The sequence below is a fragment of the Pedobacter terrae genome (genome assembly GCF_036946585.1).
In the GTDB taxonomy this organism is placed as follows: domain Bacteria; phylum Bacteroidota; class Bacteroidia; order Sphingobacteriales; family Sphingobacteriaceae; genus Pedobacter; species Pedobacter terrae_C.
The window spans coordinates 286,030-401,372 of the sequence record NZ_JAQIIV010000001.1 but is presented as its reverse complement, the minus strand read 5'-3'; the positions used below and the strand labels follow the sequence as shown (position 1 = coordinate 401,372).

Here is a 115,343-nt window from a genome sequence, read left to right as displayed (position 1 = left end):
ATAAAATGCCTCCGGCATTTGAAGACTCCTGAAGTTGTACACCAAAATGAAGTCTTTTAGCAATGAATTATATTCAGGTATTAACAATAGCAGGATCAGATAGTGGGGGTGGTGCAGGCATTCAGGCAGATTTAAAGACGTTTTCGGCCTTGGGCTGTTTTGGAACATCTGTAATTACGGCCGTAACCGCGCAGAATACGTTAGGAGTGCGTTCCGTTCATGGTATTCCCATCGCAATCATTAAAGATCAGCTACAGGCAGTACTGGATGATATCAAACCCGTGGCTATTAAAATCGGCATGATTAATAGGGCAGCAGTAGTTGATGTAATAGAAACAGAACTTAAAAAATATACTGCGGATATACCTGTTATTTTAGATCCGGTAATGGTAGCTACCAGTGGACATAAATTGATAGCGCCTGATACTGTTGAGCAGCTAATTAATAAGTTGTTCCCATTGGTAAGCCTGGTTACCCCAAACATTGATGAAGCGGTTATCCTTGCCGGGCAGCCTATTCATGACCTTAAGGATATGATTGCTGCGGGTAAGAAAATTATTGACAAAGGGGCAAAGGCCGTTTTGGTTAAAGGAGGACATTTAATAGGACCCATAATTTATGACGTTTTTATTTGTGGAAGTGATGCGCCCGTTACACTCGAAAGTACTTTTATTGCTTCTCAAAATCTGCACGGAACCGGTTGTACACTTTCATCGGCTATAGCCGCCGAAATGGCTAAAGGCAAAACGCTACTAAATGCCATCAAAAATGCGAAAGACTACATCAGCCGGGCATTACAAGCTGGTAGTGACGTAAAAACTGGTAAAGGTAACGGACCTTTAAACCACTTTTTCAAACCCTTAAAATTAATAATCCAATGAAATGGAGCGAACAGGCATGGCAAAGGGTGAAGCCCATTTATAACAAAATTTTGACCATGCCTTTTAATACGGAGCTGGGCAATGGTACCTTGCCAACAGAAAAATTTGTCTTTTATTTAGCACAAGATGCCTATTATCTTTTAGCATTTGGGCGGACATTAAGCACCATTAGCGTGCGTATGCAAAATGCAGATCTGGTGATGGCTTTTGCCGGCTTTTCTACAGGCGCTATTTTTGCCGAGCGCAGTTTGCACGAAAGTTATTTCACCGAATTTGGTTTATCTAATCATGTGCAGCCGACACCATCTACACTTTTATATACCAATTATATACTTAGTCAGGCCGCCTATGCCAATGTAGAAGTAGCTGTAGCAGCTGTTTTGCCATGCTTTTGGATTTATAAGGCAGTGGGCGACCATATTTTTGCCCAGCAAAAGGGAGAAAAAAATCCTTACAAAAGATGGATCGATATGTATGCGGGCGTTGAGTTTGCTGCTGCAGTGGAAAAAGCAATTGATATTGCAGATGAACTGGCAGCACAAGCGAATGCTGCAACTCAACAAAAAATGTTGGAAGCTTTCGATATGGCAACCCGTTTAGAATGGATGTTCTGGAATAGCGCTTATGAATTGGAAAAATGGAAAATTTAATATTTTAACCTGGTAAACAACAAAATATTTCGATAAAATGTTAAAAACATGTCGATATTTCCAATAGATTTAAAGAACTTTGCTGTTCTATAATTTTAAAGCATCACATTGGAAGAAAGCACGCAAGAACAGGAATTTTTAATTAAACAAGAAGATCAACCTGTATTAGCACAAGGCTCTCCAAAACAAGTACGTTTAGCCATATCTGCCTTTTACTTTATGCAAGGTGTTTGCTTTGCCAGTTGGGCCAGCAGAATTCCAACCTTTAAAGCCTCAATGGGTTTAAACGATGCAGAATTAGGTTCTATACTTTTTGCATTACCTGCGGGACAGATTATAACCATGTTTTTTTCTGCAAAACTCACCACACATTTTGGCAGCAAGAAAATGTTAAGGGCAACGGCACCTCTTTATGCCATCGCCTTAACTTTTTTAGCATTAGCCAATACAGGTTGGCAATTAGCTGCTTTTTTGGTCTTATTTGGCATTACAGGTAACCTGTGCAATATCGCCTTAAATACACAGGGTGTCGCTGGCGAAAACTATTATGGCAAGCCTATTATGAGTTCTTTTCATGGTGCCTGGAGTATCGGCAATTTAACAGGTGCATTAATTGCACTTGGGTTGGTTAACTTAAAATTAGGTATGTATACCCATTTTTGGATCATAGCCTTAATATCTCTAACCAATGTGTTATTTAACTCTAAAAAACTACTTAATTACAATAAACCAGATATCGTAGTAGAGAAAACGAAGTTTTTCACCATGCCTCAAGGCATTTTGGTGTTATTGGGCGTTATTGCATTTTGCAGTATGGCTACTGAAGGCACCATGTTCGATTGGAGTGCAATTTATTTTGAGGATGTAGTAAAGTTGCCTCACAATAAGGCCATTATCGGTTATGCATCATTCATGTTTATGATGGCCAGCGGGAGGTTTATGGGTGTATTTTTAATTGGTAAGTTCGGGCGGAAAAATCTTCTGCAAATTAGCGGCGCCATTATATCTATAGGTATGGCACTTGCCGTAATATTCCCGAATTTGTTTATTGCTATTTTTGGTTTTATGCTTATTGGCTTGGGTGTTTCCAGTATTGTACCCATGGTATATAGCATAGCTGGAAACAATAAGAAAGTGCCTGCCGGTAAAGCCATAACCATGGTTTCGAGTATTGGTTATTTCGCCTTTTTGTTTGGCCCGCCGTTAATTGGTTATATCTCCCAATTGTCAAGCCTACGCTATTCTTTCGGGATTATTTCTGTGTTCGGTATGCTGATTATTTTTTTGGTGGCGAAAATTAAGGAGATAAATTAACAGAGCCATTGATCAGTTGTTTGGAGCACAGCGTCTGGTGATAAATTAGCATTTCGTTCCGTTTTACGCTTCGCTTCCTCATACCTCGTCGCTGCGGGCTATTATTCGATGTCACTAAGTTAATTAATGAGTCGCAAAACGATGTCACTCTGAGGGATGATTTATGGTATAAAAACCAATATGATTGACAGATAAACTTAAGTAGATAATATCGCTGAAAGAATCGTCATTCCCAACTTGATTGGTAATCTTAAAGCGCTTGTATTAAGATTCCCGCATGCGCGAAAATGACGATTACATGATTGGATTCCATCATTGATAGCGTAGGCGAAGGGTATTTGCAATTTAAAAAGCTCGAGAGGTCTTCTACTACGCTCGGACTGACAACTGTGACGCCTAACTTAATGATATTGGGCTATCACACCACCAGCCGGCCTGCAACCGGCTAACTCGCCAAAACAGTATTTCATTTTTCAGATTGCAGGTTGCAGAGACCTTTGTTCATAAACCCGATTGCAATGGAAAGCCCGGAGCGTTGCGAGGACTTGTAATGAAAAGCGGGGCTGCAAACCGCCATTAATTACTGAACGCTCATTTCCAAGTCTTAACTACTAAATATATCTTAATTTATTTCGGTGGGTGAGACACCAACCGATAGGATAACTGTTTTACTAAGACCTTGAAATAAATTACCTTCGGTGAGCTCGCTAAAGCTTGGTTCAGGGTAACGATTACTAGAGTGAGTCGCTATTAAATCTGCTATGCTACTCTTTCTTTATCAATCCGTGTTCCTTTAAGGCTGCAACGGCAAGCTCGATCAACCTTAAGTTTTCTTCCAGATGCCCGTGCTGTACTTCTACATTGATATAGGGAATATTATTTTGCATGGCATAAACTGAAAGAGAGCCATCATTGGAAGCAAATTTAGATTGAAGAATTACGTTTACATTAGCCTTTTTTAAGCTGTTGAACAACCTTGGCTCGGTCACGTAAATGAGATCATCGCCATCCATTTGGAAATTAATGTGAACCGAATCGGCAGTGCTGGCTAGATCATAACCTGGTAAATAAGAGGAAATACCGAAACCACCATCGGCATTATTATGGAGGGTTAGAAAATAACCCGTAATTTTCGGATCGTAAAAATCCACAATTTGCTTTCCTGCGTTTAATATGGCTTTTTCCACTTCGTTAGAGCTGAATTGGTTTTTCTTTAATCTGGTATTAACTCCCACTTCGGTGTATATCGCATTTGGGTCTATACGGTATTGGTCGTCCATATAGGTAAAATAATAATCCCTTACCGCTCCATATTGGCTATCGATCAGCTCGCCGCCATACCAGCGGATATAATCAAAACCAGCTTTTACGCCAGTATCTTCATTGTCATGTACCACTAAAAACTTTACACCATTGGGTTTATAACTGTATTTTACCAATGTAATATCCAGATTGCAGAGTTTAACGAAGCTTGAATCGGTACGCATAGCCGCAAAAACCGGCGGATGTTGAGCTTTTACCAGAAGTGTAGAACAGATTAAGAACAGACTTAGGATAATTTTGAACATAATGACTAATATACAATGTTGTAACATAATTTGTTTGGAGACAACATTGTATAATTATCTGGGTGTCAAAACTTCTAAGTATAGTGAGGTGGTAAAATAAAATGGTTCTTAGGGCCACAAATTACGGCGAGGTATTGGCTTGGCAAAATTAATTGACGACATTCCTTAGGCATAATTTTCCATGCCTCCGCGTTTTCCGTGGCATAAAAATGATTCGTGAGGACACGAACCATGGCGGCGGATTGGGATACCTGTTTGCGGATAATTTTTCCGTGTTTTCTGTGCTTCCGGGGCTAAAAACAAAATCCACAAAAAAGCCCCGATTTGGGGTCGGGGCTAATTGATTGTTAATTTGGAGGGATATTAATGTCCGTGATCTAAGTCGTATTCATTTACATCTTTATGGTCGTATGGTTCAACCATTAACTCATCAATGGTTTTGCCTTTTTTATTGAAACCAAAGCGCTCTAACATTCTATCAAATATTAAGTAAACCACTGGTACCACAATTAAAGTTAAGAACAATGAACTGGTTAATCCGCCTACAATAACCCATGCCAAACCATTTTTCCACTCGGCACCTGCTCCGCTTGCTAAGGCAATTGGAAGCATACCAAATACCATGGCGATGGTTGTCATTAAGATTGGGCGTAAACGTGCATGGTTGGCCAGTACAAGTGCCTCTTTGGTTTCTTTTCCTTCGGCCTTTAGGTGGTTAGTAAAATCGACCAGGATAATCGCGTTTTTCGCTACCAGACCCATTAGCATAATTAAACCTAAGATGGTGAAGATACCAATTGAGTTATTGGTTAAAGCCAGGGCTAATAATGCTCCGATTACCGCTAAAGGAAGTGAAAACATCACAACTAATGGATAGATGAAACTATCGTAAAGCGCAACCATGATTAAATAAACCAGAATGATCGAGGCCAATAAGGCGATACCTAAAGTACCAAAACCCTCGCTTTGGTTCTCCTGATCTCCAGCCCAGCTATAACTTACGCCAATTGGTGCTTTAAGTTTGCCGTTTTTCTGCAGTTCTTCCAGTTTTGCCTGGAACTCTGCAACCACGGTTCCTGTTGGTCTACCAATTGACTGTGCTTTAACGGATACCGAAGTAGATTTATTTAAACGTTCCAGCTGACTTGGACCTGAACCTTCTGTAATGGTTGCAAATTGTGATAATTTGATCTGTTTGCCATCATTATTTACAAAAATAAGGTTCCGTACATCGTCAATATTCTGGCGGTTAAAGTTCTGATATTGTATGTTAATATCGTACTCGTATTCCCCTTTACGGTATTTACCATCGGTATTACCAGCAAAGGCAGTCTGCATGGTTGACCCTACTGTTTGTAAGGTTAAGCCTACTGCCGACATCTTATCACGGTCTACCTGAACGTTAATTTCTGGCGTTCCCTTTTCTACCGATAGTTTGATCTCTGTAGCACCAGGAATAGAAGCAAGTACTTTCTGTGCACCTTCAGCATATTTCAAAGCGCTATCTAAATCAGAACCCATTACCACCAGCTGGATTGGTGCATTTTCGGCGATGCCCAAAATACTGATCGGCACGGTTTTTACTTTTGCACCAATTAATTCTTTAGCCAATGCACGGCTCATTTTCGTGGCGAAAATATCTGAAGAAACGCCTTTGCGCTGATCGCGTTCAACAAGCTTAACATTAATCTCCGATTTATAGGCTGTAGCTTGCGTACCACCAAAATCACCGGTTGATTGTCCGACAGTAGTAATTAACTGCGTAATTTCAGGTTGTTTATCTAAGAAAGCTTCTGCTTTTTGAGTGAGGAAGTTGGTTTGCTCCAAAGAAGCATCTTTTGGCAATTCTAACTGCACCAGGAACTCCCCTTTATCTGATTTAGGGAAGAATTCCGATCCGATAAAACCGCCAGCCAATAATCCGCATGAACTTAAAAACATCACCACAACCATCACCAATGTTAGGGCTTTGTGGTTTAACGACCACGTTAAAATACTGGTAATCCAAAGGGTAAATTTCTTCAACTGTTTTTCGAACCATAGAATAAAACGGCCGAACAGGTTTTTACCTTCAATACGTTCTAACTTACCAAAACGTGAGAATATAAGGGGTACAATGGTAAATGAAGCGAGCAATGATAGCAATGTTGCAATAATTACCACGATACAGAACTGGCGTAAGATATTAGATACCAAACCTGTACTTACCGCAATAGGGAAGAACACCACCACAATTACGAAGGTAATGGATACCACTGTAAAACCAATCTCCCTTGTTGCATCAGAAGCTGCCCGCACTTTATTTTTACCCATCTCCATGTGTCGCTGGATATTTTCCAGTACCACAATCGCGTCATCTACCAGGATACCTACCACAAGTGATAGTCCAAGTAGCGACATGAGGTTTAAAGTAAAGCCAAATAAGCTGATTCCGATAAAGGTAGCGATTAACGAAACCGGAATAGATACCATTACAATTAATGCGTTACGTAAACTGTGCAGGAAGAAAAGCATCACGAAGGCCACCAAAATAACCGCCAAAATTAAATCGTGGATTACCGCGTCAGCAGATTCTAAAGTAAAGATCGAACTATCGTTTACGATCCTCATATCAAGTTTATTGGCTGCGTATTCTGTTTTAAGTTTGGCTATAATGGCGTGTACACCTTTACTCACCTCTACCGCATTTGCATCACTTTGTTTAATAATCTGGATGGCAATAGATGCTTTACGATCGATACGGGCCAGTTTTTCCGTTTCTTTTTGCGAATCCTGAACATCGGCAACGTCGCCTAGGCGGATCTGTGCACCATCTTTACCTGTGGTTAAAACCAGGTTTCTCAATTCCTCAATACTTCTGTATTTACCCGATAAACGGATTAACACGTCCTGGTTCTGCGTTTTTACACTTCCGGTAGGGAAATCCAGGTTAGAAGAAAGAATCATTTGTTGAACCTGGGGAACCGCAAGGCCATAACCCTGTAGTTTATTGGCATCAAGCGAAACCTGGATTTCGCGTTCAGAACCACCCACTAAGTTGACCTGAGCTATACCGTTTACCCTCGAAATTACCGGGGCAATACGTTTGTCGATTAAATCGTAAAAGCTTACATCGTCCATATTGGCAGAGGCCGTCATGGTAATTACCGGTAAATCATCAAGTGAGAATTTACTTAATGATGGCGTTTTTACATCTTCCGGTAATTGAGAAAGAATGGCATTAACCTTTCTTTGCGCATCGTTTAACGAGATATCGATATTCGCGGCATCTGTTAGTGTAATGGTTACCGTAGATAAACTCTCAAACGATACGGAGTTGATTTTTTTGATGTTTTCCATCGATGATACCGCATCCTCAATTTTTTTGGTTACGGTATTTTCAACCTCATTTGGCGAAGCACCAGGGTAGATGGTCGAAATAGATACTACGTTGTTAGAGAATTTTGGAAGTAATTCATAACCCAACGAAAAGTAACTTAATAACCCAAGCAAGGTAAGGGCAGTAAATACTACAATCACCAGCGAAGGCCTTTTTATAGATATGTCTGTTATCTTCATTTTAATTCGTATTGCGTTTTTGCGATTGGCGTATCGCGTTTTTAAAAGCTGAAAATTCCGCTAACTTACTTTACGATACTAACGGGAGTACCTTCAGTTAAGTTGATCTGTCCACTGGTGATCACAGTTTCACCTTCTTTTAAGCCATCCAGAATTTCAACATTATCTCCTAAAATACGACCTGCTACCACATTACGGGTTTTGGCAGTATTATTGGCTTTATCCAATACAAAAACCTGGTTACTGCTTACACTGCCCACAAATGATGTGCGTGGAATAAGGATGCTTGGTGCCTGTTTAGGGAACTTGAATACTGCCGTTCCATACATACCGGCTTTTAAAGTGTTTTTATGGCTGTTTTCTACTTCAATTTCAATTGGGAAATTCAAGGTTGCATCAGCTTTAGCCGCGATAAAGGTAACCTTTCCAGAGAAATTATCAGTTGGGAAAACTGAAGATTTGATCTCGATCTTATCACCTAATTTCAGGTTGGCTACTTGCGATTCGTTCACATTTACCTTAAGCTTTAATTTGGAAACATCCACCAATTCAAATAACTGCGTACCCTGTGCAGTTACAAATGCACCAACTTCGATGTATCTTTTGTTTACAATGCCATTTATTGGCGATTTAATATTTGCATCGCTTAATCTTCGTTGTGAAGCCTGTAAACGCAGTTTTGCATTTTTTGTGGCCAATTTAGCTTGATCTAGCTGTTGTTGGGTAACGCCACCGGTTTGGAATGAACTTTGATATCTGGCTTCATCTCTTTTTGCATTTTCATAAGTAGCTTCAGCAGTTTCCCTATCGGTATTAATGATTTCGGCATCCACGCGGGCCAAAACCTGTCCTTTGCTTACCCTATCGCCTTCATCTACATAAATAGCTTTAACCCGACCAGCATTTTCTGATAAGAAGTTAAGTTCCTGTTTAGGAATAAAGTTTCCGTTTGCACTGAAATCTAAATCCACGGCTTTTTTCTCTACTTGAGCAACCCGAACGGCAACAGCACCACCACCTTTAGCAATGAAAGCAGTTTTTTCTTCGTTCTTCTTTTTATTGTTGCTTAAAACATAAGCTATTGCACCAAGGGCAACAACAACTACGATGATTATGGTAATTACTCTTTTCATTTCTATTGTACTAGCGATTTAATATTTCCGTTTGATTTGATTAATTGTATTTCGGCTATTTTATAATTTAATAAAGCCTGGGTATAACTGTTCTGCGCCGAAGTAAGTGCATTTTCAGTATCCAAAAGATCGGTTAACGAAGCTAAGCCGTTATTATAATTATTTTGGGTGCTGTTGTAGATCTCCTGTGCTAAATCGGCATTTTTACGTTGCGCTTTAATGGTATTTAAGTTATTGCGCAACTGTATTTTTGCATTTTCATAAGCCAGGTTTAACGCATTATTAGTTTCTCTTCTGCTTTCCTTGGCTTTTTTAATATCTACATCAGCCTGGCGGATTTTAGAACGGGTTAAGAAGCCATTAAAAATTGGCACCCTTAAGGTTAAACCAATTGCTGATGAACCAAAACCAATAGCAGAAGCATTCGAGTTAAGGAAATCAAAACTATTGCTCTGGCTCGAATAGGTGTAGTTACCCGTTAAAGATAAGCTAGGATAGTATTCGGCCACATAAGCTTTCCTTTGTAAGGATAAAAGCTTGTCCTGATTGTTTAGAAGCTTAACTTCAGTTCTGTTAGCCAGATCGATAGAATCTGTAAACATAGGTAATGTAGTTACTTCCGTTAATTCGGTGGGCGGGAGAATAATAGGGGTTCCAACCGCCATTCCCATCGAAAATTTTAGCTGGTTTTCCAATTGGGTAATGGCATTAAGTGTTTGCTCACGCTGTGTATTCAAATTTGTCAGGTTTACACTAATCCGGTCGACATCGATTTTTCTAGCCAAACCATTTTTATACTGGGTGCCCACAATTTTTTCAACTATCCTAACATTTTTGATGTTGGTGTCGATTACGTTAAGCTGTTGCCTGTTTACCAAAACCTGATAATAATTGTTAGCTACCAGTTCGATGATTTGTTCTTCCGTTAATTGCGATGTAAGCGCATAATATTCTTCGCTCGATCTTGCCGCCTGAAGGCCGGTAAAAACCTGTTGGTTAAATAATTGCTGCGAAAGCTGAACGCCAGCAGTCGAATTCCAGTTCTGGCCTAACTTAAACGATTGTGTCGCACCGCCAATGTTAGCTACCAACTGACCAATAATCGGATTGTAAGTTAAACCAACATTTCCGGTAAGTTGTGGTAAAGCTTGTGCCCTCACCTCTTGTACCTTGTATCGTCCACCTTCAATGTCTAATTTGGAATTGCGTACTTTAGTGTTGTTTTGGAGCGCAAAGGTGAGCGCCTCTTTTAAGGTAATTTGCTGCTGTGCAACTGCCAGCTGCGGTAAAACCGAGCCGATAATAACAATGAGCATTAACCTCACCATATTTATTCTAAGCATATTGTATTGTTTTTTTGTTTTTGGGTTCTTCTCTGTTTATTTCAGTCTGTCAAGTTGAGACTGTTTATTTATGTTCAACGTCAGTTTTTTAGTCTGTACACCTTAAGCCTCTTACGAATATGGTAGTTAGATTCTTTTGCTTTAACGTCATTTTATTTAATGCTTTTTTATCGGGGAAAAGGTCCTTGCCTGTTTCCATAATACACATGGTGGAAAGGCCCATTAAACTCTCTAGGTATAATTCGGCAACATGCGTAGTGTCATCATGTTCAATTTCTCCTTTCGCTTTAGCCTGACTAAAAATTTCTGCGAAAAAATCCTTTTCTGATTCTTTTAGTGTACGCAGTTTGCCTTTAATTACTTCATCGTTCAGTAAGTCTGGAATGCCCTCAGTAATGCGGAGCATATAATATTTCTGGAAAAATGTGTTCCTTACGTCAATAGTGTTAAAAAGAATTTCCTGTACCGGTAAATCAGGGTTGTGTTTCTTTTTGATCAGTTCAAAGAAGTCATTAAATACTTTTTCTATCACCCCTAAAATCAAATGTTTTTTATCGGGGAAATAATAATAGAGAGATGGTTTAGATACGGATAGATCTTCGGCAATATCATTCATCGTAGTTTTACCAATACCAAAATGGATAAAGCGTTTTATAGCACCATCAATAATTTGCTCTCTCTTTTTATCAGCTACAATCATTTTACTTTTCTACTTTCTGACTTTTTTAATATTTTAGTCAAAAATAGTGCTAAAAAATGATTTGTCATGAGAACTTAGTTTGAAAGAGTGTTAAGCTTACAATTTAATGACATAATTTTGCTTCTTAAGATGTTTATATATCTTTACAAACCAATAATTTAGGAAAGTTGTCTGCATTTTTCAATATCCTCACCGTAATATCTACCATCATTGTCATGGAGTGTTTATCATGGTTTATACATAAATATCTATTCCATGGGCCACTTTGGTTTATGCATAAAAGTCACCACCAGAAATCCAAATCGTTTTTCGAATGGAACGATTTGTTTGCTGTGTTGTTTGCCGGAGCGTCTTTGTATTTAATGTACATTGATCAGGATAACTTAGGTTTCCGGTTTTTAGTAGGGATGGGTATTACTTTGTACGGATTGATTTATTTTGTGGTACATGATTGGTTTGTTCACCGGCGTTTTAAAACCTTCAAAAGCAATAATGCTTATTTGCAGGCGGTGCGGAAAGCCCATAAAATCCATCATAAAAACAGGGGAAAGGAAAAAGGTAAAGCTTTTGGTTTGTTGTTTGTGAGGAAAAGCTTGCTAAAAAATAATTAAAACACCTATTAACTAAATAATTAGTTTATATTTGGCTAATTATTTAAATTGTTAGGGTTATGAAAATTTTAGTTTTTTTAGCAATGCTTATCTGGAGTACCAGTTTGTTTGCGCAATTGTTTAAATTTGAGGTTAAAGGGCATATCGACGATGCTGAAAAAGCAAAGTACGCATATTTATATAGCGCAGGTAATAAAAATCTCTTCTTAAAGGTGCCACTTGTAGACGGAAATTTTAAATTCAACTCAAACACCAATTTGGATGGAAGTCTTTTACGTTGGGCAGTTATCTTTGTTGAAACACGAGATAATGTTACTAGAGCAGAAGTAAAAAATAACCTCGATAGCAAAACCTGGAGAGTGGGTGGAACGCCTAATATAAAAAGAATTATCCTGGAAAATGTTGATTTAGCTGTCAGCAAGGGAAGCCAGATTAATTATGCTAAAATTGCGGGTGGCGGTGTATTTAATAAACAGCTTGGAGAATTAGGCGATAGTGGAAATGCTGATAGAATCAATCTATTTGATTTTATCAAAAAGTATCCTAACTCACCAGTGAGTTTACTTAATTTACAAGGGGCAGTCAAATTTTTAAAAGTTTTACCTGCGGCTAAATTTGAGCAAATTTACGGGGGATCTGCTCAACAGATGTACGCAATGCTTTCTGATCGTTTAAAACAAAGTAAAGAAGGCAAGTTAATTAAAACGAAAATTGATGAAGGAAAGAAATAGAGGCATACTATTGCTATCAATTTGAGGTTTTCGTTCTAATGCTTTTGTAATTTGAAATGATTATAAAATATACTCAGTTGCTCTTTGATTCTATTGTTATTATTAGTTGTAATGGTGATTATTCTAAAATTTAAGCTTTAATTTTGATAAGGGGATTACGAAAATCGTTCCTTAACTACTTTTTATTTTACTTTTGCAGTACAACGGAAAATCACCATGCTGCAAATCCAGGAAAATACTTCGCTAAAACCATATAATTCCTTTGGTATAGATGTTAAGGCAAAATTCTTTTCAGAAATTTTTTCGGAAGATGAGTTGCGGTCTTTGTTTCAGGATGAACTGGTCAGAACTCAAAAATTGCTTGTTATTGGTGGTGGCAGCAATGTGCTGTTTACACAGGATTTTGATGGTTTGGTGATCAAAATCAGCATCAAGGGTATTCAATCTAAAGTGATTGAAGAGAAGGTTATGGTAAACGCTGGTGCTGGAGTGGTTTGGAATGATTTTGTAAACTATTGTGTTGAACACCATTTTGCAGGGGTAGAAAATTTAAGTCTGATCCCGGGGACAGTGGGCGCATCTCCTATTCAGAATATTGGTGCATATGGGGTTGAGCTGAAAGATGTTTTTGAAAATTGTACTGCGTTTGAGATCAAAAGTGGAAGTATTAAGACTTTTAATTACGCAGATTGTCATTTTGGTTACCGTGAAAGTGTTTTCAAAGGCGAGCTAAAAGGACAGTATATTATCACTTCGGTTACTTTCCGGTTATCAGCTGTACCAAAAATAAATACCTCGTACGGTGCTATAGAAACCGAATTGCACAACAGGGGCATCGCTGAACCTACCATTGCAGATGTTTCGGCTGCTGTATCACATATCCGGGTAAGCAAATTGCCAGATCCATCAACCATCGGAAATGCAGGTAGCTTCTTCAAAAATCCGGTGATCGAAAAACATGAATTTGCAGATATTGTGGCAAAACACCCCGATGTGGTACATTATCCTACAGCTGACGATAAGATTAAACTGGCAGCAGGCTGGTTAATTGAGCAATGTGGCTGGAAAGGCAAAGTGGTTGGGCAAACGGGTACCTGGAAAAACCAGGCATTGGTTTTAGTTAATCATGGACAGGCAACAGGCACAGAAGTGTATCATTTTTCTGAACAAATAATAGACAGTGTGAAGTCTACTTTTGGAGTCACTTTGGAAAGAGAAGTAAATATTCTGTGACGAACGTTGATTGTTAGGTAGTTACGTATTTTTATAAGTGTGCCAGAAAACTTTGGTATTAAGTTTGTTTGGGTTTAAAGGAATGAACAATAATTATTTGTTTTTAATCTCCTAAAGCTAAATATCATGACAAAATTTGAATTCAATCATCTGGTTAATCATCACTCGGTATCACTTAGGTCTTATGCTTTAAATTTTACTAAAGACGCAGAAGATGCAAATGATTTGGTTCAGGATACTATGCTGAAAGCCATTACTTATTACAATAAGTTTAAAGAGGGGACGAATTTAAAAGGATGGTTATTTACCATCATGAAAAATACTTTCATCAACAATTATCGCCGATTGGTTAAAACAAATACTTTGATTACACAAAGCGAAGATATTTCTTCTGCGAACCTATCCTACAGCGCAACCAAAAACAATGCAGAAAGTAAATTTGTGTTAGGTGATATTGATAAAGCACTAGCTCAATTACCAGAAGAGTATTATGTGCCTTTTATCCGTTACTTTGAAGGTTACAAATACCATGAAATCGCTGATATGTTAGAGATTCCAATTGGAACAGTGAAAACGCGCATCCACGTAGCAAGGGGTATTTTGAAAAAATACCTTAAAACCTATTCGAAAGAAATTGCCAGTGCAGAATTGGTTTAAAATACATCTATTATAGAACTAATGGGCTCAGAGTAATCTGAGCCTTTTTTGTTTGTTCTTCTATAACTATATGGGGAAGTATAACATGGTAGTACAGGGTAGTCTATATTACAATAGCCCTTTTTCCAGCCTGTAGAGCCGCCTATCCACACCAGCGGGCATTTCGTTGCGCTATAGAAGGTGATGTTTAGATTTTGAGCAAAATTTTGAAATATTTTAAAAAGCAAAAGGCCCGGAAAATCCAGGCCTTTTTGCTTATCATATATTTGGTTAGTTGATTCTTATTTTTACTTTCAACAATTCGCCTTCTCTCTTATTTCGAAACAAATGCAAACCTCAAACAATTATGTGTTTTGCAGGATTATCGCATTGTTTTTGTTTTGTGGTTATAAAGATAAGGGAAATTTTAAATTTGTCAAGCCTTTTTTAACTTTTTTTTTATTTCTTTTGCCACCACTTGACCCGATATGATGGCAGGTGGTACCCCAGGCCCCGGAACGGTTAACTGTCCGGTATATAAAAAATTTGTTACTTTACTTTTCATTTTGGGTTTTAGAAAAGCAGTCTGTTTCAAAGTGTTTGCTAATCCGTAAGCATTACCTTTAAAGGCGTGGTAATCTTCCACAAAATCTCTCATGGCATAACTGCGCTTAAATAAAATACTACTGCTAATGTCGTTTCCGGTTAAATTCTTGAAGCGATTGATCAACACCTTAAAGTATTCTTCTCTTTTGCTTTCGCTATCTTCCAGATCAGGTGCAAGCGGAATCAAAAAGAAAAGATTTTCGCAGCCTTCCGGTGCCACACTCTTATCTGTTATAGAAGGGCAGCAGGCATAAAATAATGGCTTTGATGGCCATCGTGGGGTACTGTAGATTTCTTCAGCATGCTGGTCAAAATTTTCATCGAAGAATAAGTTATGGTGTAATATATTGTTTAGTTTTTTATTTAAGCCTATGTAAAATAAAAGACAGGACGGCGCCATTGTCCTTTTATCCCAATAGTTTTTGTCATAGTTACGGTAAGGTTGATCAAAAAGATGTTGATCAATGTGATGATAATCTGCATTACCTATCACAAAATCACTTCTGAAAGTTCCTTTGTTCGTGATTATGTACTCTGCCAGGTTGTTTTTTACTTCAATTTTGGTTACTTCGGTATCGAAAATAAATTTTACCCCTTGGTTTTCTGCAATGTTCTGCATAGCTGTTACAATCTGGTGCATGCCACCCATTGGGTACCAGGTACCCAAAACGAGGTCAGCGTAGTTCATTAGACTATACAATGCGGGTGTGTTCTGTGGTGTGGCGCCTAGAAATAAAACTGGGAATTCCAGAAGTTTCCGCAGCCGCTCATTTTTAAATAGCTTATATACATGCTTACGCATATTGCCCAAAAGCTGTAGTTTAATGCCGCTGAGGGCTAGCCTTGGGTCGAAGTATTCCATTACGCTATGCGAGGGCTTAAAAACATACTCGTTCATGCCAACATCATATTTATATTTAGCCTGATCAAGAAAATGTTTTAGGTTACTGCTGCTGCCTGGCTCAAGTTCTTCAAATAAGGCATATAAATCATCCAATGTTGCCGGAACGTCAATAGTATCTTTTTTTTCGAAATAAATGCGGTAGGAGGGGCTAAGTCTTTCTAATGTATAAAAATCAGAAGTAGTTTTGCCAAATAGGTTGTAATAGTTTTCGAATACGTCAGGCATCCAGTACCAACTTGGTCCCATATCAAAAAGAAAGCCGTCTTTTTGCCAGGTCCTGGCCCTGCCGCCAGCCATTTCGTTTTTCTCGATAACCGTAACCTCACAGCCATCTTTGGCCAATAAAGCTGCTGCAGCCATGCCTGCAAAACCGGCCCCGATAATGGTAACCGTGGTTTTTTTCTCCATGGTGTAAATAAAGGAATTTTATTGCGTTTTGTTTTGGTTTCGTGTCAATAATAGTTTTTCGTCATGATGAGAAAGCACGACGAAGCCTGCCGGCAACAGGCTGGCAATCTTAAAACGATAGGTTTGCATTGCATAGATCATGCTGTGTTTGTTATTCTGAATGCTTAAAGAATCTTTTGTGTTGGTGATAATTTTGACTGTTTAAAGGTTGGTTTAAATCCAATGTTTCTTTCGTTGAAGATCCTTCGCTTTGCTCAGGATGGGATTTGTCTGTCATTCTGAATGCTTAAAGAATCTTTTGTGTTGGTGATAATTTTGACTGTTTAAAGTTTGGTTTAAATCTAATGTTTCTGCTGTAAAGTTCCTTCGCTGCGCTCAGTAAAACAGAGCAAACAAATGCCATAAGCTTTTGTTACATTTGCCACCATCTCATGATTAAACTACGTATTATATTTTTCCTACTGTTTGCAATAAGCAACGTTACCTCTGCACAACTCTCCTTCCAGGAAATTGCGGTATTAAAAACCGATATGGTTAAGGCGGTAGAGAATGCTAAACTTACTGATTCCTTATTTGACAGGCTCAATAAACTACCCGACAAAACAGCGTTGGTTACGGGTTATCTAGGCACATTGGAAGCATTAAAAGCCAAACACTCCTGGAATCCATATAATAAGATTAAATATGTCGGCCGATCGCTAAAAACCATGCAGAAGGCAATTGATATGGATAAGGAAAATATGGAAATCCGTTTTATGCGTTTCTCGATCGAATTTTATACCCCTTCCTTTCTTGGTTTTAGTAAAGATTTAGCGATAGATAAAAAAGAGATTGTTAAGCATTACCAAAATGGAAATTTTGGTCTGGCTGATGCAGAACTGATTAAAAACGTAGCTAAATTTATGATTGATAGTAAAAAATGCAATGCCGCTGAAGTTAAAATTTTAACAAAATATATGTAGAATGAATCATATATATCTAATTATTAATATCGCCGTAATTTTTTTTCCATTGGTTTTATCGTTCGATAAAAAGGTTCATTTTTTTAGTAAATGGAAGTTTATATTTTCTGCTATATTACTTACCGGTATTGTTTTTTTGATCTGGGATATCCTATTTACAAAGCTCAACGTATGGTCTTTTAATCCTGATTACCTTGTGGGGATATATCTTTTGGGCTTACCTTTAGAAGAAATCTTATTCTTTTTAACTGTTCCGTACGCCTGTGTGTTTATTTACGAATGTTTAAATGTCTATTTCCCTAAAAATAATCTTCAAAAGTATAGTCTCGCATTGAGTAATCTTTTCTTGGGACTTAGTGTAGCTATTTTATTTTTCGGTTATAACAGGTGGTACACGCTGATTAATTTTGGTTTTTTGTTAATCGTACTGGCCTATGTAGAATATGTGAATGTAAAACTCAGATTTATGTATAGGTTTTACAGGGCCTACCTGGTTTCGCTTATTCCTTTTTATATCGTAAACGGTTTTTTAACCGCTATTCCAGTGGTGATGTACAATGATAAGGAAAATATGGGTTTTAGGGTTGGTACCATACCTTTCGAAGATCATTTTTATTTAATGGGTTTATTATTAATGAATGTTTTTCTTTACGAGTTTTTTAAAAGCAGGGCTGGTACAAAGATCGTAAAGGGCTCCAGTGTTTAATACCTTGAAAAATCAGCTAATTTTGCCATGTTGTTATAAATACAAGCTTAGGTATCTTATATTTCTCATATCGTTGAATGTTTGGAAATGAGCATTTAGTAATTCTTGGCGGTTTGCAGTCCCGCTTTTCATTTCAAGTCCTCGCTGCGCTGGGGCTTTATATTGCATCCGATAGCCATCGGACCGGTTTGCAGCAGGGGGTTCTGCGACAAACATTTAATCCCAGAAAAAATCAGCTAATTTACCATCTAAGATGTTTAGTAGATATAAGCTTATATGCCCCTTATATTGCTGATATGGTTTGAATATTAGGAAATGAGCGTTCAGTAGTTCTTGGCGGCTTGCAGTCCCGCTTTTCATTTCAAGTCCTCGCTACGCTCCGGGCTTTACATTGCAATCGGGTTTGCAGCAGGGGGTTCTGCGACAAACATTTAATGCCAGAACAAATCAGCTAATTTACCGTGTAAGATGTTGTAGGAGATATAAGCTTATATGCCCTTATATTTCTTATATGGTTAAAAACCTTTTGATTATCTTCAGCCCGAAATTGATTTAAATGGATTTACCAAATTATACCAAACAACAGCTTGCGTTGCGTAACGGACAGGATAAACCTCAGATTTGGGTGGCTTATAAGGGTTTAATTTACGATATGACAGATAGCAGGTTATGGAAGAATGGCAAACATTATGAACATTGGGCAGGGCAGGATTTGACTGATGAGCTGCCGGATGCACCCCATACCGAAGCTGTGTTTGAAAAGTTTGTTCCGATAGCTATGCTTGCCAAACCAGATTGATTTTAGCAGCTGATTCACCGCTAAAAACATTAACTTCATAAAAAAACTGCAGACTTGAAGACTAATTTCTTAAAGCCTGCAGCTGAATTGCAATATAAAACTGTTAATTGGTTACTAAAAACTGTTAACTGGTTACGCTTCTATTGTGAAAGAACTTAAGCTTACAAATTCCTGAATTCTAGCTGCAACTTCTTCGTCAGTTAAATTTAACAACTTTTCTGTTCCAAATTTCTCTACACAGAATGAGGCCAGGGCAGAGCCATAAATGATCGCATTTTTCATGTTATTGAAGTTGATGGTACCCACTTTGGCCAAATAACCGATAAATCCTCCTGCGAAGGTATCGCCGGCACCTGTCGGATCGAATACTTCTGCCAAAGGCAAGGCCGGAGCAGAGAAAATCTGATCTTCGTGGAATAACAATGCACCGTGTTCACCTTTTTTAATGATCAAATATTTTGGACCCATTGCGAGGATTTTTTTCGCGGCTTTTACCAATGAATATTCTCCCGACAGCTGACGTGCTTCAGCATCGTTAATGGTTAATACATCTACCATTTTAATGGTTTCCAATAAATCGTCCATCATAATATCCATCCAAAAGTTCATCGTGTCCATCACGATTAATTTTGGTCGGTTTTTAAGGCGTTTGATTACCGTTTGCTGTACTTGTGGTGTAAGGTTACCCAACATCAGGTATTCGCAGTCCTGATAGCTTTCTGGGATAATCGGGTCGAAATTTTCCAATACATTCAATTCCGTAATCAAAGTATCGCGGCTGTTCATGTCGTTATGGTATTTGCCCGACCAGAAAAATGATTTTTCGCCAGCTTTAATCTGTAGTCCTTCGGTATCAATACCATGTTTGGTGAAAGTTTCAATGTCTGATTGATGAAAGTCATCCCCCACCACTGCCACAATTTTTGCTTTATTATAAAAGTAAGAAGCGGCTAAACTTGCGTAAGTTGCTGCACCACCTACAATTTTATCTGTTTTTCCGAAAGGAGTTTCAATAGCATCAAAAGCTACAGTACCTATGATTATCAGGCTCATATATATGTGTTAAATTTTTTTAAAATTTTTTCACTGCAAATATTGCATAAATAATTTAAAAGCCCTAATATTGCATTCCCAAAACAAACAAGCGGATATTGCTGAAAAGTTTAAATCAGCTGTTTATTTCGGATAGCCGGATTCCTTCTTAGCTCAGCCGGTTAGAGCATCTGACTGTTAATCAGAGGGTCGCTGGTTCGAGCCCAGCAGAAGGAGCAAAACCCGCAACGAAAGTTGTGGGTTTTTTTAGTTTATGGCCGGGCGAGAGGTTGTCCCAAGGTTAGGCGAAGGGAGTTCAACAGAAGAAGCTTCAGAAATCACAGTAAAAATTGCCGATTTTTTGTTTAAACTTTATTTTGGATGAATGGTTTATTAGGATCCTTTACATACAAAGCTCATTGTAGGTAACGAAACCTCCACTTGTCTTTTTGTATTTATGACATACTATCTTTATGTTTTATATTCCAAAGTTTCTGATCTTCATTATGTTGGATACACCAGTAATTATATCCGTCGCCTTGAGGAACACAATAGCTTATCAGTTGGAACATATACCTCTCAGCATAGACCTTGGCATTTGGAAGCTGTGTTTTCTTGTGGAACTGTAGAGGCTGACGCCATCCGTTTTGAACGTTTTATCAAGAGGCAGAAAAGCCGTAGATTAATTGAGAGAATTGTTCAAGGAGAAATGCTAACTGGAATTTTAGCTCAGCTGGCTAGAGTCCCGCACGTGCGGGATTAATCAGAGGGTCGCTGGTTCGAGCCCAGCAGAAGGAGCAAAACCCGCAACGAAAGTTGTGGGTTTTTTTAGTTTATGGCCGGGCGAGAGGTTGTCCCAAGGTTAGGCGAAGGGAGTTCAACAGAAGAAGCTTCAGAAATCACAGTAAAAATTGCCGATTTTTTGTTTAAACTCTATTTTGGATGAATGGTTTATTAGGATCCTTTACATACAAAGCTCATTTTAGGTAACGAAACCTCCACTTGTCTTTTTGTATTTATGACATACTATCTTTATGTTTTATATTCCAAAGTTTCTGATCTTTATTATGTTGGATACACCAGTGATTATATCCGTCGCCTTGAGGAACACAATAGCTTATCAGTTGGAACATATACCTCTAAGCATAGACCTTGGCATTTGGAAGCTGTGTTTTCTTGTGGAACTGTAGAGGCTGACGCCATCCGTTTTGAACGTTTTATCAAGAGGCAGAAAAGCCGTAGATTAATTGAGCGAATTGTTCAAGGAGAAATGCTAACTGGAATTTTGGCTCAGCTGGTTAGAGTCCCGCACGTGCGGGATTAATCAGAGGGTCGCTGGTTCGAGCCTAGCAGAAGGAGCAGATTTTTAAAGCCTTACAACATTGTTGTGAGGCTTTTCTATTTTTGAGCTGGGCGAGAAGATGCTAAAATGGTATATCATATTTGTATTTTACCTATCCCTTTTCACGTTGAGCCCTGGCCTTTGCTGAACTTGCCGAAGTATCGAAACACCTTAAAAAATTTAAAAAAATCCTTCGACTACTTGTTCAGAAATTTCGGGAAACTACCATTGAGTTTAATGGAATTCATGATTACTTCTTGGTCCCCATCCGATAGCTAGCTGATCAAGTTAATACTGACGATTTTTCGAGGGACATTATCTACTTCTACCTCATCCCCTCAAATTCAGAAAGCTGATCCATGTAACATTACAAATAGTTAATCTATAGATTTTGTAGATTAAATATTTATCAATATGTTTGCGCTGATCATGAATGCAACAAGAATGCCCCAAACGTCTTCTATCTCTGAAATAAGTCTTAAACGCTCAGTTTTGAATATCTATTTCCAGGGGAATATGTGTTGTTGTTGATTAATTTTTAAAGTCCTAAGCCAAATCCTATAGTTATCCTAATCTGACCACCAATGCCTTACATGATGTGTTGAAATCCTTATAGAAAAAAACCGGCAAGGAAGCCTCGCCGGTTACACGGAATATCAGTTCTGTAACGCCAATCACGCACTGATACCCATCAGCTTTATCCAATGAATTGAACCATTAACATAAAACCCGTTAAATATGGAAATATTTCTCCATAAGAAAAAAACATTCTTATTGGCCAGCCTCTTTTTGTTACTCGGCGCGCTGGCCGTTCCACTTAAAATTTCTGCCCAGGTTGAACCGCCACCACTCATTAATTCTAAACTGGCAGGTACTGTAATCGATTCTTTAACCAGGCAGCCATTGCCGGGTGTTGTGGTTCGCATAAAAGGCGTCACGCACGTCGTGTCGACTGATGCGGATGGAAAGTTTGTTTTTGTAACCGGACAGAAATTACCTTATACCTTAATATTAAGTTCTGTTGGTTACCAGACAAAAGAGATTGTAGTGAATACCAGCCCTGCAATTATTAAACTAACGGAAGTGAACAGCCAGTTAAATGATGTAGTGGTGGTAGGCTATGGTACCCAAACGAGAAAATCGTTAACGGGTTCAGTTTCCAGCATTGCAGTTGATGAGGTAAGGGCTAAACCAACCGCTACCTTTGCTGAACAGTTACAGGGAAAAGCGCCTGGTTTACAGGTTAGTACTTCTACCGGTATTCCCGGAGATGGGATGTTTATCCGCATCCGTGGAACAACTTCTATCAATGCCAGTAACGATCCTTTGTATGTAATTGATGGTGTGTATGTAAACAGCGGTTCTTTACAACGCATTACCACCCAGGGACAGGCCAATAACCCATTGTCGGATATCAGTCCGGATGATATCGAAAGTGTTACCGTTTTAAAAGATGCTGATGCCACGGCAATTTATGGTGCCCGTGCGGCCAATGGAGTAATTGTGATTACCACCAAGCGTGGAAAATACAATACCGCACCGAAAGTAAGTTTAAGTACTTATGTGGGTTTTGCGAAAGCGCCGAAATTGTGGGATCTGGTAACGGGGCCGCAGCATGCCGAACTGATTAACGAATTTTACCGCAATTCAAATGCCGATGCCATCGCTATTGCTGCGGCAAATGGAACAACGCCTGCTACTACGTACAGGTTTCAGCCTTTTAGGGCATTAACCGATAATGCTACTGCTTCACCTGCACCGCGTGGTTTGCCACAGGATCAAAATACTTACGACCGCTTGAATAAAGCTTTCCGCACCGGACTTTTGCAGAACTACGATATTTCTGTTTCAGGTGGTAATGATAAAACCACTTATTATATCGGCGGTGGTTTAAACAAACAGGAGGCTACCCTTAAAACAAACGATTTTAGGAGAGGAAGTTTTAAACTGAACCTCGATCAGAAAATCAACGATTACATAAAAATCGGAACAAGTAATATTCTTACCCAAACTTACCGTACGAATGCACGCGTAGGGGACGGCCCGCAGGGGGGAATTTTGCAATCGGCCCTGCATACGCCAACTTACCTTCCTGAATTTAATGCCGATGGCACTCCGGGTAAGTGGGCAGGTTTTGATAACCTGGATGTTTTGCTGAATAATACCAATATGAACAGTACCAGTAACAGATTGATTAGCAATTTATACGGCGAGGTAAATATCACCAAAGATTTGACCTTTAAAACCAGTTGGAGTGTTGATTATAACCAATACAACGAGTTCCAATACTGGAACAGTTTAACCAACCTGGGGATTGCAAACAAAAACCTTGGTACCTCAAGTGTAAGTAACAACACCATCTGGACGAACGAGCAAACTTTAAACTATAACCACGTTACGGGTAAACATACTTTTGGTGCTTTAATCGGTAACTCATTACAGGGATCAATTTCCAATCAAACCCTGGCACAGGGTACTAATTTCCCGAATGATTCGTTTCAGCAGATTGCTTCTGCAGCAAATACAACCTCTTCCGCTTCAGAAACACAATACAGGCTATCTTCATTTTTCGCACGTTTAAATTATAATTATGGCGGGAAGTATTATGCTGTTTTTAGCATTCGTGCTGATGGCTCTTCACGTTTTGGTGCTAACCACCAATGGGGATATTTCCCTTCTGCAGGTTTAGCATGGCGTGTCAAACAGGAAAATTTCCTGAAAGATGTAGCGGTGATTTCGGACTTAAAACTCCGCGGAAGTATTGGCGTAACCGGAAACCAGAACGGGATTAACGATTTTGCCTCACGTGGTTTATGGGGCGCTGGAGCAAACTACCAGAACAATCCGGGTACAGTGCCTTCACAATTGGCCAACCCAGATCTGAAATGGGAAAGTACCCGTCAGGCCAATATTGGTTTTGATTTAAGTTTTTTTAAAGACAGGTTAACTTTAAGCGGTGATGTTTATGATAAATACACCAGCAACCTATTGCTCAACCTACCATTGGCCTCAAGCAAAGGCTTTTCTTCCATCCTTACCAATGCAGGTGAAATGAGCAATAAGGGATTGGAACTGAACATCAGCAGTATTAACCTCGATGGTGCATTGAAATGGAATACCAATTTCAATATTTCGCGCAACATCAATAAAATAGAAAAACTGCCTACGCCTGTGGTGGCCGCTTATGCAGCCGAACGCATGGTTCAGGGTTTATCGATGTACACCTTTTTTGTATACAATCAGCTTTATGTTGATCCGCAGACCGGAAATGCGGTGTATGAAGATGCCGATCGTAACGGCGTAATCAATGCAAATGATATTGTTCCAGTAGGAAATGCCTTGCCGAAATTTAACGGTGGTTTAACCAATAACCTCAGTTACAAAGGTTTCGACTTATCGGTGTTCTTCAACTTCGTTTATGGCAATAAGGTTTATAATAACAACAACTATTTTCTGGAAGGTGGCGGTACCCGAGATGCCAACAGGGCAATGGATGTATACCAGTTAGATCGCTGGCAGAAACCGGGCGATATTACCAATATGCCAAGGTTAACCGCTTACGGACAGAATTATACTTTAAGCCCAACCAGCCGTAACATTGAAGATGGATCGTTCCTTCGCTTAAGCAATGTAACCCTTGGTTACAACCTGCCGAAAGATTTTATCAAAAAAGCAAGAATGAATTCAGTAAGGATATACGCCAGCGGATCAAACCTTTGGTTATGGACTAAATACAAAGGTCCGGATCCGGAAATCAATGTATCATCATCGGCTACTGTACTTGGTTACGATTTGGGTACACCACCTGTGCCGCGTACTTTCCAGATAGGTGCAAACATTACTTTTTAAACCGAATAATCAAATGAAAAAAGTTACTTATATATTCGCCGTCATATTACTCTTTACTTCCTGCAAAAAGTTTCTGGAGGTACAACCCCAGTTGCAGGTAGATCAGGATCAGGCCATCATTAATGCCGGTACTGCGGCCACCGCGGCAAATGGTTTATTTAACCTTTTGGCATCATCCAGTTATTACGGATCAAATTTCCCGGCACTTTCTTATTTATCTGCAGGCGATATCCAATGGTCAGGTTCGCAGTCTGATCCCAACGAAATTACCAAACACCTTACTTCTGCTACCAATGGTTATGTGCAGTCGGCCTGGACGGCTATTTACAGAACCATCTCACAGGCCAATTACATCATTGATAAGGTGCCAACTGTTAGCGATCCGTTATTGACGACAACGTTGAAAAACCAATACCTGGGCGAAGCCTATTTTGTACGTGCGTTGGCTTATTTCGATCTGGCACGTGGTTGGGGCGGGGTACAACTGATCTTAAAACCGACCAATAACGCAACAGATAATAGCGGTATTCCGCGGAGCAGTTTGGCCGATACCTACGCGCAGGTATTAAAAGACTTAAATGCTGCCGAAACGCTGGTACCAACGGCCGTAAACCGTAACCGCGTTAGCCTGCGCACGGTACAGGCACTTAAAGCCAGGTTTTATCTTTACCAAAAGAACTGGGCACTGGCAGAGCAGTTTGCCACATCAGTAATCAACGATAATGCAAATTATTCGCTGGTGGCGCCCTACAGTGCTTTTTTTGCCAATAATGCCGTAACTACAAACGAATCGGTGTTGGAGCTGGCTTATACTACATCAAATACAAATGGACACAGCAACTGGTGGTTGCCACCGGCTTTGGGCGGACGCAGAGAGTGGTCGCCGAATGATGCTTTGGTTGCTTTGTTAAATAACCCGGCCATTGGCGGTAACCGCAATACTTTAATTGCGCAGACCGCGCCTCCGGGCAATTTATGGTACGGCAAATTATATTATCGTAATCCATTGGGTACAGATCCGGCTTATATCATCCGCATGGCCGAATTATACCTGATCCGATCTGAAGCCAGGGCACAACAAGGTAACCTCATTGGCGTAAACAGTTCGCAAACCGATTTAAATGCGGTACGTAACCGTGCAGGTCTTGGCGTAACAACTGCAGCTACTTTAAGTGATATTTTATTGGCTATTGAAAAAGAACGCCAGGTAGAATTCCCTTTCGAAGCCGACCGCTGGTTTAACCTGGTACGTACTGACCGTGCACAAACCGTGCTGACCCTACCCGATAAACACCTTTATCTTTTCCCGATTCCTTATAACGAAACATTGGTTGATCCGCAATTGGGGGGAGCAAACCGTAACCCTGGTTATTAAACATATTGATCATGAAAAAACTAAATATTTTGCTTTTGGCCCTCACCGCATTCGGTTATTCGGCCTTTGCCCAATCATCGCCCATTACCGTAAAAAAATCGGATACCAGGCATGGGCCTGAAAAGGGCAGCCTGCTGATTATTGGGGGCAATGTGGGCTCGCAACGCGATATCTGGGAGAAATTTACCGAGCTGGCCGGAGGTAAAGATAAAGCTGTATTGGTGGTGGTGACTACTGCATCTGGCGACTCAGCAGCATATGATAAAAAAGGGGTAGAAGAGGTAAAACGTCAAACCGGAATTAAAAACGTAATCCTCTTTCATACCAGTGATTTTAAGGAAGCCAATAGCGAGAAATTTATTGCCCCGTTAAAAAATGCAACGGCGGTTTATTTTGAAGGAGGCCGCCAGTGGCGCATTGCCGATTCGTATCTCAACACTCTTACCCATCAGGCTTTTATTGATGTGCTCAACAGAGGAGGTGTAATTGCGGGTAGCTCAGCCGGGGCCAGTATCATTGGCTCTTTTCTCTGGAGGGGTGATACCAAGGGGGCACAGGTTTTAGTGGGCGACCATACGCAGGGCCTGGGTTTCCTAAAATATTCTGCTATCGATCAGCATTTATTGGTGCGCAACCGCCATTATGATCTGGTTGATTTTATCCGTAAGGCACCTGATTTTATTGGTATTGGTTTAAACGAAGCAACAGCCATTTTAGTGCAGCGCGATACATTGCAGGTGCTTGGAAATTCTTTTGTGGCCATTTACGATTACAATACCATCATCAATAATAGTGAAAAACATGTTGTAGACAACCGGGAAGATTTTACCGCCTCAAACGGACCGTTTTTTTTCCTGAGTGCAGGTCAGAAATATGATCTGGCCAAAAGACAGGTGCTTAAAGAACCACGTAAGCCGGTAACTACCGCTGCCAGTAAACAACCTTAAAAATAAAGCAATGCGTAACACGAATATACCATCGCCTCCTGCATGGACAGATAGGGAAAAGTTGATATTTAGGTTCTTCTTCCTCTTTTTTGTCCTACAGGCCATTCCTTTAAGTGTCGATTTTTTTAAAATCGTATTTGGCTTTAGCTGGTTGCACATCAGCTACGGCGATATTTTTAACCTCACGCGTTTATCTGCGAAGTTTCTGCCAGGCGCCGATAGTTTCCTTAATTGGATCATTGTAGCTGTAATGGCGATAATTGGTGCAGTAATTTGGGGTAAAACAAAGTATAAGGATATTAATTACGACCAGTTTTATTACTGGCTAAGGGTTGTGGTACGTTACCGTTTGGCCATTGGCATTATCGGTTACGGATTTATCAAATTTTTCCCTTTACAGGCACCATTCCCATCCATCAGTAATTTAAATACCAGTTATGGGGATTTTACCGACTGGAAGATATTTTCGATGAGTTTGGGCATTGTGCCTGCTTACGAAACTTTTTTGGGTACAATTGAAATCCTGGCCGGCTTATTATTGTTTTTTCGTAAAACAGCTACCATTGGTGCAGCCATTATCCTGGTGTTTACCGGAAACGTATTTATCTCCAACCTGGCTTACGAAGGCGGTGAGTTTGTGTATGCCACTTACCTGATTACTTTTGCACTGTTCGTATTGTGGTTTGATGCACAACGGATTTATAACCTTGTTTCGCTCGAGCGGCCAACCGCACCAAACCGTTTTAAACCATATTTTACTGGAAAAACCAAAACTTTTCGCCTGCTGATTAAAACATTGGTAATTTTCTTTTTTGTTTTCTTTTATGGCTTTAAAACCTATGCGGGCTTTCATCACGATCCTTATCAGTTTCCGCGAGGCAAAGGCCTGGCCAACGCTGCAGGCATTTACAATGTAAGCGAGTTTAGGATTAATGGACGCGTGTTGCCTTATGCCTCGGCAGATTCGATCCGCTGGAAAGATGTGGTATTTGAGAAATGGGCCACCATTAGCATACGCTCCGATAGGAAGGTCGTTGTGGATTCTGCAAATTATGAACAGGTTTTTAAAAATGATAAAGACCGGGATTATGAACTGGCCGGAACTGCAGGAAGGCATTATTACAGTTATACCATCGATTCATTGAATCATGTGTTACTGTTAGATAACAAAAACCCTCACTACAAAGGAGAACGCTTGCGGTTAAATTATAACCGCCCTGACAGCACAACTGTAATCCTTTCGGGTACCAACCAGCACCGCGATTCAATTTATGTGGTACTGAACAAAATCGATAAAAAATATCCGTTAAAGCTTAGCCGCCGCAAAGCACTTAAACTATAAAAAGCTTAATGTTATGTCTGAAATAAAACAACAGGATATCGAAAACGAATTAACAGCACAAGAGGCTGCAGCTAAAAAGCCATGGTCTTGGCAAAAGAAATTTGGCTTCCGCGTGCTGTTTATTTTCTTCCTGGTAATATCTATTCCATTTTCGGCCAATTGGTATAAAAACGTTTTTACCTTAGATTGGTCGCGACCACATTACCGCGATCTGTACGATATTGCCCGTTTTCAGCCCAGCTTTTTATCAATTTTAGGCGGGCAGCGCCCGCGTGATATTACCGACTCGCCATCAGGTGATGAGTCTGCTAAAAAGAAAGGCTCCAGAAGAAACAAAACAGAAAATGGTAGCGTTAAAAAAACAGAAGCTAAAATTGACAACCATGCAGCTTTGCCACCGAAAAGGAGTTTTTTGGTGGATTATGCAGATTGGGGTATCGCATTGGTATTTGCCCTCATAGGCGCATTAATCTGGACGGCTTTCGATCGTAAAAGCAGATCTTACCACATTCTTTATTATTGGATCAGGGTGGTAGTGCGTTATCGCGCCGGAATTGGGATTATCGGTTTCGGTTTTACCAAACTTTTCCCAACTCAGATGCCTTATCCATCACTAGGTTTGCTCAACAGTAATTTTGGGGATTTTACTGCCCAAAAAATATACTGGCTTTCTGTAGGAGTAGTGCCATGGTATCAGGTATTTGGTGGTGTGGTCGAAATTGTTGCGGGCGTGATGCTTTTCTTCCGGAAAACCAGCACTTTTGGCGCTATACTTTTAGTGGCTGCGCTAGGCGATATCACTTTTGTAAATTATGCCTATGATGGTGGTGTACATGTGTACGCGTTTTATTTTGTGCTGCTGGGCCTGTTTATTGCTGCTGATGATTTTCCTAAATTATATAACCTGCTTATTCGTGAACGTTATACCATTCCGTTCAGGGTTTATCCCGATTTTAGCAAACCATGGCTTAAATATACCCGCATGACGCTAAAAGTGCTCACTTTTGTGATTTTTTTTGGTGTGCTTACCTATACTGAAGTCATTAATTTTAAATATGATCCCTATAAACAGCCGGCAACCGCGGGAATTAAAAAATTAAGGGGGAACTACCGGGTAACGGAGTTTAAAATTAACGGAGAATTGATTCCGTTTAATCCGCTCGATTCGACTAGGTGGCAGGAAGCTACTTTCGAAAACTGGACCACCCTGACTTTTAAAATCAACCGACCGGTACTGATCGATCCATCAAACGGTGGAGGCAGCCCGATGCGCGATATCCAGCGTACTTTTGAAATCAGTGGAGTTGCCGGAGGCCAGCGGGCATTTCATTATTATGCCGATACCATAGATAAAGTGCTTTATCTGCAGGATAAAAATGTAATGGCTTTAAGAGGAGGGCGTAAGGGCGGCGACAAGGTGAAAGAAGCTAAACCAAAAGAAGACAACTGGATCAGTAAAACGGCATGGCAACACATTGGCGATGAAAATAAAATGATTGATAAAGCTGCCTGGTCTACCCGCCGGGACCGCGAGTTTGCTGAAAAGCCAAGGGAAGTAAAACGCCATCGCATGGTATTAAAATATGATACTACCGACGGTTCGAGGGTTATACTTTCGGGTATTAATGAACGCAAAGATTCTATTTATGTGGTACTTGATCGTTATGAACGACAATATGTATTGCCAAAAAGCACTTTGAACGCAGGTAAATATTAAGGTAATGAATAAAAAAACGGTACTCCTATTGGCCTGTCCCCTGGTACTATTACTAATGTCGCTAAAAACGGCGTTTATACCGATGCAGGTTCAATTACCACTGGCTGATAGCTTAAAACGGCCGGCTAAATTTGGTTTTGGTCGCAAGGCTACCGCGCTGGAAATTGCCTCCTGGGATATCGATGTACGCCCGGATGGGAAAGGGTTACCAGAAGGCCAGGGGGATGTGAAAAAGGGAAAGATACTGTATGGTCAAAAATGTGCGATGTGCCATGGCGTAGATGGTACTGAAAAACCTGGTATCAAACTTCCCGGAAATGCGTTGGTGGGCGATACATCTGCCACCAGCAAACCCAAAACCATTGGCAACTACTGGCCTTATGCCACTACTTTATTTGATTATGTGCGCCGTGCTATGCCCTACAATCTTCCCGGTTCGTTAAACAATGATGAAGTGTACAGCATCACTGCTTACCTGCTAAATGCCAACAAAATTATCAAAGCAGATGCGGTACTCAATGCCAAAAACCTTTATAAAGTGGTGATGCCAGCGAAAAAACTATTTATTATAGACGACCGGAAAGGAGGACCCGAAATAAAATAATGGAAAAGCGCAATAATAAAGATCAGAAAAGAGCCACTGGTAAAATCAGCAGGCGTACGTTATTGGGAGGGGTAATTGCTGCTGCAGTTTTACCCGTACAATCTTTATTGGCTGATGAAGTGCATGCTGAAATGCCTGTCCTGCCTGAAATTACGGATGATCCAACCAAAATTGTTGGCCCCGGGCCTAGTCCGCTGGGTAAAAGATCTTCATTTGAGAACCCCGTACGTAAACCTTCTGATATTTCTTCGCGCACACCTTTGCAGGATATGCACAGTACCCTGACGCCGGCTGATCTTCATTTCGAGCGCCATCATGCGGGTATTCCAATTATTGATCCGGCAAAACATGAACTGCTGATTCATGGATTGGTCGAAAATTCGATGAAATTTTCGGTTGCCGATATCAAGAGGTTCCCATCCGTTACCCGTACCTGTTTTATCGAATGTGCAGGTAATTTTCGCATAGGAAAAGCAGAAATGACCCCTCAGGATATCCTTGGTCTTACCAGTCAGAGCGAGTGGACAGGTGTAATGCTTTCCACGCTGTTCAAAGAAGTTGGCATCAGCGATCAGGCCAAATGGTTTCTGGCCGAAGGTTCGGATGCCGCCGTAATGACGCGTACCATCCCGCTAGCAAAAGCCTGGGATGATGCGATGATTGTTTATGCTCAGAATGGTGAAGCCATACGACCAGAGCAAGGTTATCCCATCAGATTACTTTTGCCCGGTTTTGAAGGCAATATGAATATTAAATGGCTAAGGCGTATAGAACTTTCGGATGAACCCTACATGACCAGGGAAGAAACTTCAAAATATACTTACCCTGTAAAAGATAAAATCAGAATGTTTAGCTTTGAGTTGGATGCGCGTTCTATTATCACCTATCCATCTTATCCCCAAAAGGTAAATAAAGGCTGGATAGAAATACGTGGGATTGCCTGGAGCGGCAGGGGTAAGGTAAAGAAAGTAGAGGTGAGCACCGATGCGGGCAAAACCTGGCGATTGGCCAACTTACAAGAACCCGTGCTTAGTAAAGCACACACTTATTTCAGGTATTTATGGGATTGGAAAGGAGAGGCTACAGAAATATCAAGCCGTGTGACCGACGAAACGGGCTATTTACAGCCCACTTTGGCACAACTGGTAGAGGCCCGTGGGGTAAACCTTGGTGGATACCACATGAATCCCATCACGGCCTGGCAGATTAAAAATGACGGAACTGTTTTGTTTAAACCGGAAACCATAAAATAACCAGATGAAACTAGAAAAACGGGATTATGACGCAATTGTTGTAGGGTCGGGGCCAAATGGTCTGGCAGCGGCAATCCTTTTGCAGCAACAGGGACTTTCCGTTTTAATTATAGAAGGTAAAAACATAATTGGAGGCGGATTGAGTTCTGCCGAACTCACATTGCCCGGCTTTACGCATGATGTATGTTCAGCGATCCACCCGATGGCACTGGCTTCTCCCTTTTTTAAAAACTTGCCTCTGGATCAGCATGGACTGGAATATTTGCAACCTGTTTTAGCTGCTGCACATCCTTTTGATGATGGTACTGCTGCTATACTGGATCATTCTATCCAAGAAACAGCTGGATCCTTAGGTGGCGATGCCAAAACTTATACTTCTTTGATGGAGAACATCGTGGCGGTATGGCCATTAATTGATGAAGATGCATTGGGACCGCTACGTTTTCCTAAACACCCCTTCGCAATGGCAGGTTTTGGGTTAAAAGCATTGAGCAGCGCAACAGGTTTTGTTAAACGGTTTAAACAAAAGCAAGCCCGAGGACTTTTTGGCGGAATGGCCGCCCATGCGATACAACCTTTAAGCAATTTAAGTACGACGGCCATTGGTTTGGTATTGATGGCCACAGGTCACCTTAAGGGCTGGCCGATACCTAAGGGCGGATCAAAATTTATTGCACAGGCTTTGGCCAGCTATTTTAAATCTCTTGGTGGAAAAATTGAAACCGGAACTTTTGTTAGTTCGCTAGATCAGTTGCCTTCAGCTCATGCAGTACTTTTTGATGTGACACCGAAACAGTTATTACAGATTGCAGGGCATAAATTCTCCAATATTTATAAATGGCAGCTCGAACGTTACCGCTATGGTATGGGTGTATTTAAGGTAGATTGGGCTTTGGATGGACCGATTCCATTTACCGCTGAAGAATGCCGTAACGCGGGCACTATCCACCTGGGTAATACTTTTGAAGAAATAGCGGCAGGCGAACTGATGACCAGTAAAGGCCGGCAAGCAGAAAAACCCTTTGTGCTTTTGGCGCAGCAGAGTTTATTCGATCCTTCGCGGGCACCGGAAGGTAAACAAACAGCATGGGCTTATTGCCATGTTCCAAACGGATCAAAACAGGATATGACCACCCAGATAGAAAATCAAGTAGAGCGTTTTGCCCCTGGATTTAGAGATCGGATCATCGCCAAACATACCATGAATACTGAACAGATGGAAGCGCATAATCGCAACTACATCGGTGGTGATATTAACGGGGGGATACTAGACCTCGGACAATTATTTACCCGTCCGGCTTTAAGGTGGTCGCCTTATAAAACCTCTGCCAAAGGATTGTACATCTGTTCATCGTCAACTCCGCCAGGAGGTGGCGTACATGGGATGTGTGGGTACCACGCAGGGAAAAGCGTATTAAAAGATATATTCAATATAAAAATCAGATAACCACAAAGAAAAAACGATGTCAACACAGAACAATGCTTCAGGAACTACGGGCGCTTTAACCGATGCGGGGATAACTCCTGACAAAAAAACATTTTTACAATCGCTTACCGAAGACTGGTGGGCGGTAATTTTAGGAACAATTATTATTGTTGCGGTACTTTATTTAACTTATAACGGCACAGCAATTACTTTACCTGCCTATAAATGGGCTACCGCTGATGATCTTTTTAATAAAATTCTATCAGGAGGGAATTTATTGCTCATTTTAGAAACAGGTGTGATTTTTCTGGCACTTGCATCCGTAGCCATTGGTCTTTCGGGTGGTAATGTAGCGAGGTTTGCTGCAGGCTTTTCACTGATCTATCTTTTTGCGATTATCTCATTCATCATTGGTGGCAATAAAAACGTATCTTATTTCGGATTGGAATATGTGGTGTTTGCTTTATTAATCGGGATTTTTCTAGGTAACGTGGTAAAACTACCCGAGTGGTTGAAAGAAGCTGTACGGTCTGAGTTCTACATTAAAACCGGTTTGGTCATATTAGGAACCACCATTTTATCGGCTGATTTAATCAAAGCAGGTTTACCCGGAATTGTACAGGCGGTCATCGTAGTAACGGCCGTGTGGTTTTTCTCTTTATGGTTAAGCCGCAGGTTAAAAGTGGATGATGAATTTGGTGTGATTTTAGCTTCCGCCGTATCTATCTGTGGCGTTTCGGCAGCTATTGTTGCCGCAGGTGCAATTAATGGCGATAAACGCAAACTCTCTTATGTAACCACATTGGTATTGATTATGGCCATCCCGATGATGATCATCCAGCCTTGGGCAGTGAGGTATTTTCACATTCCTGATGTAATCGGCGGTGCATGGTTAGGCGGAACATTGGATACTACTGCAACCGTTACCGCAGCGGGTGATCTGGTTGGACCAATTGCCGTTAAGGCCGGAGTGATTGCGAAATTCTCGCAAAATGTGTTTATTGGCGTGGCGGCGTTTTTTATCGCCATCTGGTGGGCCTATAAAAAACCAAAAGGCGAGAATGGCGAGGTTTTGGTTAAAGCAGAAAGTCCGGGGCTTAAAATTGTGTGGGAACGTTTCCCGAAATTTGTTTTGGGATTTGTTGCGGCATCGCTGGTATTCTCTTTCCTGTTATCGCCTGCCACCGCAAAAAGTGTTGCGCCGACATTAAACGGCTTACGTACGGTTTGGTTTGCCATTGCTTTTATCTCGATTGGTATGGAAGCTAAGTTTTCATCACTGGTGAAACTGCAGGGTGGTAGGCCTGCATTTACTTTCATCACCGCACAGATTTTCAATATCTTTTGGACATTGTTGTGGTCATACATCCTGTTTGGTGGATATTTGTTCCCTGTGCCGGATTTTAAATAAAAAATATTACTCTTGCCTCGGTCCGTGTCCCCCACGGACCGAAATTAATATTTGGTGGTCTTGCCTTTCAGCCCCCTTTTTAGTCGTCAATTCTAAACGCCGCAAAAACCTGCGAAGTAAGCATGAATGCCATAATAGCAATAAACAACAAATAAATAATCTGTTTCATATTCGCATTTTTTTATTAGTATATCCTTAAGGTAGCATCTCTTTTTCCTGTATTTCATCGGTTAGAGCATCTTCGCGCCGGTCAGAAAAACAGATTTATCAAAACAGATTGAATCTCCTGGCTGATGCAGGCAGTTGGTTAATTATTATCCTGCAGCGACGCGGTAGGAGGCAGCGAAGCTTAAAAGCGGAAAACATTTAGTATTGTGCAAGGGTCTTGCGCTTCAAATAGAACTTATTTCTTTATTGTGATGGAAAAGAATTCTTTTTTTTAGGAAATGAATGTGTTGTGATGCTTGGCAGTTCATAGTCCCGCTTTCACTTATCCTCGTCGCTTCGCTCCGTGCTATTCCGTTCATCCGATAGCAATCGGATCGGGTTAGGAAAAAGCGGTTTGTAAACCCTGCAACCTCAAAAATGAAAAGCTGGTTTGGCCAATCAGCCCCGGGTGGAGCGTTGCCCTGCAACAACGAGTTACGAGGAAGCGAAGAACGGGAAGTAACTTTGTGTTCAATGCAATCCCTGCGCTCCAAATAGCCAATTATTCATTTCTTGAATCAAAAAGAATTCTTTGTTTTGGAAATGAGCAAACAGTAGTTCTTAGCGGTGTGAAGTCCCGCTATTCATTTCAAATCCTCGCTGCGCTCCGGGCTTTACATTTCTATCTGGTTTAGGGATAGGGGGGCACCTGCAAACTTAAAATGAAAGCTACTTTTTGGCCAAATAAAGTTACAATAACTTTTGGTAACAAAAGAAACGTAATCCAGGGCGTTTGGCTAATCCAATTTCGCCACTAAACTGATAACCAAGTTTTGGGAACAGTGCCTGGGTGGCCATGTTTTCGCTGTTGGTATCTACCCTTAAGATAGAAATACCCGAGTCTTTTGCAACCTGCTCTGCCTGGTTCATTAAAGCTTTAGCAATACCTTTACCCTGACAATCAGGATCAACGGCCAAGCGGTGCGTAACAATGGCTTTTTTGGTAATGTCCCAGCCGGCATCGGCATATTCCGGATCCTGATCTGTGGTAATAGCCGAAACACCTACAATTTCTTTTTCCAGTTCAGCTACCCATAACTGGCCAATAGCAATATCGCGGGCAAATACTTCAGGGTTCGGATAATCATCTCCCCATTGGAAATTTCCGGCAGCACGCATTAGGGGCACAACCTTGCGAACCAATCGCATAATAAGCGGTATATCTTCTGTAAGGGCTAATCTTATTATCATGGCTGCAAAGATAGGGAATAGGTTCATTAGTTCATTTGTCATTGGTTAGCACGGGACCTGGCCGTAAAATGGTTAATTGTTTAAATCGGTTATCGATGCTAAACTTCTAACTGCTTGGATCGACTTCGGACTTCCGACTAAAGACTTCGGACTCATTGCCAACCAAATCTTCATTAAATCTTCATCTTTCTGTCTGATATTTGAGCATATCGCTCATTATCTTATTCCGGCTTGTAAGTAGCTGTTAAGGAATTGTTTTCCTATTGTTTAATTTCGATTTTCATATTGTTAATATAAGGTTAAACTTAATTCCACGTTAATATTTAGTTAACATTAAGACTGTTGTTTTGTGCCAAAATAAAATAACAGAAAATGAAATCACGTATACTATCTCTGATCAGTATTCTTGTACTCCTGCTTACTTTTGCTCAGGCACAGGTTACAACATCCAGTATTAATGGAAAAATTAAGGATAACAAAGGCATTATCCCTGGTGCAACCATTGTTATGGTGCACGTTCCTACCGGAACGGTATCCAAAGGTTCCTCAAACGAGTCTGGACTTTACCGCATCGGCAACTTAAATCCCGGTGGTCCGTACAAAATCACCGTAACTTTTGTAGGTTATAGCCCTGTAGTAAAAGAAAATATTTATTTAACGCTTGGCTCAGATGTAAAACTTGATCTTGATCTTCAGGAGCAGGGCAATCAGTTGGCCGAGGTAAGTGTAAAAGGCCAAAAAGGCGGAACAAAATCTGGTGCAGGTACCAGTATTGGTGAAGGACAGATCAAAACCCTGCCAACCATGAACCGCAGTTTGCAGGATGTTACCCGTGTAACGCCTCAGGGCAGTAAAGACAATACTTTTGGTGGTACCAATTTCAGGTACAATAACGTAACCATTGATGGCGCAATCAATAACGATGCGATCGGTTTTAGCCCTTCATTGGGTGGACAGAGCGGAAGTTCTGGTATGCCGGGAAGCAGTACACGTACCAACCCGGTTTCACTTGATGCAATCCAGGATGTAACTGTTCTGCTTTCACCTTACGACGTTAAAGTGGGTAACTTTTTAGGTGGTAGCATTAACGCGGTTACACGTGGCGGTACCAACGAGGTAGTAGGGTCGGTTTATGGTTATGGACGTAATGCTTCATTAATCGGCAGAAATAAAATCGGCGATAACAGCAAAGAACCATCTGCTTTCCACGATTATCAAACGGGTTTCCGTGTAGGTTTTCCGATTATCAAAGATAAATTATTCTTTTTTACAAACGAGGAAATTACCCGCCGTCAGGATCCGGTAATTTTAGGAGCAGGATCATCGGATATGAAATTGCTTACTGCAACTGATGCACAACAGATTTCTGATTACATGAAAACTGCTTATGGTGTTGATGCAGGTTCGTTCGATAATTATAATATCTATTCGCAATCAAACAAATTTTTTAACCGTTTAGATTGGAATATCAGTGAAAGCACTCAATTAACAATCAGAAATAATACCATTATTTCTAAAGCAACAAACCTTGAAAGAGACCAGCTTAACTTTAGGTTTGGTGGTATTGATTTCAGGCAGAATAACAACCAGACTTCAACCGTTGCCGATTTGAAAACCCGCTTTGGTAATTCGGCTACCAATAACTTAATTGTAGGTTATTCTACTGTGCACGATTACCGCAATCCACTATCTAATCCGGCTTTACCGCAGATTGAGATTGCCGCTAATGGAGGAACACTGTTTTTAGGTACTGACCGCGAAGCGAGTATCTTCAATATGAAACAAAATACTTTCGAATTCACCGACAATTATACTTACAATTCTGGTATCCATACTTTTACCGTGGGTACGCACAACGAATTTTATAATATCAATTACGGTTTTGTAAACGCATGGAACGGTCGTGTGGCTTACAGCAGTATCGCCGATTTCCTGGCTAACAGGCCAAACAGGGTGCGTACAAGTTATAATTATGGCGACAATACCCGTGAAAACATTATTGCCAACCCAACGGCAGAATTTAACGTAAACATGTATAGTGTTTACGGACAGGATGAAATCCGCATTGGCGATCGTTTTAAATTAACTCCAGGTTTACGTTTTGATATGGCAGATTTACCTACTATGCCATCGTTAAGTCCAAAAACAACCAATTCTCCTGTTGATGCCAATTACGGTACAACCTATACTTACACGCAACCATCATCAATTACCGGAAAATTCCTGAACAAAATCCAGATTTCGCCACGTATTGGCTTTAATTTCGATGTATTGGGTAACCAAAGTTTGGTAATGCGTGGTGGTACCGGTTTATTTACCAGCCGAGTTCCTTTTGCCTGGATTGGTTATGCCTATTACAATAACGGCGTAAACTATGGTGCTTTTGATAAATCTTATGTTTATACCAATGCAGATCCTACCAAGATCGTTACACCGGCAGCAGGTTCAGATCCGATCAGAGATGCTTTGACGGGTAATGGCGAAGCAGGTTATGTAACCAAGCAAGGTGTTAATGTTAAAGATGCCAGTGGTGCTACGCAGGTAGATTTAGTTGATAACAACTTTAAAATGCCAAAAGCCTGGAGAAGTAATTTGGCTTTTGATTATAAAACAGATGACCAATGGAAGTTCACTGTGGAAGGAATCTTTAGCCAGGTAATTAAAGATGTGCAGTTCCAGCAGATCAACTATGTAGATAATCCAAAGTACATGGTTTATGATACACAAAAACTACAGCCTATATATTCAGGTGCAAAAATCAATCCGTTGTACACCAATGCCTACCTGTTATCAAACACCGATAAAGGATACAAATATAGTTTAACTGCTCAGGTAAGTAAATCACTTCCTTTCGGTTTAGATATGATGGTGGCCTATACCTACGGAAGATCAAAAGATATTGCCAATGGTATCCGTAACTCAATGGAGTCTAACTGGCAGTTAAACCAGGCACTTAGCCCGAATAATCCGGGATTGGCTTATTCAAACTTCGATATCCGCAACAGAATCATTTCAACCATTAACTACAGATTGGATTGGGCTAAAAATGGTAAATATGTGTCTAATTTCTCGTTATTCTTTAGCGGTCAATCCGGTTCACCATACTCATTGGGTTTAGTTAATACCAGGATCAATGGAACAGGACAGACTGTAAGTTTAATGTATGTGCCGGCAGCAGGCGAAACACAGAAATTCTTTGCCAATACAGCTGATGGAATTGCACAGGCAGCGGCGTTTGATAACTATATCAATGGTGATAAATACCTAAGCAGTCGTCGTGGTGATTTTACAGAACGTAACGGCGCACGTACCCCTTGGAATATTCAGGCTGATTTCCGTTTCGCTCAGGATCTGCAAGTGGCCAAAGGAAAACACCCACACGTACTTACTTTAACCTATGATATCATTAACCTGACCAATTTGGTGAATAAAAATTGGGGAGTTCAGTATTTCTCTCCTAATACTTATAATTCAATGGCTAGTATGGGTATCAAAGTTGCAACTGCAGGAACACCAACCACTTATCCGGTTTATACTTTTGCACAAAAAGATGTAACCTCATATTCAAAAGATTTTTTTGCCTCTCGTTACCAGATGCAATTGGGCTTGAGATATAGTTTCTAATCTTTTTTAATAATACCTAAAACGGTCTGACTTTCTTCAAGTCAGGCCGTTTTTGTTTAGCAGCGAGTATTCTTCATAATTAGGCGGCGAAGTTTATCTACTGTGTCAGGAAACATTTCTGAATTGTTAAACATTATTTTTTTAATGATTTGATATTCAGTATTAAATTGATAAAATAATTCAACGTTTTAAAGTGAAGATCCTTTTCTAAAATAATAATTAAATAAATTTTTGCATAAATAGTTTAAAAGCACTAATATTGCACTCCCAAAACGAGCAAGGGTATTTAACTGCAGAGTATGAATAAACCTCGTTTTAGGAAACGACCAGCACTCCTTCTTAGCTCAGCTGGTTAGAGCATCTGACTGTTAATCAGAGGGTCGCTGGTTCGAGCCCAGCAGAGGGAGCCAATTTTAAGGCCTTGCAACATTGTTGTGAGGCTTTTTTTATTTGGACCTGCGCGAGAAGTTTATCCTGAGCGTCGGCGAGGGGAGCCCAGCAGAGTGAGCCTTAGCAGGCAAACAGAAGAAATTCTTGTTTGCCGTTTCTTTTTTACATCTTAAAAACCTGCTGCAAAAGTATGTAGGATCAACAGACTTTTGGATTTTGTCCTAATCAAACGGAATTCCTTTTCCGCTACTGTTGCGAATGGTAAGAATTCATAATTTGGAATAATATTGTTTTTCTCAACTTCAGCAAATTTGATTGGTCATCCAACGGCCAATAAGGTTGTAAGATTTTCCAGTAAAACCAGATATTATTTGATAATTTTAGACCATTTTAATCAGCTAAAAACGTTATACATGGCCAAAAGATATACACTTGTTCTTTTTATTTTGATGTTGTGTGTATTGTGGTCTAAGGCACAGGTGCCACTGGATCAGAAAGGATATGCTGACAGTCTGAATAATAGTTTGAAATTAAACACATCTGACAGCATAAAGGCCAGAACATATTTTCTTTTGTCCTATTACTACATTACTGTAAATGAGGATAAAAAGTCAAAGCTATACCTGGACAAAGGAAGGACACTGGGAAAAAGGTATCCCTATTTGCAGGCGATCTCCTATTTTTATGAGTCTATTCTATACCTAGGACAGGATATGGAAAGAAGTCGGCTTGCTGCCCTAACTTGTGATAAGTTGCTTTCGGGCTATTTTGAAAAGGAAGCGTATCTCTTCCGGGCACGTGCGTTGCATAATACAGCAATCATTGAACAAAGAAAGGATAATTTAAATGGGACGGTGGATATTATGCTCAATAAGATTATCCCCTTAACAAAAAAAAGCGGTGACACACTAAAACTTGCAGATTTCTATACTCAGTTGGCCTTGAATTTTATGAACACCCGCGAACTCAATAAAGCGGAATCATATTACAATCTGGCTATTCAAATGGCAAAAAACAAATCCGCTAATTCGCCCACGTTACTTAAGGTATACATCTATGCTGCGGGTAATTATAATTATCTAATGAAATTTCCGCAGTCCAGGGCGGTATTGGATAAGGCCAAGGCTATTTTAACTCATTATCCTGAATCTGATCTGGCACCGAATTACTATTTTTCTGAAGGCAACTATTTTGAGGGCAAACAGCAATACAAGGCTGCTCTGGATAGTTATAATTTGGGCATTGCTGCAGCAAAGGCATTAAAAAATACCTATTTGGTAAATTCGCTGTTAATGCAAAAATATTCTGCATTAACTTATCTTAAAGATTATAGAGGTGCCCAGCGTATTTTAGACAGCGTAATAAAAAACAAAGATTTTATGTCATCCGCTAACAACCGTAAGTCAATTTTTAAGCAGCAGGCAAAGAATAATGTGCGTTTAGGTAATATAAAAACTGCCTATCAATGGCTGGAACGTCAGGGCAAGTTAACTGATAGTCTCTACCAGAGTAAGCGTACGGAAGAAATCAATACACTCGAAGCAAAATATAGGAGTGCAGAAAACAGAAAGCGGATTTCTGACCTTACCGCAGCCAATGAAAAAGTGAACCTTGAAGCTAAAAACAGGCTTTTGATGAACTGGTTGCTGGGGACAGTAAGTTTGTTTCTTGCTATTATATTAGTTGCAGGTTACTTCTTTTTTCAAAAGAACAGGAAACTAAAAGAATTGAATTATCAGCAGGAACTGAAGTATATTGATCAGCAACACCAGGTTAAACTTACACGAGCTATGATTCATGGGCAGGATGAGGAACGTAAAAGGGTAGCGCGTGACTTACATGACGGATTGGGTGGTATGCTTTCTGCTGTTAAAATACACCTTTCCGGGTATGCCGCGAAATCGCATTCGGAGGATGACCAGGAGCTGGATTTAATTATCAGCAGGCTTGATAGCTCTATCACTGAATTGAGAGCTATAGCCAGCAATATGATGCCAGCATCCTTATTCCAGTTAGGCCTTAAAGTTTCTTTGAAAGATCTGTGTGAATCTTTTATCTCGGATAATCTTAATATTGATTTCCAACACTTCAGTCTGAAGGGCGATATCCCTGTGGATAAGCAGGTAACTATTTACCGTATTGTACAGGAATTATTAAATAATGTTGCCAGGCATGCCAGAGCAAAAAATGTTTTATTGCAATGCAGCCAGTATGGTGATAATTTTATGATCACCATTGAGGATGACGGTGTGGGGTTTGATCCTGAAAGCCTGAATGAAAAAAAAGGAATGGGAATGAACAATATCAAGGCGAGGGTAGCTTATTTAGATGGGAAATTTGAGATTATGTCATCTGAAGCCCAGGGAACCAGCATCAATATAGAAATGAATATCTCTTAAATACTATTTCTTATTACTATGAGCGTAAAATTCTAATTATCCTAGTGAATTATGCATATCTCTAGTAATTTTCTCTTGAGGTCATGCCGTTATCCATACTCATTAGTCAAATGTAGTAAGAAGTAAGCCCGGCATAACCCTTTGCTTGCTTCTTACTTAAAACGATATACGAACTACCCCAGCTGTTCTGGCATACCGTTCGGGTCCATCCATACATATTCCCAATGGTGGCCGTCCAAATCATCAAAACTGTGCTGGTACATAAAACCATAATCAGTAGCCGGATTAGGTATAGTGGCCCCTGCAGCCACCGCTTTGTCTACCATTTCGTTAACCGCATCTTTACTTTCTGCCGATATGGCAATAGAAGTTTCTATGGCTTTGTGGGCATCTATAATTTCTTTTTCGGTAAAGGTTTGGAAAAAAGTTCTGGTGAGCAGCATCACGTAAATCGTATCGCTGATGATCATACAGGTTGCTTTTTCATTGGAGAATTGCGCGTTAAATGTATAACCGAGTTTGGTGAAAAATGCTATTGAACGGTCGAGATCGTTAACCGCCAGATTTACAAAAATTTGAGTTGCCATATTTTTCTTATTTAGTTATCCAAAGATAATTTTATTACCCATGGGTGTCCGTGTACAAAAACGACAAGTTAAGGGGTAGAACACGACTTTTTTAATATCTATCCACTTTGGAATACTAAAGGGAATAGTGCTACTCGAAATTTAAATGCGTGGAACATGACAAAGCTTAGCGATTCTTTTTATCTTTAATTCTGATTTTCATTGGTGGCCATTAATATTCCCCGTCTAAGTCAAAGCCGTTAAACCCCTTTATTGCTTATGAAACGCATATTGCCTACTTTAACTCTTTTGCTTCCCTTTTCAGTCCTTGCTCAAAATAAATTGCCCATTGTAAAAGCCAGTGCTGGTCAGGCAAAAATTTACGAGGAGCATAATGCAGTATCACGCTGGTATATCAATCCTAAACTAAAACTTGATGTTTTTACGACGGGTAAGTTAACAAAATCCAGGAGAATAAAATTCAAAACAGATATTGATTCGATTGTTTTCAAGATTAGCCCGGGACAAAAAAAGGAGTTTATTGTTTTATTAAACGGAAAAGATTCTTGCTTCACGCAAATAGCCGCTCCAGCGCTAAAAAACTTAAGTAAAGTGTCGCCTGAAATTCACGACTCAATACCTTTTTTTGTAAACAAATACAATACGAACTTCTTACCCATCGTTTTCAACAGTACAGATTCACTGATCATGAATTTTGATTCAGGCGCAAATGATATCGATCTGACCAATGCTGCTCTGGCAACAAAAGTGAAATCGAAGCCAAAGCTTTACCATACCGATTATGACATCAAAATTGGAAGCCATACTTACAAAAGCAAAATTTATGATATTGAATTGGCAGGAAATGAAACCGATGGTTTGTTAGGCTGGGATATATTTGATGGTATGATTGTAGCTTTGGATTATGATCAAAATAAAATGATGGTGCATTCTACCATGCCAAAGGAGATTTTACAGGATAAACAATACACCAGGTTCAAGATCACTTATATCAAAAATAAACCTTTTATAGAAAGCGAAATTTCTCAAAGTGGAACCAAAAATAAAAGTCTTTTTTTCTTCGATTTAGGTTACCAGCGTACTGCTATGCTTGATCATGATCTGCTGCGGGAAATGAAGTTCCCTACCGAGAAACTGGAAGTGATCAAAAAGGTAATGATGCATGGGGTACAAGGAAATGAAGTGCCGGTAATTACTGTAAAACTTCAAAGTTTAAAGATCGGTAATTTCGAATTGAAAAATGTACCGGCTCAGGTAATGGAACAAAACAAACCCATGCCAGGTACTAACGTTCATTACCTTGGAAACGATATTCTGAAAAGATTTAATACGGTTTTTGATTTTCAAAACAATGTGATCTATTTAAAGCCCAATCATCTTTATGATGTTGCCTATGCAGATCAAAAGAGTTAATATCATTTGTTTTTTAACCGCAAAGCAAGCAAAGGGGAGACGCAAAGCACGCAGCTGCAAAGCTAAAGGTTATAGGCTTTAAGTCTGTCACTCATTTTAACGCATCTCAATATTTTAATTAATCAATAAACTGTATCTGTTTTACGAGATAGGCTTTTCCAAATTGCTGCGGATCGTGTACCACTGTAGCTTTAATGGCTTTCCATTTTGGATCTTGTCCTTTTGGTGCGTTTGCACGGATTTCCTGTGCGTTTAACCAGATTTCTTCCAGCTTATTCTGAATGGTACTGTCTGCATAAGTAAGCTGTAACTTACCCGGAATCAAATAGTAATCACTTCCTGTTTTGCTCAGTCTTATTACTGGTCCGCCGGGTACATATGAAGTAATCAATTGCACGGTGAAAGATTCATTTCCTTTATACTGTTCCTTGCCCAATATCTTTTCGAAAATAAAATAGTATTCAGGTCCATCCTGTAAAGGCACTTCGTCGCGTTTGAATCTCGCTTTAACGCGATAAGTATAACCAGGTTCACGCTGATCAAAACCCGTAAGCGATGCGCCGGCATCTATATTGCCTGGCAATTTTAAAAGCAGATCATGATCTGCACCATAACGGTGGCTAACCTGCAGTTCCACTTCCTGTCCGTTTTTTAAGTTCAGCGGGCCATATGTTTCTGATTTTTTACAAGAACCAAATGTGAAAACTGTGATTAATAACAATAATAGGTTTTTCATAGCGGATATGTTGATTTAGATGAATTGTCTCTATAAACGAAATGATCATGGCCAACGCTACAATAGATTGATCATTTTATTGATATTTCTCTGATGATTGATTTTTCCTATGAGATTTGAATTTTTTGTTCCACCAACGGATTAAAATAAACGCTCATCCCCCAAAACCCTGCGTTCATGTAATTTATATTTTTTATTAAGATTTGTTTTTGTTGATTTGTTTAGCGTAGAAAATTTTGGAAAAGAGACCCTATATTTCGCTTTATTGGAAATGTCAGCTCATCGGTTGGTCGGTAGCCGCTTTGTATTGGACACTTCAAGGGTGGATTGATTCCAGGAACTTTAGGTTCGACCTGTCAATTGTACAGTTTATATCTGATGTGCTGATATACATGCTAATTACGCATCTGTATCGTGATTTTGCAGATAAAAACCGTTGGCAAGATCTGGCGCTTGAGAAACTGATCTGGAAGATGTTGATTGTTATTCCGCTGATGGGTCTTTTTTATACACTGGTTACCATTGGTAAGTTGTACCTGGTGAGGCTGTTGTTCCTAAGTCATCCAATGCAGTCGTTCGCCGATTTTTTTAGTGTAAATGCAGCAGGTATTTTTATTGCCGGTGTCCGCTTAATGGCTATTTGGCTTTTAGCCTATCATCTTTACCATTATGCCAAACGGGAGGGCAGGCTATCGGTAGAAAATACGAGATTGGCGCTAAGCTTTAAACAATCGCAATTAGACAACCTTTCTGCTCAGTTAAATCCTCATTTTCTGTTCAACGCACTTAATAATATAAAGTCGTTGATTTATACTCGTCCTGATGCCTCAGGCAGGGCAATCGATCTACTTAGTGAACTGTTGCGTAGCGGACTGTATAGGGGAAATTCTATGCTTATTAAGTTGAGTGAAGAAGTGGAATTAGTGAAAGATTACCTGGAATTGGAAAGTTTAAGAATGGAAGAGAGATTATCTTATGAGTTAGATATTGATACATCGCTATCTGAACTGATGGTGCCGCGCTTATGTACCCAAACATTGGTTGAAAATGCAGTGAAACATGGCGTTTCATTAGCGAAACAGGGAGGAAAGATTCATGTGAAAATCCAACAGCAAGATGGGATTGTCAGTATCCGGGTTTTAAATCCAGGTCAACTTGGACAGGGTAAAACAGTTGCGGGTATAGGGCTTCAAAATCTTAAAGAAAGGCTTGATCTCGGTTATGGCCGCCAGGCATCTCTTAACCTTTACGAAATGAACGAAAAGGTTTGTGCCGAAATTAAAATCCCGACCAGATGAAAAACATCAGAACACTGATAATCGATGACGAACGTGGTGCCAGGCAAGAACTGGTTAGGATGTTAAAAAGCTACCCTCAATTTACGCTATTAGGCGAGGCTGTCAATGCTGATGAAGCCGAACAGCTGATTGGACTTTTAAAGCCCGACCTGATTTTTTTAGATATCCAAATGCCTGGCCGTTCCGGTTTCGATCTTTTAGAAAATTTAATACAGGTACCGCAGGTGGTTTTTGTAACGGCTTTCGATCATTATGCAGTACAGGCTTTTGAAGTAAGCGCTATGGATTACCTAATGAAACCCGTACGGGAAGAACGTTTTAAAAATGCAATAGATAAAGCCATAGAAAAAATCGGTAGTAATGAGGGAGCAGCTATTTTTTTAAAAGATAGGGGTAAACACTACTTCATAAAATGGAAAGATGTGTATTTGATCGAATCGGTAGAGAATTATGCCAGACTCTTTTTTGGCGGGGAACAAGTACTGCTTAAAACTTCCTTAAATAAACTGGAAGAAAACCCGGATTGCCAAAGGTTTTTTAGAGCCAGCAGAAGCATTTTATTTAACATCGATTATATTAAATCGGTAGAAAAAGACGGTGATGGTATGTTGGCTGAACTTAAAACAGGCGAACGGATCAGGATTTCGGAACGTCAGGCGGTTAAGCTCCGGAGTCTCATTAAAATATAAAAAAATAAATTTTAATCATGAAAAGAAACTTGGTGAAACTAGGTATGGCTGTGCTATGCTTTGCATTAGGACTGAAAACTTTTGCACAACAAAAACTAACTCTACCTGATAGCAATAATTACATCATTAACGATAGTGTGATGATTAAAACGAAATACGGCATTACTTTATCTGCTGTAGTGGTGAGGAAAAAAGGTCTGCCACAGAAATTGCCTGCAGCACTCTTCTATTTTATCTACTCCAACACCAATAGAAGTTTGAAGGAAGCTAAATATGCGGCCGATCACGGTTATATTGGTATCGTGGCCGATGCAAGAGGAAAACGGCTCAGTCCAGATATACCGGCGCCTTATGAACATGAAGTTAAAGATGTAAATGCCGTTATCGATTGGATTGTTAAACAATCGTGGAGCGATGGCAGGGTAGGGATGTACGGCGGAAGTTATTCGGGTTTTGCGCAATGGGCTGCAGCTAAACACCTGCATCCAGCTCTAAAAACCATAGTACCCTATGTTGCGGCTATTCCAGGACTTGGTTTACCCATGGAAAATAATGTTTTTTTAAGTGCCAATTATCAATGGGCTTTCTATGTTACTAATAATAAATATACTGATGATACCATAAATAACGACCATACTCGTTGGCGCGATATGCGGAACAATTGGTGGGAAAGTGGAGCCGCCTATAATAAGATTGATAGCATTGATGGGAAACCAAACCCATGGCTGCAGAAGTGGCTCAGCCATCCCGATTACGATGCCTATTGGCAATCGATGATACCCTATCGAAAAGATTTTAAACACATTAATATTCCGGTGCTCAGTATTACCGGCTATTACGATGACGGACAGGTTTCTGCATTAGAATACCTCCGTGAGCATTACAAGTACAATCCGTTGGCCGAGCATTATTTAATTATTGGCCCTTACGATCATTTTGGATCACAAGTAGGTGGAATACCTTACTTGAGAGGTTATCAAGTGGATACAATAGCGTTGATCAACACCCGCGAAATCACTTTTAAGTGGTTCGATTATATTTTTAAAAATGGAAATAAGCCTGTATTATTAAAAAATAAAATAAATTTTGAGGTAATGGGGCTCAATAAGTGGAGGCATGCTCCTTCATTGACAAAGATGGAAGATTATCACATCAGGTTTTATTTAGATAGCACTACTAACGGTACGACGCTGTCGGCACAAAAGCCAACCAAAGTAGTTTTTATGCATCAGCAGATCGATCTGGCAGACAGAACCACATTCTACAATGATTATTATCCTAATCCAATCATCAAAAAGGAAATCGACAAGTCAAACGGGCTGTTTTTTGTTACTGAACCATTTAACCAGGCAGCTTCCGTATCAGGTGCGTTACAGGGACAGCTTAAAGCCATCATCAATAAAAAAGATATGGATGTTGGTTTGGTTTTGTACGAAATTACGCCCGATGGTGAATATTTTCAGCTTTCTTACTATTTAGGAAGAGCCAGTTACGCATATGATATGAGTAAAAGATGCTTACTCAAACCAGGTAAATTAGCAACCATACCTTTTTATAGATCAAGAGTATTCAGTAAACAGCTGCAAAAAGGTAGCAGGCTACTTTTGGTGCTTAACATTGATAAAAATCCTTTTGCAGAGATTAATTATGGAACGGGTAAGGAAGTGAGTAGAGAAACGATAAAAGATGCAGGAGCTTCACTCCAGATTAAATGGTGTACACAAAGTTTTATTGAACTTGGTTGCTCATTAGATGCGAAAAGTTTGTTTTAATCTATCAGGCCTGGACTTGCCATCCAGACCTGACTGCTATGCATTTGTAATCAGTTTACTCACATGGCTTTCGTTAACTAGGCCAAATTCTGCAGCAATTTGTTTTAATCCAAATCTTTCGCTTGCTATCCGTTGTCTGATTAAATTTTTACGGTAATCATTAATATATTGACGTAGGGTTATACCTGTATTTCTTTTAAAGTAAGGGACTATATATCTTCTGAAAGCTTAAAATGTGCAGCCATTATGTTGCTTTTAAATTTTTAGGTTGATAAATGTTTTTGTGCAGGTAACAGAAGATGGCTTGCATGTCTTTTGAGCGTTCTGTGCTAATTCTAACTTCAGGAATGTTGACGGCGGACATATGCCTCCTGAGTTCAATATAGATCAGCAACAGTTTCTGGAGACTCAACAAAAAGGTAAAAAATGGAATTGGTCTGCACTCCGGCCATCGGTGGTTGCAGGTGCTGCATTGGGCAATCCTATGAATTTGATTTGGCGATCTGATCCGTTGGAATGATCTATGGCCTAAAATTTCAGTTTATTTCAAATGGATGCTGCCCCTCCACTTCAAATGCCTTTGCAAACCATTATGGCAGATAAATCGGCAATATGAAACAGATGCAGAAAAAACATAACTTGGTAAAACACAATTATAAAGGGGTATCTTCTTGGGGCCTTTGGCGACTTTGTTTTTTCATGGGACTATGATTTCTTCTCAGACAGTACCAAAGCCAGGCGAGTGGGCTTTCATGAGTATATCGATACCGAGAAAGTGTTTTTTGATCTGTTTGATGAACTTAAAAACAAAAGGGTTATTCCAAATTAGGCAACATTCATCTTTTAATTAAGGTACAGATGCAATTTTTTGTGAATTTTGGGAGCTTTTTAAAAAATGTTTTAGTGCTAGACATTAAAGGCGCGTTTATTCGTAGTAGTTATTCGGTAGGCTATTATTTAACCTATCGCTATTCTGCTTTTATAAAGAACTAATATCCCAATAAAGTAAGATATTTGCAGCTTCCAATAATTTAACTGATGAAGCCTTACCTGCAACTTTTCGATTTTTCAAAGAAGATCAACTACAAAACCGAAATTCTTGCTGGTTTAACGGTAGCCATGACCATGATTCCCGAATCGTTGTCATTTGCTATTCTTGCCGGTTTCCCTCCTTTAACGGGTTTATATGCTGCTTTTATAATGGGCCTGGTTACTGCTGTTTTAGGCGGTCGGCCAGGACTGGTATCTGGCGGGGCAGGTGCAACGGTAATTGTACTTATTGCATTAATGAAAAGCCAGGGTATAGAATATGTTTTTGCAGCGGTGGCTTTAGCAGGTCTAATTCAAATTGTGGTGGGCTTGTTTAAATTGGGCAAATTTGTTAGGTTAGTTCCACAGCCCGTTATGTTCGGTTTTGTTAATGGTTTAGCAGTTATTATTTTCCTATCGCAGTTAGCGCAGTTTAAAACGCTGGTAAATGGCAAGGTTGAATGGCTCAGCGGTATTGCTTTATATATTATGCTGGCTTTGGTATTGCTTACAGTGGCCATAGTGATTATTCTGCCAAAGATTACCAAAGCTATTCCGTCCTCTTTGGTGGCTATAATTGTGGTTTTCCTTATTGTATTTGGTTTCGGTATTGATACCAAACTGGTTAAGGATATTGCTTCGGTGCATGGTGGTTTTCCATCTTTTCATATTCCGAAAGTGCCGCTAAATCTGGACATGCTCAAAATCATTTTTCCTTATTCCCTCATTATGGCTGGTGTAGGCTTAACAGAGGGTTTGCTAACATTAAACCTGGTTGATGAAATGACGGCAACGAAAGGTAATGGCAATAGGGAGAGTATTGCACAAGGTATTGCCAATATCACCAATGGCTTTTTTACGGGTATGGGCGGTTGTCCTATGATTGCCCAAACATTGGTAAACCTTTCAGCGGGTGCCAGGGCGAGGTTATCGGGCATTATTGCGGCCTTAACCATTTTGCTTATCATTTTGGTGGGAGCCCCGGTAATCGATCGTGTACCGATGGCCGCTTTGGTTGGTGTAATGATGATGGTTGCCATTGGTACTTTTGAATGGATGAGTTTTAAGGTAATCAATAAAATGCCTGTGCAGGATATTATCATTGGTATTATGGTGGCTGTGATTACCATTTGGCTGCATAATCTGGCTTTGGCCGTACTTATTGGTGTAATAATTTCGGCACTTGTTTTTGCCTGGGAAAGCGCTAAACGGATAAGTGCCAATGAACATACCGATGTTAATGGTGTAAAAACTTATGAAGTATACGGCCCTTTGTTTTTTGGGTCAGTTACTCATTTTAATGAACTGTTTAATATTAGCCAGGATCCTCAACAGATTATTATTGATTTTAGGCACAGCCGTGTTTTCGATATGTCTGGTATCGATGCGCTGAATAAACTAACAGAACGTTACCGTTCGGTGGATAAAAAACTTCAGTTAAAACATTTAAGTAGCGACTGTAAGCGCCTGCTCAATAATGCTGATCAGATTATAGCAGTAAATATTATAGAAGATCCCATCTATATGGTAGCAACCGAAAAATAAAATAAGGTAATTTTCCTTCTATGGCTTAAGCTAACTTAATTAACAATGGGCCATATGATGGCAAGGGCGTGCCGGTATCTGATCAGCAATTCTCCAAATTTCCTGTTTTGACTAAAACGTTTAAGTGTTTCGGCCGAATTGTAACAAAAAAATGTTCAATTTATTGTGTTAATAGATTGAAAAAGTGCTTACATGCTGTTTTTTAAGCTGTTGCTTTAACAATAAATGCTAGTAATATTTGTTTTTTACCTGTCGATTTGACATTTATTTTATCATAATTAAATATTATTACCCTATTTAATAAAAATTTCATAAAAATGACAATTTGTTATTAAAACGTTTTAGCATATTATATATTTGAATTAACCAAATAACTAAATTTATGAGAATTCCTAACTATTATTATCCAAGTGCCTGTCCTTTAAACTTAAGACATGTCTTGCCGTTTCTGAAAAAATAAGTTTTAGCAATCATTTTTTTACCAATTAAAAGATCCATTAACTATGCGATACTTATGGGCGTGCCTTGCTTTTTTTGCAGCGTTTACGTTAAACGTTTTACCTAATCATGCTGCAGGCAAAAAAAATCATAAAGGCCTTACAATTAACTATTTGATCTTTCAGGATACAACTAAAATAAAGATCGTATCGCTTAAAGACTCCTTGAGAAAAGATAGTCTTGAACAGATCAGGAAAAAGACACTTTATAACAAATTGTCTGGGGGTATACAAAAAGATACCAGGGATTTGGCGCTCTTCCCAGCCATATCATTGCAACAGAATTTAAAAGGGAATTTTGCAGGTCTTTATGTTCAGGAACCCTCTGGTGAGCCTGGTTCTATGCAGAACATGTTTATAAGAGGGGCTGCAATGCCATTATTATCTAAGAAGGATCTGTACGATGCCCAGCCACTGGTCGTGCTTGACGGGATTCCTTTGGTAAGGGAGCATCCTTTTGCCTTTGATATACAACAATTCGATTTCAATAGGATTGGTCCGGCTACTAATCTCCTGGCTGGCATCGATATGAACAATATTGCATCAGTGGAAGTGCTTAAAGATTTAGGTTCAACCTCTATTTATGGGCCAAGAGGTGTTAATGGGGTAATCGTTTTAACTTCTAAAACAGCCGTTGGTAGATACCGCGCCATATCTTTCAATTCTTATATCGGCATGGTGCAAAAGCCATTCGTAAATACCATCAACGGTAAATATGAAAATGACTTTAGACAACGCTTTTATGGCGTGTATACCACAAATGGCAGGTATTCTGATGATGAAGAGTACCCGGTGTATTTAAGCGATTCGCTAAACAATGTATATAGTGGAAAATCAGACTGGACCGATTTGTACTATAAAAATGCATTGGTATATGGTATTAACTTCTCGCTCGCAGGTGGTACCGATAGGGCTAACTTCAGGTTTGCATTAGGTAATACTAAAAGTGCGGGTGTAGCCGATCAAACCGGGATAGATCGCTATAGTGCAACTTTCAATATCAATATGAAGCCAACCAAATGGTTGCTGTTTTCAACCATGATTAATGCAAACCGCTTAAACCGCGATAGAAATAAAACCTTGCGCGACCGCTTTGCACAACTTAATTATTTCCCTGATTTAAGTGCGCCGCTCCCGCCAAATAAAGATTTCTATGGTTCATATCTCCAACAGTACAAGAAAGGTTTTGATGATAACAAAACAAATTCCATTCAAGGTTATGCCAAATTAGAAGGAACTTTTGGCCAGTTTAAGGTTACATCATCATTTAACGCCGATTATAGTGAGGGTTACAGAGATGTTTTTTATGCCCGAACACTCTTACAGGGGAACAGTTACGCATCCAATTACTACGGATTTAGCCAAAGGTTAATGATGGATAACAAGGCAACTTACGATTTAAACCTGAATAAAGTTCACGATTTTCATTTTGCTATAGGGCAAACCATGCAGTGGGATATTTATAAGTACAGCAATGCCTACGCTTACAAAGGTGTTAATGATTATATTAAAATCAACTTGCTTGATTCTAAACCTAAAAATGATGATGGGTCAGATAACGGAGGTTATTTAACACCCGTGGCTTTTCCAAGAGAATTAACTTATCGGTTTTTAGATAAAACGGAAGATAACTTATTGTCTTTCTATGGAAAAGCCGATTATTCATTCGCTGATAAATACTTCGTATCAGCCATATTACGTTTAGACGGCTCTTCAAACGCACAGCCCACAAGCCGTTGGTTTTATTCGCCAACGATTTCAGCGGCCTGGAACCTCAAAAACGAATTTTTGAAAGATAACAGCTTCGTTGATGATTTGGTATTGCGTGCAAGTGTGGGTAGAATGGGACGTACATTCAGTTACGACAATTATACACAAGGGCCACAGTACACAGCTTCAGTGGGTTATACCGGTAATTTAACGGTACCAGGATATAATGCCTTTGGGGTATTAACCCGCCCTTACCAGTTCGGTTGGGTAGGTTACGGTGTGCCTTGGTCGTATTCAGATCAACTGAATGTTGGTGCTGATGTAGCGATGTTAAAAAATCGTCTGCATGTTTCTGTTGATCTTTATAGCAAAACCGATAAAAATCAATTGATTGGTATCCCTGCTTATGCAGAATATGGTTATAAACAAGCCATCGAAAGTGGCATGTCTGTAAATAACATGGGCATCGATTTTACCGTAAACGCGCAAGTCATTGCAAAAAGTAAATTCTCCTGGAATTCGGCTTTAAATTTCAATCATAATGCTAACCAATTAAAAGCATTGCCTAGAGGGTTGGATCAGTTGGTGGTGGGTAACAGGTTTTTGAAAGTTGGCCAACCGGTAGATCAATATTGGTTACTGGAAAATAATGGCATTTATACAGCAGATGCCGACGTGCCAACGGTTAATGGACAAAAGTTAAAGTATAAAGGAATTGTTTTAAAGGCAGGTGATCCACGCTGGAAAGATCAAAATGGAGATAATACCATTGATGATAACGATAAAGTGTTAAAAGGCCACTCATTACCAACCCTTTCAGGTGGATTTGATAACAACTTTAGGTATGGCAACTGGAGTTTGGGTACCAGCTTCTACTTTAATTTAGGCAGAAAGCTAATCAACCAGGAAATGGCTAACCGTTTTGATTTTGTTAACCGCGAAGGTAATACCGATATCAGTTCTGTTAAAGAAATTACTTTCTGGGAGAAACGTGGCGATTATTCAAAATATCCACTTTACAATCCCTGGAGTACGGTAATCCCGTATCGTGCAGATCAGGACCTCTTCTTAGAGAGTGCTTCATTCTTAAAATTAAGACAGGTTTCATTGGGTTACGAGCTGGGTAATCTGCTAAGTAAGAAGAACATTAAAATCAATAAATTCTTCGTGTACGGAGCAGTAAGCAATATTTTCACCATCACGCCTTACACTGGTCAAGATCCCGAACTGGTTAACTACGATGGTATTGATACCGGTTATGGTCAACCTATTCCGAGAACTTACACACTGGGTGTTAAAATGGAGCTATAAGATGAAAACAAGAACGAACAAAACATCAAGTAAGATGAAAAATACATTTTACACACTACTGGTTTCTGTAATAGCTTTTTCGAGCTGTAATAAAGCTTTAGAAACCGATTCAACCAGGGTTGTAGGTGAAAAAAATGCCTGGAATACGGTTGAGGATGCCCGATCCGGAATTCTGGGTGTATATGCGTTAACGCGTGCTGCATTATCAGATAACAATGGTCACTGGATTTATGGCGACGTAAGAACAGGAGAGTTTTTGAGTCCGAAAAGACAGGATTTGAAGGCGGTAATTGGCAATAATTTAAATGCCGCATACCCTGTAATGGAGGCGTTATCTGATTGGACAAGGTTTTTCGCCATTGTAAACGGTGCCAATGTTTTCCTGGAAAATATAGCGCATGTAAAAGAAACCGATAAACGCTACACCAGCAATAACATGACCGTGGATATTGCACAAGCCAGGTTTCTAAGGGCTTTTGCCTATTTTTACATGGTGAGAATCTGGGGCGATGTCCCATTCATTACCTCATCAGATGAAGGTAAATTTACCAATAAACCCCGCGAAAGCCAGGCCAGGATTTTAGCATGGGCTGAACAGGAAATGCTAAAAGCAGCAGCTGATCTGCCGTTTATTTATAGCGGTGGCGATGTGCAGCAGCCAACTGATTATTACAATGAAACTTCAGGAAGATGGGGCGGTGCTTTGGCCACAAAAGTTACGGTATATGCGGTTTTAGCTCATTTGGCAGCCTGGAATGGCGATTATACCAGCGTTTCTAAATATGCCAAGTTTGTTGAAGATAATTATGGCAGAAGCGCCGGCGGTTTTACCGGAAGTGCCGACTTATCGAACTCTAATGGATTTTTTTATAATAAAAATACCAGACAGATGTTCGGTTTCAACTCGGATTATGGTCATGTAGATGGTTCGTCAACCGGCCATATTGAAGAGTTGACTTTGGCTGAACCGGTGATGACCAAGTCTGTTCCGGACATCTACCTTCCAAAAGATTCGATCCTGAAATATTTCAATCTCCCAAAAGATCAAAGGTTTGCGGTTGATACTTTAGGCCAGGCCAAATACGATGGAAGATATTTTACCAACCTCAACGGTAAGTATCCCATTTTCAGCAAAATCAAAGTAATCCAGGGCGGAGGCACTGATCCAAACTTCAGGTATTTTACCAGCGCTTTGGTTTTTACCCGCCTAGAGGATATCATTCTGCTGCGTGCTGAAGCACTATCCGTATTAGGTGATCAAAATGGGGCACTAAGTGAATTGGCAATTGTTCAGGCCAGAAGGTTTGAAGAGGGTACCACGTTCTCTTTCAATCTGTCCCAGGATGATATTATAAAACTAATCTTTGAGGAGCGCCACCGCGAATTGTTGGGCGAAGGCTCCAGGTGGTATGATCTGATCCGTTATAACAAGATTAAACAGAATGACGCCAAATTCATGAACCTCATTAATTCTGGTGGCATCTATTGGCCAATATCCAGAAAGCTCCTCTCTCAAAATAGTTTATTAACCCAAAATGCTTACTGGCGCTAATGATCACGGATATGAAAAATTCAATAAAATATAAAGGCGCATTGGCAATCCTGTCATTGCTAACGCTAATCAATTCAGCCTGCAAAAAGAATGGAGGATTTTATGATGCACCAGATCAGAATGTAACCTATGCCGGCAATACATACGATTATTTAAAAAGCAAACCGGGTGTTTTCGATTCGCTTATTGTAGCGATTGACAGGATGGGTTTGAAAAAAACATTAACTGATAGCAATGTTACGCTGTTTGCCGTAAGCAATCCAAGCTTTCAACTGGCTTTACGGAATTTAAATACATTAAGGAAACTATCTGATAAAGATCCACTTTTTTTGGCCAATATTGATGCTGTTCAGTTGGATACAATGACCTCATATTACATTATAAGAGGCAACAAAACAACTGATTCGTTAAAGCTTCAGGATGGTTTAGATCTAAAAAGTGTACGTATTGGTTATCCGATGCATGCAAGTTTAACCAAAATATCTGCTTCGGGCCAGGTTGGTGCCGGACCGGAGATCATTAATTTCGACAATACTAAAAAAAGCAAATTTATTCGTAATTGGGCAACCAGTACTACGTCATCAAATAACATTAAAACCAAAAATGGTATTGTGCATGTAATTAGTGCCGATCATGTATTTGGGTTTAATGAATTCGTTACCCGTTTGACTTTTGTACCGCCACCACCAAACCTTTACCTCGAAATTGGCGGGATATTTTCGTCCAACCGTGAAAACGGTGGAGGTATAACCAGTGGAGAAAATTCAAGAAAAGTAATTGATGGTGATGACCATACTAAATTCCTGGCCGATTTACAGGGCGAACTATGGATGAGGTTTGAACTTAAAACACCTGCTGTATCATCTGTATATACCTTAACTTCTGCAAATGATGCGAACGAGAGAGATCCAAAAGCCTGGACTTACGAAGGATCTATGGATGGCTCGAACTGGGTAGAACTGGATAGAAGGTCTAATTTCTTCTTCGAAGAAAGATATCAGCAAAAGGTATTTAGGTGTACCAATACAGTGGCTTACAAATTTTACCGCATTGTGATCACCGAGCTTAGAAATAGCGGCACATTCCAGCTGGCTGAGTTTACCATAAACAAAACGAAATAAATGATGCGAAATAGAAACATTAAACTAAATAGTCCGATGAAATCGATCATATATAAATATTTTGCGCTCCTTTTACTCGCGACGACTCTTTTTGGCTGTAAAAAGATATTCAATTTACCTGATGAGAAAGATTACATCAGCAACAATGTAAACTTTAGCAATAAAATTCTGGAGCCAATCATTGGAAGGACCAATCTTATCGGCGGCTTTAACAGCGATAACTCAACCAATCCGATAACGTTTGAAATTGTAAATGTAAGGTTTGGTGACGGAAAGCCAGTGAACGATCTTTTTACAGCTGCACCAACTTACGTATGGACAGCTCCTTATACCGGGCTGGAAAAAAGCCTGGCCGAAATTGAGGCAAAAAGAAAAATCGAAACGCATCCCATATTCGAAATACGTTCATCAGGTGAGTTTATTTTATGGCCATCGGCAACTAACCAGATCCTGAAACCCCGTCCCACAGATAGCACAAACTTTGCTCAAGATACCCGCTTTTTCGATGTAAAAGTTAAAAATTCAGGGGGCGAGCGTTTGATCAGAGATTTTCAGATCAGACCATTCAGAGAGCGCCCTTACGAACCATCGAATGATTTTAATGCCTACACCGGTTTGCCAGCGCCAGATCCAAAATTTCCGTTAGACAAAAAACTGAGGGACTATATCCGTCCTTATCTGAATAATGTAATTGGTGCAACTTCAAGCTTGAACTTAGTGAGCAACAATGATAAAAAAGACGCAGTTGTGTACATTCGGCCGCTTACAACTGGAGGTAACGGACATTCCTTACGCATCGTGGTTTTGGGCAAAGATTCTTTACCGATCGATCCGAAGTTTTTCAACGAAACAGTTTGGGATAAGATGATCCATGGGTTCAATATTCAAAAAACCGACATGTATGTGCAGTATGATGTTGCTTATCCAATTCCATTGGTGGAAATCCCTACATCTTATGCCAGAGGTGGATCAAGGGCAAAAGCAGAACTGAGTTATTCCCGGATCGGTTTTGGGGGTACACGTACAGTGAGCAGTTTCGGTGTCGATTTCGCTATTTATAAAGCCGGCGACTGGGAAATCGTTTTTCATTTCAAAAATGAGAACCCAAAATTTGCTAACGAATAGTTGATCAATAAAGTTAATTACGATGAAAAGAAATATACTTTTATATACATTACTTATAGTATGTATTATATGTTGTACGAATGCCTATTCGCAAGAAAAAAATATTATTGTAAATGGCAGGGTGCTCGATAAAGATACAAAACAAGGGGTGCCGGGTGTATCAGTTGTTTTGCAAAGTACAAACAAAGGCTTAACGCAAACCAATGGCGATGGAAAGTTTTCGGTTAATGTACCAATTGGCGAAACACTTTTATTTAAATTTTTAGGGTACAATACCGCATCAGCCAAAATTACGGGGCAAACCAATATTACGGTAACTATTAGCGAGAACCGTAAAGATTTGAATGATGTAATTATTGTGGCTTACCAGAACAGGCCAAAAGAAACCACCGCCGGATCGGTAACGGTACTTAGCGGTAAAGACGTATCTGATGTTCCGGTATCAAACATTGAAACGCTTTTACAGGGCAAGGTTCCGGGTTTAAATATTCAGAACAATACCGGCGCTCCGGGTTTCAGGGGGTCGGTACAGCTTCGTGGTTTATCAAGCTTAAGTATTTCGGGTAGCGGAAACGAGTCATTTTTACAGCCTACATCGCCATTATACATCATAGATGGTGTGCCTTTAGATGCAGATAAAGCAGCAGAGTTTGGTTTTCAAACGCAGGGCCCCGGCGTGAGTCCGCTCTCATTGATCCCTCAGGAAGATATCGAAAATATCCAGATCCTGAAAGATGCGCAAGCCACTTCCATGTATGGGTCAAGAGGGGCCTATGGGGTAATTATTATCACCACCAAAAGAGGTAACTCTAAAGTGCCGCGCATTAAATATGTCTCGAACTTCTTCGTAAATGCTCCGCCTAAATTACGCGAAACATTAGGCGGTAATTCCGAACGTCAGTTAAAAATCCAGCAGATAATTTTAAACGCAGAAACCATTAACCAGATTAGGGGAATCAGCAATACACCTTTCCTTGCCGATAGTTTAAATGCCTATTACAATAACTCTACCGATTGGCAGGATGTATTTTACCAAACTACCTTTAACCAAAGTCATAACCTGGCCTTAGACGGTGGTGACCAAAAATTCAATTACAAAGCCAATATGGGTTATTATGCTGAAAAGGGAGTAATTAAAAACACAGGTTATGATCGTTACAATTTAAACATGAATATGGAGTTTAAACCGAACGATAAATTTAGGTTTTTTGGTTTCGTTAATGGCTCTGTGGGTAAACAGAATAAAGGTAATGGTGCGGGCTTACTCCAATCGGGGGTAGCTTCAAACGGTCAGGCATCAACACTTTTGCCACCTCCGTCTTTTTATCAGGCTTCTGGTGGAGTGTTATCTGCTTTGCAAACGCTTAACGATAATAACTCCAGAAATCTAAGGGCAAATATCGATGCCCGTTACGAATTTATACCAGGTTTGGCAGCATCCTCTACCTTAAGCTACGATTATACATCAGATACCGAAACTACATTTACACCGGCTGCGGCTAATGGATCTTTTGCCAAGCTTTATGATTATAACGGTAGAAATTTTCAGTTGTATAATAGAAATGCCATCACCTATGCTAAAACATTAGGCGAAAAGCACAATTTCTTTATCAATACCTTTAACGAAATTTATAAACTGGGTGCCCAATCATCCATCAGCAGACAGGAAAGAATTCCCAATGATCAGCTACAGGGGCCGGTTGGATTTGATGGATATTACTCAAGAGGTGGTGGTGTTTTAGGTACCTACAAAAACGGTACAATTGCCTCTTTTGCAGGATCACTATCTTACGATTACGACAAAAAATACGTGGCTGAATTTTCTTACCGTTTAGATGGTACTTCATCAAGTGGTTTGGAAAATCCATATTCTAAAAACTCTTCAGTAGGTTTAAGGTGGAATTTTAATAAAGAAAACTGGTTAATTGATCAGAAGTGGCTGGACTATGGTAGTTTAAGGTTAACGTGGGGCCAAAACATTGTACCTACAGGTAATCTTCAAAGTATTTATGGTATTTACAACCTAAATGGAAATTACAACAATACGCAAACCATTGGTATCGATTACGATTTAATCCCAAATCCTGCCTTAAAGCCAACCACTACCAGTCAATACAACATTGGTTTTGATATTGGTTTCCTAAACAGATTCTCGATCGTTGTAGATAGTTATTTCAAAAAGGTTGATAATTTACTGTTTGATCGTGTTTTGTCAAATACTACAGGTTTTAATAAACTGGCGAGTAACGATTTAGGTATAGCCAACTATGGTACCGAGGTCAACTTAATCGTGAAAGCTATTACCAGCAAGGATTTCGATTTATCTTTTTCAATAAATGGTGCGTATAACCGTGATGTGCTGTTAAAATTGCCTGAGGAGTATAACGGGCAGTATATCCGCTTTGATGGTTCTGGTTACCTGCAGCATAATGTTTTTCGTGTAGGTAGAAATACCCTATCAAACTATTTGCGGATTAATCAGGGGGTTTACAAAACAGATGCAGATGTACCGGTGGATCCGGTTACCGGAAAAAGATACCAGACCAACAATACCTTCTTTTATGGTGGTGACCCGATTTTGAAAGATGTAAACGGCGATTATATTCTGGATGGAAGGGATTATGAAATTACCGGAAACTCACAGCCATTATTAACCGGTGGTTTATCCCTAACTATGAGGTATAAAAAGTGGGGGTTAAATGTATATGCCAGTTATACCGCTGATAGAACAATCTTAAATAATGCGCTGGCAGATCGTATTGCCATCATGAGAGATCCTTATGCATTGAACGCGGTAGTACCATTAGGTGATTTAAATATCTGGCAGCGCCCTGGTGATGTAGCTAAATATCCATATCCTTATGATTTTGCCCGTTATGGCAGCATTCAACCATTAAGGGCAGATCAAACCTTATGGCAGGAAAGTGGGAGTTATCTAAAAATTAACAATTTAACGCTTTCTTATATGTTCGATAAGAAGATGATCCAAAGATTTGGGTTGGCCAATTTAAGAGTATTTGCTTCAACCAATAACTTAATTACATTTTCTAAGTATAGTGGCCCCAATCCGGAAAACGTAACCTCATTAGGCCGTGATATTTCAAATGGTTATCCTGTACCACGTACCTATAACATTGGTTTAAACTTAGAACTTAATACAGGCAATTAAAATATTTATTATGAAAAAAGTTATTATTTACACTTTGGTTATTACAGCATGTTTTTGCTTGCCTTCATGTAAAAAGTTTTTAAACATACAGCCTTTAGATAAATTAACAGGAAACAACTATTTCCAATCTAAAGAAGATGTGGTTGCCAATATTTATGATTTGTCGAGGATTGTTTTTAGCAAAATAAACGAAACACATTATGTTGGCGCAGTAGGAGAATATAGATCGGGCGAAGTATTGCACGAAAGCCAATCTGATAATGCTCCTTCCCGTGAATACGTAGAGTATTTGGGTAGAAACGATCTGTTAAACCTGATCAGAAGAGGGCAGCCCTGGGATTATTACAACTTTGACAGAATAACAGATTGGAGTGGTTATTACAGGGCAATTCAGGGAGCTAATATTTTGATTTCGAAATTAGAAGAAGGAGTGCCTGGTGTTACCGAAACAGAAAAAGGACAGTTTAAAGCCGAAGCCGCATTCATCCGCTCGCTTTGTTACTTCACAATGGTTCGGTTATTTGGCGACGTAGTATATTATACCGATGCATTTCACTCAACAGCACTACCCCGCGAAAATTTTGTATCCGTATTAAATAAATGTATTGCCGATTTAAATAGTTATAAAAACCAGATTCCATTTACCTATGGGGACCCTGCTTTAAAAGGTGTTCGTGCCAGCAGGGGTAGTATTATTGCCTTGATGATGGAAATGAATATGTGGAATGCAGGTTTCGACGGCGCTAATGCAAAAAAATATTATCAAGCCACCGCAGATTTAGGGAAGGAACTGGTTGCCAGTAATGCCTATCGCTTATTACCACTTTCAGATTGGTCTACAGTGATAAAAGGCCGTTCAGATGAAAGCTTATTCGAATTTTATCAGAGTATAAATTATGGTGATGCCGTACTGAATGTAGCACCTATTGCCGACATGTTTTTGCATTATCCATACAAACGGCCAGAATATACCCACCGCGTAAGTTTTGCTTATTACCGTGGGGAATACATGCAGAAACTTTTTCAGGACGGTGGCGACAAAAGGATCACGACCTGGTTTAACGAAGATATTTTTGCTGACAATGGCAAGTTCATGATGTTAAAATATGCCAAGAACTCTTTTATAGTAGGAGAGGAAGATGCCAATCCGGATAATACCTTTATGATCTTCAGGTATGGAGGGGAACTTCTGCTTGCGGCAGAAGCCCTGGCAAATATCGACGAAGATGCCGAGGCCATAAAACTTGTAAATATGGTAAGGAACCGCGCTGGTGCATCTCCTTATACCTCTTCAAACGGTGATCTTAAAGAATTTATTTTTTATGAACGTTCAAGGGAACTGATTGGCGAAGGACATCATTACTTCGATTTGGTGAGAACGAAAAGAATCTTGAACAGTCAGTACGCTTACAACGTGCTTACATCCGATAAATTTAGTCGTGGTGCCTGGACCTGGCCAATTAATCAAAATGCACTAAATAACAACCCCTTTATGAAATTGAATGATTACTGGGTTAATGGTGGTAATTAATTTTAACAAAAGAGATATGAAAAAGCTAATTTTTGCTTGTGTTGCCTTACTGCTAGTGTTAAATGCTTGTAAGCGTGATGAATATTATCGTGATGGAGGCTTGGCCAATCCTGATTTTAACGGGAATATGCTTCAATATTTACAGGCTAAAAAAGTGCCTTTTGATACCATAGCCCAAATTGTAAAACTGGCAGGTATGGAAAGCACCTTTTCTAATGAAAACTTTACTTTTTTTGCCCCTGATGATGAGGTGATTAAAAAAACAATTGGAACAATTAAAACCGATGGGTTAAATAATTTTCTTTTTTATTCAGGAAAAGATACCGTTAAAACGCTGGATCAGATTAGTCCGGTAATCTGGAGAAGATATCTGCAACGCTATATGTTTAAGGGTGTGAATAAATTAAAGGACTATCAGCAGATCGATTTCGACGTTAAAAGTGTTTATCCGGGCGGTTTGTATTATTCTCTTGGTGGTAATATCTCAAACATCGGGGTAACCTACGGCACCGCAAACAATATCAAATATATCGGGTACCGCCAATTAAATCTGACCTATATCCCTGATGCTTCAAAACCTAATGATAACTGGTACATCAATAAGGTAGCCTCATCTGATATAAAACCTACCAATGGCGTTGTACACACTTTGGCCTATAATGAAACAAGAGGTGGCGCTTATTTCGGTTTCAACGAGAGTGATTTTTTTAGCGATGTATATTTTAGCGGTTTAACGCCTTCTGATTCCTCAAAATAAGTCATAACTGGTTTTTACCTCAAAAAATTAAATGATGAAAAAAATTAAATTTATATTCACAATAATCACTTTGATTGCTTTAAGCTTTCAAGGATGTAAAAAGGCAGATGATGTCATCCCTGATCCCTATGCTGACGCTAAATCGCCTTTAGGGGTGGCCATTTCTCAAACTGATGTCCCTGTTCCTGCTGTTGGGATCGTAGGTACCTCTGTGGTTATCAAAGCTTCCGGCTTTGATAAATATAAAGATCAATTGACCTTTATGTTCAATGGAGAAAAGGCCGAGGTAGTCAGTGTAACTGCTACAGAAATCACGGTTAAAGTTCCGGAAAGCGGAAGTACGGGCGTAACATCCATCGCCATTGGCGATCAGTTATTTATTGGCCCAACTTTTACCGTTAGGGGGCTTATCCAGATTGATCCTACTTTTAAAGCTACAGCAGGTACCAATGGTTATGTAAGTCAGGTATACGAAATGCCCGATGGAAGGAATATCGTAGTTGGAAATTTTACCAACTTTGATAACAAAGGAGGGGTGGTTCCAATCAATCGAATTGCCAGAACATCTACTGACGGGGAATATGACCGCACTTTTCGTACCGGAAAAGGGGCGAACGGTTCATTGTTCAGGGTTTTGGAAATTGGCGGTCGTTTTATCATTGCAGGTAGTTTTAGCGGATTTAACCAGCGTACCGAAAACATCAGCAACATTACCAGCCTGTTTACCACCGGAGCTATAGATACAGTAAAAATCCAAACGAAAAGAAAGCCAACCGTTACGGATACGGTTACGCAAAAATGGTTTCCGAGGTTTAATGGGGGTACGAATGGTTATATCAACCGTTTATATGCTCATCAGGGGAAAATTTTAGCGACAGGTAATTTCAGATTTTATGTGAAAAGAACTTATGATAAGTTTAACTACGATTTATCAAGGGATACGGTAATATTGGATAGTACAGATATTCGCCAGGTTTTGCGCTTTAATTTAGATGGTAGCCTTGATAAAACATTCCGTTTCAACACCACCACTAATAAAGGGAAAGAAAGTGGAAATGGCAATATTGACAGTTATATGCATACCGATGCAGAGAAATTGGAAAAATTAGTGGTATTTGGTAGTTTCAATACGTTTGATGGTCAACCTGCCAATCGTATCGTTCGTTTAAACCCTGACGGAAACATCGATCCTTCTTTTACACCCGGCTCGGGGGCAGATAATACCATCAGTTCATGTACTTATAATGCCACTACAAAAAAATATATAATCACTGGAATCTTTAGCAAATACAATGGTAAACCAGCAGTTGGTATAGCGGTTTTAAACGATAATGGAACCTTAGATGAGACATTTGCTTCCGGATCATTTGAAGGCGGTTTTCCTGGTTTTGCCAAACAGCTCAATAATGGATTAATTGTAACCAGTGGGAACTTTATTAAATACAATAATGTGACTAGAAATGGTTTTATGGTATTAACGTCGACGGGAACATTGGCCAAGGGATACAATTCTACCGGTCCTTTTAACGGGGGCTTATCTGATGTAATTGAAACCAAATCTGCAGATGGTAAAAAAGCACTGCTGTTAATCGGCGAATTTTATCGTTTTGATAATTTACCATTATATCACATCATTAGGGTAACCATTGAATAATAGATTAAGCTGACCAGATATAAATTAAGATGAGTATGATGAAAAAATATAGATTATTGATTGGCTTAATCGCAACAATAACCACCACAGCCATATTTTCTTGTAACAAAGAATTTGAAAGAACAATTGGGGAGAAGAATGCAAGTGATACCACAACGGTTAAATACGGTAACCGTAAGGTACTTTATTTAGTGGTTGATGGTGCAAGGGGGCAATCGGTTTTAGATGCCAATACCCCCAATATAGATGCAATTTTACCGCACGCCATTTACACCTGGGTAGGTTTAAGTGATCCTGAAGCAACTGCAAATGCAAGCAATTGGGCAAATATGTTAACCGGGGTTAAAAAGGAAAAACATAAGGTTACCAATGATGCATTAACGAATAACAATCTGCAAAATTACCCGATTATTTTTAATAGAATTAAAGAGGCAAGTTCAAAATCTAAGATTGTAACCTATACTCCTTCAGCAGTTTTTAAATCGTTAAATACCGGTGCCGACGTAAGTAATTTGGTTGCAGATGATGATGCCGTTAAAGCTGGGTTGATCAGCAATATAAGCAATGATACCGCATCGGTTATTGTAGGCCATTTTACAGGAGTTAATGCAGCAGGGGCAACTTCTGGATATGATGTTTCTTTTCCAGCCTATAAAGCAGCGATAGAGAAATTTGATACCAGTGTTGGTGAAATCCTTGCGGCACTAAAGAAACGTCCTAATTATGATAATGAGCAATGGTTGGTGGTTCTTGCGTCAAGTGCTGGTGGGCAGTATACACTACCCGCAAATGCCGACGACCAGACTATTTTTAGCCAGCCAAAAGTAAACTCCTTTGTAATTTATTATACGCCAACTTACAACAAACGTATTTTAACAAAGCCATTTACAGGTAACAGGTACTTAGGTAAAACCATCCGGTTTAAGGGTGAAGATGTAAGGGCGCAGGTTGATGCCGCTGATGCCAATGTTTACAATATAGACGATACTACAAAGGTGACCATTGAGCTAAAGGTTAAAAAGAACGAAGACAAGTTTTTCTGGCCAAGTGTTTTAGGTAAACGTAATGAGTGGTCTAGCGGCCACCCTAGTGTAGGTTGGGTGATTTATCTGGAAGAAGACTACTGGTATTTTGAGTGGCGGGGTACTAAAGATGGAGATTACCATCAATGCAGAGGCGGAAGTTTTCCCAAAGGAAAATGGACAAATTTAACCGCAAAAATAGAGGTACGTAATGGGCAAAGGTTTGTGCGTACCTATACCAATGGTACGTTTAATAATGAGTTCGATATTACCGGTTCAGGCTCTTTGGCAAATTCCAATCCTTTAAAACTAGGATTTTTAAATGGAAATGGCCATCGCTCACCTGATGTATACGTAAGCGACATTCGCTTTTTTAAGTTTTCTGTTCCAGACGGGATGATCGGCAATTATGCCTGTCAAACTTCAATCGATCAAAGCCATCCATACTTTAATTTTCTTGTTGGATACTGGCCCGCAACAGATGGTAATGGCAATATCATGGCCGATATCAGTTCCCAGGCACACGATTTTAAATTTCAGGGGACCTACAACTGGGAGAGTTTTAACGATCTGATTTGCCCTCCTGCGCCAGAAACACTAGCGATATTCGTACCCCAAACCTCAGATATTCCGGCACAGATTATAAACTGGTTAAAAATTGCCAATAAACAAACCTGGGGGCTTGATGGCCGCGTTTGGTTAGATCAATAACAGATTTACTGATCATTTAAAATAGCATAAAATGAAAAAAATTATATATATCGCGTTGATAGGTTTAGCCATCATTGGCATTTATTCATGTCGCAAATCAAAAATAGAAGATTTAACATTGCCCGATCCCAATACCAGGAGTATAACAGGAGAAGGTATTGTTGCCGGAAAGGTTTCTATTGATAACGAATACGTTAAGGTACCTTTTAAAATTTCCTTAACTGGTGTCGCAGAAGAGGCCTTTCAAGTTGGTTTAACTTTAAATAATGATACCGTTGCGCAGTTAATTAACAATGGAACCATAACAAATGCAGTACTCATGCCCTCTACAGCAGTGGAGTATCCCAATGTAATCAATGTGGCTTATGGCACCGATAACAGCGAAGGTATCGCTATTGTGCGCAGATCTATATTGGAGCGTAATTATGGTAAAAAAGTTGTCTTTGCGCTAAAGCTTTCAGCTCCGGGAAAAGGAAATAAAGTTGCAGCTGGCAAATCTACCATCATGGTGATCATCAATACTTCCGACCTGCTGAAACCTACCGATATACACTACTTATCATTCAAAAATGCAGGTACCTATAATGTGGTGTACCAGGGAGATTATATTGTGGGGCCTGCAGGCGTAACTATTCCACTTATTGTAAATTTAGAAAACCAACCTTCAACAGCTTTTAATATTAAAATTAAAGAGAATATAGATACCATTGCTACTTTGGTAGGTAACGGAACTTTGCCAGCTGACGCCATACATTTGGCTGCTAAAGATTATACCATTGATACCTTGGTTCGGTTTGCCACAGGGGCTTCGAGTGCCGTTGTGCGGCTTCAGATCCCATGGCCCGTTTTCGATGCCAACATTGTTGCCAACAAGAAATTTGCGTTCGCTTTCAGCATTAGTGAGGCAACCAATCAGGTAATTCACCCTACCAAGAGCAAACTGATTGTGGTAGTAGACCCTAATGTAAATTTAGATAATAACTCTTACATTACTGGCAATGGTACCGGTTTAACCGCTAAATATTATACCAACACCCAGTTAGACCCGGATGATGGGCGCGCTCCATTTGTAACCAGGATAGATGAGACCATTAATTTTAGCGGAGATGGATGGCCAGATAATGTAAAAAATGCTTCGGGGACTCAATTAAGCAGGGATAACTTTGCGAGTAGATGGAAAGGCGAGTTCCTGGCGCCTGTACGTGGTACTTACACTTTTTATCAGACCCGTTGGGATGATGGCTCAAGATTATATGTAAACGGTGTTGCTTTAGTAGATGATTATACCACTCAATGGGACAAAGACTCACGTAAAGGCACCATATTCTTAGAACGCGGAAAACGTTATACCATTGAAGCACATCACCGTGAAAATGTAGGCGGGCAACAGGCCTATCTGGAAATTGAAGTGCCAAATGTTTTATCTAAAAGGGTAATACCAAAATCTCAATTATTTCCAACACCTTAATTATTAATTAGATATGAAAAATAATGTGAAAAGATCATGCAGTATCCTATCTCTTTTAATGCTTATTGTAATCACCACAGTAAAGTGTAAGAAGGATGCGGAAGAGGTGGTACCCGTAGTGGAAGAGCCTAAACCAACAGCAGGTTTTACGTATGTAAGGCCTGATACCGTAAAATTTTTAGAGTATCAGTTTACAGGTACCTCTACAAATTACAAAACTTTATTGTGGCAATTTGGAGATGATAGTACTTCGGTTTTAGTCAATCCAAAGCATACGTACCGTTTTCCTGGAAAATATAAGGTCACCTTAACCACCAGAAATGGTCAGGGTTATTCTGCCGCAAAAGAAGTGATTTTGAATATTGTTGATCCCAATTTCGACCCCACAAAAATCGGAGAAAATTATATGCGTACAGTTGGTGGCATATTTTCGGTAAACCTGGAAGCTGGTGCCGGACCCGATTCTAACGAGGGATCAAAAAAACTGGTGGATGGCGACATTACAACCAAATTTTTGCAGGCAGGTTTTGATGGTACCCAAAGATGTACATTCGAACTTAAAACACCACAGGTAGTAGGCGCTTACACCTTAACTTCAGGCAACGATGCTGAAGACAGAGACCCACGATATTGGATTTTACAAGGATCGATAGATGGTATTCAGTATACCGACCTGCATACGGTAACCTCTTGCCCTTGGGCCAACTCTGGTGAAAGACGTGTGACGAAAAAGTATTATTTCGACAATTTTATAGCTTATAAATTCTACCGCCTTTATATCAAAGCCAATAGGGGAAGCCGTGTATTTCAATTATCCGAATGGACCATCAATAAAAAACAACCTTAGTTAATATACGCTCCAAACCCTTTGAATAATACATGAAGCTTAACAACTTCATGTATTTTTATTTTAAATGAAGTCAAGTTTCCCGGATATTGATGCAGTTAAACCGACTTCTTTTTAAATGTCAAAAAGACAATTAAAATTGAGCTTCTCTTGCGAAAAGTAAATTTTATTTTATACTTTAGTAAAACGTTTAACTAGCATTAATCTAACCAAAATATTAGATCAGATTTCAATACACACTATGAACAGAATTAAAATTTTAAAAGCTATAGGCATACTCGGCTGTATGTTTGCAGGCAGTTTGCTAAAGGCTCAGGAGCGGAAAGCCCCGGCTTATCCTTTAATTACACACAATACCTATTTCAGCATTTGGTCTGCCACTGATAAATTAAATGAATCTGCTACCCAACACTGGACAGGTGCTGATCATTCACTTTTAGGAATGATCAATGTCGACGGGAGTATTTATCGCTTTTTAGGTAAAGAAAGCACTACCTATAAAACGGTTGTACCTGCGTCAGATGAAAAAGCTTACGACGTAAAGTATACGGAAACCGAACCCCAGGGCGATTGGAAGGATGCTGGTTATTCTGCCAGCAATTGGCAAACCGGTAATGCACCGATAGGCGATGATGCCAAAACCGCGAAAACATTATGGAAATCAAATGATATATGGGTAAGGAGAACCTTTAATGTTTCTAATCCGGCATCAATAAACGCATTATTTCTAAAGATCAATCACGATGATAACATTGAGGTTTATTTAAATGGAAAAAAAATCTACACAAGAGAAGGCTGGACCAACGATTTCAAATATATTGCCTTAAGCAATAGCGATAAAAGTGCTTTAAAAGCCGGATCAAATGTAATGGCTATTCATCTGAAGAATACTGCTGGCGGACGGTTCCTCGATTTTGGTTTGGTCGATAAATTAAAGGATAACGCCGAAAAAGTACAGCTTGCCAAGCAAAAAAGTGTAGATGTTAATGCTACGCAAACCATTTATAGCTTTACTTGTGGTAAAATAGATCTTAAATTAACCTTCACATCACCCTTATTGATGAATGATCTGGGTTTATTTGCACGCCCGGTTTCTTATGTTTCGTACCAGGTAAAGGCAAATGATGGCAAAACACACCAGGTAAAGGTATATCTAAGTGCAGCATCAAACATTGCTGTTTATCGTCCTACGCAGGAAGTTACAGCCATTAAATACAATACAGCCAAATTATCGGTATTAAAAACAGGTACTGTAGAGCAGCCAATCCTCCAAAAAGCAAGTGATGATATGCGTATTGATTGGGGTTACTTTTATGTAGCTGCGCCAAAAGCCAGCAATGCCATCCAATTTGTAACAACAGAAAAAGACGCAGCTGATGCTTTCAGAAAAGGCAATTCGGCATCAACTGCTAAACAGGGCAAAATGCTTGCCTTAAATACCGTTATTCCTTTCGGATCGGTGGGTAAAACTGCTGTAGAAAAATATGTTGAACTGGGTTATGATGAAATTTACAGCATTCAGTATTTTAATAAAAATTTAAGGCCATGGTGGAATACCTCCGGTAAAGAAACTATTGAATCACAATTAACGGCTGCGGCTGACGAATACAAAAAAGTAATAGAAAAGTGTGAGGCTTTTAACAAGACTTTGTATGCCGATGCCTTAAAATCGGGCGGTAAAGAATATGCCGATTTATGTGTTTTAGGTTATCGCCAGAGCATTGCTGCACATACTTTGGTAAAGAGTCCTCAAGGTGAAATTTTATGGTTATCAAAAGAAAATAATAGTGGTGGCTTTATCAACACGGTAGACGTAACTTATCCATCGGCACCTTTATACCTGATTTATAATCCGGAATTATTAAAAGGGATGTTAAATGGTATTTTCTATTTCAGCGAAAGCGGAAAGTATCCTCACCCTTGGGCTGCACACGATTTGGGTACTTATCCACTGGCCAACGGACAAACCTACGGCGAGCCAATGCCAGTTGAAGAATCGGGTAATATGATCATTTTAACCGCTGCGATTGCTAAAGCGCAGGGAAATGCCGATTATGCCAAAGCGCACTGGAAAACCTTGACCACCTGGGTTGATTATTTGACCAAAGAAGGTTTAGACCCTAAAACACAATTATGTACCGATGATTTTGCCGGTCACCTTGCCCGTAATGCCAACTTATCAGTAAAAGCAATCGTAGGCATAGCCTGTTATGCGCAAATGGCCCAAACACTGGGATATGATGATATCGCTAAAAAATACAGGGCAATTGCCGAAAGTATGGTGCCAAAATGGATGGAAATGGCCGATGCCGGCGACCATTATGCCCTGACATTCGATAATAAGAATACCTGGAGCCAGAAATATAACCTGGTTTGGGATAAGGTTTTAAACTTAAACTTATTCCCTCAGAAAATATATGATACCGAGACCAAATATTACCTGACTAAACAAAATAAATACGGTATTCCATTAGATAGCAGAAAGGCCTATACTAAAAACGACTGGATTTTGTGGACCGCTACTTTTGCGCCAACACAAAAAGAATTCGAGGCTTTGGTGCATCCGGTTTACAAGCATGCAATCGAAACCGAGTCGAGAGTGCCTCTAAATGATTTTTATGATTCAAATACCGGTATCCGCGATAATTTTAAAGCGAGAAGTGTGGTGGGTGGTTTTTATATGAAAATGCTTGCCGATAAATTAAACAGTAAATAATCTCGCCCTTTCATTAAATTGACAATCAAAGGTTCTGCATTTATTTGTAGAACCTTTTTTCATTTCAACTATCCCTTGGTCTGTGTCGCAAAGACTAAAATATACATTTTTTCGGTTATCCATCCGATTGGTTAGTATCTCACCGACCGAAATAAGTTGTTACCTCCACAAAGCAAGAAAGATATTTTATAAGGAAATGATCGCAATGTGGTTCTTGGCGGCTCGTTGTCCCGCCATGCGCTATAGCTCCGATGGAACCTGTGAAACAAGCAATCACACCATAAAACAATAAAAATAAGTGATTAAATCGGAGGCTGCCGCTGCTGTCGGGTTTAGGTGCAGAGGTTGGTGCACCTTGCAACCTCACAAATGAAACACTGTTTTTTGCCCGTTAACCCTGGTTGCAGCGGTACCCTGCAGCAACGAGGCACGAGGCAGCGAAGCGTACAAGCGGAAAACAGGAAGTAACTTTTTGTATTGCACAAGCATTGCGCTCCAAATAAAGTTTATTTGCTTTTCGTGATTTGAAAATGATTGTCCTGTGGTTCTTGGCGGCTCGTAGTCCCGCCATTCGCTATAGCTCCGATGAAACCTGTGAAACAAGCAATCACACATAAAACAATAAAAATAAGTGATTAAATCGGAGGCTGCCGCTATTATCGGGTTTATTAAACGTGGTTTCTGCACCCCGCAATCCCAAAAATGAAATACTGTTTTGGCCATTTAGTCCTGGTTGCAGCGCTACGCCAATGTTATTAAGTGAAGTCGAAAACAATTGGCTCAGACTGGCAATGTTTATGTTTAACTATCAAAACTCAAACTCCAGTTGATTGCTTTCCGGCTTTTCTAACTCCACATCATCATAAAAACGCGATAAGGTAATACCCAAAAGCCTCACCTGGGTTGTGCCGATTGCGGCTTCTTCTAAAAGTTTGATCGCTTCAGCATAAATCATCGTTGCTTTGTTAATCGGTGTAGCGAAGGAGCGGCTTCGCGTAATGAGTTTAAAATCGGCAAACTTAATTTTAAGCGTAACCGTTTTTCCGCTCAATTGATGTTTTTCCAAACGTTTGGCTACGGTTTCACTGATTTGTTTCAGCAGATCGTGCATCACAGCATCTTCGTTGGTATCTTCTGAAAAGGTATCTTCTGCACCTACAGATTTTGCTTCACGGTTTGCGCGAACAGGCCGGTCGTCTAATCCACGAACAATTTTATAATAAAACCTTCCCGATTTTCCGAATTGGGAAATAAGCTGGGCTTCTGTCAGCTTTTTTAAATCTGCACCTGTATTAATCTGCATAGCCTTCATTTTGGCACTGGTAACTTTGCCTACCCCAAAGAATTTTTCTACCGGGAGTTTTTCCATAAAAGCTTCGATCTTGGATGGGCCAATAAAAGTTAAGCCATCGGGTTTGTTCATGTCTGAAGCTACTTTGGCTACAAATTTATTGATCGATACGCCTGCCGAGGCCGTTAAATTTAACTCACTTTTAATGGCATCTTTAATCGATTGTGCAATATCAAGCGCCGATCCGATGCCAAGTTTGTCTTCCGTGACATCTAAGTATGCCTCATCCAACGAAAGGGGCTCTATTAGATCCGTGTATCGACTGAAAATTTCCCTGAGCGACTTTGAAACTGCAGTATAGGCATCAAAACGAGGATACACAAAAATGGCCGTTGGACATAGCTGATAAGCTTTACTCGATGGCATTGCGGAACGGATTCCATATTGCCTGGCTTCGTAACTGGCTGTTGAAACCACACCACGGCTGTCTGGCTTACCGCCAACCACCACCGGCTTCCCACGATATTCAGGAAAATCGCGCTGCTCCACAGATGCGTAAAAAGCATCCATATCGATATGAATTATTTTTCTTAAAACCGGCGGATTTAAATCAGACATGCAATGATCTAAATTTCGTGTTTTTTATCAGGATTATTGGACTAGATTTTTTTTCTTTACAAAATATGGAGAGAAATATACGATTTTACAAAACTGCAAAACAGGAATGTACGTGCAGGCGCTTTAGTGTGTTTTGGTCGGGTAGACTATCATGTGGCGAGCATTTTACCTCATACCTTTAATTCAATAATATTTCAACTCTATTCAATAGAGAGTCCATCTCAAATGGTTTTTCCATAAAATCATTTGCACCGGCATCCAGCGCAGATTGTCTGATATCTCTGCTGGCTGAAATCATTAGGATAGGAATTCCCTTAAATTGAGGATCGTTTTTAAGCTGTTTGCAGATATCTCTGCCATCATATCCACTCATCCATATATCCAGCATAATTAAATCTGGTTTGTTTTTTACAGCGTCAATAACGGCCCCACCATCGTAAGTAAATTCAACATCATAGCCCATCACTTCCAAAATCATGGTGATCGCATCAACAATTCCCTCATCGTCATCGGCAATCAGTATTTTTTTGTTCGCCATTTTGTAATGTTATTTCATATCTTTTGTTTTTTCAACCGGTAATTGAGAAGGTGATTGATAGCGTATACGTTATTAATGCAGCAAATATGCTTTTTGTTTTAAAAAAAATGAATATTTGTTTAAAGAATTTTAATAGTAAGTTGATCTACTATTCTTTTGACTTTGTTTTATAGCAGATGCCGAGTTGAAAATTAAATTTAAAGCCTATAAATATTTACAAATTATGGTTAGCCTCAGTAAACTAAAGTCTCTATAATCTCGAAGTGCTAAACTTTTAAATGGTACATTTTTCAAGGTTACGGAAAGATTGTGCACACTACGACCATTGACTTGAGCAAAAAGATAGTGTGATCATGCTAAAAATATAATGGTGAGTAATTGTTTCTGCATATGTTTGTAATGATGTGTAGTAGTGTGCAACTTCACAGATCTGGGCCTTAGCCGATTTTAAAGCCTGTTAATTTGGACTAAAAAGTACGCTTAACATAGAGATGAATAAGGAAATTCAGCACAAAAACATTGAGATACAACCGCTCCATCATAATGCCAAGAAAAATCTAGGTAATTGCTAGGATAATCGCTGTTGCCTGTTATTCTTTTCTAAAAGACCATTAAGGCAACTGATAAATTTATTATAGCCAACCGGCTTAAGCAGATATTGGTCTGCATTTACCCGATGGGCATCCATCGCATATTGGCTGTAGGCTGTAATGAATATCAGGTATTTCACCGTATTTCTCAACTTTGCGGCGGCTTCAATGCCCGAAATCCCGTTCATTTTAATGTCCAAAAATAAAAAATCAATTTTTTGTCCATCGCTTAACATTTGTATGGCCTCTGAGGCATTATCAAAACTGCCGGCTAAGGTAAGTTCAGGTGTGTCATTAATATATGCTTCCAGGAGTTCAATGAGCAGTGGGTCGTCGTCAACAATCACGCAACGGTGCAGTTTTTCTTTGATAATGTTTGTCTCTTCTGTCATAAGCCCTGTAATTTTGATAAAGTTAGGGAATTGTTGGATTGAAATTTTTAAAAAAAATATTTTTCAGAACTGATCAAACGCCAATCACTTTTGGCAGGATTATATTTTTTGTTAGATTAGTCCGTCGCCATACCTGTAAATCTCGCTCTATGCGTAATAGAATAAATTTTTATCCTAACAGCTGTCAAAAGCTTTCATATTTGTTCATATTGATTGTGCTTCTCTTTAAACCCAATAGCAAGGTAAGCGCAAAACTTTGGACAGATGTACCTGCGGATACAACCCGGGTAAACAGTTTACTAGACAGTATTTCAAAATACCGGTACCAACCCGATTTAGTGATAAAATATGCTGACTTAGGCATTGCACATGCGAAATCCATAGCATTTGATAAAGGCCTATCTAAATTGCTGTTTAGAAAAGGGATTGCGCTGATGAATAAAGGACTAAAAAACGAAAGTTTAGCATCGCTTAACGAAGCAGAGCAACTCGCAGAAAAAAATGGCCAGCTGCTTGTACTAGCCAATGTAAATAGAATAAGAGGTGTACTTTATTATAAGAGTGCAGATTATGAGCAAGCAACAGCTAATATTCTAAGGGCCATTAGCTTTTATGAGCGAAATAAGGGATATGTGGATCTACCTATATGTTATTCCATACTTGCTTCAATTAGTGTAGCTATGGGCAATGCTAATGAAAGCTATCGTTACTATTTTAAATCGTTTAACCTGATCCGGTCGTTGCTCACCAAAGCAGAATCTTCATTTTCAAAAGAAGATTGGGATAAAATACATACCAATTATATAGATCTATGTGTCAACATTGGTAATTATTTTGAACATTCAAACAAGATTGACATCGCCTTGAAATATTATGAACTGGGACTTTCCAAGCCTTTTGCCACCACTAATTATAATGCCTATTTGATCCTGATGACCAATGCTTCCAAAATCTATTATGCTAAAGGAGATGTGGTCAAGGCCAGGAAGATGGCTCAACGTGCATTGAGTTTGGCAAAGGAGGCTAATTTATATCGCGAACAATCGAACGCACTTGATCACCTTGGAAGCTTTGCAGATTCTTTTACTCAGGCAAATCGATATTTCATAGAGGCGGTTGAGCTTGCCAAAAAGGCCCAAGACAAAGATCTTTTGTATAAGGTTTTAGAGCACCGGGCCAGTTCAGCCAAAAAATTTGGCAACTATAAATTTGCGTTCGAGGCTTATAAAGAATCAAGGGCTATCCGTGACAGTATCGTTACGCAAGAAAATAGCGTAGCGATTGATAACCTGATCTCCAATCATAAACTGCAAGATTCAACCCAAAAACTTAAGCAAGTCGGATTTGAGCGTTATAAGGCTAACCAGCGCAGTAATTTTTATCGGCTATTGTTTGCGGCAACAGGCGTAATATTGTTGATCACCTTTCTCTTTATCCTGCGGAACAGAAAACTAAATAAAGCTTTAAATTTACGTACAGACCAACTCAGTGCGCTTAATACACATAAAGATAGAATTCTGTCAATAATGGGACACGACCTGAAAGGCGCCCTGGCAGATCTGCATGCATTAGCTTTTCTCCTTAAGCGACATATGGGTACGCCAAGGCAGGAAGAGCTCATTGAACAGCTATCCAACGTGCAAGAATCTGCAAATGAAATATTGGATAAACTATTGCTATGGGGCGCCTTAGATATGCATTATGATAATCTTATCGCACCTTTTTATCCTTCAATAGCATTAAGCAGTACCATTAATTCTACACGAGGCATTGCCACCGCCCGAAACATTACCTTAACGACCAATATACCCGCTGATATTGAAATTCTAGGGAACGAGCATCATATCGAGTTTATTCTGCGAAACCTGTTGAGCAATGCCGTAAAGTATTCAGATGCAGCTCAATCTGTTCACATCAGGCTGATCAAAACAAATGTAGCGGCTATATTTGAAGTTGAAAACCATAACAGTTCAGCCAACATCAGCTCGGTAAATGATTTTTACGCGAATCGCCAAAGCGTTTCAGAGGAAAATAAAGGGCATGGTATCGGTTTGTTATTATGTAAAATTCTGGCCGGTTTGGATAATTATCAATTAATGGCAAATAAAGAAGGGGATATTATCTGCACCCGGCTCATCATCCCGACAAATCCATCAATATTAAAAACCAAAATGGATAGTACTACAACAATTTAGCGTTAGGAGACTAAACTAATTGTACATAATATTCAAAAAAGACGGTTATTTCATTACGAGACATTATATTTACAGCGTTTATTCAGAATAATTGGATTAACGGCCAAAATGGACAGTATCAATATTAAGAAGTTAGCAGAAGCGTTGAATTTATCTACTTCGACAATTTCGAGGGCTTTTAGGGATAATAGTGACATTAATGGTGCTACCAAAGAGCGTATATTGGCCAAAGCGAAGGAGTTAAACTACCAGCCTAACCATTACGCCAGTAACTTAAGAGAGCAAAAAAGCAAAACCATCGCGGTTATTGTGCCTGAATTGGCCAATAATTATTTCTCGCAGGCCATACATGGCATTGAACGTGTTGCCAGGGAAAATGGCTACCATATCCTCATTTATGTAACCGATGATGATTACCAAAAAGAAGTAAACTTCATCCAACACTTGCACAACGGAAGGGCCGATGGCATTATCATGTCGGTTTCAGGAGAAGCTAATGATCACAACTACCTCAATAAATTTGGCAGTAAAAGGTTGCCTCTGGTATTTTTCGACCGGGTTTACGAAGACATCAATACCCCAAGGGTAATTACCAATGATTATAACAGCAGTTTTCTTGCCACAGAACATTTAATAGAGCAAGGTTGTAAGAAAATTGCTTATCTGGTAGTGAATAAAAGTTTATCAATAGGTAAAACCCGTATGCAGGGTTACATTGATGCATTAGCTAAATATCAGGTTCCATTTGATGAAAACCTAATTGTAGATTGCAGTAACAGTTATGATGAGAATAGTGTGATCATTAAAGAGGCTTTAATGCAGTTAGCACCTGATGGTATTTTTACCTCGGTAGAGCGTTTGGCTTTTGCCACTTATTATGCCTGTTATGATCTTCAGATTAATATTCCAGGTGATTTAAAGGTGATCAGCTTCTCCAGTTTGGAAATTGCTCCTTTGCTAAATCCTTCACTTACCACCATTACCCAACCCGCTATCGAAATAGGCGAAAAAGCAGCTAAATTATTGTTTACGGTATTGGATAATCATGCCAATAAGAACCGACTAAATGAGGTGGTTTTAACATCCAAAATAATCAAGCGAAATTCGACCAATAAATAGAAAAAAATAGCCCAAAAAAGGAGCTTTTTTTTCTCTTAAATTTTCAAAAAATTTCTTCACTTAGTGTAAAATACGCAGAATTCTTTCTCATTTTCGGGAACGTTCCCGAAAATGAGGGAATTTTTGCGTTCATTTTTTCGGGAACGTTCCCGAAAAAAGCAGAAAAAATGGCTTAGTGTAATTTTTACACTGTAAAGTAAATTTATAATTTCATAACTAATTGAATTACAGTATTTTAATAATTTAACAATTATTTAATGTCGTTTTTCAAAAGCTTTTAAAAGCTGTTTTTTTAGCTGATTTTCTGATTGGTAATTTGTCAGAAAATATATTTTGTAAATAAATTTTGAAATCTCAATAACAGCTGTAAATTAGGCCTATGTGTAAATCACTATAATATTTAACCAAATTTTTATACTTAAACGAGCTTCAAATATGAGAGTATTTTACCTGTTAAAACAGGGGCTTTTGGTGCTGTTGGTTTTTTCAGCATTAATGGTAAAAGCACAAACCGGATCTGTATCTGGAAAGGTGCTTGATGAAAGCGGCCTGCCATTGCCCGGTGCCTCTGTAATTGTTAAAGGTACAACCAGAAGTACATCAACTGATGTAGACGGTAATTTTAAACTTGCCGGTTTAGCTAATGGTTCCATAACGTTATCTGCAAGTTTTATCGGTTATCAAACACTCGATAAAACGGTAAGCATTTCAGCCAATGTGAATGTGAGTTTTCAATTGGTACCCGATGCACAGAAACTGAATGAGGTAGTGGTAATTGGTTATGGTACTGCTGAAAAGAAAAACCTGACGGGCTCTATCACTACAGTGAGTTCAAAAGATTTTCAAAAAGGTACCATTACTACACCTGAGCAATTAATTCAAGGAAAGGTTGCTGGTGTAAATATCATTTCCGGTGGTGGTTCGCCAGGTGGTGGTAGTACCATTAGGATTCGCGGTGGTGCATCATTAAATGCAAGTAACGATCCTTTAATTGTGGTTGATGGAGTTCCTTTCAGCGGTAACAGCATTGGTAACGCCCCAAGCCCGCTGTCATTGATCAATCCTAATGATATTGAAACCTTTACGGTTTTGAAAGATGCCAACGCTACAGCCATTTATGGTTCAAGGGCATCCAACGGGGTAATTTTAATCACCACGAAAAAAGGTGCTTCAGGTGCTCCGGTTATTAACTTCAGTACCAATAATTCAATCGGAACTGTGGCTAGAAAAGTAAATGTTTTATCTGGTGATGAAATTCGCGCTTACGTAAATGCAAATGGCTCTGCCGCTCAAAAGGCTTTATTAGGTACAGCAAATACCGATTGGCAAAACGAAATTTATCAGAATGCATTTTCTACGGATAATAACTTAAGTATTTCTGGATCTTTTGAAGGTGTACCTTATCGCGTATCAGCCGGATATTTAGATCAAGAGGGAGCTGTTATTACCAGTAAGTTAAAGAGAGCAACTGGTGCTTTCTCTATTGCACCAAAATTGTTTAAGGATCATTTAAAAGTCGAGTTAAACCTAAAAGGTTCGTTAACGGATTCGCAATATCCAAACGACGGCGCTATTGGTGCCGCAATTCAATTTGATCCAACGCAACCGGTGTATGCAACCAATAAATTTGGTAATTATTTTGAATGGATTACCTCGGCAGGTATTCCAAATCCAAATGCACCACGTAATCCAGTTGCTTTGATCAGACAACAAGACAACCATGGTAATGCAGCCAGAAGTTTTGGTAATATCAAGTTGGATTATTCATTCCATTTTTTACCAGAGCTACATGCAGTGGTTAACCTAGGGTATGACTATGTTAAGGGATACGGACGGACAAGAGTGCCTGAATACGCTGCACAAAGTTTCACTACAGACGGTTCATTTTCCAGAAGATTGAATACTGAAATGAATAAGTTTTCTGAAGCCTATTTAACTTATGCAAAAACGATTGGAAAAAGTAGGTTTGATGTAACAGGTGGATACGGATATTATGATGATGCGGTAACAAACTATAACTTTGCTACTTATAGGGCAACCGGTGTTTTGCAAACAACTCCGGTATTCCCATTCGCTGTTGAGCAGAACAAATTGCTATCGTACTACGGTCGTTTCAACTATACCTTGGCTGACAAGTATATCTTATCTGGAACAATGAGGGCTGATGCTTCTTCGAAATTCGCTGAAAATAACCGTTGGGGATACTTTCCTTCAGTAGGTTTTACGTGGAGAGTTATAGGTGAGAATTTCTTAAAAGACAGTAAAGTTCTTTCAGATTTGAAACTAAGACTAACCTATGGAGAAACTGGTAATAAAGACGGTATTGGAAATTATGATTATTTGTCAAAATACTATGCCAACACCAATCAAGGACAATATCAAATCGGTAATTCTTTTTACAATTACTACAGCCCGGCAGGTTACGATCCTGATTTACGATGGGAAACCACAACAACCTACAATGCTGGTTTAGATTATGGTTTCTTACAAGGGAGATTATATGGAAGTATTGATGTTTATTACAAAAAGACTAAAGATTTATTAAGTAAAGTTACCATACCTGTTGGAACAAACTTTAGTAACGAATTAACAACCAATGTTGGAAACATGGACGTTAGGGGAGCTGAAGTGAGCTTAAATTATCTTGCAATTAAAACCGATAACACCACTTGGGATATTGGTGTAAATGCAGCTTACAATAAACGCAAGGTAACCAACTTAACACTAAATCCTAATTCAGGCTTTAAAATTGACGCTGGCGATATTACCGGTGGTACAGGTATTCACTTAAAATATAATGCAGTTAATCAACTGCCAGGATCGTTTTTTGTTTATAAGCAAGTTTACAATAGTAATGGAAAACCTTTGGAAGGAGTTTATGAAGATTTAAATGGTGATGGCATGGTAAGTGCAGCGGATCAGTATTTCTATAAATCGCCAGATCCTGTTATTACCTTAGGTTTCAATACTTCGTTCACCTATAAAAGATGGACTGCAAGTACCGTGTTAAGAGCAAACCTGGGTAACTATATTTATGACAATATATCTTCAAACTTTGGGATCGTAAATAACGTTTTGAGTACTCAAGGTATTTTAAATAATGCAGCCATTGATTTATACAACACCAATTTTTCGGGGGCATCAGGTGTACAATATTTAAGCGATTACTTTATTAAAAATGCATCATTCCTAAAAATGGATAACCTGGGTTTATCCTATAATGTTGGTAAATTATCAAAAACAGGTAATGCATCAATGCGTATTTCTGCAAATTGCCAGAATGTATTTGTAGTGTCAAAGTATAAAGGGATTGATCCTGAATCAGTTTCAGGTATTGACTATAATTTATATCCGCGTCCTAGAACGTATACTTTGGGTTTAAATGTTGGCTTTTAAATAATACATAGAGGTTGTTGTTAAGGCAATTGTCTATTGAACGAAAATATAACAAAATGAAAAATTCATTTAAAATATTATTGACATCAGGAATGTTACTGCTGTCATTAAATTCATGTAAAAAGGAAGCTTTTAATTTAACGCCAACAAATGATGTTACAGCTGAAAGTGTATATGCAACTCCGGCGGGTTATAAAAACAGTTTGGCTAAATTATATGCAACTTATGGATTAACCAGTCCACAGGGTGCCGATGGTAGTGACGTTGGTGGATTAAACTCTGGTTTTACTGACTTTTTGAGGCTGTTTTGGATGTCTCAAGAGTTAGTAACTGACGAGGCCATTTGCGCCTGGGGTGATGTTGGTATCCCAGAATTAAACTTTGGAACGCCAACTCCCGATAACCAGTTTTTACGTGGTTTATATTCGCGAGGAATATTACAAATCACTTTTTGCAACGAATTTTTGAGAGAAAGTACACCTGATAAATTAGCAGGTAGAAATATAACGGGCGCTGATGCTACCGCAATTACCCGCTATCGTGCAGAAGCTCGTTTTTTAAGAGCTTACCAATATTGGGTACTAATGGACGCTTTCGGTAATCCGCCTTTCGTTACCGAAGCTGATGCGATTGGTAAAGTGAATCCGAAACAAATTCAAAGAGCTGCTTTGTTCAGTTATATTGAGTCAGAGCTGAAAGCTATTGAAGGAGATTTAGCAGAACCAAGAACAAATGATTATGGCCGTGCAGATAAAGGTGCTGATTGGGCGTTGTTAGCGAGAATGTATTTAAATGCTCAGGTTTACACAGGTACAGCCAAATATACTGAAGCCATTACGTATTCAAGTAAAGTTATCGCAGCTAATTATAAGTTGAAGGATAATTACATGAATCTATTCAGAACGGATAACGACGTAAATAATACCGAAAACATCTTAACAATTAATTATGATGGTATAAATGGTACAAATAATGGCGGTACAACGTACTTAATCAACGCGGCAATTAACGCCGATATGAATCCAACTTCCTATGGTGTTCCAGGTGGTGGTTGGGGAGGTAACCGTACACGTCAAAATCTGCCAAACTTATTCCCGGATGCGAATGGTACGGTTGACAAGCGTGGAGTTTTCTTTGGTACAAAAAAAGATGTGCAGGCAGTTAGTGAATTTACTGATGGTTTACGCGTTACTAAATTTAAAAACGTGTCATCAGCTGGTACACCCGGTAGAACAATCAATGGTACTTTTAGCTCTTTAGATTTTGCTATTTTCCGTTTAGCTGAACAATACTTAATTTATGGCGAAGCTGTGGCAAGAGGCGGGGCAGGCGGTAGTGTATCACAAGCCAGAACATATGTGAACTTGTTGCGTGGAAGAGCTTATGGAAATACCTCCGGAGATGTTTCCGAGGCGGCGTTAACTACAGACTTCTACCTGGATGAACGTGCTAGAGAGCTTTATTGGGAAGGTCATCGCCGTACTGATTTAATTCGTTACGGTAAATTCACAGGACCGGGTTATGTATGGCCGTTTAAAGGTGGAGTTCAGGCAGGTGCTTCGCTACCAGCTTTTAGAAATCTTTATCCACTTCCGTTAGCAGATTTAATTGCTAATCCAAATTTGGTTCAAAATACTGGTTATTAATTTTCAGTCAATAAGATATGAAATCAACGATATTTAAATCCTTAGCAATTTGCTTAATGGCAATTTCGCTTTGGTCATGTAAGAAAGATGAAACCCAAACGGTTTCCAATATTACACCCGCAGGAACATTAACAGCATCTACAACAAATTTGAGTTTGATACAGGCTAATGCTGCACTTCCTGCACTAACTTTAAGTTATCCAATAGCTACCTCAACAGGTTATGTAGTTCCAGTTACAACAACTTTGCAATTTGGCTTGAAAGGACAAAATTTCAATCCTGTAAGAGAAATTGTAGTGACAGATAAGTCGTATATTCCAAAAATCAGCGAAGTAAACACAATGATTTTAGCTTTAGGCGCTAAGGTAAATGAGGCAACTCAAATTGAAGTAAGGTTGAAATCAGGTGCAGCAGCAAACGATTTAACTTATTCAAATATAATCACTTTAAATGCTACACCCTATTTAGCTTCAGCTTGGGTATATGCTCCGGGCGCTTATCAAGGTTGGAACCCATCGACTGCCGATAGTCTGATTTCAGCAACCAGCAACGGAATTTATACCGGAATGATCGCATTCACACCCGGCAACCTAGAATTTAAAGTTACCCCGGCAAAAAAATGGGATGTAGCATATGGTGACGCAGGAGGCGGTAAAATCAGTACTGGTGCAGGTGATAACCTTAAATCGACAGATGCAGTAGTGAAACAGGTAACTGTTGACCTGAATACAGGTACCTACACCATCGGCGTTCCGAAAGAGTGGTCAATTATTGGCGACGCTACCGTAGGTGGCTGGGGCAATGATACCGACATGAAGGTAACCAATGATGGTAAGGCGAACTTTTATACCATTAAAACCACTTTAACTACCGGCGCTTTCAAATTTAGGTTTGCGCATGATTGGGGTACAAACCTCGGTGGTAGCTTAAGTACCCTTACAAACGGAGGTGATAATATTGCGGTTACCACTGCCGGAACCTATACCATCACTTTAGATGTGGCTGCTAAAAAAGCCACTATGGTTAAAAACTAATTTGTTATACATACCGCCCTGCAGCATTTCTTACTGCAGGGCATTTTTAAGTTTTAGCATGATCAGAATCCATACCCTTAAAAAATTTCCGTTGCTATTTAATGCTCATACTAACACTTTTTTTAAAAAGATAAGCAGCACCATTACACTTTTAGTTTTTCTTTCGTTTAATGGTCTTTTTGCCCAAACACTCGAGCGTATCGAGCCGATGTTTTGGTTTACCGGTATGCACAATCCAAAACTGCAATTATTGGTACATGGCGATCACATAGCCAATGCAACAGTAAGCTTAACTTATCCTGGTGTTAAACTCGTTAAGATTAACAAAGTAGAAAACCCGAACTATTTATTCCTCGATTTAACCATTGCCCCAGCTGCTAAGGCAGGAAAATTTCCGATTAATTTTACAGCTGACGGAAAAAAGATATTTAGTTATACCTATGAATTAAAAAACCGTGATAAAAGTGCGGGCAGGATTCAGGGGGTAACCGACAAAGATTTTATTTATCTGCTTATGCCCGATCGTTTTTCGAACGGTGACAGAAGCAATGATGTGGTTCAGGGTTTAACTGAAACCGCATTAAACCGCGATAGCATGTACTATCGCCATGGTGGCGATATTCAGGGGGTAATAAACCACCTTGATTACCTGAAAGATTTAGGCGTAACTACAGTTTGGATGACTCCAGAGGTAGAAAATGACATGCCACAGGCTTCCTATCACGGCTATGCCGTAACCGATCATTATAAAATAGATCCCCGCTATGGTACCAATGCACTTTACAAAAAATATGTAGAAACTGCACATGCCAAAGGATTAAAAGTCATTAAAGATATTGTACACAACCACATTGGTACCCAGCACTGGTTTTACAAAGACCTACCCATGAAAAGCTGGTTAAACCAATGGCCAAAATATACACAGACCAGTTACCGCGATCAAACGGTAATGGATATTCATGCTTCTGCTGCTGATCGTAAACAGATGCTGGATGGCTGGTTTGTACCTTCCATGCCCGATTTAAATCAACGTAATCCTTATGTGCAAAATTACCTCACGCAAAACCACATCTGGTGGATAGAATATGCTGGTATTGATGGTTTACGTTTAGATACCTACGGGTATAACGATCCGGTTTACATGGCCGACTGGGCCTTAAAAGTTCAGGCAGAATTTCCGCATTTATCCGTTTTTGGCGAAACATTGGTAACTGCGGTAGCCAACCAGGCCTTTTTTACAGGTGGCAATACCGTTAACCGCGGTTTTGATACCCATTTACAGGGTATTACAGATGCTACTTTAAAAGATGCGATTTATGAAGGAATAAATGGCAAAAATGGTTGGGTAGACGGTGTTAACCGTTTGTATGCCACCTTAGCACATGATTTTCTCTATAAAAACCCAAATACCAATTGCATCTTTTTAGATAACCATGATATGAGCCGCTTTTACTCCATGGTTGGCGAAGATTTCGATAAATACAAAATGGGCATGAGTATCCTGTTAACCATGCGTGGCATTCCACAAATGTATTACGGGACTGAAATTTTAATGAAAAATTTCTCCAATCCGGATGGGCTGATCCGTTCTGATTTTCCTGGTGGCTGGGAGGGCGACAAAAAAGATAAATTCGTTGCTGATGGACGTACCAGGAAAGAAAATGAAGCCTTTGATTTTGTTAAAACACTGGCCAATTTTCGTAAAAACAGTCCGGCTTTACAAACAGGCAAATTAATGCAGTTTGTCCCCCAGGATGATATTTATGTTTATTTCCGCTACAATGCAGAACCAAAAGGCACTGTAATGGTTATTGTAAACAATACAGAAAAAGAAAAAACACTAAACACGGATCGTTTTGCCGAAAGAACAGCTGGTATTAGAACAGCAAAAAATGTGATTATCGGCGAAAACATCGAATTTAAAAACATTAAAGTGCCTGCTAAGACCACTTTGGTGCTTGAGTTAAGGTAGAAAGGTAAAAGGTTGAGAGTTTAAGGTGTAGACTCACATCTTGATATTTGATACCCATTACTTAATACTAAAAAATATAACACTATGCAAGATAATAATCCCGCCTTCAACCTTCCGCCTTCCACCTCAATAAAGGCTTGTCTATTCGATTTAGATGGCGTACTGGTAGATACTGCAGTTTACCATTACAAGGCCTGGAAACGTTTGGCCAATACCATGGGTTTCGATTTTACGGAAGAGCAGAATGAACAGTTAAAAGGCGTGAGTAGAGTAGAAAGTTTGAATAAGATTCTAGCTTGGGGTGGTGTACAAAAAACCGATTTAGAAAAGGAAGAATTGGCTGCTTTAAAAAACGGCTGGTACGTAGATATGATCACTAAAATGACACCCGCAGAAGTTTTGCCTGGAACGGTCGATTTCTTGACTGCAATTCACAAAGCTGGCTATAAATTGGCTTTGGGCTCAGCAAGTAAAAACTCGGGAATTATTTTAGATAAAACAAACCTTGCTCATTTCTTCGATGAAATTGTGGATGGCAACATGGTAACCAAATCAAAACCTGATCCGGAAGTATTTTTAAAAGGCGCCCAGCTTCTAGGTTTCGCACCAAATGAATGTGTGGTTTTTGAAGATGCTGTAGCAGGGGTAGAAGCGGCCAAAAGAGGTGGCATGAAAGCCATCGGAATTGGCGAAAAAAGTGTGCTTATCCAGGCTGATCTGGTAGTAAGCGGATTAGACAAATTAACAGTTAAAGACTTGGAAGAGTTGTAATGGAGTAGCAAGTACGAAGTAGCGAGTATCAAGTAGTAAAAATTTATCTTGATACCTGATACCAATTACTTGATACCGTTACACTACTTGATACTAAATATGAAAAACTACATTAAAGCAGATGAGTGGAATATTATCGAAGAAGGCTTTGATCCACATCTAAATAAAATTTCGGAAAGTATTTTCAGTTTGGGCAATGGACGAATGGGCCAGCGCGCCAATTTTGAGGAGACCTATACCGGGGAAACTTTATTAGGAAATTACGTTGCGGGTGTTTATTACCCAGATAAAACCCGTGTGGGATGGTGGAAAAATGGATATCCTGAATATTTTGCCAAAGTTTTAAATGCAGCAAACTGGGTAGGTATCGAGGTAAAAATCGATGACGAAATCCTTGATCTGGCAATAGCAGAGGTAAGCGATTTTAAACGTATATTAAATATGCATGCCGGATACCTGGAACGCACTTTCATCGCAAAATTAAAAAGCGGTAAAACCCTAAAAGTTAAATCAACCCGTTTTTGCAGCATAGCTGATGATGAGGTGGGCGCCATCCGTTATAGCATTACCCCGTTAAATTTTGATGGTAAACTAACGTTGATGCCTTTTATTGACGGTGATGTTAAAAATCAGGATAGTAACTACGACGAAAAATTCTGGGATAAAGTCGCTGATGAAATCTTTGGAACAGAAGCTTATATCAAACTAAGAACAAAGAAAACTGAATTTGAAGTGAGCACCGGAAGCAATATCGAACTATATAAAAATGCAGATAAGTTGACGATCAATCCCGAAGCCATCCGTAGGGAAAAATTCGTCGGACAAACTTTTTCAGTAGATGTTAAAGCGAACGAAGAGGTTACGCTGGTTAAAATTGCTGCAAATTTATCTTCAGAAAATTATCCTAAAGAATTACTTATAAAAGAAACCAAATCGGTAATAGCCAAAGCATCTGCTAAGGGTTTTGATACTTTATTAGAAGAACAAAGCGAAGCCTGGGCCGCAAAATGGGAGGAAAGTGATATCATTATCGAAGGCGATGTTTCTGCCCAACAGGCGATCCGTTTTAATATTTTCCAGCTTTTCCAAACTTATACCGGTAAAGATGACCGCTTAAATATCGGTCCGAAAGGGTTTACGGGAGAGAAATATGGTGGCTCTACTTACTGGGATACAGAAGCTTATTGTGTGCCTTTTTATTTGGCTACAGCACCACAGGATGTAAGCAAAAATCTGTTGATTTACCGCCATAAACAATTGGGTAAAGCGATAGAAAATGCCGAGAAATTAGGTTTTAAGGATGGTGCTGCATTATATCCAATGGTAACCATGAATGGTGAAGAATGCCATAATGAGTGGGAAATTACTTTCGAGGAAATCCACCGGAATGGGGCCATTGCTTTTGCTATTTTCAATTATATCCGTTATACCGGTGATGAAAGTTATCTTTCTGATTATGGCTTAGAAGTGCTGATCGGTATTGCCCGTTTTTGGAAACAACGTGTAAACTGGAGCAATGATAAACAACAATACGTAATGCTTGGCGTAACCGGACCAAATGAATACGAAAATAACGTAAATAATAATTGGTACACCAATATTTTGGCTACGTGGTGCATGAAGTATGCAACAGAAGCTGCCGAAATGGTAAAAACACAACAACCTGAAAAATACAACAGCCTGTTAAAAAACTTAAATTTCGATCAGAAGGAATTTAAAGACTGGGCCGATATCATCGGGAAAATGTATTATCCACAAGATGAAAAACTGGGGATTTTCTTGCAACAGGATGGATATTTAGATAAAGAACAGATTTTGGTGAAAGACCTTCCGGCAAGTGAACGTCCGATCAACCAGAAATGGAGCTGGGACAGGATTTTACGTTCATGTTTTATTAAACAGGCTGATGTTCTGCAGGGATTATATTTTTTTGAAGAAGATTATGATCTGGATACATTAAAACGCAACTTCGATTTTTATGAACCCCGTACCGTACACGAAAGTTCATTATCGCCTTGCGTACATAGTATTTTAGCGGCTAAATTAAATGATGAAGCACGTGCCTACGAATTCTACTTACGTACTGCACGTTTAGACCTGGATGATTATAACAACGATACGGAAGATGGTCTACACATCACCTCGATGGCAGGAACCTGGATGAGTGTAGTAGAAGGTTTTGCCGGCATGCGTGTGCGCGATGGTAAATTGCATTTTAACCCTTTCTTGCCAGGCAAATGGAAATCTTTTTCGTTCACGATTGGTTTCAGGGGAGCTACTTTAAAGGTTAATATTACCGAAAACAGCATCGTGATCAGGAACAATGCAGGCATTGATTTAGAAATCGGTATCAGAAATCAGCATTATAAATTGGCCGCAAATGCCGAAGTTGAAGTTAATAATGCTGCGTTGGTATGAGAAAGGTAAAGGGTGTAAAGGTGGAGGGTAGAGAGTTAAAATCTAAAACTTTATCTGATAGCAGATGTTATTCTGCTCAAAGCTTATTTGTATTCGGAAGCAATAAAAGCTGGCTATTTATACTTTTTTTTTCTTTTGTCATAATCCCTATAACATCCTTTGCACAAAAAAAGCGAACAAAAATGAACGATAAGCAGATCGTTATCTACCAGTTATTACCCCGCTTATTTGGGAATAAAAATACCACTAATATTCCTTACGGAACCATTGAACAAAATGGTTCCGGTAAGTTTAATGATATTACCGACAAAGCTTTAGAGGGTATAAAGGAACTTCATGCGAACCATGTTTGGTATACCGGGGTAATTGCCCATGCAAGTTTAACCGATTATAGTGCCTATGGAATCAAACCGGATGATGCTGATGTGGTAAAAGGCAGAGCGGGTTCTCCTTATGCCATCCGCGATTACTACGACGTAGATCCTGATCTAGCAGTTGATATCAGAAACAGGATGAAAGAGTTTGAAGCACTGGTAAAAAGAACGCATGCTAAAAACCTAAAAGTGCTGATCGATTTTATACCCAACCACGTGGCTAGAAGCTATCATTCTGGTGCAAAACCTAAAAATGTAACTGACTTTGGTGCAAATGATAATGTAACTGTTGCTTTTAGCCCTAAGAACGATTTTTATTATATCCCGGGCCAGGCTTTTGTGGTACCTACAAACGGACAAAAAACACCACTTTCTGTACTTCAGGATGGTGAGTTTGAAGAGAACCCGGCAAAAGCAACAGGGAACAATGTGTTTTCGGCACAGCCTAAATATGATGATTGGTATGAAACGATTAAGTTAAATTACGGTGTAGATTATCAGAATGGCGAAAAACAATATTTTGAGCCCATTCCACCGGTTTGGCTAAAAATGCGCGATATTTTAATCTTTTGGACCAATAAAGGGGTAGATGGTTTCAGGTGTGATATGGCCGAAATGGTACCCATTGCTTTCTGGAACTGGGTAATTCCGCAGGTAAAAGAAGTGAATCCGGATTTAATTTTTATCGGAGAGGCCTATAATCCCAAAGTTTACAAACAATATTTAGAAGAGGGTAAATTTGATTATCTCTACGATAAAGTGGGTTTATACGATGGCCTCAAAAAATTAATCAGAAATGAACCAACTGCAGATGTAGCAGCAATTAAACACGTGTGGCAGGTAGAAAGTGCTGGTTTTGGCAAACACATGTTACGCTTTTTAGAAAACCACGATGAAGAACGTATTGCATCTACAGGATTTGCAGGTAAAGCCGAACTGGCCTTGCCTGCAATGGTTGTTTCGGCAACTTTAGGCGCCGGTCCGGTAATGCTTTATTTTGGTCAGGAAGTAGGCGAGCCAGGCAAAGGACAAGAGGGTTTTGGTGGAGATGATCACCGCACCACTATCTTCGATTATTGGGGTGTGCCCAATCACCAGAAATGGATGAATGGAGGCTTGTTTGATGGCCATAAATTAAATGCCGCACAGCAAAATTTAAGGGCTTTTTACAAGCAGTTGTTAAAAGTAACATCAACAAGTGATGCGGTAATTAATGGACAAATTTATGAAGTGCCTGTTACCGGAAATATGAACAACCGGATGTATGCTTTTATCCGTTACTCGGGCAAACAGCGTTTATTAATAGTAGCCAATTTTGATCGAAACCAAACTTTAACTGCGAATATCGAAATTCCAGAGGAAGTTTTAAAGGTTAAAAGTTCATCACCGGTTACTGAACTGTTGACAGATAAAAAATTAAATATTCCTGCAGGAACAAACATACCTGTAACCCTGGCCCCGGTGAGCGCACAGGTAATAGCGTTTTAGGACATAGCGATATGCGTTGAGCGTAAACTGACGATATTAACCACAGCGTGCAATGAGGGATTGGCACAGCCGTTCGCCGAGGCAATATTTTTCTGTGCGCTCTGTATAAAAACTTTGTAGGCGCTGTGGTGAAAAAATGAAGCGCTTTACGCCTAACTGTAAAAAAGTATTAATTGAATCAAAACTATATAACGCCACGCGCCCCGCGCTAAGCGCATAAACCAAATACAATGAGCTTAAAAACAGCATTCGAGAATCCAAAATTAACACTTGTGCAGATTATCAACATGAGCGTAGGTTTTTTCGGGATCCAGTTCGGTTGGGATTTACAAAGGGCAAATATGGGTCGCATTTACGAAAACCTTGGTGCCAATCCAGATCAGGTTCCATTGTTGTTTTTGGCAGCCCCTTTAACTGGTTTATTGGTACAGCCAATAATAGGTTATCTGAGCGATCGAACCTGGCATCCAAAGTGGGGCAGAAGAAGGCCTTATTTTATGCTTGGGGCTATTGTGAGCAGTATTGCGTTAATTTTTATGCCACATAGCAGTGTGCTGTGGATGGCAGCGGGTTTACTTTGGATTTTAGATGTTTTCGGGAATATCGCTATGGAACCTTTCCGCGCTTTTGTTACCGATAAATTACCTGATAGCCAGGTTAACCGCGGGTTCATTATGCAGAGTATGATGATTGGTTTGGGTGGTAGTGTGGCTTCGGCCTTACCGTGGATCATGAATAATATATTCCATTTAACCAATACTGCAGAAAAGGGCAATATTCCGGAAAACGTGAAGTTTTCTTTTTATATAGGTGCTTTTTTCTTTTTCGCTGCTGTATTGTGGACGGTACTTACCACAAAGGAATACCCACCTGAGGATATTAATTTTAAAGAAAAAATACAAGAAAGCAATAAAGGTTTTGGTGGTGGAGCAATAGAGATTTTTCATGCATTAAGGAATATGCCAAAGAGGATGCAGATCGTTTCGTTAGTTCAGTTTTTTACCTGGCCAGGCCTGTTTTTGATGTGGTTTTATTATACCACCGCTGTCGCGGTGAATGTTTTTGGCGGTAAAGATGCGGCTGATCCGGTTTATGCGCAAGGTGCCGATTTTGGCAGCTTAACACTCGCTTATTATAGCGTAATTACTTTTCTTTTTGCCCTGGTGTTACCCAAAATTGCTGATGCATTGGGCCGTAAAACCACGCATGCCCTATGTTTAATCTGTGGAGCCATAGGTTTAATCAGCGTAGCCTGGGTACACGATAAAAATATGCTGTATTTATGTATGACAGGGGTAGGCATTGCCTGGGCAAGTATCCTTTCTATGCCTTACGCCATGTTGAGCGGCTCGTTGCCCAAAGATAAAATCGGTATTTATATGGGCATTTTTAACTTCTTTATTGTCCTACCGGAAATTATTGCTTCCCTAGGCTTTGGCTGGTTAATGCGTAATGTGTTAAATAACGACAGGCTTTTAGCTGTACAATTAGGCGGTGGATTAATGATTTTAGCCGCAATAATTTGTTATGTATTTATCCGGGAACCTAAGAAAACAAACGAAGTTTTAGCTTCAAAACTTGGCGTAGAGGAAAATAGGTCAGTTTAAAACGCTACTACATGATCTGTATCCTCACAGATCGCCAATATAATTTCAGTCTGTGAGATACAGACCGATAGAAAAATCCTAACCAAATGAAAAAGACTATTTATTCCATCTGCTCGTATTTGCACGAAGCTAAAAAAGCAAAAAATATACTCTGCTTGTTTTTATTAACAACAATGTTTAATGCAGCCTGTAAAAAAACATCAGATATTGGTATGGAGCCTGTGCCAACTGATCAGAAAGCTGATCTGCCAGCAGGAGTCAAAGATGGTGTGGTGTTTACTAATAATGGAACATCAGCTATTGTAACACTTTATGCACCTGGTAAAAAATCAGTTTCCTTGATTGGTGAATTTAACGATTGGTCAGCCACTGCATTACCCATGAAAAATACACCAGATGGAAATTACTGGTGGATCCAGGTAGATAATTTAAATCCAGCTACAGAATATGCCTATCAGTTTTATGTAGATGGAAATTTAAAAGTAGCCGATCCGTATTGCGAGAAAATACTGGATCCTGATAACGATCAATACATTAGCGCAGCAACGTATCCCAATTTAAAAGCCTATCCAACGGGTAAAACAACTGGAATAGTGAGTATTATGCAAGCAAATCAGCCCGTTTATACCTGGAAAAACAACACCTTTAACCGTCCCGATAAAAATAACCTGGTGATTTATGAATTGCTCATCCGCGATTTTACCGCCGATCATAATTATGCATCAACACTGGCCAAACTCGATTATTTAACTGGTTTGGGTATCAACGCCATAGAGTTAATGCCGGTTAATGAATTTGAAGGAAATTTAAGCTGGGGTTATAACCCATCCTTTTATTTTGCGCCCGATAAATATTATGGTACCAAAACGGCTCTGCAAAATTTTATTGATGAATGCCATGGCCGCGGCATTGCTGTGATTATGGATATGGTATTAAATCATTCTTTCGGTCAATCGCCCATGGTGCAATTGTATTTTGATGGCTCAAAACCTACAGCCAACAGCCCATGGTTTAATGTGGATGCCAAACATCCCTTTAATGTAGGTTACGATTTTAACCATGAAAGTGCTGCCACCAGGAAATTTTCGAAAGATGTAATGAAATTCTGGATGCAGCAATACAAAATTGATGGTTTCCGTTTCGATCTTTCAAAAGGTTTTACGCAAAAGCAATCAACTGATGATGCACAGTTTAGGTTGTATGATGCCGGCCGCATTGCCATCTGGAAAGATTATAATGACTACATCAAGAGTTTAGATGCTAATTTCTATGTGATTTTGGAACACTTTGCAGAAGAATCTGAAGAAAAAGTGCTGGCTAACGAGGGTATGATGCTTTGGAATAATATGAATTATAACATTAATGAGGCTACAATGGGCTGGCTGGATAATTCAAACTTTCAATGGGGTTTTTATGCCAATCATGGTTTTACAAAATCTGATGGTCTGGTTACCTATGCCGAAAGCCACGATGAGGAGCGTTTAAACTATAAAAATATCACTTATGGCAACGCATCTGGAAGTTATGTTATTAAAGGAAACCTGGCTACATCACTAAAAAGAGAAGAACTTGCCGCCGCCTTTTTATTCAGCATTCCCGGACCTAAAATGGTATGGCAATTTGGAGAACTGGGTTACGATATCAACATCGATTTTAACGGAAGAACTGGCGAAAAACCCATTAAATGGGATTACTACAGCGACCCTAATCGCAAGGCTTTGTATGACGCTTATGCCAAATTCATCAGGTTGAGAAAGAATAACAGTATTTTTAATTCAAGCAATTCAACCTATAACCTTACTGGCGGAATCAAATACATTAAGTTAACCGAAGGGAGCAATACCGTTGTGGTTGTGGGTAATTTCGATGTGGTGAGCCAAACGGCCAACATCGATTTCGGATCGGCAGGAACCTGGATCGATGCGGTTGGAAATAGCATTAACCTTTCGGGCAGTACTTATACAAAGACTTTAGCCCCTGGCGAATATCATATTTTTAGCAGAACCGCTTTAAAATAAGCTAATTTACAGCCCTCGCAGGTTTAATTCATAATTTACATTGTTTTTTAATGGCCGCATTTGAGGGCTACACCGTTTTAAAAACCTGTGAGGTTTAATTACTAGATAGATCATCAATACTAATTTCTTTGCCACGGTCTGTGTACTCACAGATCGGAATTTAATTGGGTTTTACAATTTTTAAATTCAATTATTCCCAATCTCTAAATAATATCTTGTTGTTTTTAGTTAATATTGTGATAACAACTAACAACTTAATGGATAACAAATTAGCGCATCACTTATTATGGGAACGATTACGTACTGGCGATAAAGATGCGTTTTTTGATCTGTATGCAACGCTTTATTATCCATTGGTTAATTTCGGCATCAGGGTGTGTGCCGATGCAGATACATCAAGCGAAGCCACCGACCTGGTCTTTACCACCATTTGGGAGAAACACGAAACGCTTACCCGTGTAGACAATGTAGAAGCTTATCTCCGTACATTTTTGAAACGTAAACTGTTGCGGATAATCGAAAGAAAACGTAAAATCAGTGATGCGCTTTTTAATGCAGGAGCCGACGGCGATTGGATGGAGATGAGTTACGAAGAGTTTATTGTTAAGGTGCAAAGCGATGAATTGGTAAAGCATCAGCTCAAAAATGCACTGGAAAAATTAACCTTTCGCCAAAAACAGCTGATCCACCTCAAGTTTTTTGACGGACTAAGTTACGAGCAGATTGCCGAGCAGAGTAACCAGACCATAAAAACAGCCTACAATACCATTTACGATGCACTTAAAATCCTGCGTAAGGAATTTAATGCATAAATTATTGCGAAGTTTCGTTAGGGTCGCGAAAGGGGAGAACTTCGTAAATCTTAAGCATCCAGTAGGTTAAATAGTTAGTTGTTCCATGTTTTGAAAACGAACATTCCAGTCTCTGTAGGTACTTTAGCCCCGTATGCACTTCAATCTTTTTATTGCAATTTATCAATGCCGGCAATAAGTATAGTTTAATGCTGTTTTAAGCAATAAAAAGGATTTCCGTTACTACCGGGTTTAGAGCATTAGGTGTGTGGTTCTTGGCGGTTTAACTGTCCTGCAGCCTGCAACCTCTAATAGTAAACCAGCCTGCACCAGCCAAACCTGACAGGAACGGGCATTGAACGAAGTGAGATAAAGCATATGGCAGGGCTAACCTTTACCGAAATGCTTCTGCAAGTGCTTTCCAAAAAAATCACCACCATAATTTCTGTATCTGAAACGGGTCCATTTGTGCGAAGAAGCTATGTTTCTGCAAATTAAATTTCTTCGTTCTTTCTGTATCCAGTGCACATATTTCGCCATGTTAAAAAAAAGTTAAAATTTCCTTAGGAAAAAGTAAAGCTTTTGGGCACTGATATATAAAGGGCAATTTAGAATGGTTGACAGAAGTAAATTCAATGCAGAAGACTTTCTTATAGATAGCACTTTCCAGCAGTATTGTGCCGGAACGGATAAGCTATGCATTGGATATTGGGAGCAGTATATTAATGAACATGCAGAGCAGGCAGCAGTAATAGCGGATGCCAAAAAAATGTATGTAATATTGAGTGGCAACAAGCGGCCTTTAAATAAACAGATTGGGACTTTTAAGGAAAGTATGTTTCCTGAAGAAAAGTTAATTAAGCTAAACCGTTATATATGGCTTAAAATTGCAGCGGCAATGGTTTTGGTTGCGAGTTCGGTATTGATTTATTACACCTATAGCAAGTACAACAAAAAAGTAGCTGCTGCGCAAATCGTTAACACGTTTACGACCAAAAATGGGGAGCGTAAAAAAATCCGGCTTCAGGATGGTACTTCGGTGCTGTTGAATGCAAAAAGTACTTTATCAATAAGAAAGGGCTTTAACGATCAATGCAGGGAAGTTACCCTTACTGGCGAAGCTTTCTTCGATGTTGTGCATGATCAGCATAAACCCTTTAAAGTCCATACCTCAGATTTTAACATCAATGTATTGGGTACTGCTTTTAACGTGAAGGCCTATCCAGATGAAACCACATCAGAGGCCACATTGATCAGGGGTTTAATTACTATGGAGGCCATAAATGGAAACGGTGGTACCATTACCCTGAAACCGAGTCAGAAGGTTACTTTTTATAAAAATGCGGTTATCCAACAGAAAAGTAAATTGTTGAAGCCTACAGCACCACAACCTGAAATTACCATTAACCATTACACAAAAGTTAAAGATAGTACCATTGTAGAAACGGCCTGGACCCAAAATCGAATCGAGATTTATGATCAGGATTTTGATGAGATCAGGAATGTTTTGGAGAAATGGTATAACGTAGAGATTACGTTTTCAGACCCTTCAATAGAAAAATACCGTTTTACGGCAACCATTACAAACGAAAGCATTGAAGAAGTTTTACACGCTTTAAAAGCAACTGAAAATAATTTTAAATATGAGATAAAAGGTAAAAAGGTGATTATCTCAAAATAGGAATAAAAAAGGACGGTGTTGGAGCACCGCCCTTCGCAATTTCTTTTTTGATTCATTAATGGCAGTTTATGCACAAACAGATTGCTGCCAGTAACTTATGCAACCAAAAAAAACAAAAATATGATTTATTATTACTTACTGCAAGGGCGGCCAAAATATATGGCGCTCTTAAAATTCATGATGCTAATGAAACTTGCCTGTATTATGGTTTTCATTACCTGCCTTAACGTTTCTGCATCGGTTTTTTCTCAGGAAAAAATTTCTTTAGATGTAAAAAAAACAAAGCTGGGCAGGGTTTTACAGATTATTGAACAGCAAAGCAGTTACCATTTTGTGTACAGCTCTTCTTATGTTCCGGTAAATAAGGATGTAAGTATTACTGTAACCAATACTTTGGTTACTGATGTACTGGCTGCCATTTTAAACAGAACGAACCTGAAATATTCTGTTTCAGAAGGAGGCTTAATCGTTATTAGCAAAAATAAAGAAGTGCCGATCGGTGGAACCGTAAAAGATGTACGCGGAGGTGCACTACCCGGTGCCAGTGTGAGGGTTAAAGGAACGGGTATTGGAACCTCGACCGATGTAAATGGAAAATTCTCCTTAAATGCGCCTGAAAATGCAATGCTGATTATTTCTTATGCTGGCTTTCAAACCAGGGAAATAGCTATCGGTTCGCAAACCAATATCGATATTGTATTAGCAGAAGATACCAAGCAACTTACCGATGTAGTGGTTACGGCTTTGGGTATCAAGAAAGAAAGAAGGGCTTTAGGTTATTCGGTTACGCAAATTGGCGGTGAAACTTTGACACAGGCCCGTGAAAATAATATTACGAACTCTTTGGTAGGCAAAGTAGCGGGTTTGGATATTGCAGGTACCTCTGGAGGTGCCGGAGCAGCGACCAATGTCACCATCCGTGGTGTTTCAAGCTTAGGCCCATCTAGTCAGCCTTTATATGTAGTAAATGGGATTCCAATGGAAAGTGCGCCGGTTGGTTTCGGCAGTACGATTGGCATTGGTAACAATGGTGGCCAATATGATAATGCACCAGATTTAGGCGACGCGATCAGCAACTTAAACCCTGATGATATCGAAAGCATTTCAGTATTGAAAGGTGCTGCAGCCTCTGCACTTTATGGCAATAGGGCTAAAGCAGGGGTAATCCTGATCACCACTAAAAGTGGAAAAGGGAACAGCATCGAATTTAGTAGTAATTACGTTGCAGAACAGGTGATGGATAGAACCAATTGGCAATATGTGTATGGGCAGGGAGCCAACGGAGTAAAGCCAACTGATGCCACAGCAGCTGCGCAGGTGGGTGGTTCGAGCTGGGGAGCAAAATTAGATGGATCGAATGTGGTTCAGTTTGATGGCGTAAGCAGACCATACTCTGCACAAAAAAATAATATTGAGGATTTTTACCGTACTGGTGGCAGCTGGACCAACACTTTAGCCCTGAATAAATCGTTCACCGGTGGTGTAATGCGTTTATCAGCCAGCGATTTAACCAACAGATCAGTGGTGCCTAATTCTGGGTTGAACAGACAAAACTTTACCCTGTCCGGTACTTTTGATCCCATTAAAAATTTGGTAATCGATGCACGCTTCAACTACATTTTAGAACAGGCTAAAAACCGTCCGATGGTTTCGGATGGTGCCGGTAATGCCAACTATAATGCCGCATTTTTGCCAACCAGTGTAAATATTGAAAGCTTAAAGCCAGGGAAAAAAGCTGATGGAACCGAACTCTCATACAATACAGGTAATACCTATGCCACCAATCCCTGGTTTGCTGCTTATGATTTTATCCACAATACCAAAAGAGAACGGCTGATCAGCTCGTTTAGCGCGAAGTATACCTTTGATAACGGATTGTTTTTACAGGCGAGAGCTGGAAGAGATTCTTATAACGATAACTACCTCGGCATTACGCCATCGGGTACAGCCTACGATGCTGATGGTGGTTATACCGAACAGATTAGTAAATTCTCGGATATTAACGTGGATGCTTTGATTGGTAAATCTTTTAAAATAGACGATTTCTCGATTACACCAAATTTTGGTGCTAGTTATCGCCGTACCAAAGGTGCAGGAACTACCAATACCGGTGGATCTTTCCAGATTTTTGGGGTTTATAATTTAGCGAATACGGGTGGTAAAGCGGTTAGTATTTATCAAACCGATCAGGAAACACAATCGGTGTATGGTACGCTGGAATTGACTTATAAAGACATACTATACTTAACAGGAAGTGCACGTAACGATTGGTTTTCTACATTGGCTACGCCGGGTAAAAACAACAAACTCAATACGATTTATCCTTCCGTTAGCGGCTCATTTGTTTTCTCAGAGTTATGGAAACCGTCATTTTTGAGTTTTGGTAAACTTAGGGCAGGTTATGCCATGGTTGGACAGGCCACTTATCCTTTCCAAACCCAGCTATATTACAATTTACGAAGCGAAACCGTTAACGGAAATTCACTCGGTAACATCGTTAATGCTGCAATTCCAAATGCTTCACTAAAAGCATCAAGCGCTACAGAATTAGAGATTGGTACGGAAATGAGGTTCTTTGGCGATCGCCTCAGTTTAGATTTTACCTGGTACAATAAAAAATCGAAAGATGAAATTCTGGCCGTTCCAGCTTCTACAACAACAGGTTACAACGCAGCGATCCTGAATATCGGCCGGTTACAGAACAAAGGAATAGAAGGTTTGGTATCTGGTGTGGTTTTAAAGAATACAGATTTTAACTGGACATCCACTTTAAATGGTTCATACAATGACAACAAAGTATTAACGCTTGCACCTGGCACGGCTTCTCAGCCATTGGCAACCTCGAGAAGCAATGTGGGCTTTTTGCAAAACCTGGAAGGACTCGCTATTGCGCAGGTGATGGCTTACGATTATAAATATGACGGGAATGGCAATATTGTAAAGGGTGCGGATGGAATTCCGGAAAGAGGTGAGTTGAAGCCTTATGGTTCTGCTTACAATAAATGGACAGCGGGTTGGAATAACGAGTTCAACTACAAAGGCATTAATCTTTCTTTCCTGATTGACGGTAAATGGGGTGGGAAAATCTTCTCTGCTACTGATTATTATGGTTATGTGTTTGGTTTGCACCAGGCTACTTTAGAAAACCGTGAAGCTTTAGGCGTAAACGCCGCAAATTATTATGGCACTTTTGCCAATAATGTATCAAAACAGTTTGTTCAGGATGCAAGTTTTATCAAATTCAGACAGTTTATTCTAGGTTATAATTTTCCGGGAAAACTATTCAATAATAAGATCAAAGGGTTAAATGTAAGTTTTGTTGGTCGTAACTTATTTATCCTCATGAAAAAAACCGACAACATCGATCCCGAATCAAGCTATAATGCTACCATTCCGGGCATGGAGTTAGGTGGTGTGCCACCAGTGCGTACTTATGGTTTAAATTTAAGTGTTAAGTTATAATCCTTTAAACGAATTGAAAATGAAAACGATCATAAAATTATATGTACCACTTCTATTAGCCGGATTAATGCTGGTAGCCGGTTGTACAAAAGACTTTGAAAAAATTAATACTGATCCTACAGCTATCGCCCAGGATCAGTATAATCCTAACTTCCTTTTATCTACAGCACAATTAAACTATACGGGAAGCATTGATTTTGCCTACGAAACCTGGCGGGGAAACCTCATTTATGCTTCTACCATGATGCAGGGCATGTCATCTGTGATCAGTTATTGGGCAGGCGATAAATATATGTTAAATGAAGGTTATACCGCAGCGTATTGGGAGAAAGCATATCCCGATCAGGTTAAATATGCTGCCGATCTGGTAGAGTTTACCAAAGGAAAATCCCAGTATAATAATGTTTATCAGATGGGCCGTATCTGGAAAGCCCTGATTTTCGAAAGATTAACCGATTTGTATGGCGATGTACCGTATTTTGAGGCAGGGCGAGGGTATTATACAGCCAATTTATATCCTAAATACGATGCGCAACAGGCCATCTATACCGATCTTTTAAAAGAGGTTGATGAAGCCAGCACAGCATTAAACGCAAGTGGTGATAAAGTAACAGGTGATCTTGTTTTTGCAGGCGATATAGCCAAATGGAAACGTTTTGGAAACAGTTTGATGTTGCGTATGGCCATGCGCTTAACCAAAGCCGATGCTACCTTGGCGCAAGCTTATATTAATAAAGCTGTTGGTAAAACCATGACCAGCGATGCCGATAATGCTTTCTTTAAACATGATAGCAATGGAGCCCGCGTAACACAAAACAGAAACGCGCAGGTTCTACTGGGCGATGGCGGTCAGGAAAATTATTATACCAGGTGGAGCAGTACTTTCATTAACTATTTAAAAACCAACAACGATCCGCGTTTGGGTAAGGTTGCAGTAACAAAGTTATACTTAACTGATGGAACCAAAGATCAAAACCCGGCTTTTGTTACCAATCCTGCCGTACAAAAAGGGATGCCAAATGGTAAAGATTTGAGCGGCATAGCCGGAAGAGACGTTCGTCAGGATCCATCTTATACCGATTTTACCGACTATTCTTCTCCAAACCCGGGGATGTTAAAAAGAGATGGTAATACCTTTATCCTCACCTACGCACAAACCGAACTGCTTTGGGCAGAGGCGGCGCAACGTTATGGTATTGGTGGTTCGGCTGCCAGCCATTACAATGCCGGGGTTACTGCGGCAATGACTTATTTGTCTCAATATGATCCATCAATGGCGGTAAACGGAACGGATGCTGCAACTTATTTAGCCGCCCATCCTTATGTGGCCGCAAGTGGTTTAGATATGATTGCAACACAATATTGGGCACATACCATTACCATGTTAGATTTTTACGAAACCTGGTCGAACTGGAGAAGAACAGGTATTCCTGCCTTGGTACCAATCGTATATCCAAATACGAATACGGGCGGGGTAATTCCACGCAGATTCCCTTATCCTCTTTTTGAAGGCGTTACCAATGCCGTAAATTATAAAGCCGCATCTGCCGCTGTTCCAGGAGGCGATAAACTGGTAGGTAAAGTTTGGTGGGATAAATAACTTTATATCATCCCGATTTTTACTGGCCGATATTGCTAACGCAGTATCGGCTTTTTTATGGTAACATTTCTAATGCGCTGTTTTGATTAACGCTGCAATAGTTTGATATTTAGCAACCAAACCAAACGCAATGAAATTCAGATTTATACTCGCTACATTTTTGAGCATGGGCATTTTTGCAAATGCACAACAATTACCTCGGAAAAACCAATCTAAAGAAACCATTACCACTACACAGGTAACTGTTAAAGATGAGCCTAAACCTTCAGCTAATGAAAGAAATATTAAAGTGGAGAGCTCGGTAGTGACCAATCACTCGGTAAACATTGATGGTAAAGCCGTTCCGTATAAAGCCACTACCGGTACCTTGCCGGTTTGGGACGAGGATGGAAAACCGATAGCTGGTTTGTTTTATACTTATTATGAACGGAGCGACGTACAGAATCGCGATAGACGCCCGTTGGTGATCTCATTTAACGGCGGCCCGGGTTCTGCTTCTGTTTGGATGCATATCGCCTATACTGGTCCGGTAGTTTTGAATATTGATGATGAAGGTTATCCTGTACAGCCTTATGGTTATAAAGAAAATCCATATTCTATTCTAGATGTGGCCGATATCGTATACATCGATCCGGTTAATACCGGCTATTCACGAGCCGTGAGCAAAGATATTCCAACCAATAAATTTTTTGGCGTTCGTGCCGATATTAAATACCTGGCCGAGTGGATCAATACCTTTGTAACCCGCAATAACCGATGGGCCTCACCTAAATTTTTAATTGGTGAAAGTTATGGTACTACACGCGTTTCAGGCTTGGCTTTAGAGTTGCAGAACAGTCAATGGATGTATTTAAATGGTGTGGTATTGGTTTCTCCAACCGAACTCGGTATTGAACGTAGCGGCCCTGTAGATGCCGCTTTGCGCTTACCGTATTTCGCCGCTACCGCATGGTACCACAAAGCTTTGTCCGCTGATTTACAGGGCAAAGATTTAACCACGATGCTTCCTGAAGTAGAAACTTTTACCATTAACGAACTTATTCCGGCCATTTCGCAGGGCGGGATGTTAAGTGTGGATAAAAAGAAAGCCATTGCCGTAAAAATGGCCCGTTATTCGGGGCTTTCTGAAAAGGTAATTTTAAATTATAACCTTAACGTACCAACCGATTTTTTCTGGAAAGAACTATTAAGGGATAAAGGTTTTACTGTTGGCCGATTAGATTCACGTTATCGGGGCATAGATAAAATGAGTGCAGGGGAAGGACCTGATTATAATGCAGAACTCACCTCCTGGCTGCATTCGTTTACACCAGCCATCAATATGTACATCCGCAACGAACTGAATTACAAAACCGATTTGAAATACAATATGTTCGGTTCGGTTTACCCTTGGGATAAATCTGGAGATCAGACCGGCGATAATCTCCGCCAGGCTATGGCACAAAACCCATACCTCCATTTATTGGTGCAATCGGGTTACTATGATGGCGCCTGCGATTATTTTAATGCCAAATATAGCATGTGGCAGTTAGATGCTGCAGGTAAACTGCAAGACCGTATGAGCTGGGAAGGTTACCGTAGCGGGCACATGATGTATTTGCGTAAAGATGATTTGAAAATGGCGAACAACCATATCCGGGAGTTTATAAAAAAAGCCTTGCCAAAAGCTGGGGAGGCCGCTAAATTCTAAAAATTAGTATTTACAACCTTCTCAAGCGCTATTAATTTGTCAATACTTTTAGGTTTACAGGAGCGCAGTTGCAATGTAATAATTATCGTTCGTCCTGCTTTGCGTTCCGATCTTTTTTGCCCTTCGACTGCGCTCACGGTGACAAAAAAGGATCTCCACTACAATCAGGGCTAGGTAGGTTAGGGCGGTGGCACGAAAACCAGGCATAGTTGCAGAAACCAGCGCAAAATAAACCTGATCGGACGGATGCTGCCCTTCGCGGCAGGAGGGAGAGCAGGACGGAACCAAACCAAAGAACTACTGCATTTGCTTTCCAAACTAAAATGAATGCTAATAAAAACAGCAATAAATTACAATTTGAAATTCTAGCGTTGACAACTTTATTACCGCTATGAGGATGAACTTGTCAGCTCTTCGAAGCGATTTGTCTTCTGAAAAACGGAAACAAAAAACTGTTGGTTACAAACTAAAAATAATTACTTATTTTTGTGGTTCAATTATGCAGCAAATAAAAACATCATTCGATTTTGAAAAACCTATTGCCGATTTAGTTCAGCAGATAGAAAAGGTTAAGCAAGTTGCCGAAAAAACCAAGGTAGATATGTCTGCCACTTTGGACGAGCTTGATGGTAAATTAGATGAAACTACCAATAACTTATATAAAAATTTAACCGGTTGGAACAAGGTTCAGATGAGCCGTCATCCGGATCGCCCGCAAACCCTTGATTATATCAATATGATCTGCGATGATTTTATTGAAATGCACGGTGATAGAACGGTTAAAGATGATAAAGCTATTGTTGGCGGTTTTGCTTCTATAAATGGTCAAACGGTAATGGTTATTGGTCACCAAAAAGGTAAAAATACTAAAGAGCGCCAGTTTCGCAATTTTGGTATGGCCAATCCGGAAGGTTACCGCAAAGCGCTGCGCTTAATGCGTTTGGCTGAAAAATTCAATAAGCCGGTGATCTCTTTTATCGATACGATGGGTGCCTACCCTGGTTTAGAGGCTGAAGAGCGTGGGCAAGGTGAAGCGATTGCCAGAAACTTATTGGAAATGTCTGTTCTACGGGTGCCGATTATCTGTATTGTGGTAGGTGAAGGCGCTTCAGGAGGTGCTTTGGGAATAGGGATAGGTGACAAAGTGTATATGTTAGAGCACACCTGGTATTCGGTGATTTCGCCTGAATCTTGTTCCTCTATTTTATGGAGAAGCTGGGATTTTAAAGAAAAAGCCGCTGAATGCTTAAAATTGACATCTGATGATATGTTTGGCAACAAACTAATTGATGGCATTATACCAGAGCCGCTTGGTGGCGCGCATCAGGATCCGGAGTTAATGGGTAAAACACTTAAAGAATATATCGTAAAAGATTTGGCCGCATTGGGCAAGTTAAAAACCGATAAGATGATTGAGCAAAGAATTGAGAAATTCTGTGAAATGGGTGTAGTAAACGAGTAATCATTAACTAAAAATAAACTTGAATCCTGTTTGGCTATGCCGGACGGGATTTTTTTTGTCATTTGCTCACGGTCGTTTCAAACGAGCGTGTAATATAAAGTCGTATTTACGACATTAAGATGCGCTTTACTCTTTTAATAATCGTTTACGATATAATCCTAAATCTATTGCTGCACTCATTAAAAACGAGCACAAGCAAAAGATTTTGATATTAGTTAAAATCCAATAATTCGATCTCTATTGGACCACCCAAATTACAATAATTCGATGCCGAGCTGTAAATATAATGTTCGGGCTCTGATACAATCCTGACGGTAACTGGATTTTGATGAATGTAATTTATGTTTTGAAATGTAAATTCCGGACTTATTAATTCAACAGCATGATAACCATCTTGCCATACTTTATAATTCTCAATTCTGGTAAGATATTTTCCTGCGAATTCAAATTTATTCAGCAGCCACTTTTTCCTACTTTCATTTCCAGAATTAATTTCTTCAATGATTGCCCTATTTGTAAACTTTTTAAAATCTCTTATAATTTCAAAAAGTTTTAAACTTCCATTTGCCGCAGCAATGAGGTGCATATGATTCGTCATAAAACAATAGGCGTAAAGTTTTAATCCTTTGTTAGATTGACAATATTCAAGCGAGTTAATTATGATTTCTTTATACGAAGAACGGGTAAATATATCTACCCAATCCACAATCGTGAAAGTTAAAAAATAAATGCCTTCGGGATCTCTTGCTTGGTATTGATCTGACATACATAAATGTATTTATTTATTCAGAAAAATCATAGAACTAAGTTTTGGAGTTTGCTCCTATTCTTGCCCACGCTCGTTTTTAACGAGCGTGTATATAGTAGGTCGTATTTACGGCTATGTACACTCTTATTTTAAGCAATAGTTTTATAATACAATCGTAAGGAACATTACTGCACTCGTTAGAAACGAGCGCAAGCAATTTAATAAACAAAAAAGCAGCTACAAATGAATGCAGCTGCTTGTAAAATCCATTTCCAGATCCTTTATTGTTGCGGACCTTGTTGCGGGAAGAACATAGATAATCGGCCTTCAAGGTTGTTGAAAATCTTCTGTAGCTTATCACTCAACTTATCCTGACCAGCAGCTTTACTTGTTTTAATCATTCTGTCCAGATAGTATAAGCCGGTTTGGATGTTCTGCGATCCGGTTAAACCTTTTGACTGTGAAATGTCAGCCAGGTAGTTCAATTCCTTATTGATGTAATCACCGGATTTGTCTAAAATCTCATTAGCTCTGGCAGTTTCACCTAATTTATAGAGGTTTTCAGCCATATAGAATTTCACGACAACTGTACGGATACCGAAGAATTTGTCAGGCATTACCGCATAATACTTATCCACCACTTTTTTGGCGTCATCCATTTTACCTTCTTTAATCAAGCTGTTGGTTAAGCTGCTGAAGATATTGGTAAAAATGAATGTATCATCTGATGATTGCGGATCTAAATATTTAGCTGTTTTCATATTTCCCCACTTAAACTTGTTCATCACATTGTTATATAAAACAGGCGTGTTCAGTTGCTCCGGTCTATCTTCAGTCGCAGTTGTATCAGCCTTAAGTGGTAGTAAACGCAAGGCTAAACCTTCGCTGTATAAATACTTATCCAAGCCGTTATATTGCTCAGAAGGAACAGTAGACGCAAAATAAATTGGGCGTTTCCAATTGTTATGCGCCAGTATATCGAACATGGCCAAAGTTCCTTTGGTAACATAACCTTTATTAAATTTCCAATCCATTGAGGTGGTAATTTTTGAAGCATCAGCTGCTGGCACTGTCCCCGTACTGATTACCTGTTGAGGATCTACCGTAATTTTAAGGTTTTTAGTAGGCAGGAAATTAGATTTTGTTCCATCTTGCATCGGTACTTTGTCACTCTCATCGTTTGATAACAATAAATCAACTATGTTTTTAAGTTCAACACTACCTGCAATTTTATAATCATCGTATGGCATTACGTCCCTTTCGCCCTGTACATATTGCTCGGGTTTCATGGTAATTGGCAGTGGGGCAGATTCGTTTTGTTTTTGCCTTAAGCCGTTGATGTACCAATCGGTATCAAATAAACTTAAGTTTACAATACGCACATCGGGGCGGACATTTTCTACTTCCTGTATATACCAAAGCGGGTAGGTATCGTTATCGCCATAAGTAAATAAGATGGCATTTGGCGCACAGGATTGCAGGTAATCATAAGCAATATCATGTGGAACCAGCTTAGTAGAACGGTCATGGTCATCCCATCCCTGTTCAGCCATAATTACCGGCGCGGCCAATAAACCAATTACGGTAGCGCCAATAGCTCCGGCGGTTGGAGTTAATTTTTTAAACAACCACTCTTTAATGCCCAAGGCTCCTAGCCCAATCCATATGGCAAAGGCATAGAAAGAGCCTACATAAGCATAATCCCTTTCGCGCGGCTCTAAAGGCTTTTGATTTAAATACAATACAATAGCAATACCGGTAAAAAAGAACAATAAGGCAACTACACCAGCATCTTTCTGATTGCGTTTAAAGTGCCAAAGTGCACCGATTATGCCCATAATCAACGGTAAAAAGAAGAAACGGTTGTAGGCTTTATTATCAACGGTTGATGGTGGTAAATGACTTTGATCACCACGTAACCAGCTATCAAACGGTTTAATACCACTAATCCATTCGCCTTCAAATCCGCTGCCCTGGCCTTGCTCATCGTTCTGGCGACCAACGAAATTCCAAAAGAAGTAACGCATATACATGTAACCGATCTGGTAGCTGGCCAAAAAGCCAACATTATCAACTACGTTCGGGTGTTTGCTGTCATCTAGGTGCATCCATTCTTTATAAAAACTGGCATGTCTAGCATCGTCACTATACATACGTGGCAATAAGGTGTTGTTGTTATACTCGTAATCGGTTTTCTTGCCCGCTACTTCATATTTATCTTTACCTTTCCTCCAGATTGTTTTACCCTCTGTTACGCCTGTTCTTTCAGAGTTATAGTTCGGGCCATAGGCCAGTGGTCTATCGCCATATTGCTCACGGTTTAGGTAACTTAAGAAAGAGAAAGCATCTTTAGGTGCGCTATTATTTAAGTTTGGATCCGCTTTTGCCCTGATAATAATCATCGAGAAAGAGGAATAACCGAAAATGATCAAAACAATAGAGATTAAACCTAGGTTTAATAGTTTCTTTTGATGTTTGATCGAATAATGGATTCCCCAAACTAAAGCGCCGATCAATAAAATAGCGAAGAATAAAACACCAGTTCCAAAACCAAGACCTAATGTATTTACAAAAAACAAATCGAAATAAGCACCAAATGAAACCAGGTATTGGATAATACCATACTGAATTACTGCTAAAATTAAGATACCAACTATAAGTGTTTTAATAATGCCAGACGTGGTTGCTTTATCGGTTCTTTTAAAATAATAAACAAAGGCAAGTGCTGGTATAGTTAACAGGTTTAGTAAGTGGATACCAATTGATAAACCCATAATATAGGCAATAAACAATAACCAACGGTCGGCTCTTGGCTCATCGGCATGTGCTTCCCATTTAAGAATAGCCCAGAATACAATAGCAGTAAATAGTGATGACTGTGCATAAACCTCAGATTCTACTGCTGAAAACCAAAAACTATCAGAGAAAGTATAAGCCAGCGCACCAACGGCACCTGCACCCATAATACTGATTAATTTTCCTGTAGTTAATTCTTCACCAGCTTTTAATATCGTTTTTTTAGCCAACGCAGTAATGGTCCAAAATAAGAATAAGATGGTTGCCCCGCTCGAAACAGCCGAACCTACGTTCATCCAGTAAGCAATTTTGGTTAAATCTCCCGCTGCAAAAATAGAGAAGAAACGTTGGATCATTAAGAACAAAGGCGCACCAGGCTGGTGAACAACCTGCATTCTAAATGCCGATGCGATAAATTCACCACAGTCCCAAAAACTGGCAGAAGGCTCTAAGGTTAAAACGTAAGTTAGTGTAGCAATTAAAAAGCAGATCCAGCCTACTATATTATTAACTTTTGAATAATTCATTGGTTTGTTTAATGATATTAAAAAATGTTTTCACATAAAAATGCTGCCGAAATTAACTATTCTAGTCGATAAAACCGGTAAATTTTTGCATTGATTTAACAATTTTTAACGGCATTAACATAAAGGATTTTAATTTATTGGAAAGCAAAAACCCATAAGCAGAAAGATTAAATCTGCCTATGGGTTAAATTTAGAATGTTTTTTGCCTATCCTGCAGCAAATGGAGTAAACCTTAAAATAAGATCGTTATATTGTTTTTCGAGGCTTCTGCTCAGGCTTCCCTGTTTAAATGCCTCCGTTATTTTTACCATTTGACCCAAATAACCCAGGTAGAAACGCACATCCTGTTCTGATGATAGCTGGTTTTTGCTCTCCGAAACATCAGCCAGGTGGGTGAGTTCCTTGTTGATATAACCGGCCGTTGTTTTGATCATGGCATTTGCACGGTTTAAATCATTTAACCGATATAGGTTTTCGGTAAAATAATAGGTGCTCATTACCTGGCGCATGCTGTAAAATTTAGCCGGAATCACTTCAAAGTACTTATTGGCCACTTTTTTGCTCTCAGCAATTTTACCTTCATTAATCAGGCCGGTTAATAAACCATTAAACATATTTGATAACATGGTTACATCATCGGCAGACTGCCTGTCTAAATGGTTGGCATATTTCATGTTGCCGAAGCCATACACATTCATCAGGTTATTGTACATCGGTTTCAGGTTTACGCGATCAAAATCCTGTTTAATGGCAGTGTCGGGTTTTAAAGGGAGCAGCCTTTTATTTAAACCTTCAGAATAGAGATATTGATTAAGTCCTAAATATTGCTCGTTCGGCATGGCGCCGCTAAAATAAATTGGCCGTTCCCAGTTATTGTGCGTTAAAATATCAAATAATGCCAAGGTGCCTTTAGTTACAAAATTCGAATTGTAAGTCCATTCCATACTGCTTGCAATTTTACCGGCATCTTCTTTTGGTACGGTCCCCGTATCTAATACTTGCTGCGGATTGACGGCCAGCTTAAGGTTTTTGGTAGGTAGTACATTGTATTTAGAGCCATCTGTCATGGTCACTTTATCTTCGTCGTGATCGGATAGCAATACATCTAAAATTTCCTGTAATTCAATATGCTGCGCAATCTTATAATCCTGGTAATACATGATATCTCTCGTGCCCTCCACGTATTGCTCATGTTTCAAAGTAATAGGCAAGGGAGCAGATTCATTTTGTTTTTTTCGCATCCCATCAATATACCAATCGGTAGTAAACAAACTTAAATTCACCACACGCACATCCGGACGGATATTTTCTACTTCTTGTGCGTACCAAACCGGATAGGTGTCATTATCGCCATAGGTAAACAAGATGGCATTAGGTGCGCATGATTTGAGGTAATTGACAGACATATCTCTCGCTACATGGCTATCAGAACGGTCGTGGTCATCCCAGCCCTGGCTGGCCATAATGATCGGAGCGCCAAACAAGGCGATAGCGGTAGCCAAAATACTCGCACGCAAAGGTGTTAATTTTTGGAAAATCCACTCCTTTACTCCAAATACCCCTAAACCAATCCAGATGGCAAAAGCATAAAATGAGCCTACGTAGGCATAGTCCCTTTCGCGGGGCTCAATAGGAACAGAGTTTAGATATACCACTATGGCTATACCGGTGAACACAAAAAGCAAACCGATAATGCCAGCATCTTTTTGGTTGCGTTTAAAATGCCAAAGGGCGCCAACTAAACCAATAATTAAAGGTAAAAAGAAAAATCTGTTGTATGCTTTATTCTCTACAATGGATGGTGGAAGGTTTTGTTGATTGCCAAGCCTGATGGCGTCCAATGGTTTTACGCCGCTAAGCCAATTGCCATCTTTTCCGCCAAACTGTCCATCTTCATTATCCTGTCTACCCACAAAATTCCACATGAAATAACGCATGTACATTTGCCCGGTCTGAAAAGAAAATAGGTATTTTAAGTTGTCCAGCAGGGTAGGTTTATGTTCATCATCAAAACCCATATAATTTTTGTAAAAATTAATATGTTCTGGCTTATCGCTATACATCCGTGGCAGTAATGTTTTATCGGCAAAAATATATTCCGATTTCGTGCCTGCAGGTTCATATTTTTTATCGCCTTTGCGGATAATCTTGCCCGTTTCTTTAATTCCTGTTTTTTCTGAATTGTAGTTTTCCCCATAAAGCAACGGCCGGTCGCCGTATTGGTCACGACTGACATACCTTGAAAAGGAAAATACATTATCTACATTATAATTGTTCAAATTTGGTTTAGCCTGTGCCCTGATGATAAGCAATGCAAAAGAGCTATATCCAAAAAGTAACAGAACGGTAAATAACATCACCAGGTTTAAAGCCCTTTTATTTTTAAGGATGGAATAACGGATGCCATAAATCAGGCTCCCGATAAGGAGCACAGCAAAAAACAATATGCCTGTTCCAAAACCTAAACCCAGGGTATTTACAAAAAAGTAATCAAAACTTGCAGCAAAAGATATCACATATTGAATGATGCCAAACTGAACCAATGCCAGCACAGCAATTGAAACAAAAAAAACCTTTAAAATACCTTGCCAATTAGGCGATGGATTCTTCTTGAAATAATAAACAAATATTAATGCCGGGATGGTGAGCAGGTTTAAGATGTGTACGCCAATAGAAATCCCCATCATGTAGGCTACAAAGAGTAACCAACGGTCTGATTTTGGTTCATCGGTCTGCGATTCCCATTTTAATATGCCCCAGAATACAACGGCTGTACAAAGTGACGACATGGCGTAAACTTCGGCCTCTACAGCTGAAAACCAGAAACTGTCAGAAAAAGCATAAGCCAAAGCTCCAACCAAACCAGCGCCCATAATCCCGGTGATTTTTTGATTGGTGATTTCTTCACCTTTTTTAATCACCGTTTTCTTAGCCAGTGCGGTAATCGTCCAGAATAAAAATAGGATCGTACCAGCACTCGCAAGTGCAGAAGATATATTGACGAAATAGGCTACCTTGGTTTTATCGCTTAAAGCGAGTGCCGAAAATAATCTTTGGATCATCGAAACTATTGGAGCACCAGGCTGGTGAACCACCTCCATTCGGAAGGCAGAAGAAATGAATTCGCCACAATCCCAGAAACTTACAGATTGATCTAAAGTTAAGATGTACGTGAGTGCGGCAATAATAAAACAGAGCCAGCCTCCAATGGTGTTGATCCTTGAGTAATTCATAGTTTAATTTTAGTATTTGATAATAAATGATTTAAGTGGTTCGTGTTAAAAAATGTCGCATAAAAAAAGAAAATGTTGCACGCTATATGATGATTTTTTTATCTTTGCATCGCAAACAGGAACGGCAGGAAAGAAATTAAAAATATTTTAAAATCACTCTTGCATATTTAAAATAAGGTTCCTACATTTGCATTCCCTTTCGAGGAGAATATCCTTGATAAAGCTTGTCCGATAGTATAAGGGTAGTACAACGGTTTTTGGTACCGTTTGTCTTGGTTCGAATCCAGGTCGGACAACAAAATTTAATAACGGATCATGTTTTAAACAGGCATGATCCGATTTTTTTTAACCGTAACTACACGAACCCATGCCATTGCAGTTTAACCCGGTAAAGCTTTTTTCCGGAACAGGTTCTAAGGGATTATCACTTAAGATTGCCGAACATTACGGCAAACCACTTGGTAGCGTAACCATTCATAAATTCAGTGATGGCGAGTTTCAACCTTCCTTTGATGAGTCAATCCGCGGTAGTGATGTTTTTTTAATCCAGTCTACTTATCAGCCCAGCGATAATTTAATGGAACTTTTGCTTATGGTTGATGCTGCTAAGAGAGCATCTGCACATTATATTACAGCAGTTGTTCCTTATTATGGTTTAGCCCGTCAGGATAGAAAAGATAAGCCACGTGTAGCAATCGGTGCCAAATTGGTGGCCAACTTATTAAAATCAGCAGGTATTCACCGTATCATGACGATGGATTTACATGCTGCACA

The 115,343-nt window shown here is 39.5% G+C and carries 74 protein-coding genes and 2 tRNA genes (1 of these 76 running past the window's edge); 60 read left to right on the top strand and 16 right to left on the bottom strand.

The features are described from left to right. Window positions 1-62 precede the first annotated feature (62 nt). The 3 genes from thiD to PGN18_RS01665 all read left to right on the top strand — a co-directional run bounded on the left by thiD (window position 63) and on the right by PGN18_RS01665 (window position 2,845). A complete protein-coding gene (thiD, locus tag PGN18_RS01675; RefSeq protein WP_335317634.1) occupies window positions 63-881 on the top strand; it encodes a bifunctional hydroxymethylpyrimidine kinase/phosphomethylpyrimidine kinase in 819 nt (272 codons plus the stop codon). Next, a complete protein-coding gene (locus tag PGN18_RS01670) occupies window positions 878-1,531 on the top strand; it encodes a TenA family protein (protein ID WP_335317633.1) in 654 nt (217 codons plus the stop codon). The genes thiD and PGN18_RS01670 overlap by 4 nt, the downstream gene beginning before the upstream one ends. A gap of 108 nt (window positions 1,532-1,639) precedes the next feature. Next, complete coding sequence (locus tag PGN18_RS01665) at window positions 1,640-2,845, top strand: MFS transporter (RefSeq protein ID WP_335317632.1); 1,206 nt, start codon at window positions 1,640-1,642, stop codon at window positions 2,843-2,845. Between the two features lie 764 nt (window positions 2,846-3,609). Here the strand turns inward: PGN18_RS01665 and PGN18_RS01660 are convergent. The 5 genes from PGN18_RS01660 to PGN18_RS01640 all read right to left on the bottom strand — a co-directional run bounded on the left by PGN18_RS01660 (window position 3,610) and on the right by PGN18_RS01640 (window position 11,147). After that, window positions 3,610-4,413 carry a hypothetical protein gene (locus PGN18_RS01660; RefSeq protein ID WP_335317631.1) on the bottom strand — a complete coding sequence of 268 codons (804 nt, stop codon included), beginning with the start codon at window positions 4,411-4,413 and terminating at the stop codon, window positions 3,610-3,612. A 363-nt stretch (window positions 4,414-4,776) separates the two neighbouring features. Further along, window positions 4,777-7,971, bottom strand: a complete 3,195-nt coding sequence (locus PGN18_RS01655; RefSeq protein WP_335317630.1) for an efflux RND transporter permease subunit — start codon at window positions 7,969-7,971, stop codon at window positions 4,777-4,779. Between the two features lie 65 nt (window positions 7,972-8,036). Next, window positions 8,037-9,104 carry an efflux RND transporter periplasmic adaptor subunit gene (locus tag PGN18_RS01650; protein WP_335317629.1) on the bottom strand — a complete coding sequence of 356 codons (1,068 nt, stop codon included), beginning with the start codon at window positions 9,102-9,104 and terminating at the stop codon, window positions 8,037-8,039. 2 nt (window positions 9,105-9,106) lie between these two features. Further along, a complete protein-coding gene (locus PGN18_RS01645) occupies window positions 9,107-10,447 on the bottom strand; it encodes a TolC family protein (RefSeq protein ID WP_335317628.1) in 1,341 nt (446 codons plus the stop codon). 88 nt (window positions 10,448-10,535) lie between these two features. Beyond that, a complete protein-coding gene (locus PGN18_RS01640; RefSeq protein WP_335317627.1) occupies window positions 10,536-11,147 on the bottom strand; it encodes a TetR/AcrR family transcriptional regulator in 612 nt (203 codons plus the stop codon). Window positions 11,148-11,314: 167 nt separating this feature from the next. Here PGN18_RS01640 and PGN18_RS01635 point away from each other — a divergent pair, with 167 nt between their 5' ends. The 4 genes from PGN18_RS01635 to PGN18_RS01620 all read left to right on the top strand — a co-directional run bounded on the left by PGN18_RS01635 (window position 11,315) and on the right by PGN18_RS01620 (window position 14,379). Next, entirely contained in the window at window positions 11,315-11,758 is a 444-nt protein-coding gene (locus tag PGN18_RS01635; protein ID WP_335317626.1) for a sterol desaturase family protein, read from the top strand. Between the two features lie 116 nt (window positions 11,759-11,874). Continuing rightward, window positions 11,875-12,489, top strand: coding sequence for a hypothetical protein (locus PGN18_RS01630; protein WP_335317625.1), 615 nt, complete (start codon window positions 11,875-11,877; stop codon window positions 12,487-12,489). Window positions 12,490-12,705: 216 nt separating this feature from the next. After that, a complete protein-coding gene (murB, locus tag PGN18_RS01625; protein ID WP_335317624.1) occupies window positions 12,706-13,722 on the top strand; it encodes a UDP-N-acetylmuramate dehydrogenase in 1,017 nt (338 codons plus the stop codon). A 126-nt stretch (window positions 13,723-13,848) separates the two neighbouring features. Beyond that, the gene (locus PGN18_RS01620; protein WP_335317623.1) at window positions 13,849-14,379 is read left to right on the top strand and encodes an RNA polymerase sigma factor; all 531 of its coding nucleotides are present in this window, start codon (window positions 13,849-13,851) and stop codon (window positions 14,377-14,379) included. Window positions 14,380-14,794: 415 nt separating this feature from the next. Here PGN18_RS01620 and PGN18_RS01615 read toward each other — a convergent pair whose 3' ends face one another. Continuing rightward, entirely contained in the window at window positions 14,795-16,276 is a 1,482-nt protein-coding gene (locus PGN18_RS01615; RefSeq protein ID WP_335317622.1) for a phytoene desaturase family protein, read from the bottom strand. Window positions 16,277-16,707: 431 nt separating this feature from the next. Between PGN18_RS01615 and PGN18_RS01610 the strand changes: the two genes are divergently transcribed. The 3 genes from PGN18_RS01610 to PGN18_RS01600 all read left to right on the top strand — a co-directional run bounded on the left by PGN18_RS01610 (window position 16,708) and on the right by PGN18_RS01600 (window position 18,743). Then, entirely contained in the window at window positions 16,708-17,238 is a 531-nt protein-coding gene (locus tag PGN18_RS01610) for a hypothetical protein (RefSeq protein ID WP_335317621.1), read from the top strand. A gap of 1 nt (window position 17,239) precedes the next feature. Then, window positions 17,240-17,944, top strand: coding sequence for a lycopene cyclase domain-containing protein (locus tag PGN18_RS01605; protein WP_335317620.1), 705 nt, complete (start codon window positions 17,240-17,242; stop codon window positions 17,942-17,944). Window positions 17,945-18,500: 556 nt separating this feature from the next. Further along, window positions 18,501-18,743 (top strand): cytochrome b5 domain-containing protein, encoded by a 243-nt coding sequence (locus tag PGN18_RS01600; RefSeq protein WP_335317619.1) that lies wholly within the window; start codon window positions 18,501-18,503, stop codon window positions 18,741-18,743. Between the two features lie 132 nt (window positions 18,744-18,875). On the opposite strand, the gene PGN18_RS01595 is transcribed toward PGN18_RS01600, so the two are convergent. Next, complete coding sequence (locus PGN18_RS01595) at window positions 18,876-19,796, bottom strand: PfkB family carbohydrate kinase (RefSeq protein WP_335317618.1); 921 nt, start codon at window positions 19,794-19,796, stop codon at window positions 18,876-18,878. Window positions 19,797-19,938: 142 nt separating this feature from the next. Between PGN18_RS01595 and PGN18_RS01590 the strand changes: the two genes are divergently transcribed. The 12 genes from PGN18_RS01590 to PGN18_RS01535 all read left to right on the top strand — a co-directional run bounded on the left by PGN18_RS01590 (window position 19,939) and on the right by PGN18_RS01535 (window position 35,041). Further along, a tRNA-Asn gene (locus tag PGN18_RS01590) sits at window positions 19,939-20,012 on the top strand. Between the two features lie 220 nt (window positions 20,013-20,232). Next, the gene (locus tag PGN18_RS01585) at window positions 20,233-20,538 is read left to right on the top strand and encodes a GIY-YIG nuclease family protein (protein WP_335317617.1); all 306 of its coding nucleotides are present in this window, start codon (window positions 20,233-20,235) and stop codon (window positions 20,536-20,538) included. A gap of 255 nt (window positions 20,539-20,793) precedes the next feature. Continuing rightward, complete coding sequence (locus tag PGN18_RS01580; protein ID WP_335317616.1) at window positions 20,794-21,099, top strand: GIY-YIG nuclease family protein; 306 nt, start codon at window positions 20,794-20,796, stop codon at window positions 21,097-21,099. A 756-nt stretch (window positions 21,100-21,855) separates the two neighbouring features. Beyond that, complete coding sequence (locus tag PGN18_RS01575; protein ID WP_335317615.1) at window positions 21,856-24,966, top strand: SusC/RagA family TonB-linked outer membrane protein; 3,111 nt, start codon at window positions 21,856-21,858, stop codon at window positions 24,964-24,966. Between the two features lie 13 nt (window positions 24,967-24,979). Next, window positions 24,980-26,341: a RagB/SusD family nutrient uptake outer membrane protein gene (locus PGN18_RS01570; RefSeq protein WP_335317614.1), complete on the top strand. Its 1,362-nt coding sequence runs from the start codon at window positions 24,980-24,982 to the stop codon at window positions 26,339-26,341. Between the two features lie 11 nt (window positions 26,342-26,352). After that, window positions 26,353-27,288: a cyanophycinase gene (locus PGN18_RS01565; protein ID WP_335317613.1), complete on the top strand. Its 936-nt coding sequence runs from the start codon at window positions 26,353-26,355 to the stop codon at window positions 27,286-27,288. A gap of 10 nt (window positions 27,289-27,298) precedes the next feature. Then, complete coding sequence (locus PGN18_RS01560; RefSeq protein ID WP_335317612.1) at window positions 27,299-28,630, top strand: DoxX family protein; 1,332 nt, start codon at window positions 27,299-27,301, stop codon at window positions 28,628-28,630. 13 nt (window positions 28,631-28,643) lie between these two features. Then, window positions 28,644-30,347 carry a hypothetical protein gene (locus tag PGN18_RS01555; RefSeq protein WP_335317611.1) on the top strand — a complete coding sequence of 568 codons (1,704 nt, stop codon included), beginning with the start codon at window positions 28,644-28,646 and terminating at the stop codon, window positions 30,345-30,347. Between the two features lie 4 nt (window positions 30,348-30,351). After that, complete coding sequence (locus PGN18_RS01550) at window positions 30,352-30,951, top strand: c-type cytochrome (RefSeq protein WP_335317610.1); 600 nt, start codon at window positions 30,352-30,354, stop codon at window positions 30,949-30,951. Then, on the top strand, window positions 30,951-32,204 hold the full coding sequence (gene soxC, locus PGN18_RS01545) for a sulfite dehydrogenase (RefSeq protein ID WP_335317609.1): 1,254 nt from the start codon (window positions 30,951-30,953) through the stop codon (window positions 32,202-32,204). The genes PGN18_RS01550 and soxC overlap by 1 nt, the downstream gene beginning before the upstream one ends. A gap of 4 nt (window positions 32,205-32,208) precedes the next feature. Next, a complete protein-coding gene (locus PGN18_RS01540; RefSeq protein ID WP_335317608.1) occupies window positions 32,209-33,651 on the top strand; it encodes a phytoene desaturase family protein in 1,443 nt (480 codons plus the stop codon). A gap of 16 nt (window positions 33,652-33,667) precedes the next feature. Beyond that, window positions 33,668-35,041, top strand: a complete 1,374-nt coding sequence (locus PGN18_RS01535) for a YeiH family protein (protein ID WP_335317607.1) — start codon at window positions 33,668-33,670, stop codon at window positions 35,039-35,041. An 897-nt stretch (window positions 35,042-35,938) separates the two neighbouring features. On the opposite strand, the gene PGN18_RS01530 is transcribed toward PGN18_RS01535, so the two are convergent. Further along, window positions 35,939-36,439, bottom strand: coding sequence for a GNAT family N-acetyltransferase (locus PGN18_RS01530; RefSeq protein ID WP_335317606.1), 501 nt, complete (start codon window positions 36,437-36,439; stop codon window positions 35,939-35,941). Window positions 36,440-36,811: 372 nt separating this feature from the next. Here PGN18_RS01530 and PGN18_RS01525 point away from each other — a divergent pair, with 372 nt between their 5' ends. From PGN18_RS01525 to PGN18_RS01515, 3 genes are all read left to right on the top strand, one after another. Further along, a complete protein-coding gene (locus PGN18_RS01525; protein ID WP_335317605.1) occupies window positions 36,812-40,063 on the top strand; it encodes a TonB-dependent receptor in 3,252 nt (1,083 codons plus the stop codon). Window positions 40,064-40,396: 333 nt separating this feature from the next. Then, window positions 40,397-40,473, top strand: a tRNA-Asn gene (locus tag PGN18_RS01520). A gap of 393 nt (window positions 40,474-40,866) precedes the next feature. Continuing rightward, entirely contained in the window at window positions 40,867-42,852 is a 1,986-nt protein-coding gene (locus PGN18_RS01515; protein WP_335317604.1) for a sensor histidine kinase, read from the top strand. A gap of 173 nt (window positions 42,853-43,025) precedes the next feature. Here PGN18_RS01515 and PGN18_RS01510 read toward each other — a convergent pair whose 3' ends face one another. Beyond that, window positions 43,026-43,439, bottom strand: coding sequence for a VOC family protein (locus tag PGN18_RS01510; protein ID WP_335317603.1), 414 nt, complete (start codon window positions 43,437-43,439; stop codon window positions 43,026-43,028). A gap of 258 nt (window positions 43,440-43,697) precedes the next feature. Here PGN18_RS01510 and PGN18_RS01505 point away from each other — a divergent pair, with 258 nt between their 5' ends. Then, a complete protein-coding gene (locus tag PGN18_RS01505) occupies window positions 43,698-44,852 on the top strand; it encodes an aspartyl protease family protein (protein WP_335317602.1) in 1,155 nt (384 codons plus the stop codon). A gap of 118 nt (window positions 44,853-44,970) precedes the next feature. On the opposite strand, the gene PGN18_RS01500 is transcribed toward PGN18_RS01505, so the two are convergent. After that, a complete protein-coding gene (locus PGN18_RS01500) occupies window positions 44,971-45,588 on the bottom strand; it encodes a hypothetical protein (RefSeq protein ID WP_335317601.1) in 618 nt (205 codons plus the stop codon). Window positions 45,589-45,824: 236 nt separating this feature from the next. On the opposite strand from PGN18_RS01500, the gene PGN18_RS01495 reads away from it, so the two are divergent. The 16 genes from PGN18_RS01495 to PGN18_RS01420 all read left to right on the top strand — a co-directional run bounded on the left by PGN18_RS01495 (window position 45,825) and on the right by PGN18_RS01420 (window position 73,112). Next, window positions 45,825-46,886, top strand: a complete 1,062-nt coding sequence (locus PGN18_RS01495; RefSeq protein ID WP_335317600.1) for a sensor histidine kinase — start codon at window positions 45,825-45,827, stop codon at window positions 46,884-46,886. Continuing rightward, the gene (locus tag PGN18_RS01490; RefSeq protein ID WP_335317599.1) at window positions 46,883-47,575 is read left to right on the top strand and encodes a LytR/AlgR family response regulator transcription factor; all 693 of its coding nucleotides are present in this window, start codon (window positions 46,883-46,885) and stop codon (window positions 47,573-47,575) included. The genes PGN18_RS01495 and PGN18_RS01490 overlap by 4 nt, the downstream gene beginning before the upstream one ends. 17 nt (window positions 47,576-47,592) lie before the next feature. After that, a complete protein-coding gene (locus tag PGN18_RS01485) occupies window positions 47,593-49,347 on the top strand; it encodes a CocE/NonD family hydrolase (RefSeq protein ID WP_335317598.1) in 1,755 nt (584 codons plus the stop codon). 1,038 nt (window positions 49,348-50,385) lie between these two features. Continuing rightward, complete coding sequence (locus tag PGN18_RS01480; RefSeq protein ID WP_335317597.1) at window positions 50,386-51,921, top strand: SulP family inorganic anion transporter; 1,536 nt, start codon at window positions 50,386-50,388, stop codon at window positions 51,919-51,921. A gap of 662 nt (window positions 51,922-52,583) precedes the next feature. Then, complete coding sequence (locus PGN18_RS01475; protein WP_335317596.1) at window positions 52,584-55,439, top strand: SusC/RagA family TonB-linked outer membrane protein; 2,856 nt, start codon at window positions 52,584-52,586, stop codon at window positions 55,437-55,439. Between the two features lie 34 nt (window positions 55,440-55,473). Further along, complete coding sequence (locus tag PGN18_RS01470; RefSeq protein WP_335317595.1) at window positions 55,474-56,991, top strand: RagB/SusD family nutrient uptake outer membrane protein; 1,518 nt, start codon at window positions 55,474-55,476, stop codon at window positions 56,989-56,991. 11 nt (window positions 56,992-57,002) lie between these two features. After that, a complete protein-coding gene (locus PGN18_RS01465; protein WP_335317594.1) occupies window positions 57,003-58,112 on the top strand; it encodes a discoidin domain-containing protein in 1,110 nt (369 codons plus the stop codon). Next, window positions 58,113-59,237 carry a DUF5007 domain-containing protein gene (locus tag PGN18_RS01460; protein ID WP_335317593.1) on the top strand — a complete coding sequence of 375 codons (1,125 nt, stop codon included), beginning with the start codon at window positions 58,113-58,115 and terminating at the stop codon, window positions 59,235-59,237. 22 nt (window positions 59,238-59,259) lie between these two features. Then, entirely contained in the window at window positions 59,260-62,406 is a 3,147-nt protein-coding gene (locus PGN18_RS01455) for a SusC/RagA family TonB-linked outer membrane protein (protein WP_335317592.1), read from the top strand. Window positions 62,407-62,416: 10 nt separating this feature from the next. Further along, the gene (locus tag PGN18_RS01450; RefSeq protein WP_335317591.1) at window positions 62,417-63,937 is read left to right on the top strand and encodes a RagB/SusD family nutrient uptake outer membrane protein; all 1,521 of its coding nucleotides are present in this window, start codon (window positions 62,417-62,419) and stop codon (window positions 63,935-63,937) included. 16 nt (window positions 63,938-63,953) lie between these two features. Next, on the top strand, window positions 63,954-64,694 hold the full coding sequence (locus PGN18_RS01445; RefSeq protein ID WP_335317590.1) for a fasciclin domain-containing protein: 741 nt from the start codon (window positions 63,954-63,956) through the stop codon (window positions 64,692-64,694). A gap of 31 nt (window positions 64,695-64,725) precedes the next feature. Next, entirely contained in the window at window positions 64,726-66,348 is a 1,623-nt protein-coding gene (locus PGN18_RS01440) for a DUF5008 domain-containing protein (protein ID WP_335317589.1), read from the top strand. A gap of 35 nt (window positions 66,349-66,383) precedes the next feature. Continuing rightward, on the top strand, window positions 66,384-68,081 hold the full coding sequence (locus tag PGN18_RS01435; RefSeq protein ID WP_335317588.1) for a DUF4983 domain-containing protein: 1,698 nt from the start codon (window positions 66,384-66,386) through the stop codon (window positions 68,079-68,081). 31 nt (window positions 68,082-68,112) lie between these two features. Beyond that, on the top strand, window positions 68,113-69,549 hold the full coding sequence (locus PGN18_RS01430; protein WP_335317587.1) for a PA14 domain-containing protein: 1,437 nt from the start codon (window positions 68,113-68,115) through the stop codon (window positions 69,547-69,549). A gap of 13 nt (window positions 69,550-69,562) precedes the next feature. Further along, window positions 69,563-70,396 (top strand): PKD domain-containing protein, encoded by an 834-nt coding sequence (locus PGN18_RS01425; RefSeq protein WP_335317586.1) that lies wholly within the window; start codon window positions 69,563-69,565, stop codon window positions 70,394-70,396. Window positions 70,397-70,637: 241 nt separating this feature from the next. Next, complete coding sequence (locus tag PGN18_RS01420) at window positions 70,638-73,112, top strand: glutaminase family protein (protein ID WP_335317585.1); 2,475 nt, start codon at window positions 70,638-70,640, stop codon at window positions 73,110-73,112. 808 nt (window positions 73,113-73,920) lie between these two features. Here PGN18_RS01420 and dinB read toward each other — a convergent pair. The 3 genes from dinB to PGN18_RS01405 form a co-directional block, all read right to left on the bottom strand. Next, complete coding sequence (dinB, locus tag PGN18_RS01415) at window positions 73,921-75,021, bottom strand: DNA polymerase IV (RefSeq protein WP_335317584.1); 1,101 nt, start codon at window positions 75,019-75,021, stop codon at window positions 73,921-73,923. Between the two features lie 178 nt (window positions 75,022-75,199). Beyond that, complete coding sequence (locus PGN18_RS01410; RefSeq protein WP_335317583.1) at window positions 75,200-75,559, bottom strand: response regulator; 360 nt, start codon at window positions 75,557-75,559, stop codon at window positions 75,200-75,202. 568 nt (window positions 75,560-76,127) lie between these two features. Then, the gene (locus PGN18_RS01405) at window positions 76,128-76,541 is read right to left on the bottom strand and encodes a LytR/AlgR family response regulator transcription factor (RefSeq protein WP_335317582.1); all 414 of its coding nucleotides are present in this window, start codon (window positions 76,539-76,541) and stop codon (window positions 76,128-76,130) included. A 200-nt stretch (window positions 76,542-76,741) separates the two neighbouring features. On the opposite strand from PGN18_RS01405, the gene PGN18_RS01400 reads away from it, so the two are divergent. The 17 genes from PGN18_RS01400 (at window position 76,742) to PGN18_RS01320 (ending at window position 107,265) form a co-directional block, all read left to right on the top strand. Beyond that, complete coding sequence (locus tag PGN18_RS01400) at window positions 76,742-78,736, top strand: ATP-binding protein (RefSeq protein ID WP_335317581.1); 1,995 nt, start codon at window positions 76,742-76,744, stop codon at window positions 78,734-78,736. Between the two features lie 108 nt (window positions 78,737-78,844). Beyond that, on the top strand, window positions 78,845-79,855 hold the full coding sequence (locus tag PGN18_RS01395) for a LacI family DNA-binding transcriptional regulator (protein WP_335317580.1): 1,011 nt from the start codon (window positions 78,845-78,847) through the stop codon (window positions 79,853-79,855). Window positions 79,856-80,290: 435 nt separating this feature from the next. Beyond that, window positions 80,291-83,251 (top strand): SusC/RagA family TonB-linked outer membrane protein, encoded by a 2,961-nt coding sequence (locus tag PGN18_RS01390; protein WP_335317579.1) that lies wholly within the window; start codon window positions 80,291-80,293, stop codon window positions 83,249-83,251. A gap of 56 nt (window positions 83,252-83,307) precedes the next feature. Continuing rightward, entirely contained in the window at window positions 83,308-84,897 is a 1,590-nt protein-coding gene (locus tag PGN18_RS01385) for a RagB/SusD family nutrient uptake outer membrane protein (protein ID WP_335317578.1), read from the top strand. A 56-nt stretch (window positions 84,898-84,953) separates the two neighbouring features. After that, a complete protein-coding gene (locus PGN18_RS01380) occupies window positions 84,954-85,931 on the top strand; it encodes a SusE domain-containing protein (RefSeq protein ID WP_335317577.1) in 978 nt (325 codons plus the stop codon). Between the two features lie 58 nt (window positions 85,932-85,989). Continuing rightward, window positions 85,990-87,903 (top strand): glycoside hydrolase family 13 protein, encoded by a 1,914-nt coding sequence (locus PGN18_RS01375; protein WP_335317576.1) that lies wholly within the window; start codon window positions 85,990-85,992, stop codon window positions 87,901-87,903. Window positions 87,904-87,987: 84 nt separating this feature from the next. Beyond that, window positions 87,988-88,674 carry a beta-phosphoglucomutase gene (pgmB, locus tag PGN18_RS01370; protein WP_335317575.1) on the top strand — a complete coding sequence of 229 codons (687 nt, stop codon included), beginning with the start codon at window positions 87,988-87,990 and terminating at the stop codon, window positions 88,672-88,674. 99 nt (window positions 88,675-88,773) lie between these two features. Next, the gene (locus PGN18_RS01365; protein WP_335317574.1) at window positions 88,774-91,092 is read left to right on the top strand and encodes a glycoside hydrolase family 65 protein; all 2,319 of its coding nucleotides are present in this window, start codon (window positions 88,774-88,776) and stop codon (window positions 91,090-91,092) included. Window positions 91,093-91,274: 182 nt separating this feature from the next. Continuing rightward, the gene (locus PGN18_RS01360; RefSeq protein ID WP_335317573.1) at window positions 91,275-92,954 is read left to right on the top strand and encodes an alpha-amylase family glycosyl hydrolase; all 1,680 of its coding nucleotides are present in this window, start codon (window positions 91,275-91,277) and stop codon (window positions 92,952-92,954) included. 230 nt (window positions 92,955-93,184) lie between these two features. Continuing rightward, entirely contained in the window at window positions 93,185-94,561 is a 1,377-nt protein-coding gene (locus PGN18_RS01355; protein WP_335317572.1) for an MFS transporter, read from the top strand. Window positions 94,562-94,647: 86 nt separating this feature from the next. Further along, window positions 94,648-96,579 (top strand): alpha-amylase family glycosyl hydrolase, encoded by a 1,932-nt coding sequence (locus tag PGN18_RS01350; RefSeq protein ID WP_335317571.1) that lies wholly within the window; start codon window positions 94,648-94,650, stop codon window positions 96,577-96,579. 257 nt (window positions 96,580-96,836) lie between these two features. Further along, window positions 96,837-97,391 (top strand): RNA polymerase sigma factor, encoded by a 555-nt coding sequence (locus tag PGN18_RS01345; protein WP_335317570.1) that lies wholly within the window; start codon window positions 96,837-96,839, stop codon window positions 97,389-97,391. Between the two features lie 592 nt (window positions 97,392-97,983). Further along, window positions 97,984-99,051, top strand: coding sequence for a FecR family protein (locus PGN18_RS01340; protein ID WP_335317569.1), 1,068 nt, complete (start codon window positions 97,984-97,986; stop codon window positions 99,049-99,051). Window positions 99,052-99,171: 120 nt separating this feature from the next. Beyond that, on the top strand, window positions 99,172-102,513 hold the full coding sequence (locus tag PGN18_RS01335; RefSeq protein WP_335317568.1) for a SusC/RagA family TonB-linked outer membrane protein: 3,342 nt from the start codon (window positions 99,172-99,174) through the stop codon (window positions 102,511-102,513). A gap of 19 nt (window positions 102,514-102,532) precedes the next feature. Further along, complete coding sequence (locus PGN18_RS01330; RefSeq protein ID WP_335317566.1) at window positions 102,533-104,113, top strand: SusD/RagB family nutrient-binding outer membrane lipoprotein; 1,581 nt, start codon at window positions 102,533-102,535, stop codon at window positions 104,111-104,113. Window positions 104,114-104,243: 130 nt separating this feature from the next. Continuing rightward, window positions 104,244-105,803, top strand: coding sequence for a S10 family peptidase (locus PGN18_RS01325; RefSeq protein WP_335317564.1), 1,560 nt, complete (start codon window positions 104,244-104,246; stop codon window positions 105,801-105,803). Between the two features lie 499 nt (window positions 105,804-106,302). Continuing rightward, window positions 106,303-107,265 carry an acetyl-CoA carboxylase carboxyltransferase subunit alpha gene (locus tag PGN18_RS01320; protein ID WP_205059435.1) on the top strand — a complete coding sequence of 321 codons (963 nt, stop codon included), beginning with the start codon at window positions 106,303-106,305 and terminating at the stop codon, window positions 107,263-107,265. A gap of 211 nt (window positions 107,266-107,476) precedes the next feature. Here the strand turns inward: PGN18_RS01320 and PGN18_RS01315 are convergent, their stop codons facing one another. The 3 genes from PGN18_RS01315 to PGN18_RS01305 all read right to left on the bottom strand — a co-directional run bounded on the left by PGN18_RS01315 (window position 107,477) and on the right by PGN18_RS01305 (window position 114,569). Beyond that, window positions 107,477-108,031, bottom strand: a complete 555-nt coding sequence (locus PGN18_RS01315) for an REP-associated tyrosine transposase (RefSeq protein ID WP_335317562.1) — start codon at window positions 108,029-108,031, stop codon at window positions 107,477-107,479. Window positions 108,032-108,294: 263 nt separating this feature from the next. Continuing rightward, entirely contained in the window at window positions 108,295-111,336 is a 3,042-nt protein-coding gene (locus PGN18_RS01310) for a protein O-mannosyl-transferase family (protein WP_335317561.1), read from the bottom strand. A gap of 206 nt (window positions 111,337-111,542) precedes the next feature. Further along, the gene (locus PGN18_RS01305; protein ID WP_335317560.1) at window positions 111,543-114,569 is read right to left on the bottom strand and encodes a glycosyltransferase family 117 protein; all 3,027 of its coding nucleotides are present in this window, start codon (window positions 114,567-114,569) and stop codon (window positions 111,543-111,545) included. Between the two features lie 367 nt (window positions 114,570-114,936). On the opposite strand from PGN18_RS01305, the gene PGN18_RS01300 reads away from it, so the two are divergent. After that, window positions 114,937-115,343 carry the 5' portion of a ribose-phosphate pyrophosphokinase gene (locus PGN18_RS01300; protein ID WP_090504927.1) on the top strand. The gene runs 535 nt beyond the window's last position, so the window shows 407 of its 942 coding nt (coding positions 1-407); it begins with the start codon at window positions 114,937-114,939; its stop codon lies beyond the right edge, outside the window.

Coding starts and splice junctions, on each gene's coding strand:
- PGN18_RS01670 (WP_335317633.1), top strand. CDS start 878: ATGAAATGGAGCGAACAGGCATGGCAAAGGGTGAAGCCCATTTATAAC.
- soxC (WP_335317609.1), top strand. CDS start 30,951: ATGGAAAAGCGCAATAATAAAGATCAGAAAAGAGCCACTGGTAAAATC.
- PGN18_RS01660 (WP_335317631.1), bottom strand. CDS start 4,413: ATGTTCAAAATTATCCTAAGTCTGTTCTTAATCTGTTCTACACTTCTG.
- PGN18_RS01305 (WP_335317560.1), bottom strand. CDS start 114,569: ATGAATTACTCAAGGATCAACACCATTGGAGGCTGGCTCTGTTTTATT.
- PGN18_RS01345 (WP_335317570.1), top strand. CDS start 96,837: ATGGATAACAAATTAGCGCATCACTTATTATGGGAACGATTACGTACT.
- PGN18_RS01465 (WP_335317594.1), top strand. CDS start 57,003: ATGAAAAATTCAATAAAATATAAAGGCGCATTGGCAATCCTGTCATTG.
- PGN18_RS01425 (WP_335317586.1), top strand. CDS start 69,563: ATGAAAAATAATGTGAAAAGATCATGCAGTATCCTATCTCTTTTAATG.
- PGN18_RS01500 (WP_335317601.1), bottom strand. CDS start 45,588: ATGAAAAACCTATTATTGTTATTAATCACAGTTTTCACATTTGGTTCT.
- PGN18_RS01340 (WP_335317569.1), top strand. CDS start 97,984: ATGGTTGACAGAAGTAAATTCAATGCAGAAGACTTTCTTATAGATAGC.
- PGN18_RS01450 (WP_335317591.1), top strand. CDS start 62,417: ATGAAAAAAGTTATTATTTACACTTTGGTTATTACAGCATGTTTTTGC.
- PGN18_RS01375 (WP_335317576.1), top strand. CDS start 85,990: ATGATCAGAATCCATACCCTTAAAAAATTTCCGTTGCTATTTAATGCT.
- PGN18_RS01605 (WP_335317620.1), top strand. CDS start 17,240: ATGAATCATATATATCTAATTATTAATATCGCCGTAATTTTTTTTCCA.
- PGN18_RS01315 (WP_335317562.1), bottom strand. CDS start 108,031: ATGTCAGATCAATACCAAGCAAGAGATCCCGAAGGCATTTATTTTTTA.
- PGN18_RS01410 (WP_335317583.1), bottom strand. CDS start 75,559: ATGGCGAACAAAAAAATACTGATTGCCGATGACGATGAGGGAATTGTT.
- PGN18_RS01490 (WP_335317599.1), top strand. CDS start 46,883: ATGAAAAACATCAGAACACTGATAATCGATGACGAACGTGGTGCCAGG.
- PGN18_RS01385 (WP_335317578.1), top strand. CDS start 83,308: ATGAAAAATTCATTTAAAATATTATTGACATCAGGAATGTTACTGCTG.
- PGN18_RS01560 (WP_335317612.1), top strand. CDS start 27,299: ATGCGTAACACGAATATACCATCGCCTCCTGCATGGACAGATAGGGAA.
- PGN18_RS01365 (WP_335317574.1), top strand. CDS start 88,774: ATGAAAAACTACATTAAAGCAGATGAGTGGAATATTATCGAAGAAGGC.
- PGN18_RS01655 (WP_335317630.1), bottom strand. CDS start 7,971: ATGAAGATAACAGACATATCTATAAAAAGGCCTTCGCTGGTGATTGTA.
- PGN18_RS01505 (WP_335317602.1), top strand. CDS start 43,698: ATGAAACGCATATTGCCTACTTTAACTCTTTTGCTTCCCTTTTCAGTC.
- PGN18_RS01395 (WP_335317580.1), top strand. CDS start 78,845: ATGGACAGTATCAATATTAAGAAGTTAGCAGAAGCGTTGAATTTATCT.
- PGN18_RS01550 (WP_335317610.1), top strand. CDS start 30,352: ATGAATAAAAAAACGGTACTCCTATTGGCCTGTCCCCTGGTACTATTA.
- PGN18_RS01570 (WP_335317614.1), top strand. CDS start 24,980: ATGAAAAAAGTTACTTATATATTCGCCGTCATATTACTCTTTACTTCC.
- PGN18_RS01530 (WP_335317606.1), bottom strand. CDS start 36,439: ATGATAATAAGATTAGCCCTTACAGAAGATATACCGCTTATTATGCGA.
- PGN18_RS01650 (WP_335317629.1), bottom strand. CDS start 9,104: ATGAAAAGAGTAATTACCATAATCATCGTAGTTGTTGTTGCCCTTGGT.
- PGN18_RS01510 (WP_335317603.1), bottom strand. CDS start 43,439: ATGGCAACTCAAATTTTTGTAAATCTGGCGGTTAACGATCTCGACCGT.
- PGN18_RS01645 (WP_335317628.1), bottom strand. CDS start 10,447: ATGCTTAGAATAAATATGGTGAGGTTAATGCTCATTGTTATTATCGGC.
- PGN18_RS01555 (WP_335317611.1), top strand. CDS start 28,644: ATGTCTGAAATAAAACAACAGGATATCGAAAACGAATTAACAGCACAA.
- PGN18_RS01620 (WP_335317623.1), top strand. CDS start 13,849: ATGACAAAATTTGAATTCAATCATCTGGTTAATCATCACTCGGTATCA.
- PGN18_RS01640 (WP_335317627.1), bottom strand. CDS start 11,147: ATGATTGTAGCTGATAAAAAGAGAGAGCAAATTATTGATGGTGCTATA.
- PGN18_RS01435 (WP_335317588.1), top strand. CDS start 66,384: ATGATGAAAAAATATAGATTATTGATTGGCTTAATCGCAACAATAACC.
- dinB (WP_335317584.1), bottom strand. CDS start 75,021: ATGTCTGATTTAAATCCGCCGGTTTTAAGAAAAATAATTCATATCGAT.
- PGN18_RS01405 (WP_335317582.1), bottom strand. CDS start 76,541: ATGACAGAAGAGACAAACATTATCAAAGAAAAACTGCACCGTTGCGTG.
- PGN18_RS01360 (WP_335317573.1), top strand. CDS start 91,275: ATGAACGATAAGCAGATCGTTATCTACCAGTTATTACCCCGCTTATTT.
- PGN18_RS01445 (WP_335317590.1), top strand. CDS start 63,954: ATGAAAAAGCTAATTTTTGCTTGTGTTGCCTTACTGCTAGTGTTAAAT.
- PGN18_RS01480 (WP_335317597.1), top strand. CDS start 50,386: ATGAAGCCTTACCTGCAACTTTTCGATTTTTCAAAGAAGATCAACTAC.
- PGN18_RS01470 (WP_335317595.1), top strand. CDS start 55,474: ATGAAAAATACATTTTACACACTACTGGTTTCTGTAATAGCTTTTTCG.
- PGN18_RS01540 (WP_335317608.1), top strand. CDS start 32,209: ATGAAACTAGAAAAACGGGATTATGACGCAATTGTTGTAGGGTCGGGG.
- PGN18_RS01535 (WP_335317607.1), top strand. CDS start 33,668: ATGTCAACACAGAACAATGCTTCAGGAACTACGGGCGCTTTAACCGAT.
- PGN18_RS01615 (WP_335317622.1), bottom strand. CDS start 16,276: ATGGAGAAAAAAACCACGGTTACCATTATCGGGGCCGGTTTTGCAGGC.
- PGN18_RS01390 (WP_335317579.1), top strand. CDS start 80,291: ATGAGAGTATTTTACCTGTTAAAACAGGGGCTTTTGGTGCTGTTGGTT.
- PGN18_RS01310 (WP_335317561.1), bottom strand. CDS start 111,336: ATGAATTATTCAAAAGTTAATAATATAGTAGGCTGGATCTGCTTTTTA.
- PGN18_RS01575 (WP_335317615.1), top strand. CDS start 21,856: ATGGAAATATTTCTCCATAAGAAAAAAACATTCTTATTGGCCAGCCTC.
- PGN18_RS01380 (WP_335317577.1), top strand. CDS start 84,954: ATGGCAATTTCGCTTTGGTCATGTAAGAAAGATGAAACCCAAACGGTT.
- PGN18_RS01420 (WP_335317585.1), top strand. CDS start 70,638: ATGAACAGAATTAAAATTTTAAAAGCTATAGGCATACTCGGCTGTATG.
- thiD (WP_335317634.1), top strand. CDS start 63: ATGAATTATATTCAGGTATTAACAATAGCAGGATCAGATAGTGGGGGT.
- PGN18_RS01525 (WP_335317605.1), top strand. CDS start 36,812: ATGAAATCACGTATACTATCTCTGATCAGTATTCTTGTACTCCTGCTT.
- PGN18_RS01335 (WP_335317568.1), top strand. CDS start 99,172: ATGATTTATTATTACTTACTGCAAGGGCGGCCAAAATATATGGCGCTC.
- PGN18_RS01610 (WP_335317621.1), top strand. CDS start 16,708: ATGATTAAACTACGTATTATATTTTTCCTACTGTTTGCAATAAGCAAC.
- PGN18_RS01460 (WP_335317593.1), top strand. CDS start 58,113: ATGATGCGAAATAGAAACATTAAACTAAATAGTCCGATGAAATCGATC.
- PGN18_RS01585 (WP_335317617.1), top strand. CDS start 20,233: ATGACATACTATCTTTATGTTTTATATTCCAAAGTTTCTGATCTTCAT.
- PGN18_RS01355 (WP_335317572.1), top strand. CDS start 93,185: ATGAGCTTAAAAACAGCATTCGAGAATCCAAAATTAACACTTGTGCAG.
- PGN18_RS01485 (WP_335317598.1), top strand. CDS start 47,593: ATGAAAAGAAACTTGGTGAAACTAGGTATGGCTGTGCTATGCTTTGCA.
- PGN18_RS01330 (WP_335317566.1), top strand. CDS start 102,533: ATGAAAACGATCATAAAATTATATGTACCACTTCTATTAGCCGGATTA.
- PGN18_RS01320 (WP_205059435.1), top strand. CDS start 106,303: ATGCAGCAAATAAAAACATCATTCGATTTTGAAAAACCTATTGCCGAT.
- PGN18_RS01325 (WP_335317564.1), top strand. CDS start 104,244: ATGAAATTCAGATTTATACTCGCTACATTTTTGAGCATGGGCATTTTT.
- murB (WP_335317624.1), top strand. CDS start 12,706: ATGCTGCAAATCCAGGAAAATACTTCGCTAAAACCATATAATTCCTTT.
- PGN18_RS01455 (WP_335317592.1), top strand. CDS start 59,260: ATGAAAAGAAATATACTTTTATATACATTACTTATAGTATGTATTATA.
- PGN18_RS01565 (WP_335317613.1), top strand. CDS start 26,353: ATGAAAAAACTAAATATTTTGCTTTTGGCCCTCACCGCATTCGGTTAT.
- PGN18_RS01350 (WP_335317571.1), top strand. CDS start 94,648: ATGAAAAAGACTATTTATTCCATCTGCTCGTATTTGCACGAAGCTAAA.
- PGN18_RS01580 (WP_335317616.1), top strand. CDS start 20,794: ATGACATACTATCTTTATGTTTTATATTCCAAAGTTTCTGATCTTTAT.
- PGN18_RS01515 (WP_335317604.1), top strand. CDS start 40,867: ATGGCCAAAAGATATACACTTGTTCTTTTTATTTTGATGTTGTGTGTA.
- PGN18_RS01595 (WP_335317618.1), bottom strand. CDS start 19,796: ATGAGCCTGATAATCATAGGTACTGTAGCTTTTGATGCTATTGAAACT.
- PGN18_RS01600 (WP_335317619.1), top strand. CDS start 18,501: ATGGATTTACCAAATTATACCAAACAACAGCTTGCGTTGCGTAACGGA.
- pgmB (WP_335317575.1), top strand. CDS start 87,988: ATGCAAGATAATAATCCCGCCTTCAACCTTCCGCCTTCCACCTCAATA.
- PGN18_RS01430 (WP_335317587.1), top strand. CDS start 68,113: ATGAAAAAAATTATATATATCGCGTTGATAGGTTTAGCCATCATTGGC.
- PGN18_RS01440 (WP_335317589.1), top strand. CDS start 64,726: ATGATGAAAAAAATTAAATTTATATTCACAATAATCACTTTGATTGCT.